Annotated in this window: 67 protein-coding genes, 1 rRNA gene and 1 pseudogene (1 of these 69 running past the window's edge); 51 read left to right on the top strand and 18 right to left on the bottom strand. The window is 71.2% G+C overall.

Going from position 1 to position 81,908, the window contains the following annotated elements; translation table 11 throughout:
• From rrf to ACTOQ3_RS20990, 3 genes are all read left to right on the top strand, one after another.
• A 5S ribosomal RNA gene (gene rrf / locus ACTOQ3_RS21000) occupies positions 1–67 on the top strand; the annotation flags it as partial.
• 720 nt (positions 68–787) lie between these two features.
• Positions 788–2,509 (top strand): hypothetical protein, encoded by a 1,722-nt coding sequence (locus tag ACTOQ3_RS20995; protein WP_440085035.1) that lies wholly within the window; start codon positions 788–790, stop codon positions 2,507–2,509.
• On the top strand, positions 2,416–3,609 hold the full coding sequence (locus ACTOQ3_RS20990; RefSeq protein ID WP_440085034.1) for a hypothetical protein: 1,194 nt from the start codon (positions 2,416–2,418) through the stop codon (positions 3,607–3,609). Before ACTOQ3_RS20995 ends, ACTOQ3_RS20990 begins: the two co-directional genes overlap by 94 nt.
• A 97-nt stretch (positions 3,610–3,706) precedes the next feature.
• Here the strand turns inward: ACTOQ3_RS20990 and ACTOQ3_RS20985 are convergent, their stop codons facing one another.
• The gene (locus ACTOQ3_RS20985) at positions 3,707–4,645 is read right to left on the bottom strand and encodes an MBL fold metallo-hydrolase (RefSeq protein WP_440065987.1); all 939 of its coding nucleotides are present in this window, start codon (positions 4,643–4,645) and stop codon (positions 3,707–3,709) included.
• A gap of 97 nt (positions 4,646–4,742) precedes the next feature.
• Between ACTOQ3_RS20985 and ACTOQ3_RS20980 the strand changes: the two genes are divergently transcribed.
• Positions 4,743–5,534 carry a single-stranded DNA-binding protein gene (locus tag ACTOQ3_RS20980; protein ID WP_440085033.1) on the top strand — a complete coding sequence of 264 codons (792 nt, stop codon included), beginning with the start codon at positions 4,743–4,745 and terminating at the stop codon, positions 5,532–5,534.
• Positions 5,535–5,626: 92 nt separating this feature from the next.
• Here ACTOQ3_RS20980 and ACTOQ3_RS20975 read toward each other — a convergent pair whose 3' ends face one another.
• Positions 5,627–7,051 (bottom strand): DUF1015 family protein, encoded by a 1,425-nt coding sequence (locus ACTOQ3_RS20975; protein ID WP_440085032.1) that lies wholly within the window; start codon positions 7,049–7,051, stop codon positions 5,627–5,629.
• A gap of 108 nt (positions 7,052–7,159) precedes the next feature.
• Between ACTOQ3_RS20975 and ACTOQ3_RS20970 the strand changes: the two genes are divergently transcribed.
• Together ACTOQ3_RS20970 and ACTOQ3_RS20965 are read left to right on the top strand one after the other, a co-directional pair.
• Complete coding sequence (locus tag ACTOQ3_RS20970; protein ID WP_362698617.1) at positions 7,160–7,591, top strand: tetratricopeptide repeat protein; 432 nt, start codon at positions 7,160–7,162, stop codon at positions 7,589–7,591.
• 316 nt (positions 7,592–7,907) lie between these two features.
• On the top strand, positions 7,908–8,927 hold the full coding sequence (locus ACTOQ3_RS20965) for an HAD-IIA family hydrolase (RefSeq protein ID WP_440085031.1): 1,020 nt from the start codon (positions 7,908–7,910) through the stop codon (positions 8,925–8,927).
• Positions 8,928–9,194: 267 nt separating this feature from the next.
• Here ACTOQ3_RS20965 and ACTOQ3_RS20960 read toward each other — a convergent pair whose 3' ends face one another.
• Complete coding sequence (locus ACTOQ3_RS20960) at positions 9,195–9,542, bottom strand: SCP2 sterol-binding domain-containing protein (RefSeq protein ID WP_440065991.1); 348 nt, start codon at positions 9,540–9,542, stop codon at positions 9,195–9,197.
• 568 nt (positions 9,543–10,110) lie between these two features.
• Here ACTOQ3_RS20960 and ACTOQ3_RS20955 point away from each other — a divergent pair.
• The 13 genes from ACTOQ3_RS20955 (at position 10,111) to ACTOQ3_RS20895 (ending at position 23,908) form a co-directional block, all read left to right on the top strand.
• Complete coding sequence (locus tag ACTOQ3_RS20955; protein WP_440085030.1) at positions 10,111–10,485, top strand: hypothetical protein; 375 nt, start codon at positions 10,111–10,113, stop codon at positions 10,483–10,485.
• Entirely contained in the window at positions 10,482–11,300 is an 819-nt protein-coding gene (locus ACTOQ3_RS20950; RefSeq protein ID WP_440085029.1) for a TlyA family RNA methyltransferase, read from the top strand. The genes ACTOQ3_RS20955 and ACTOQ3_RS20950 overlap by 4 nt, the downstream gene beginning before the upstream one ends.
• 429 nt (positions 11,301–11,729) lie before the next feature.
• Positions 11,730–12,635: an NAD kinase gene (locus ACTOQ3_RS20945; RefSeq protein ID WP_440085028.1), complete on the top strand. Its 906-nt coding sequence runs from the start codon at positions 11,730–11,732 to the stop codon at positions 12,633–12,635.
• Positions 12,636–12,725: 90 nt separating this feature from the next.
• Positions 12,726–14,438: a DNA repair protein RecN gene (recN, locus tag ACTOQ3_RS20940; protein ID WP_440085027.1), complete on the top strand. Its 1,713-nt coding sequence runs from the start codon at positions 12,726–12,728 to the stop codon at positions 14,436–14,438.
• 176 nt (positions 14,439–14,614) lie between these two features.
• The gene (steA, locus tag ACTOQ3_RS20935) at positions 14,615–15,826 is read left to right on the top strand and encodes a putative cytokinetic ring protein SteA (RefSeq protein ID WP_440085026.1); all 1,212 of its coding nucleotides are present in this window, start codon (positions 14,615–14,617) and stop codon (positions 15,824–15,826) included.
• Positions 15,823–16,800: a copper transporter gene (locus ACTOQ3_RS20930; RefSeq protein ID WP_440085025.1), complete on the top strand. Its 978-nt coding sequence runs from the start codon at positions 15,823–15,825 to the stop codon at positions 16,798–16,800. Before steA ends, ACTOQ3_RS20930 begins: the two co-directional genes overlap by 4 nt.
• A 4-nt stretch (positions 16,801–16,804) precedes the next feature.
• A complete protein-coding gene (locus tag ACTOQ3_RS20925; RefSeq protein ID WP_440085024.1) occupies positions 16,805–17,683 on the top strand; it encodes a hypothetical protein in 879 nt (292 codons plus the stop codon).
• Entirely contained in the window at positions 17,680–19,329 is a 1,650-nt protein-coding gene (gene murJ / locus ACTOQ3_RS20920; protein ID WP_440085023.1) for a murein biosynthesis integral membrane protein MurJ, read from the top strand. The genes ACTOQ3_RS20925 and murJ overlap by 4 nt, the downstream gene beginning before the upstream one ends.
• On the top strand, positions 19,322–20,482 hold the full coding sequence (locus tag ACTOQ3_RS20915) for a glycosyltransferase family 4 protein (protein ID WP_440085022.1): 1,161 nt from the start codon (positions 19,322–19,324) through the stop codon (positions 20,480–20,482). The genes murJ and ACTOQ3_RS20915 overlap by 8 nt, the downstream gene beginning before the upstream one ends.
• Positions 20,483–20,918: 436 nt before the next feature.
• The gene (locus tag ACTOQ3_RS20910; RefSeq protein WP_440085021.1) at positions 20,919–21,908 is read left to right on the top strand and encodes a TerC family protein; all 990 of its coding nucleotides are present in this window, start codon (positions 20,919–20,921) and stop codon (positions 21,906–21,908) included.
• Between the two features lie 127 nt (positions 21,909–22,035).
• Positions 22,036–22,683 (top strand): phosphatidylserine decarboxylase, encoded by a 648-nt coding sequence (locus tag ACTOQ3_RS20905; protein WP_440085020.1) that lies wholly within the window; start codon positions 22,036–22,038, stop codon positions 22,681–22,683.
• The gene (gene pssA, locus ACTOQ3_RS20900; protein ID WP_440066003.1) at positions 22,670–23,503 is read left to right on the top strand and encodes a CDP-diacylglycerol--serine O-phosphatidyltransferase; all 834 of its coding nucleotides are present in this window, start codon (positions 22,670–22,672) and stop codon (positions 23,501–23,503) included. Before ACTOQ3_RS20905 ends, pssA begins: the two co-directional genes overlap by 14 nt.
• A gap of 135 nt (positions 23,504–23,638) precedes the next feature.
• A complete protein-coding gene (locus ACTOQ3_RS20895; RefSeq protein ID WP_440066004.1) occupies positions 23,639–23,908 on the top strand; it encodes a hypothetical protein in 270 nt (89 codons plus the stop codon).
• Positions 23,909–23,998: 90 nt separating this feature from the next.
• Here ACTOQ3_RS20895 and ACTOQ3_RS20890 read toward each other — a convergent pair whose 3' ends face one another.
• Complete coding sequence (locus tag ACTOQ3_RS20890) at positions 23,999–24,640, bottom strand: MBL fold metallo-hydrolase (RefSeq protein WP_440085019.1); 642 nt, start codon at positions 24,638–24,640, stop codon at positions 23,999–24,001.
• Between the two features lie 268 nt (positions 24,641–24,908).
• On the opposite strand from ACTOQ3_RS20890, the gene uvrA reads away from it, so the two are divergent.
• The 7 genes from uvrA (at position 24,909) to whiA (ending at position 34,074) form a co-directional block, all read left to right on the top strand.
• Positions 24,909–27,749, top strand: a complete 2,841-nt coding sequence (gene uvrA, locus ACTOQ3_RS20885; RefSeq protein ID WP_440085018.1) for an excinuclease ABC subunit UvrA — start codon at positions 24,909–24,911, stop codon at positions 27,747–27,749.
• Positions 27,750–27,838: 89 nt separating this feature from the next.
• Positions 27,839–28,264, top strand: a complete 426-nt coding sequence (locus ACTOQ3_RS20880) for a Rieske (2Fe-2S) protein (RefSeq protein ID WP_440085017.1) — start codon at positions 27,839–27,841, stop codon at positions 28,262–28,264.
• Between the two features lie 229 nt (positions 28,265–28,493).
• Positions 28,494–28,964 (top strand): Rieske (2Fe-2S) protein, encoded by a 471-nt coding sequence (locus ACTOQ3_RS20875; protein WP_440085016.1) that lies wholly within the window; start codon positions 28,494–28,496, stop codon positions 28,962–28,964.
• A gap of 276 nt (positions 28,965–29,240) precedes the next feature.
• Positions 29,241–31,199, top strand: coding sequence for an excinuclease ABC subunit UvrC (gene uvrC / locus ACTOQ3_RS20870; protein ID WP_440085042.1), 1,959 nt, complete (start codon positions 29,241–29,243; stop codon positions 31,197–31,199).
• Positions 31,196–32,068, top strand: a complete 873-nt coding sequence (gene rapZ / locus ACTOQ3_RS20865) for an RNase adapter RapZ (protein ID WP_440066009.1) — start codon at positions 31,196–31,198, stop codon at positions 32,066–32,068. Before uvrC ends, rapZ begins: the two co-directional genes overlap by 4 nt.
• A 14-nt stretch (positions 32,069–32,082) precedes the next feature.
• Complete coding sequence (locus tag ACTOQ3_RS20860; RefSeq protein ID WP_440085041.1) at positions 32,083–33,000, top strand: gluconeogenesis factor YvcK family protein; 918 nt, start codon at positions 32,083–32,085, stop codon at positions 32,998–33,000.
• Between the two features lie 93 nt (positions 33,001–33,093).
• Positions 33,094–34,074, top strand: a complete 981-nt coding sequence (gene whiA, locus ACTOQ3_RS20855) for a DNA-binding protein WhiA (protein WP_329079024.1) — start codon at positions 33,094–33,096, stop codon at positions 34,072–34,074.
• A 37-nt stretch (positions 34,075–34,111) separates the two neighbouring features.
• On the opposite strand, the gene ACTOQ3_RS20850 is transcribed toward whiA, so the two are convergent.
• On the bottom strand, positions 34,112–34,618 hold the full coding sequence (locus ACTOQ3_RS20850) for a hypothetical protein (RefSeq protein ID WP_440085015.1): 507 nt from the start codon (positions 34,616–34,618) through the stop codon (positions 34,112–34,114).
• Positions 34,619–34,833: 215 nt separating this feature from the next.
• Here ACTOQ3_RS20850 and gap point away from each other — a divergent pair, with 215 nt between their 5' ends.
• The 5 genes from gap to ACTOQ3_RS20825 all read left to right on the top strand — a co-directional run bounded on the left by gap (position 34,834) and on the right by ACTOQ3_RS20825 (position 38,681).
• Positions 34,834–35,838 carry a type I glyceraldehyde-3-phosphate dehydrogenase gene (gap, locus tag ACTOQ3_RS20845; RefSeq protein WP_362685673.1) on the top strand — a complete coding sequence of 335 codons (1,005 nt, stop codon included), beginning with the start codon at positions 34,834–34,836 and terminating at the stop codon, positions 35,836–35,838.
• Positions 35,838–37,025, top strand: a complete 1,188-nt coding sequence (locus ACTOQ3_RS20840; protein ID WP_440085014.1) for a phosphoglycerate kinase — start codon at positions 35,838–35,840, stop codon at positions 37,023–37,025. Before gap ends, ACTOQ3_RS20840 begins: the two co-directional genes overlap by 1 nt.
• Before the next feature lie 81 nt (positions 37,026–37,106).
• The gene (tpiA, locus tag ACTOQ3_RS20835) at positions 37,107–37,892 is read left to right on the top strand and encodes a triose-phosphate isomerase (protein WP_440085013.1); all 786 of its coding nucleotides are present in this window, start codon (positions 37,107–37,109) and stop codon (positions 37,890–37,892) included.
• Positions 37,893–38,025: 133 nt separating this feature from the next.
• Entirely contained in the window at positions 38,026–38,256 is a 231-nt protein-coding gene (gene secG, locus ACTOQ3_RS20830; RefSeq protein ID WP_030905020.1) for a preprotein translocase subunit SecG, read from the top strand.
• Positions 38,257–38,333: 77 nt separating this feature from the next.
• Complete coding sequence (locus tag ACTOQ3_RS20825; protein ID WP_012892502.1) at positions 38,334–38,681, top strand: RNA polymerase-binding protein RbpA; 348 nt, start codon at positions 38,334–38,336, stop codon at positions 38,679–38,681.
• Positions 38,682–38,848: 167 nt separating this feature from the next.
• Here ACTOQ3_RS20825 and ACTOQ3_RS20820 read toward each other — a convergent pair whose 3' ends face one another.
• The gene (locus ACTOQ3_RS20820; protein WP_440066013.1) at positions 38,849–39,355 is read right to left on the bottom strand and encodes an SPW repeat protein; all 507 of its coding nucleotides are present in this window, start codon (positions 39,353–39,355) and stop codon (positions 38,849–38,851) included.
• A 334-nt stretch (positions 39,356–39,689) separates the two neighbouring features.
• On the opposite strand from ACTOQ3_RS20820, the gene ACTOQ3_RS20815 reads away from it, so the two are divergent.
• Together ACTOQ3_RS20815 and ACTOQ3_RS20810 are read left to right on the top strand one after the other, a co-directional pair.
• Complete coding sequence (locus ACTOQ3_RS20815; RefSeq protein WP_440066014.1) at positions 39,690–39,932, top strand: DUF6343 family protein; 243 nt, start codon at positions 39,690–39,692, stop codon at positions 39,930–39,932.
• Positions 39,933–40,121: 189 nt separating this feature from the next.
• Positions 40,122–41,399, top strand: a complete 1,278-nt coding sequence (locus ACTOQ3_RS20810; protein ID WP_440085012.1) for a serine hydrolase domain-containing protein — start codon at positions 40,122–40,124, stop codon at positions 41,397–41,399.
• Between the two features lie 113 nt (positions 41,400–41,512).
• Here ACTOQ3_RS20810 and ACTOQ3_RS20805 read toward each other — a convergent pair whose 3' ends face one another.
• Positions 41,513–42,328 carry a hypothetical protein gene (locus tag ACTOQ3_RS20805; protein ID WP_440085011.1) on the bottom strand — a complete coding sequence of 272 codons (816 nt, stop codon included), beginning with the start codon at positions 42,326–42,328 and terminating at the stop codon, positions 41,513–41,515.
• A gap of 431 nt (positions 42,329–42,759) precedes the next feature.
• Between ACTOQ3_RS20805 and ACTOQ3_RS20800 the strand changes: the two genes are divergently transcribed.
• The 5 genes from ACTOQ3_RS20800 to ACTOQ3_RS20780 all read left to right on the top strand — a co-directional run bounded on the left by ACTOQ3_RS20800 (position 42,760) and on the right by ACTOQ3_RS20780 (position 53,331).
• Positions 42,760–43,356: an EF-hand domain-containing protein gene (locus ACTOQ3_RS20800; protein ID WP_440085010.1), complete on the top strand. Its 597-nt coding sequence runs from the start codon at positions 42,760–42,762 to the stop codon at positions 43,354–43,356.
• A 141-nt stretch (positions 43,357–43,497) separates the two neighbouring features.
• Positions 43,498–49,083: a type I polyketide synthase gene (locus ACTOQ3_RS20795; protein ID WP_440085009.1), complete on the top strand. Its 5,586-nt coding sequence runs from the start codon at positions 43,498–43,500 to the stop codon at positions 49,081–49,083.
• Positions 49,080–50,474 carry a hypothetical protein gene (locus ACTOQ3_RS20790; RefSeq protein WP_440085008.1) on the top strand — a complete coding sequence of 465 codons (1,395 nt, stop codon included), beginning with the start codon at positions 49,080–49,082 and terminating at the stop codon, positions 50,472–50,474. Before ACTOQ3_RS20795 ends, ACTOQ3_RS20790 begins: the two co-directional genes overlap by 4 nt.
• The gene (locus tag ACTOQ3_RS20785; protein ID WP_440085007.1) at positions 50,471–52,120 is read left to right on the top strand and encodes an acyl-CoA reductase; all 1,650 of its coding nucleotides are present in this window, start codon (positions 50,471–50,473) and stop codon (positions 52,118–52,120) included. The genes ACTOQ3_RS20790 and ACTOQ3_RS20785 overlap by 4 nt, the downstream gene beginning before the upstream one ends.
• Positions 52,117–53,331, top strand: coding sequence for a cytochrome P450 (locus tag ACTOQ3_RS20780; RefSeq protein ID WP_440085006.1), 1,215 nt, complete (start codon positions 52,117–52,119; stop codon positions 53,329–53,331). Before ACTOQ3_RS20785 ends, ACTOQ3_RS20780 begins: the two co-directional genes overlap by 4 nt.
• Positions 53,332–53,549: 218 nt before the next feature.
• Here the strand turns inward: ACTOQ3_RS20780 and ACTOQ3_RS20775 are convergent, their stop codons facing one another.
• Both ACTOQ3_RS20775 and ACTOQ3_RS20770 read right to left on the bottom strand, forming a co-directional pair.
• A complete protein-coding gene (locus ACTOQ3_RS20775) occupies positions 53,550–55,163 on the bottom strand; it encodes an amidohydrolase (RefSeq protein WP_440085005.1) in 1,614 nt (537 codons plus the stop codon).
• A 145-nt stretch (positions 55,164–55,308) separates the two neighbouring features.
• Positions 55,309–56,709 carry an NAD(P)/FAD-dependent oxidoreductase gene (locus ACTOQ3_RS20770; protein WP_440085004.1) on the bottom strand — a complete coding sequence of 467 codons (1,401 nt, stop codon included), beginning with the start codon at positions 56,707–56,709 and terminating at the stop codon, positions 55,309–55,311.
• A gap of 177 nt (positions 56,710–56,886) precedes the next feature.
• On the opposite strand from ACTOQ3_RS20770, the gene ACTOQ3_RS20765 reads away from it, so the two are divergent.
• Complete coding sequence (locus ACTOQ3_RS20765) at positions 56,887–57,918, top strand: GNAT family N-acetyltransferase (RefSeq protein WP_440085003.1); 1,032 nt, start codon at positions 56,887–56,889, stop codon at positions 57,916–57,918.
• Between the two features lie 370 nt (positions 57,919–58,288).
• Here the strand turns inward: ACTOQ3_RS20765 and ACTOQ3_RS20760 are convergent.
• A pseudogene (locus tag ACTOQ3_RS20760) lies at positions 58,289–58,714 on the bottom strand (Clp protease N-terminal domain-containing protein); the annotation flags it as partial.
• Between the two features lie 179 nt (positions 58,715–58,893).
• Between ACTOQ3_RS20760 and add the strand changes: the two are divergent.
• Positions 58,894–59,928, top strand: a complete 1,035-nt coding sequence (add, locus tag ACTOQ3_RS20755) for an adenosine deaminase (protein ID WP_440085002.1) — start codon at positions 58,894–58,896, stop codon at positions 59,926–59,928.
• A 32-nt stretch (positions 59,929–59,960) separates the two neighbouring features.
• Here the strand turns inward: add and pgl are convergent, their stop codons facing one another.
• Genes pgl through tkt form a run of 6 tightly spaced genes read right to left on the bottom strand, consistent with a single transcriptional unit; the run spans position 59,961 to position 68,214 of the window.
• A complete protein-coding gene (pgl, locus tag ACTOQ3_RS20750) occupies positions 59,961–60,734 on the bottom strand; it encodes a 6-phosphogluconolactonase (RefSeq protein WP_440085001.1) in 774 nt (257 codons plus the stop codon).
• Between the two features lie 57 nt (positions 60,735–60,791).
• Complete coding sequence (locus ACTOQ3_RS20745) at positions 60,792–61,703, bottom strand: glucose-6-phosphate dehydrogenase assembly protein OpcA (RefSeq protein ID WP_440066029.1); 912 nt, start codon at positions 61,701–61,703, stop codon at positions 60,792–60,794.
• The gene (zwf, locus tag ACTOQ3_RS20740; protein WP_440085000.1) at positions 61,704–63,419 is read right to left on the bottom strand and encodes a glucose-6-phosphate dehydrogenase; all 1,716 of its coding nucleotides are present in this window, start codon (positions 63,417–63,419) and stop codon (positions 61,704–61,706) included. It lies immediately after the preceding gene.
• Between the two features lie 19 nt (positions 63,420–63,438).
• Complete coding sequence (locus ACTOQ3_RS20735) at positions 63,439–65,067, bottom strand: glucose-6-phosphate isomerase (RefSeq protein WP_440084999.1); 1,629 nt, start codon at positions 65,065–65,067, stop codon at positions 63,439–63,441.
• Positions 65,068–65,074: 7 nt separating this feature from the next.
• Entirely contained in the window at positions 65,075–66,178 is a 1,104-nt protein-coding gene (gene tal / locus ACTOQ3_RS20730; RefSeq protein ID WP_440084998.1) for a transaldolase, read from the bottom strand.
• Positions 66,179–66,180: 2 nt separating this feature from the next.
• Positions 66,181–68,214, bottom strand: coding sequence for a transketolase (gene tkt / locus ACTOQ3_RS20725; RefSeq protein ID WP_440085040.1), 2,034 nt, complete (start codon positions 68,212–68,214; stop codon positions 66,181–66,183).
• A 381-nt stretch (positions 68,215–68,595) separates the two neighbouring features.
• On the opposite strand from tkt, the gene ACTOQ3_RS20720 reads away from it, so the two are divergent.
• On the top strand, positions 68,596–69,552 hold the full coding sequence (locus ACTOQ3_RS20720; protein ID WP_440066033.1) for a heme o synthase: 957 nt from the start codon (positions 68,596–68,598) through the stop codon (positions 69,550–69,552).
• 415 nt (positions 69,553–69,967) lie between these two features.
• Positions 69,968–71,227, top strand: a complete 1,260-nt coding sequence (locus tag ACTOQ3_RS20715) for a PrsW family intramembrane metalloprotease (protein WP_440084997.1) — start codon at positions 69,968–69,970, stop codon at positions 71,225–71,227.
• A 17-nt stretch (positions 71,228–71,244) separates the two neighbouring features.
• Here the strand turns inward: ACTOQ3_RS20715 and ACTOQ3_RS20710 are convergent, their stop codons facing one another.
• The gene (locus ACTOQ3_RS20710) at positions 71,245–71,925 is read right to left on the bottom strand and encodes a SanA/YdcF family protein (protein ID WP_440084996.1); all 681 of its coding nucleotides are present in this window, start codon (positions 71,923–71,925) and stop codon (positions 71,245–71,247) included.
• A 92-nt stretch (positions 71,926–72,017) separates the two neighbouring features.
• Positions 72,018–73,013: a COX15/CtaA family protein gene (locus ACTOQ3_RS20705; RefSeq protein ID WP_440084995.1), complete on the bottom strand. Its 996-nt coding sequence runs from the start codon at positions 73,011–73,013 to the stop codon at positions 72,018–72,020.
• A 221-nt stretch (positions 73,014–73,234) separates the two neighbouring features.
• Here ACTOQ3_RS20705 and ACTOQ3_RS20700 point away from each other — a divergent pair, with 221 nt between their 5' ends.
• The 9 genes from ACTOQ3_RS20700 to ACTOQ3_RS20660 all read left to right on the top strand — a co-directional run.
• On the top strand, positions 73,235–74,491 hold the full coding sequence (locus ACTOQ3_RS20700; protein ID WP_440084994.1) for an NAD(P)/FAD-dependent oxidoreductase: 1,257 nt from the start codon (positions 73,235–73,237) through the stop codon (positions 74,489–74,491).
• Positions 74,492–74,543: 52 nt separating this feature from the next.
• Positions 74,544–74,843, top strand: coding sequence for a (2Fe-2S)-binding protein (locus ACTOQ3_RS20695; RefSeq protein WP_440084993.1), 300 nt, complete (start codon positions 74,544–74,546; stop codon positions 74,841–74,843).
• Positions 74,844–74,850: 7 nt separating this feature from the next.
• Entirely contained in the window at positions 74,851–76,434 is a 1,584-nt protein-coding gene (locus tag ACTOQ3_RS20690; RefSeq protein ID WP_440084992.1) for an FAD-dependent oxidoreductase, read from the top strand.
• A gap of 3 nt (positions 76,435–76,437) precedes the next feature.
• Positions 76,438–77,331, top strand: a complete 894-nt coding sequence (locus ACTOQ3_RS20685) for a dihydrodipicolinate synthase family protein (protein WP_440066040.1) — start codon at positions 76,438–76,440, stop codon at positions 77,329–77,331.
• 34 nt (positions 77,332–77,365) lie between these two features.
• Complete coding sequence (locus ACTOQ3_RS20680) at positions 77,366–78,367, top strand: proline racemase family protein (protein WP_440084991.1); 1,002 nt, start codon at positions 77,366–77,368, stop codon at positions 78,365–78,367.
• A 309-nt stretch (positions 78,368–78,676) separates the two neighbouring features.
• Positions 78,677–79,849: a branched-chain amino acid ABC transporter substrate-binding protein gene (locus ACTOQ3_RS20675; RefSeq protein WP_440084990.1), complete on the top strand. Its 1,173-nt coding sequence runs from the start codon at positions 78,677–78,679 to the stop codon at positions 79,847–79,849.
• Positions 79,846–80,739, top strand: a complete 894-nt coding sequence (locus ACTOQ3_RS20670) for a branched-chain amino acid ABC transporter permease (protein ID WP_440084989.1) — start codon at positions 79,846–79,848, stop codon at positions 80,737–80,739. The genes ACTOQ3_RS20675 and ACTOQ3_RS20670 overlap by 4 nt, the downstream gene beginning before the upstream one ends.
• Positions 80,736–81,746 (top strand): branched-chain amino acid ABC transporter permease, encoded by a 1,011-nt coding sequence (locus ACTOQ3_RS20665; protein WP_440084988.1) that lies wholly within the window; start codon positions 80,736–80,738, stop codon positions 81,744–81,746. The genes ACTOQ3_RS20670 and ACTOQ3_RS20665 overlap by 4 nt, the downstream gene beginning before the upstream one ends.
• Positions 81,743–81,908: the beginning of an ABC transporter ATP-binding protein gene (locus ACTOQ3_RS20660; protein ID WP_440084987.1), read on the top strand. 779 nt of this gene lie beyond the right edge of the window; only the first 166 of its 945 coding nucleotides appear in the window; it begins with the start codon at positions 81,743–81,745; its stop codon lies beyond the right edge, outside the window. Before ACTOQ3_RS20665 ends, ACTOQ3_RS20660 begins: the two co-directional genes overlap by 4 nt.

The raw sequence follows: 81,908 nt of genomic DNA, 5'->3' as shown, positions 1-81,908 counted from the left end.
AGTTAAGCTCTTCAGCGCCGATGGTACTGCACCGGGGACGGTGTGGGAGAGTAGGTCACCGCCGGACAATCTTTTGAGGGCCTCCACCGTTGGTGGGGGCCCTCAGGCATGTCCGGACCCTTTTTCCGGCCTGTTCCCGGGCTCCTTTTCCGGGACCTGCCGGCGACCCGTTCCGGGGCCTGTTCGGGACCGTTGCGGGGTCTGCTCGGGGTCCTGTGCGACACCTTCCCCACGGGAAAATTCCGAGGCCTCCCGCTTTTCTCTGAGGTTCCTTGATTTCTACGAGGATTGCCCGAGGCGCTTGGTTTCTCGGGATTCCTGGGTTTCCAGGGAGTTCCGGGAGTCCAAGCCTTCTGGCTTCGAGGTTTCAGGTATGCCCAGGAGGGGCCTCCGCCACAGGTAGAGGCCCTTTTCGCGTTGTAAAGGCGTTCTCTGGGCGATTTTCGGTTCTGTCTCAGCCCTCATGGCAAATGCGACGACCGTCGGGTAAGACGGCTCCCTGGTTCTCTCAAGAACCGCTCACAAAGGCTCCGCCGCTGTGTCCATGATCATTTGTGGGTGCCGAGGGAAGGGCGTGTGGACTTTCAGGGGCTTGCTAGGCTGGACAGGCCGGGCCACCCCACCTGCGGGTGGCCTTCGTCGCGCCAGACCACGATAGGGCGGGGCAGCGATAGCGAACGGGGCGCACCCCGCGGCCGGAGACCGCCCGCACAGCGAATCGTCCCATCCGATCGAAGAGACGGGACGCGCTCGCAGAGTGAGCCAACGAATGGACCAGAAGTGAACAGTGACAACGGGCCTGAGGGCGCCGGCCGACGCGAAGAGGGCGAAAACCGCGGATCTGGTGGCCAGGGAGGCCACCGTAGCGATCGCGCAGGTGGTGACAGGGGACGTCCGGGCGACGGTCCCCGATATGGTGAGCGCCGAGAGGGGCGCCCGAGTGGTTCTTACGGCTCTCGTGATCGTGGCGACAGGCCGTCTTACAACCGTGACGACCGTGGTTCCGGCCGCCCTGCGTTCAACCGGGACGACCGTCCGAGTGGCGGACAGAGGCCCTCAGGGCCGCGTGGTGAGGGTCAGCGTCCTTATGGTGACCGCGACCAGTCCCGCGGTGGTTCTTACGGCTCTCGTGACCGTGGGGACCGGCCGTCTTACAACCGTGACGACCGTGGTTCCGGCCGTCCCCCGTCCAACCGTGACGACCGTGGTGAGCGCAGGCCCTTCAATCGGGACGATCGCTCCGGCGGCGGGTATCGCGGTGATCGTCCTTCGTTCAATCGTGACGATCGTGGTTCGGGTCGTCCGCCGTTCAATCGCGATGACCGTCCCGGTGGGGGGCGTCCGCCGTTCAACCGTGATGATCGCGGTGGTGAGCGTCGTTCGTACGGTGACCGTGACCAGTCGCGCGGTCAGTATGGTTCGCGTCCCGACAGTGGTGAGCGCAGGCCGTTCAACCGTGACGATCGTCCCGGTGGGGGGCGTCCGCCGTTCAATCGCGATGACCGTCCCGGTGGTGGCTACCGTGGCGACCGCGGTGATCGTCCTTCGTTCAACCGTGACGATCGTGGTTCGGGTCGTCCGCCGTTCAATCGCGATGACCGTCCCGGTGGGGGGCGTCCGCCGTTCAACCGTGATGATCGCGGTGGTGAGCGTCGTTCGTACGGTGACCGTGACCAGTCGCGCGGTCAGTATGGTTCGCGTCCCGACAGTGGTGAGCGCAGGCCGTTCAACCGTGACGATCGTCCCGGTGGGGGGCGTCCGCCGTTCAATCGCGATGACCGTCCCGGTGGTGGCTACCGTGGCGACCGCGGTGATCGTCCTTCGTTCAACCGTGACGATCGTGGTTCGGGTCGTCCGCCCTTCAACCGTGACGATCGTCCCGGTGGGGGCGACCGCGGTGACCGTCCCGGTTTCAACCGTGACAGTCGTGGTGGGGATCGTCCGCCGTTCAACCGTGACGATCGTGGTTCGGGTCGTCCTCCCTTCAATCGTGATGATCGCGGTGATCGTCCCTCGTTCAACCGTGATGATCGCGGTGGTGAGCGTCGTTCGTACGGTGACCGTGACCAGACCCGTAGTCGTTATGGTTCGCGTCCCGACAGTGGTGAGCGCAGGCCGTTCAACCGGGACGATCGTCCCGGTGGGGGGCGTCCGCCGTTCAATCGCGATGACCGTCCCGGTGGTGGCTACCGTGGCGACCGTCCCGGTTTCAACCGTGACGATCGTGGTGGTGACCGTCCGGCGTTCAATCGCGATGACCGTGGTGAGCGCAGGCCGTTCAACCGGGACGACCGTCCCGGTGGAGGGCGTCCCTTCGGGAACCGTGACCGCGACGGTGAGGGGTCCCGCACCCGCTACGGCCGTGATGACCGGCCGGGTGGCCGCGACGAGGCTCCCAGCGGCCAGCGCGAGGAGTTGCCGGAGCTCGCCCCGGACATCACCGCGGAGGAGCTCGACAAGGAGATCCGCGAGGAACTACGTTCCCTTCCCCTCGACCTCGCGGAGCTGATCTCCCGCCACCTGGTGGCGGCCGAGAGGGCTCTCGGCGAGGACGACGCGGAGCGGGCGTACGAGCACACGAAGGTCGCGCGTCGCTTCGCGGCCAGGATCGGGGTGATCCGCGAGGCCGTCGGCATCGCGGCCTACCGCGCAGGCCACTTCTCCGAGGCGCTCAGCGATCTGCGCGCGGCTCGCCGGATGACGGGTTCCGACTCGTTCCTGCCGATCATGGCGGACTGCGAGCGCGGCCTTGGCCGTCCCGAGCGCGCCCTTGATCTGGTCCGTTCCAAGGAGGCCGAGCGGCTCGACCGCGTCGGCAAGATCGAACTCGCCATCGTGGAGTCCGGTGCCCGGAGGGATCTCGGCCAGAACGACGCCGCGGTCATCACCCTCCAGCGCCTTCCTGAGCTGCGTGACACCCGTCCCCAGCCCTGGTCGGCCCGCCTCGCCTTCGCCTACGCCGACGCGCTGTCGGTGGCCGGTCACGAAGGGCCCGCCACCGAGTGGTTCGGCCGGGCGATGGCCTTCGACGAGGACGGCGAGACCGACGCGGCCGAGCGTTACGCGGAGCTGACGGGCGCTGTCATCGAGGATTTGGAGGAGGACGACGACGAGGACGGGGAAGTCATCGACGATGACACCCGCCCTCGGGGTGATGCCGATGCCGAGATCGATGACGAGATCGACACCGGTGACGGCGATGTCGATGATGACATCCATGTCGACGACGACGCCGACATCGACGACGTCGCGGCTCTGGACGCGGAGATCGAGGACGAAGACGATCTCTTTGACGACGAGTTCGGCGCGAACCGGCCCGTCGCCGGTGATGCTCCTGACAACGGCTCTTCCGACGAAGAGGACTCACCCGAGAACGTCTCCTCCAAGACCGGCTCTTCCAGGAACGAGACGGTCGATGCCGAGCGGAAGGTTGAGGAGAAGCCCGGCAAGGTGGAGCGCGCCGTCGGCCCGGCCTTCATCGAGCCTGACTTCGGCGACATTCTCAGCGACGCCCCCGATGTCGACTCCGACGGAGACGACGATCTGGACGAGGATCGGGGCGGGGACGAGCAGGGCCGGGATCGTCAGGGCAAGTCCGAGAAGAAGTAGTTCCCGGGGACCTTCACCGCATTCCGGGTGGGCGAGCTGTGCACCCGGAATGCGGAAGGCGCCTCCAGGGTGATCCTGGACCTTACGGGACATCTTCTTACGGCTGGACCCGGTCCAGCCAGTGCAGGATGCCGGCCACGTTGGACGGGGCACCGCTCAGCAGTTCGAACTGCTCGGCGGTCGCCTCGTCCGCTTTCAGGGCCGCGTAGCGGTCGCGAGTGCGCTCCCTGACCATGGCGACAGCGTGATCCAGATCCATGCCCTCCGTGTGAGCCTGACGGGTCAGATCGACCCAGACGCGAAGCTCCTCGGCGGAGCGTCCCAGGATCTCCTCCACATCCGCGACCGGTCCGTAGTGACTGAAGAGCAGCCTCTGCGGACCCAGCGCCCTGAACAGGGCGATCGAGTCCAGCGCGGTACGCAGGTCGAAGTCCGGCGGGGGCGTGGCGGGGCGCAGGTCACCCGTCTCAGGAAGGTAGACCCCGGCCGCGTCGCCGACGTAGAGGTCTCCGGTGCCGGAATCGATGAGTCCCACATGGTGTCTGGCGTGGCCCGGTGAGTAATGGCTGTTCAGAGTACGTCCGTTGCCGAGGTCGATCGTGTCGGTGTCGCCGAGGGCGCGAATCCGTGAGGCCTCCGTGGGGGAGAGTTCGCCGAACAGGGTGTCCAGTTTGTCGCCCCAAACCATTCGCGCGCTGGCCATCAGCCTGGACGGATCGGCGAGATGCCGGGCACCCTTCTCGTGAACCACGATCTCCGCATCCGGGTAGAAACCAGCGATGTCGCCGACCCCGCCCGCGTGGTCCAGGTGGATGTGCGTGACAACGACCGTGGCGAGATCTCCTGGGCCGACGCCCAATGAGGTAAGGGCGTCGCGTACCACGGGAGCGGAGGTGGAGGTGCCGGTCTCCACCAGGCAGGGACGGTCTCCGAGGATCAGGTATCCGGCCGTGATGCTGGAGTATCCGGCCATCCTCGTGTCGATCTCATAGACGTCCCCACCGAGGGCGGTGATGTTTTCCACGGGCCACCTCATAACTGGAACCGGCGTCCACAGAACAGTATTCGGCCATTTCGGCGCAGCTCAACATCGTAGAGAGTCCTTCTCGACCGGCAGGATCGAGGAGGATCACATGGATCGTAACGAGGTCATTCTCGTGGGCCGCCTACCTGAGGCGGCCCACATCAGGTCGTTGCAGAGCGGGAGCAGGCTCTGCACCTGGCGCCTGATCGTCCGGCGGCAGCACCGCGGGAGTGGAGCCCGGGTCGACACCATTCCGTGCGCGTCGTTCGAGCTCGAGGTGATCGAGGCCGTGGCCGGTTGGCTGCCCGATGACATCGTCGAGGTGACGGGTTCGCTGCGCCGCCGCTGGTGGGGAAGTGAGGGGGCCAAATCGTCCGGGTACGAGGTCGAGGTGCGTTCGGTGAGGCGTCTCGAGCGCAAGGTCACCATGATCCTGACCGGCGACGAGGAAGTTCCGGCGCCCGCCCCGCCTCGGTCGGTGCGCTCACTTGTGCACGCGGGGCAGGGGGATACCGGGCAGGGCGTGGGACCGCGGCTCACCTCGGTCAAGCCTGACCTCACCTCATCCAGGCCGAGTCTCGCTCCGGCCGGACCGGATGTCACCGCGGTCGGAGGAGCGGATCCCACCCCGGGCGGACCGGATCTCATCGGGCTGGATTCGGTCCCGGTCGGGCCGGGTCTCGTTCCGGTCGGGCGGGATTCGGCTCCGGTCGGGCCGGATCTCATCTCGGTTGAGCGGGATCTCGCCTCGGCCGGGCCTGACCACCTCACCTTGGTCCGACCGGACCTCGCTCCGGAACCGAAACCGGAACCGGGAGCCGTGGAGGCGTCGATGCCGGGCCGCCCGCAGGTGCCTCGCCCCGTGACGCGCGCGGGCGCGGTCTCCGGAGCGGGCAAGTGAGCGATGTCCTTCTTCCTGCGCGTCCAGCACCCCGGGATCCCGGATTCTCTCAGAGAACCTGGCTTCCTCTCAGGCTCGGTCTCCTTGAACTCTCAGGAGCCGGGCTTCTCGAAGGGCGGGTTGCTCGGGGGCGGTGTCCCCGCCGGGGTGAGCAGGCGCAGGACCAGACCGGTCCTGGGCTTCGGGCCGAAGGAGGTGGATTTGCGAGGCACCCGCTCTCCCTGAGCTGCGACCGCGAGCACATCGTCGACGGCAAGCGGGCGCAACAGCACCGCGGTCCCTCCGGAGGCCCGTGCGAGCCGTACGGCGGCCTCAGGGTCGTGGTGGACGATGCGCACCGACGACTCGTCGTCCCGCATCCCCCAGACCTTCGGCAGGAGAAACTCCGCGAGGATGGAGGTGTTCAGCGCCCGCCACCCGGTCGAGCGCTCGGCCGGCATGGCGTGTTCGAGCTGAGCGGGGTCAGGGTCGGTGAGAAGGTGGGTGAACTCGCCGGAGGACAGCAGATAGGCCGGTCCGCTGGTCTCGTCCAACGCGGCCAGGCCTTCGGTCAGGTCCGCGTACTCCTGCACCCGCCACGAACCCTTGGCCTTGGCCAGCGCCTCTTCAAGTGGCAGTTCGGGGATGACCCGGTGGATGGCCTTCAGATCCGGCGGATAGGCGCTGGAGTCCACCAGGAGCGCAAGACCGAAGTCCCACGGTTCGGGCTCCACGGAACTCGGCGGCGTCACCGATTTCACGGTTTCCGCCCGCTCCCCGGTCGTCCCCGCCGTGCCGGCAGTATCGGCAGTGCCGGCAGTGACCGTCGCACCACGCGTGATGGCGGCACGGTGTTCCCGCTGGAGTGCGAGGTAGGTGGCGTAACGATGGTGCCCGTCGGCGATGAGGGCTTGGCGGGGGCGGAGGTCGGCGTCGATGAAGGCGAGTTCCTCACTGTCGGTGACGGCCCACAGCCGGTGCCTGACCTCGTCTTCGGTCCTCGCCTCCGCCAGCGGAGGCCGGGACGCGGCGACATGGTCGACGAGGCGGGTGGTGGCGCCGCCCGCGCCGTCGTAGAGCAGGAAGATGGGCTCGAGGTTGGCTTCCGTGGTGCTCATCAGTGCCAGCCGGTCGGCGACCGGTCCCGGCATCACGTCCTCGTGAGGCAGGACGATGTGCAGCTCCGGACCGGCCAGGCCCACGTCGCCGATGATTCCGCGCTGCAGGACCCCGGGACCCGACTGCTCATAGACGTAGACCGCGGGCGTCTCGTCGGCGGCCAGCACCCCTGAGGAGAGCCATTGGTGAAGCGTCTCTCGCGCCTCGACGTATCTGTGCTGGTCGGTGCCGGGAAGGATCAAACGCACCACGTTGTTGGGATGGGTGTCGAGCAGCTTTCGCACGCCGGCCTCGTCGATGAGGTCGTAAGGCGGTGAGGTGACCCCGGCCAGATCGTTGACCGTGAACCGTACGCCGCGAAACGGGCGTAGCACCAGCCCGCCGGGTATCGGCAGTTCAGGATTCGCCATAGAGGGCATGCTGCCATAAAGGCCTGAAACGGCCGGGGGCCGCTTCGAGTCCGTGGTGCCCGGTCCGTCAGGGAATCGGCCAGATCTGTCGTCTGTCGATGAAGGAGGCCTCACATAATGGTCCAAGGACGTGGCGGTCCGTCTGATTCCCCCAACCCCGAGACGGGCGCTCCGGTCGGGGACGTCTACGAATGGTTTCAACGAGGGATGAGGCTGCTGGCCGAGGGCAGTCCGGCGGCGGCGGCCGCGCTGCTGGAACGGGCGGCCGACGCGGAGCCGGAGTCACGGAGCATCCGGGAGGCCCTCGCCAGAGCACAGTTCAACTCCCGGCAGTACGCCGATGCCGTCGACAGTTTTCGCTGGATCATCGATGCCAATCCGGCTGAGGACTATGCGTATTTCGGGCTCGGACTCGCTCTCTGGCGTACCGGTGACATGGAAGGGGCTCAGGAGCCGCTGGCCATCGCCGTCGCGATGCGCCCCGACCTGCGGCACTACGTTTCCGCGCTGAAAAGCGTTCGCGCCACGTTGCGCGCCCGCAGGATGTGATCCATGCGAGTACACCGCCGTGATCCCGCGTGCGCAGGATGTGATCCATGCGAGTACACCGCTGTTGTGCGCCGAACGTGATCCGTGCGGGCTTGCCGGTGTAGCGGCGGGTGTTCGCCGAATGTGATCAATGTGGCCCATGCGAGAGCGCCGGTGTGGCCACGGGTGTCCGTCGCAGGTGAATCCATACCGGCCTGCCGGTGCGGCCCGCGGATGCTCGCCGGATGTGATGCGGATGGGTTCGCCGGATGTGATCCGGACCGCTCCGTCGCATGGACCCGTGCGGGTGGTGGAACGCGGGTGATGAAATGGGCCAGTGGACACGAATACGCTGATCGACCCGTACGACACTCTTCTCCTTGATCTCGACGGGGTGGTGTACCTCGGGCGCGACGCCGTACCGGCGGCTCCCGAGGCCCTGAGCCGGGCGGCGGAACGTGGTGTGCGCCTCGCCTACGTCACCAACAACGCCTCGCGCACCCCCGCCGCCATCGCCCAGCACCTGCGTGCGCTGGGCGCTCCGGCGGCCGCCGAGGATGTCGTGACCTCCGCCCAGGCCGCCGCGCGGCTCGTGGCCGAGCGGGTCGAACCGGGCGCCGCGGTGCTGGTCGTCGGCGGGATGGGCCTGCGCTCCGCACTGCGCGCCCACGGACTGCGTCCGGTCAGCACCGCGCTGGACGCCCCGGCCGCGGTCGTCCAGGGCATCGCTCCCGATCTGTCCTACGGCCTGCTGGCCGAGGGAACGCTCGCCGTGAGAGAGGGAGCCCTCTTCGTCGCCGCCAACGCCGACTCGACCATGCCGACCGGCAGGGGCGAGCTTCCCGGCAACGGCGCGATGATCAGGGTCATCGCCACGGCGACCGGGGTGGAGCCGATCGTCGCGGGAAAGCCCGAGCCGCCCCTGCACCGGGAGTCGATGCTCCGTACCGGATCGCGGCGGCCCCTGGTGGTCGGTGACCGGCTCGACACCGACATCGAGGGGGCGAACAACGCCGGGGTGGACAGCCTGTTGGTCCTGACCGGGGTGGCGAGCCCGCTCGACGTGCTGACCGCCGTTCCACGGCACCGGCCCACCTACATCGCCGGTGATCTGTCCGACCTGCACAGGCCCTACCCCGAGGTGCGGCGGATCGGGAACGGGTGGACCTGCGAGGGGTGGACGGCCCGCTGGGAGGAGGGCGCGCTGACCCTCGAGGGCGGAGGTGAGCCGCTCGACGGGCTCCGCGCCGCATCCGCCGCCACCTGGGAGGCGGTGGGCGAGGGCCGGGCGGACGAGGACGTGGTGAAGGCGGCGCTCGACGTCGTGCTCTCGCGGCCCACCCCGCGCTCCGGCTGAGACGGCCGCCTCACCAACGCCCGCGCGGGCAGCGTCGCACGCACCTGGCCGCCCACTCCGCACTCCGGCTGAGGTGGCCGCCCCAGCTCTCTGACCCCTCTCGTCTGGGATCCACGCGGATCTCGCCTGGGATCCACATGGATCCCAGGCGATGTCGCGACGATGACCGGAAGGCCGTGGCCGGACCGGCCGCCGTCGGCCTCGGTGGCTCTCCTCTCGCGTGATCCCCCCGAGTCTCCCGCGTGATCCCGCCCGAGGGCGGGATCCTCAAAGGAGTTTGCGCAGGCGAAGGAGGTCGCTGAAGCTGGCGTCGACCTTGACCCGCCCGCTGAAGACGGCCCGCCCCATGTCGAGCTCCCCGTTGACCAGGGAGATGAGATCGTCGCTGCCGATGGTCAGTTTCACGTCGACCTGCCTGCCGTCGTTCGCGGGCAGATCCTCGAAGGGGCCCAGGCCGCCATGGTGGATGCGGCCGTAGAAGGTGACGCCGAGATCCTTGACATGGCAGCTGATGCTGCGCTCGACCACGTGCTTGGCGCGGCTTTCCTGGTCAACCTCGTCGAACTGCTCGCCGAGTTTGCGCAGTGCCACCCGGCACTCGTCGACGGTCGCCATCGCGTGGCGCTCCCTTCTCTCCCTGACCGATCCGAATCCTTTTCAGGTACGGACGGTAGCGTTCCACATGGGTACGGCATGCAATCCGGCGCGGGGGTGCCGGAGAAAGAGGCTTCTGCCATGGTGTCGAACGTCACGCGGGTACGCGTTGGCGGTCGCCGACCTTAATGGGATGACAACGAGCGAGCCCCTTGCGATAGTTCACGGTTTACCCATTTTTGGAGAACCCCTTCCCTCCTGGTCCACGCTGGGCGGGGCGACGTCGGAGCGCTCTGCGCGGGACCGGCCCGATCAGGAGGGAAGCGCCGGCGTCCAGGTTCCCCGGGTGGCGCGGGAAACCCCGACACGGAGGCGGGGAGGCAGCGAGCGCGGGCACGGTGAAGCCGGAAAGGGGGAGAAAGCCCGCCGGGGCGACGAGGGGCGCGGGTTCCGATACGGTCGGGGAATCCACGGGCGCGAGGCCGGCGAGCGTCGTGCTCGTGCGGTGGCGGCCGTGTTCGTACGGAGGAAGGGCCGCGGAGGCGGCTACGAGGGCCGAGGCGGCCAGGAGCGGTGCCGGAGGGGGCGCATGACGGACCTGCTGGAAGAGACGGGCGAGACGGGCGAGACGGGTGACGAGCGGGTGGAGGCCGCGCTGGGCGGGCTCACCCGTCTCGGTGCCCTGCCCGTCTCGGCGCACGCGGACGTCTTCGAGGAGGTGTTCACCGGACTGGAGCAGGCGCTCGCCGCGGTGAACGACGTCTCAGGACGGGAGCTCGCCGCGGTCGGCGACATCCCGGGGCGGATGATCACCCCGGCGCACGGCGTCTCGGGGCGGGGGCCGATCCTGGCGAGCGCTGTTTCGGGAGTGGACGGCCTTTCGGGACAGGGACCGGCCCCGGCGCACGGTGTCTCCGGGCAGGGGACGGCCTCGGCGGACGGCACCCCGGACCGGCGCCCGTGAGCCGGCGTACACGCCTCGACAGCGAGCTCGTCCGCCGGAAGCTGGCGCGGTCCCGGGAACAGGCGGCCCAGCTCATCGAGACCGGCCGGGTCAGCGTCGGCGGCCAGGTCGCGGCCAAGCCCGCGACCCAGGTCGACACGGCCTCGGCGATCGTGGTCGCGGAGGCGGTGGAGGGACCCGACTACGTCTCGCGGGGCGCGCACAAGCTCCTCGGCGCGCTGGAGGCCTTCGGCCCCCTCGGCCTCACCGTCGAAGGACGTCGTTGCCTGGACGCGGGTGCCTCGACCGGAGGCTTCACCGACGTGCTGCTACGCGCCGGAGCGGCCCACGTGCTGGCCGTCGACGTCGGGTACGGCCAGCTCGCCTGGTCGCTGCGGACCGACGACAGGGTCACGGTCATGGAGCGGGTCAACGTCAGGGACCTGAAACCCGACATGGTCGGCGAGGCTCCCACGCTGATCGTCGGTGATCTCTCTTTCATCTCCCTGCGTCTGGTGCTGCCTGCCCTGGCCCTGTGCGCCGCCGGGCGGGCCGATTTCGCGATGCTGGTCAAACCCCAGTTCGAGGTCGGCAGGGAGCGGGTCGGCGCGGGCGGGGTCGTCCGCGACCCGGGACTTCGCGCCGGGGCCGTACGGGATGTGGCCGAAGCCGCGCGAACCCTCGGCCTGAGCGTGCGAGGGGTCACCGCGAGCCCGCTGCCGGGTCCGTCCGGCAACGTCGAGTACGTCATCTGGCTGGGCAAGGGAGAGGGCGCCCCGCCGGTCCCCGACCTTGACGCGGAGATCGAGCGGGCGGTGGCCGAAGGCCCCCGATAGGTCGTTCTCGGCCCTGGGCTCAGGCTTCCGGGCTCCACGCCTCCCGGGTCTCCCTGCCTTACAGGCTTCCGGCTACCTGGACGCCGTCGGCGCCTGGGCGACCCGGGAGAGTGAAGACGTGACATCCTCCTCACCGTCCCCGGAGTCCCTCCCCGGAATTCACTCCCCGGACGGAGGGGATTCCCGCGATCATTCATGAGAGTTCCCGATTCACCGCCGGTCGCCCGCCAGGAGAAATTCCTTGAGGTCCTACCCCAGCTCCACAGGCGTCTCACCTCTTCGCAGGTCCGGCGGGGGCACCGCCGGGCACACTCGTAGTGGCCCGGTCATCGCCGGGCACGGTACCGAAACGTGCGGCGCCACGCCGCGTCTCCTCTCCCACCTCGGGTCCCGCCTCGGGGCGAGGGTCTCCACGTTCAAGGAGAATCGATGACTGCCAAGCGCACCGTGCTGGTCACCGCGCACACCGGGCGGGCGGCGGCCGTCGACAGCGCCCGGATGGTGATCCAGCGGTTCGTGGACGCCGGGTTGATCGTGCGCGTTCTCAGTGCCGAGGCCGACGAGCTCGCCTGCGCGGGGGCCGACGTGGTGCCCGCCGGTTCGGCGGCGGTCGACGCCGCCGAGATGATGATCGTGCTCGGCGGGGACGGCAGCCTCCTGAGGGCCGCCGAGCTCGCCCGGCCGGCGGGAGTGCCGCTGCTGGGGGTCAACCTCGGCCACGTGGGCTTCCTGGCCGAGGCCGAGGTGGAGGACCTGGCGGACGCGGTCGACAGCGTGGTGGACGGCCGTTACGACGTCGAGGAGCGGATGACCATCGAGGTCACCGCCCGCCTCAACGGCAAGCTGCTGGCCGACAGCTGGGCGCTGAACGAGGCCACGGTCGAGAAGAGCGAGCGGATGCTCGAGGTGGTCGCCGAGATCGACGGGCGCCCGCTGTCGCGCTGGGGGTGCGACGGGGTGATCTGCGCCACGCCGACCGGTTCGACCGCGTACGCCTTCTCCGCCGGAGGCCCGGTCGTGTGGCCCGAGGTGGAGGCTCTGCTGCTGGTGCCCATCAGCGCCCACGCCCTGTTCGCCCGCGCTCTGGTGGTCTCGCCCCGCTCCAAGCTGGCGCTGGAGATCCAGCCGGAGACGGCGGGAGCGGTGCTGTGGTGCGACGGCCGCCGCAGGTTCGACCTGCCCGCCGGGGCGAGGGTGGAGCTCAGGCGGGCCGCGCTGCCGGTACGGCTGGCGCGGCTGCACGGTCTGGAGGACACCGGGGCGCCGTTCACCGACAGGCTGGTCGCCAAGTTCGATCTCCCTGTACAGGGGTGGCGTGGCCGTGTGAGGCCCTAGTTCGTCCGGGCGGGCGACGCCTCAAGCGCGTAGGATCGTGCCCGCGCACCGCACTGATGTTCGGTGAATTCGATGTGACGGGAGGGACCAGTGCGACCTAGAGTCGAGGAGGTCCGCATCCAGGGGCTCGGCGTGATCGACGAGGCCGTCCTGGTGCTAGCGCCGGGATTCACCGTGGTCACGGGCGAGACGGGCGCGGGTAAGACCATGGTGGTGACCGGCCTGGGACTGCTGTTCGGCGGCCGTGCCGACCCCGCCCGGGTCCGCCCCGGCTCCGGCAAGACCACCATCGAGGGCACGCTGGTCGTCGACCCGGCGGGACGGGTCGCCCAGCAGGTGCAGGACGTGGGCGGCGTGGTCGAGGACGGCGAGCTGATCATCTCGCGGACGGTCTCCGTCGAGGGGCGCAGCCGCGCCTGGCTGGGCGGGCGCACCGTCCCCGTCGGCACCCTCACCTACCTGGCCGAGGACCTGGTGGCCGTGCACGGCCAGATGGACCAGCAGCGGCTGTTGCAGCCGGGCCGTCAGCGGGCCGCCCTCGACCGCTACGCCGGCGAGGAGCTGGTCAAGCCGCTGCGCGCCTACGAGCAGGCCTACAAACGGCACAAGAAGATCGCGGAGCAGCTGGACGAGCTGACCACCAGGGCCAGGGAGCGCGCCCAGGAGGCCGACCAGCTCAGGTTCGGGCTCGGCGAGATCGAGAAGGCCGACCCCAAGCCCGGCGAGGAGATCGAGCTGCGCGAGGAGGAGGAGCGGCTCTCCCACGCCGACTCCCTCAGGGGCGCCGCGGAGACGGCGCACCGGGCGCTGCTCGGTGACCCGCTGTCCGGCGAGCAGGCCATGCCGGACGCCATCGCGCTGGTCGGCGAGGCCCGCGCGGCCGTCGAGGCGGTGCGCGACTTCGACCCCGCGCTCGCCGGGATCGCCGACCGGCTCGCGGAGGCGGGCTATCTGATCTCCGACGTCGCCACCGAGCTGGCCGCGTACTTCGAGTCGGTCGACGCCGACCCGGGCAGGCTCGCGGTCGTGCAGGAGCGGCGGGCCGTGCTCATCCACGTCATCCGCAGGTACGGCCAGGACACCGCGGAGGTGCTCGCCTGGGCGGCGCGGGCCGCGGCCCGGGTGGCGGAGCTCGACGGCGACGACGATCGCATCGGCGAGCTCACCCGCGAGCACGAGGAGCTCACCGAGCGCCTCACCGAGCTGGCCGCCGAGCTGACCCGGATCAGGACGGCGGCCGCGGAGCGGTTCGGGCGGGCCGTGACCGAGGAGCTCACCGCGCTGGCCATGCCGCACGCCAGGGTGGTGGTCACCATCGCCGCCGCCCCCGAGTTCGGCCCGCAGGGCGTCGACGAGGTCGAGCTGCGCATGGCGCCGCACCCGGCCTCGCCGCTCCTGCCGCTGAACAAGGGCGCCTCCGGCGGCGAGCTGAGCCGGGTGATGCTCGCCATCGAGGTGGTGTTCGCCGGTGCCGACCCGGTCCCGACGTTCGTCTTCGACGAGGTCGACGCGGGCGTGGGCGGCAAGGCCGCGGTGGAGATCGGCCGCAGGCTGGCGCGGCTGGCCCGCACCTCCCAGGTGATCGTCGTCACCCACCTCCCGCAGGTCGCGGCCTTCGCCGACCAGCATCTCGTCGTGGAGAAGGCCGATGACGGGAGCGTGGTGCGCAGCGGCGTGATCGCCCTCGACCAGGACGGCCGGGCGCGCGAGCTCTCCCGCATGCTCGCCGGGCTCGAGGACTCCGAGCTGGGCCGCGCGCACGCCGAGGAGCTGCTGTCGATCGCCGCCGCCGACAAGGCGTGACCGGACAGCTGAAACGGGCCGAATAGGCCGGATAAAGAAGTGATGGAGCGCGTGATGGGTTGAAGGAGTAATTCGTATGGTCCGGGGGAGTAGGTGCCGGGGATTTCGGGTGACGGATCTGACACGCTGCCGGCTGTTTGGCTCTCCCGGTCGTTCCCTCTGGCAGGATGGTCATGATGAAGGTGCCGATTGACGGGCTGAAAAACGGGCTCACCGGGTACCTCCGCCGCAGGAAGGTCACCGACCTTCCCGGGGTGACGGCAGTGGCGAGAATCGATCGGCGGACCAAGAGGCTGACCAAGCGCCTCAGGGCCGGGGAAATCGCGATTATCGATCACGTTGACGTTGACCGGGTGAGCGCGGAGGCGCTTGTCGCGTGCGGCGCGGCAGGTGTCGTCGACGTCGCCTCCGGCATCAGCGGCCGCTATCCCAACCTGGGCCCGCAGATCATCGTCGACGCCGGGGTGCCGTTCGTCGACAACGCCACACCCGAGCTGTTCGAGCGGATCAAGGACGGCGACCTGGTCAGGCTGCACGAGGGCGTCATCTACCTCGACGACGAGGCGGTCGGCAAGGGCGACGTGCAGACGGCCGAGTCCGTCCAGGCCGCGATGAGCGAGGCGCGGGCCGGGCTGACGGTGCAGATCGAGGCGTTCGCGGCCAACACCATGGAGTACGTCCGCCGCGAGCGCGACCTCCTCATCGACGGGATCGGCGTTCCCGACGTCCGGACCGTCATGGAGGGCAGGCACGTCCTCATCGTGGTGCGCGGTTATCACTACAAGGAGGACATCGCCGCCCTCCGCCCCTACATCCGCGAGTACCGCCCGGTCATGATCGGGGTGGACGGCGGCGCGGACGCGCTGCTGGAGGCCGGATACCTACCCGACATCATCGTCGGAGACTTCGACTCGGTCTCCACCAAGGCGCTCACCACCGGCGCCGAGCTGGTCGTGCACGCCTACCGCGACGGCAGGGCGCCGGGACTGGAGCGGGTCCAGCAGCTGGGCCGCACCGCGGTGCTCTTCCCGGCGATCGGCACCAGCGAGGACATCGCGATGCTGCTCGCCGACGACAAGGGCGCCGACCTCATCGTCGCCGTCGGCACCCACGCGACCCTGGTGGAGTTCCTCGACAAGGGCCGCTCCGGCATGGCCAGCACCTTCCTCACCCGCCTGCGGGTGGGCAGCAAGCTCATCGACGCGAAAGGCGTCAGCCGGCTCTACCGCAGCCGGATCTCCACACCGTCCCTGCTCCTGCTCGTCGCCACCACGCTGATCACCATGGGGGTGGCGATCGTCGTCTCCCCGGTGGGCAAGATCTGGCTGGACAGCATGCGCGACGTCTGGAGCGGCTTCATCTTCTGGCTGGTCGGACTCTTCTCGTGATCGATTTCCGCTATCACCTCGTCTCCATCGTTGCGATCTTCCTCGCGCTGTCGGTGGGCATCGTGCTGGGCACCACCCTGCTCGAAGACCCCGTCATCAAGGCGAGCGAGCTGGCCGTCAACCAGTTCCGCGAGGGCAACAACGAGCTCCGCGACCAGGTCGAGGCCCTGCAGAAGCGCGAGGCCGCCAACGACGCGTTCGTGGCCGCCGACACCCCCCGGCTGGTCGGGGACGCGCTCGCCGGCGAGAGCGTGGTGATCGTCGAGGCCCCGGGCAGCACGGCGAGCGTGCGCGAGGGGGCGCAGCAGGTGATCGAGGAGGCGGGGGCGACCGTGACCGGCCGGATCACCCTCGCCGAGCGATACACCGATCCCGCCCAAGCGGGCTTCCTCGACAAGCTGGCCGTCGGCGCCAAGGCCCCCGAGACCGTCTTCTCCGTCGAGGACACGGCGTACGACAAGGCGGCCGAGGTGCTCGCCGGCGCGATCCTGACCAGTGACTCCAGCCAGGTGGGCAAGGAGCACCCTGCCGGAGCCGGCATCCTCGACGCCTTCCAGCGCGGCGGACTGCTCACCGTCACCGGCGAACCCGCCAAGCGCGCCGAGGTGGCCCTGGTGATCGCCCCGGCGGAGGCGTACACCGGGGAGACCGCGGGCGAGCAGGCGAGCGCGCTCGTGACGCTGGCGGTCGGCCTGGACGACGCGGGCCAGGGCACCGTGCTGGCCGGTACGCAGACCTCGGTCGCGACCGGCGGGGTCATCGCCGCGCTCCGCGAGGACGCGGCCCTCACCGAGAAGGTCTCCAGCGTCGACACGGCCGATATGCCCGCGGGACGGGTCGTGGTGGTCTACGCTCTCCGAGAGCAACTCACCGGGCTGGCCGGCCAGTACGGCATCGGCCCCGGCGTCTCCGGCATCGAGCCCAGCGCGACGCCGACCCCCACGGCCGTCCCCACGGCCACCACCGGAGGATGACCCGATGGCTCGTCGCGCTTTCCCCCGCGCCCTCGCGGGTGCCCTCGCCGGCGCGTTCCTCGGCGCGGTCGCCGCGCGTGCCGCGTACGCCGCCTTCACCCGCAGGCCCCCGGTCGGCGACGCGGAGACCTGGGCCCGGACGAACCACCGGGGCGAGCCGATCACCCTGCTGGAGGGCCCGGCGTTCGTCGCCGGTGCCGGGGCCGCCGCGGCCGTGATCCCCGGGCTGCCCGCCGGGATCCGGGTGGCGGCGCTGCTGGCGGTGGCGGGCGGCGGCGGCCTCGGAGCCTACGACGACCTGTACGGCGCGACCTCGTCCAAGGGGTTCAAGGGGCATCTGAGCGCCCTGGCCAAGGGCGAGGTCACCAGCGGGGCCGTGAAGATCCTCGGCATCGGCGCGACCGGCCTGGCCGCCGCCGCCGTCACCTCCCGCGGCCCCTTCGATGTCATCGTCAACGGCGGGCTGATCGCCGGGAGCGCCAACCTGGTCAACCTCTTCGACCTGCGGCCAGGCCGCGCCGTCAAGGTGGGCCTGCTCGCGGGGGCGCCCCTGCTCGCCGCGGGGCTGCTCAAGGACGACCCGGTCCCGGCCACCCTGGTCGCGCTCCCCATGGGAGCCGCCGCTGCGCTGCTGCCCGAGGACCTCGGCGAGCGGGCGATGCTCGGCGACGCGGGAGCCAACGCGCTGGGCGCTCTCCTCGGCCTGGCCGCCGCCGTCACCCTGGGCCGGCCCGGACGGCTGGCCGTGCTCGGCACCGTGGTCGCGTTGACCGCGGCCTCGGAGAGGATCAGCTTCACCAAGGTGATCGCAGGCAACTCCCTCCTGCACCGCGTCGACATGCTCGGCCGTCGCCCTGTGGAGCAGGCACCCGCCCCCCGATGAGCACGAGGATCGCGCGGGGGGTCGCGGGAGCGGCACTTCTCATCGGAGTCGTGACCGTCCTGGCCCGGCTCGTCGGGTTCGGCCGCTATCTCGTCCAGTCGCAGAGCGTCGGCAACAGCTGCCTGGGCACCGCCTACAACACCGCCAACTACGTGCCCAACATCGTCTTCGAGCTGGTCGCGGGCGGCGTGCTGGCCGGGATGGTGGTGCCGGTGCTGGCCTCGGCGGCCGCCAGGTCCGATGACGACCCCGAGGCCAGGGCCGAGGTGAGCAGGACCACCTCGGCGCTGCTCACCTGGGCGATGCTCGTCCTGGTGCCGCTGACGCTGCTCATCGTCGCGTTCGCCGGGCCGATCGTCGCGCTGCTCATGGGCGATCCGCACGGATGCGACCCGGCCGGCGTCGTCGAGGCCGGCACCGGCATGCTCGTCGTCTTCGCCCCTCGGATGATCTTCTTCGGGCTGGCCGTGGTGCTGTACGGGGTGCTCCAGGCACACCGGCGGTTCATGGGCCCGGCCCTGGCGCCGCTGGTCTCCAGCCTGCTCATCGTCGCCTCCAACCTGTTGTTCGAGGCGGTCAACGAGGATGCCGCCGAGAACCTGTCGAAGCTCAGCGGCGCCGGGCAGCTGTCGCTCTCCCTCGGCGCGACCGTCGCCGCCGCCGCGATGGTGCTCACCGTCGTCGGCCCGGTCTCCCGGCTCGGGCTCAGGCTGCGGCCCTCGCTGTCGTTCCCGCCCGGCGTCGCGGCCAAGGCGCGAAGGCTCGCCACCGCGGGTCTCGCCGTGCTGGTCGCGCAGCAGATCGCGCTGATCGTCGTCATCCGCCTGGCCAACGGCCTGGGCGGCGAGGGCGCGATCGCCGCCTACACCTACGCCTGGGCGCTGTACCAGCTGCCGTACGCGGTGCTCGTGATGCCCATCGCCACCAGCTCGTTCCCGGTGCTGTCCACCCGGGCGGCCGAGGGGGACACGCCGGGTTTCGACGCCCTGACCGCCTCCACCACCCGGGCCGTGCTCCTGATGACGGGGCTCGCGGCCGGGGTGATGGCGGCGGTCGCCGTACCGGTGTCGAGGGTGTTCCTGGAGGGCACCCCGGGCGGCGTCCCCGCCGAGATGGCGAGGGCCGTCGCGCTGTTCGCGCCGGGCCTGGTCGGGTACGCGCTCATGCTGCACCTGGCCCGCGTCCTGTACGCCTGCGGGCGGGGCCGGTCGGCGGCCCTCGCCTCGGTGACCGGCTGGGCCGTCGCGCTGCTGGCCCAGATCGTGCTCGCCCACACCGCGGAGGATCGGCCCGACGTGGTCGGGCAGCTGGCACTGGGCAGCACCGTCGGCATGACCGTCGGTGGGCTGCTCCTGGCCGTCGCGGTGCTCCGCGGCAGGGGGGCGGCCGCTCTGGCGGGGACGCCGCGCACCCTGCTGGCGACCCTGGCCGGCGGCGTCGCGGCCTGGGGGGCGGGCCTGACCCTGGTCGGCGCCTTCGGCGCGGTGTCCACCTGGGCGTCCGTGGCGGTCGGGCTGGCCGCGGGCGCGGTCGGGGTGGCCGCGTTCGCGGCCGTGGCGGTGATGATCGACAGGAAGGACGCCCAGGCGCTGCTGGCGAGGCTCCGCCGGGGGGCCGTGAGGGAGGGGAGCCGTTCCGATGGCTGACCAGGGTAAGCGCGTGGCACTCGTGCTGGGGACGAGCGCGGGAGGGGTCGGCCGGCACGTGGCCATGCTGGCCGGCGGGCTGGTGCGCGGCGGCCACCGGGTGGTCGTGGCGGGTCCGCCGAGTACGGAGCGCGCCTTCGGCTTCGCCGCCCTCGGCGCGCGCTTCGCGCCCGTGCCGATCTCCGACCGGCCCCGCCCGCTCGACGACCTGCGGGCGGTCCTGGCGCTCCGGGCGCTGCGCGGGGCGCACGCGGTGCACGCCCACGGGCTGCGGGCCGGGGCCCTGGCTGCGATCGCGCTGGCCGGGACCGGGACCGGCCTGGTGGTGACCCTGCACAACGCCGCCACCGCGGGCGGTGCCGTCGGTGCCGTCTACGGTCTCCTGGAACGGATCGTGGCCCGCCGCGCCGACCGGATCCTGGTCGTCTCCCCCGACCTGGGGGAGCGGATGACCCGCCTGGGGGCCGGGCGGGTCGAGACCGCCGTCGTTCCGGCGCCCTCGCTGCCGCCGTCGGGGCGTGAGCCCGGCGACGTACGGCGAGAGCTCGGCACGGGTGATCGGGTGATCTTCCTGACGGTCGCGAGACTCGCCCAGCAGAAGGGGCTGGAGACCCTCCTCGACGTCGCGAAGGCCCTGCGGGGGGCTCGCGGGGACGCGGGGCCCGTCCCGGGCCGGGCGTCCGCCGAACCCGAAGGCGGCCGGGGTCCGGAGGAGCGGGCGCCCGAGGCGGTGTTCCTGGTGGCGGGGGAGGGGCCGCTGCGGGGGGAGCTGCAGGGGCGGATCGACCGGGAGAACCTGCCGGTGCGGCTGCTCGGCGACCGGGCCGACGTGGGGGATCTGCTCGGGGTGGCGAGGGCGCTGGTGGTGCCGAGCCGATGGGAGGGGCAGCCGCTCACCGTGCAGGAGGCCCTGCGGGCGGGCACGGCGGTCATCGCCACCGCGGTGGGGGGCATCCCGGCGATGGTGGGCGAGGCCGGGCTGCTGGTGCCGTACGGGGACATCACCGCGATGCGCGACGCGGTCGCGAGGGTGCTCGCCGACGACGGTCTCGCCGGGGAACTGGCCGGGGCCGCGGCCGGGCGGGGCCGTGGGCTGCCGGGCGAGCCGGAGGCGCTCGCGGCGGTGCTCGCGGTCTACACCGGGCTCTCCTGAGCGGTGGTGACCGGGCTTCCCCGAGCGGTGGTGACCGGGTTTTTCTGAGCGGGCGGTATCGGGCCCTCCCCGGGACTGCGCAGAGATTCGCAGCTTGTGCCGGATTCCTCCCTGGCGTCGGAGAGGGAGTTCTCGTGGTCTTCCGGAGGGCTGGAGAGGTTCAAGGGGCCGGTGGTCGGCGGTTCCGGAGCCGGGGGGAACAAGCGGGGGCGTCGCGATGTTGGATTAGGCGCCGCCATGCCGGACACCTATACTGGCGTGGTTAGGGGGGGAGTATCCCTTCGCGGCAGTCTCGTCATCACGGTGTTGTCTCGCTCCACGAGGCCCCCGGGGCTGTCGGTCCGCATCGTCGACCCGCTTCACGTCGACCTGTCTTCACGCGGGCGGGAGAGACCTCCGGCAGTCTGTCGTGCGCGCCGCCGGAGGTTTATCAGTTGTGAATGTTCCTGTCTGGGCATGGTTCGCCGTCATCGGCGGACTCCTGGTCATCCTCGCCTTCGACCTGTGGATCGTCGATCGAGGCGAGCCCCGAGAGTTCTCCCTCAAGCAGGCCGGGTTCTGGGTCGGCTTCTACGTCACCCTCGCCGTACTCTTCGGCATCGGGCTGCTGATCTTCGCGGGTCCCACCCCAGCGGGCCAGTTCGTCGCCGGGTATCTCACCGAGTACAGCCTGAGCATCGACAACCTCTTCGTTTTCTACATCATCATGACCCGCTTCGCGGTGCCGAGGATGCACCAGCACAAGGTGCTGCTGATCGGCATCCTGATGGCGCTGGTCATGCGCGGCATCTTCATCGCGATCGGCGCGGCGGCCCTGGCCAACTTCGGCTGGCTGTTCTACGTCTTCGGCGTGTTCCTGATCTACACGGCCGTCCAGCTCGTCCGCCAGTTCGGTCAGGAGGAGCACCTCGAGGAGAACGCGGTGCTGCGCTGGGCGCGGCGGGTGCTGCCGCACACCGACGACTACGTGGGTTCCAAGATCATCGTCAAGGTCAACGGCAGGCGGCTGGTCACCCCGCTGCTGATCGTCATGATCGCCATCGGCACCACCGACCTGCTGTTCGCACTCGACTCGATTCCGGCGATCTTCGGCCTGACCACCGACGCCTTCATCGTCTTCACCGCGAACGCGTTCGCCCTGATGGGCCTACGCCAGCTGTACTTCCTGCTGGGCGGCCTGCTCCAGAAGCTGGTCTACCTCAGCTTCGGTCTTGCGTTCATCCTCGGTTTCATCGGGGTTAAGCTGATCCTCGAGGCTCTGCACTCCAGCGGTGTCTCCTGGGCCCCCGAGGTGCCGATCTGGGTGTCGCTGTCGGTCATCGTCGTCACGATGATCGTCACCACCGTGATCAGCCTGATCAAGGCCCGGCGTGACAACCGCGTGGGCAAGGAAAACACCACCCCGGCGAGTGTCGAGCAGGGCTAGCGAATCAGCGTGTGAGGCGCTTTGCTTGTCTCATTGCGCCTTATAAGGGCTGAGAGATGGGTAACATCCTGCCCCAGAGCGGGTAGACATACCGGTCTAATGCCGCAAGACATCACAAAGGTTCCCTGTGTCCCACGATTCAGCAAGCCACATGCCAGGCCCGCTGGGCCTGGCACGTGGCGTCTCCCCGTGGTTGCTCCCGACCGTGGCCGCCGCCGCCGTAACCTCCCTGCTCAGCCGTCGTGACCGGCGCTGGGCGCTGGCGGCGGTCCCGCTGACCGCGCTCACCGGCGGGATGCTCTGGTTCTTCCGCGATCCAGATCGCACTCCGGGCACCGGGCGGATCCTGTCGCCCGCGGACGGCGTGGTGCAGAGCATCGACCCGTGGCCGGACGGCCGCACCCGGGTCGCGATCTTCATGAGCCCTCTCGACGTGCACGTCAACCGGGCGCCGCTGGCCGGCACGGTCACCTCGGTGGAACACGTGTCCGGGGGTTACCTGCCCGCGTTCAACAAGGACAGCGACACCAACGAGCGGGTCGTCTGGCACCTGGACACCGCGCTCGGCGACATCGAGCTGGTCCAGATCGCCGGCGCGGTCGCGCGCCGCATCGTGCCCTACGCGGCCGCGGGGGCGAAGGTCGCCAGGGCCGAGCGGATCGGCCTGATCAGGCTCGGCTCGCGGGTCGACGTCTACCTTCCCGAGGGGATCGCCCCGGCCGTCTCCGTGGGCCAGAAGACGGTCGCGGGGGTGACGGGTCTTGACCACGGCTGACGCGAGCTGGCCGATGGACGAGACGGACGACGAGCCACGAGGACCCGTGGGCAAGGCGTTCCGCCTGTCGGCCGCGGACTCCCTGTCTCTCGGCAACGCCCTCTGCGGCTTCCTCGCGGTCTGCGTGCTGGCCTGGTCGGCCATCAGCGCGCTGCAGCAGGACAAGCCCTTCGCGGCCGACCCCCGGTTCTTCGGCACCGCCGTGGTGCTCCTGCTGATCGGCGCCACCTGCGACCTGTTCGACGGCCTGGTGGCCCGCAAGTTCCGCGCCTCGGCCATGGGCGCCGAGCTGGACAACCTCGCCGATGTGATCAGTTTCGGCTTCGCGCCCGCCTTCATGGTGGTCATCTGGGCGGGGTTCAACCAGCAGATCCCCTTCCTGCTGGTGATGGCCGCGGCGTCGTCGGTGCTGCTGGCCGGGGTCATCAGGCTCGCGCGCTTCGCCTGCGTGAAGACCAAGAGCGGCGACTTCATGGGGCTGCCCATCCCGATGGGCGCGATGACCGTGGTCTCGGTCGTGCTGCTGTTCCCCCCGTCGATCTGGACGATCCTGCCCGTCTTCGGGGTGGCGTACCTCATGGTGAGCCGGATCGAGTACCCCAAGCCCAAGGGCAATCTGGCCGCCGCCGTGCTCGCCTGGATGATGATCAACGTCGCCTGCCTGACCATCTGGGTCGCGGGCCTGGCCGGCGGCGACACGCTGATCAAGGTCGGGGCCGTCATGCAGATGACGATCGTGGCGACCATCCCGCTGCGGGTCCTGATGTTCAAGAGGGAGAAGCGCAAGGAACAGCGCAAGGCGTCGGCCGAGGTCGGCTGACCGCCCGCGGCGTGCTCACGCCGTTTCCCCGCGGGCATGGCGGATGGTCGCCGGTACGCCATGCCCGGATCCGTTCTCGTCCCGGAATGCCCCGGCCCGCTTCCCATGTCCGGCGCGGCTGCGTTCAATTGCCTCATGGGAGCTGAGCCGCATGAGCACACCCGCACCTACTTCCTCGGCATGCTCGCCCGCGAGCTGGAGCTGAGAGGCATGAGCGTGACGCTCAAGCGGAGCCCGCCGTCTCTGCGGGTCAGCGATCCCGAGGCGGCGATGTTCAACGAGACCCTCGACTGCGTCCCGCTGGCCGAGGGCTGGTTCTACCGCTGGTCCTGGGGCGACCTGGTGGAGCGGGTGGAGGATCCGGCCAAGGCCGCGGATCGGATCCTCCGGGTCTTCGGCGGCTGACGTCCGCCTTCCCGCCGCGCTCGGGCCCCACCCGGGCGGCGGGGAGTCCGGCCGTACGGGCCCGGACTCCCCGCCGCCCGAGCGGGGGTGTCACCAGCCGCGCTCGCGCCACTCGGGCAGCGAGGGGCGCTCGGCGCCCAGCGTGGTGTCCTTGCCGTGGCCCGGGTAGACCCAGGTGTCGTCCGGCAGCCGGTCGAAGATCCGCTCCGACACGTCGGCGAAGAGCCGGGCGAACCGTTCGGGGTCCTTGTTGGTGTTGCCGACGCCGCCGGGGAAGAGCGAGTCGCCGGTGAACAGGTGGCCCGGGTAGTGCAGGGCGATCGAGCCGGGGGTGTGCCCGCGCAGGTGGATCACCTCCAGGCTGACCACGCCGACGGTGACACCGTCGCCGTCCTCCACCTCCAGGTCCACCGGCACCGGCAGCGCGCCCGCGTCGAGCGGGTGGGCGATCACCGAGGCGCCGGTCGCCCTGGCGACCTCCTCCAGGGCCTGCCAGTGGTCGCCGTGCTGGTGGGTGGTGACGATCTTGCTGATCGGCTGGTCGCCGATGAGTTCGAGCAGCCGGTCGGGCTCGGCGGCCGCGTCGATGAGCGCGCCGTCGCCGGTCTGGGTGCACCGGACCAGGTAGGCGTTGTTGTCGAACGGGCCGACGGCCAGCTTGGCGATCGTCAGGGCGGGCAGCTCGCGCAGGTCGGCGGGGCCGCCGACCTGAACATCACCGGTGTACGTCACGGATTCTCCTCGGACGGGGTCGCGGGAGGGCAGGGCGGTGCGCGCTCTGCCCCCGTCACCCTCATCATTCCGCCCGGCGGGCAGGTTGGGGCATAAGGCGGGTGTTCACATCGTTGAAACCGTGGGCCACCTGCCAGGTCTGGGTGAAGGCCGTAGTCTGGAGAGGGCGGGAAAACGACTCCGGACGCCGGTCCGGAAAATTGTCGGCCCCTCTCGCTAGTCTTCCCGCGACCGCTTCCAACCCTCTATCAACGACGTCGGGACTGCTGTGGCTGACCGCCTCATCGTGCGTGGTGCACGTGAACACAACCTCAAGGACGTCTCGCTGGAGCTGCCGCGAGACTCTCTGATCGTCTTCACCGGACTGTCCGGCTCGGGCAAGTCCAGCCTGGCCTTCGACACGATCTTCGCCGAAGGCCAGCGCCGCTATGTCGAATCGCTGTCGGCGTACGCGCGGCAGTTCCTCGGGCAGATGGACAAGCCCGACGTCGACTTCATCGAGGGGCTCTCGCCCGCGGTGTCGATCGACCAGAAGTCGACGAGCCGCAACCCCCGTTCCACCGTCGGCACGATCACCGAGGTGTACGACTACCTGCGCCTGCTCTGGGCGCGGATCGGCAAGCCGCACTGCCCGCAGTGCGGGCGGGCGATCGCCAGGCAGAGCCCCGAGCAGATCGTCGACCGGGTCATGGAGCTGGAGGAGGGCACCCGCTTCCAGGTGCTCGCCCCGGTGGTCCGCGGCCGCAAGGGCGAGTACGCCGAGCTCTTCACCCAGCTCCAGGCGAAGGGCTTCGCCCGCGCCCGCGTCGACGGCACGGTGGTCCGGCTGGACGAGCCGCCGACGCTGAAGAAGCAGGAGAAGCACGACATCGAGGTGATCGTCGACCGGCTGGCCGTGAAGGAGGGCGCGAGCAGCCGCCTGACCGGCTCGGTGGAGACCGCCCTGAACCTGTCGGGCGGGACGATCACCCTGGAGTTCGTCGACCTGCCCGAGGACGACCCCAACCGCGAGCGCTTCTACTCCGAGCACCTCTACTGCCCTTACGACGACCTGTCGTTCGAGGAACTGGAGCCTCGCTCGTTCTCGTTCAACTCGCCCTTCGGCGCCTGCCCGGAGTGCACGGGCCTGGGCGTCCGGATGGAGGTCGACCCCGACCTGGTCGTGCCCGACCCGGAGAGGCCGCTGGGCGAGGGCGCGCTCTCCCCGTGGGCCGGCGGCCACACCAGCGACTACTTCGTACGCCTGGTCGAGGCGCTCGGCCTGACCATGGGCTTCGGTCTCGACACCCCGTGGGAGCGGCTCCCCAAGAAGGCGCAGAAGGCCCTGCTGTACGGCCACGACGAGCAGGTCCACGTCCGCTACAGCAACCGCTACGGCCGCCAGCGCTCCTACTACACCACCTTCGAGGGGGTCATCCCCTGGGTGCAGCGCCGCCACGGCGAGTCCGACAGCGACGGCATGCGCGAGAAGTACGAAGGCTACATGCGGGAGATCCCGTGCCCGGCCTGCGAGGGGGCCAGGCTCAAGCCGGTCTCGCTCGCCGTCACGGTCGACGACCGCTCGATCGCCGACGTCTCGTCGATGTCGATCGGCGACTGCGCGGCGTTCCTGGCGGGGCTGAAGCTGTCCGACCGCGACATGCAGATCGCCGAGCGGGTGGTCAAGGAGATCAACGCCCGGATGGGCTTCCTGCTCGACGTGGGTCTCGACTACCTGACCATGGACCGGGCCTCCGGCACCCTCGCCGGTGGCGAGGCGCAGCGCATCCGGCTCGCCACCCAGATCGGCTCGGGCCTGGTCGGGGTGCTGTACGTGCTGGACGAGCCCTCCATCGGCCTGCACCAGCGGGACAACCAGCGGCTGCTGGAGACCCTGATCAGGCTGCGTGACATGGGCAACACGCTCATCGTGGTCGAGCACGACGAGGACACCATCGCCGCCGCCGACTGGGTGGTCGACATCGGCCCCGGGGCGGGTGAGCACGGCGGCCAGGTCGTCGTCTCGGGCACCGTGGCCGACCTGCTGGCCTCGGAGACCTCGATGACCGGCGCCTACCTGTCCGGCCGCAAGACGATCGCGATCCCCGCCACCCGCCGTAAGCGTGACAAGAAGCGGCAGATCACCGTGAAGGGCGCCCGCGAGCACAACCTCAAGGGCGTCGACGTGGAGTTCCCGCTGGGGCTGCTGACCGCGGTCACCGGGGTCTCGGGGTCCGGCAAGTCCACCCTGGTGAACGACATCCTCTACAACGCGCTGGCCAAGGAGCTGAACGGTGCGCGCACCGTCCCCGGCCGCCACGCGCGGGTCAACGGGATGGACCTGGTCGACAAGGTCGTGCACGTCGACCAGTCGGCGATCGGCCGCACGCCCCGGTCCAATCCGGCGACCTACACCGGTGTCTTCGACAAGGTCCGCGACCTGTTCGCGCAGACCACCGAGGCCAAGGTCCGCGGCTACCAGAAGGGCCGGTTCAGCTTCAACGTCAAGGGCGGCCGGTGCGAGGCCTGCTCGGGAGACGGCACCCTCAAGATCGAGATGAACTTCCTGCCGGACGTCTACGTGCCCTGCGAGGTCTGTCACGGGGCGCGCTACAACCGGGAGACCCTGGAGGTCCACTACAAGGGCAAGACGATCTCCGAGGTGCTCGACATGCCGATCGAGGAGGCCCTGGACTTCTTCGACTCCATCCCGGCCATCAAGCGCTACCTGAAGACGCTCAACGACGTCGGCCTGGGCTACGTCAGGCTCGGCCAGCCCGCCACGACCCTGTCCGGCGGCGAGGCCCAGCGCGTCAAGCTCGCCTCCGAGCTGCAGCGCCGCTCCACCGGCCGGACGATCTACGTGCTCGACGAGCCCACCACCGGCCTGCACTTCGAGGACATCCGCAGGCTGCTGGGCGTCCTGGGCAAGCTCGTCGACGGGGGCAACACGGTCATCGTCATCGAGCACAACCTCGACGTGATCAAGACCGCCGACTGGCTGATCGACATGGGCCCCGAGGGCGGCTCCCGGGGCGGCAGCGTGCTCGCCGTCGGCACGCCCGAGGAGGTCGCCCTGGTCGACGAGAGTCACACGGGCCGCTTCCTGCGCAAGATCCTCGGCAGCTGAAGGCCGGATTCCGGACCGGGCCGCCCCGTCAATACCCTTGACGCGGAGCCCGGTTCCGATCTGGGGACGATGTTGCGAGAAGGGCCGAGATGAGCACGCAGGAGGCCTCCGCCATGCCCGCGCGCAGGCAGGTGATCGCCGCCGCGGGGGCCGTGGCGTGCGGGGCGGCGCTGGCCGGGTGCGGCGGCGGGGAGTCCGCCGCCGCCATCGTGCCGCCGGGGATCAAGGGGAAGGTCATCGCGCGGACCACCGACATCCCGGTGGGCGGCGGCAAGGTGATCACCAAGTGGAAGATCGTGATCACCCAGCCGTCCTCGGGGGTGTTCAGGGCGTTCACGGCGAGCTGCCCGCACCGGGGGTGCGCGGTCGGCAGGGTCGGGGACGGCGTGATCCGCTGCCCCTGCCACGGCAGCGAGTTCGCCGCCGACTCCGGCAAGTGCCTCAAGGGCCCGGCGGAGGCGCCGCTGGTCCAGTACGCGCTGAAGGTCGAGGGCGACGGGATCGTCATGGTCTGACGGTCCGCGCCGTCTTCCCCTCGGGGGCGGCGCGGGTCCTGTCGGGAGTGCAGGAGCCGGTTGGCCGGGTCCGAAGCCCACCTCGAGGGTTTCCAGGGGGATTCTCCGGATGGCCCGGAAAGAGGGCTGAGGTGGTAATTCTTCACAGTCTCCTGACATGACGTACGGCATGCTGAACCGTCATCGGGGTTCCAGCCGTACCTGAAGATGATGATCCTGGAGGATATTCATGACTGAGACGACACGTCGTACCGTGATATTGAGCGCCGGTGGGGCCGGGATGGCCGCGGTGCTGACCGCGTGCGCGGGATACGGAGAGCCCGCGGCGGACGGCGGGGACACATCCGCGACCGCCGCCTCGCAGGCGCCGGAGGCGGCCGAGACGAGCGCGGGTGCCGAAGGGAACTCCGGGGCGAACGCCCTGGCCAAGACCGCGGACATCCCCGAGGGGGGCGGCAAGGTCTTCAAGGACGAGAAGATCGTGATCACCCAGCCGACCGCGGGGGAGTTCAAGGCGTTCAGCTCCGTCTGCACCCACCAGGGGTGCGACGTCGACAAGATCGTGGACGGCACCATCGACTGCCCGTGTCACGGCAGCAAGTTCAAGATCACTGACGGTTCCGTGGCGAACGGCCCGGCCGACAAGCCGCTGGAGGAGAAGGCGATCAAGGTGGACGGCGACTCCATCGTCCTCGCCTGAACCCGGCCGCGGGCCCGCCGCCGGGAGGAACGTCCCGGCGGGGGGCCGGGTGTCACGCGGCGGCCCCCGTACGGCCCGGGTCACCTCGCGGAGCGGCGGGCCTCGCATGAGGGTGTGGCCCGCCCCGCCGGGGCCGGGCCGCCGGGCCGTGTCCCGGCTGCCGGCCGGGCGGGAAGGCCGCCACGAAGGCCGGCGGGGAAAGCCGGAAGGCCGGCGGGGAAAGCTGTAAGGAAACCTGTCGGTCCGGGCCGATAGTCTTTCCGTGTGGCGAGATCTGTGGGTGGTCCGGTGAGTTTCCGGCCGAAGCCGGGGTCCATCCCCGAGTCCCCGGGCGTCTACCGGTTCAAGGACGCCGAGGGCCGGGTCGTCTACGTCGGCAAGGCCAAGAGCCTGCGCCAGCGGCTCAACTCCTACTTCGCCGACTTCGCGGGCCTGCACCCGCGCACCCAGACCATGCTCACGACGGCCGTGGACGTCGACTGGACGGTCGTCGGCACCGAGGTCGAGGCGCTCCAGCTCGAATACTCCTGGATCAAGGAGTACGACCCCCGGTTCAACGTCAAGTACCGCGACGACAAGTCCTACCCCTACCTCGCGGTCACCATGGGTGAGGAGTTCCCCCGGGTCCAGGTGCTGCGCGGCGCCAAGCGCAAAGGCACCCGTTACTTCGGCCCCTACTCCCACGCCTGGGCGATCAGGGAGACCGTCGACCTGCTGCTGCGGGTCTTCCCGATCAGGAGCTGCTCGGGCGGGGTGTTCAAGCGGGCCGCGCAGATCGGCCGCCCCTGCCTGCTGGGCTACATCGACAAGTGCTCCGCCCCCTGCGTCGGCCGGGTCACCGCCGAGGAGCACCGGGAGCTGGCCGACGACTTCTGCGAGTTCATGGCGGGCAACACCGGCCGGTTCGTCAAGCGGCTGGAGCGCGAGATGCGCGAGGCCGCCGTCGCGCAGGAGTACGAGCGGGCCGCCAGGCTGCGTGACGACATCCAGGCGCTGCAGCGGGCGATGGAGAAGCAGGCCGTGGTCCTCGGCGACAACACCGACTGCGACGTGGTCGCCCTGGCGGAGGATCCGCTGGAGGCCGCCGTCCAGGTGTTCTACGTGCGCAGCGGGCGGATCAGGGGACAGCGCGGCTGGGTGGTCGACAAGGTCGACGAGGTCGCGCCGGGCGAGCTGGTCGAGCAGTTCCTGCTGCAGATGTACGGCGACGCGGCCGCCGAGGCGCTGCCCAGGGAGGTGCTGGTGCCCGTCCTGCCCCCCGACGCCGAGGCGGTCACCGAGCTGCTCGGCGAGCACCGCGGGGCACGGGTGGAGATCAGGGTCCCCCAGCGCGGCGACAAGAGGTCGCTGATGGAGACCGTCGAGCGCAACGCCGTCGAGTCCCTGAAGCAGCACAAGCTGAGGCGGGCCAGCGACCTGACCGCGCGCAGCAGGGCGCTGCAGGAGGTCGCCGACGCCCTCGACCTCGACCAGGTGCCGCTGCGCATCGAGTGCTACGACGTCTCCCACATCCAGGGCACCAACGTGGTGGCCTCCATGGTGGTGTTCGAGGACGGCCTGGCCCGCAAGAGCGAGTACCGCAGGTTCTCCGTGCGCTCCACCGAGGGTGACGTCGCCTCCATCCACGAGGTGATCTCCCGCCGGTTCAAGCGCTATCTGGAGGAGCGCTCCGCGACCGGGGAGCTCGACGCGGACGCCGGGGCCGATCCCGAGGAAGAGGCCGCAGAAGAGCCGGGGGAGGGGTTGCGGACGCCGGGCATCGACCCGGAGACCGGCAAACCGCGCAAGTTCGCCTACCCGCCCAACCTGGTCGTCGTCGACGGCGGTCCCGCGCAGGCCGCGGCGGCCCGCAGGGCGCTCGACGAGCTGGGCGTGGACGACGTGGCGGTGTGCGGCCTGGCCAAGCGGCTGGAGGAGGTCTGGCTGCCCGGCGAGGACCTGCCGGTGATCCTCGCCCGCTCCAGCGAGGCCCTTTACCTTCTCCAGCGGGTACGCGACGAGGCCCACCGCTTCGCCATCGCCTACCATCGATCCAAACGGTCGAAGAGCGTCAAGGAAAGCGCTCTGGACGAGGTCCCCGGTCTCGGCCCGGCCCGCAGGCAGGCGTTGATCAAGCATTTCGGATCGGTGAAGCGGCTGCGGGAGGCGACCGCGGCGCAGATCTGTGAGGTTCCCGGGATCGGCCCCTCGACGGCCGAGACGATCGTGTCGGTCTTGAAGGGGCAGAACCCATGAGCGAAAGAGAGCCCGCGTTCGTCCTCGTCACCGGAATGTCGGGGGCGGGGCGGAGCACCGCCGCCAAGGCCCTGGAGGACCTGGGGTGGTTCGTCATCGACAACCTGCCGCCCGGGCTGCTGTTCGCCATGGCCGAGGAGGCGGGGCGGGTCAAGCTGGCCGCCGACAAGGTGGCCGCGGTGGTCGACGTGCGCAGCCTGGCCTTCACCAGCGACCTCAACAGCGCGATCGAGGAGCTGGAGGGGCGCGGCGTCGCCGTGCGCGTGGTGTTCCTGGAGGCCAGTGACGAGGAGCTGGTCCGCAGGTTCGAGAACGTCCGCCGCCCGCACCCGCTGCAGAGCGACGGCCGCCTGGTCGACGGGATCGCCCGCGAGCGCGGCATCCTGCGCGAGGTCCGGGCCAACGCCGACCTGGTGATCGACACCTCCAACCTCAACGTCCACGAGCTCCGCGGGAAGATCGTCGCCTTCTTCGGCGGCGAGGACCGCCCCGGCCTGCGGGTCAACGTCGTCTCCTTCGGCTACAAGTACGGCCTGCCCGTCGACGCGGACCTGGTCGTCGACTGCCGGTTCCTGCCCAATCCCCACTGGGTTCCCGAACTTCGCCCCATGAACGGACTGGACGCTCCCGTGCGGGAGTACGTTCTCAACCAAGCGGGTGCGAAGGAACTCCTCGACGCCTACGAGGAGGTGTTCGCCATCATCGCCTCCGGCTACACCCGCGAGGGCAAGAGCTACGCCACGCTCGCCGTCGGCTGCACCGGCGGCAAGCATCGCAGTGTCGCCATGGCCGAGCAGCTCGGCGGCCGGCTGCGCGATAGGGGTGGCATGGAGGTGCAGGTGAGCCATCGGGATGTGGGCCGGGAGTGAACGAAGGTCTCAAGATCGTCGCACTGGGTGGAGGACACGGGCTGTACGCCTCGCTGTCGGCGTTGCGGAGGGTCACCTCCCGGCTGACGGCGGTGGTCACCGTCGCCGACGACGGAGGGTCGAGCGGCCGTCTCCGTCGTGAGCTCGGCGTGCTCCCCCCGGGAGACCTGAGGATGGCCCTGGCCGCCCTGTGCGGTGACGACGAGTGGGGGCGCACCTGGAGCGAGGTCGTCCAGCACCGCTTCCGCAGCGAGGGCGACCTGCACGGCCATGCGATCGGCAACCTGCTGATCGTGGCGCTGTGGGAGCGGCTCGGCGACACGGTCTCCGGGCTCGACTGGCTGGGGCGGCTGCTCGGCGCGCACGGGCGGGTGCTGCCGATGTCCTCGGTGCCGCTCGACATCGCCGCCGAGGTCGAGCTGGACGGTGAGGTGAGCACGGTGCGCGGCCAGGTGGCCTGCGCCCTCACGCCCGGCAGGGTCCGGGCCATCTCGCTGCTTCCCGAGGATCCGCCGGCGTGCCCCGAGGCCGTCCAGGCGGTCCTCGACGCCGACTGGGTGGTGTTCGGCCCCGGATCCTGGTTCACCAGCGTGCTGCCCCACCTGAAGGTGCCCGAGCTGGCCGAGGCGCTGCACACCACCCGCGCGCGCCGCCTGGTCGCGCTGAACCTCGCCCCGCAGCCGGGGGAGACCGACGGCTTCTCCCCCCAGAAGCACCTGGAGGTGCTGCGCCAGCACGCGCCCTCCCTGGAGATCGACGTCGTCATCGCCGACACCGGGGTGATCGAGGACCGCGACGAGCTGGAGAAGGCCGCGGCCGACCTCGGCGGGCGGCTGGTCCTCGCCTCCGTGGCGGACGAGGACGGCTCCCCGCGACACGATGCACAACGTCTTGCCTCCGTCCTGGACGAGATTTTCCGTGAGAAGCGTTGATCCTGGTCAGCGGTGCTCAGGAGTGCGAGAAACTTCTGTGAGCCCGATTTATCTCGGGCCGCATGGGGTCTGTATGGGGGAGGACGAACGCGCATGGCGATGACAGGTGTGGTCAAGGACGAGCTGAGCAGGCTGCCGGTCCTGAAGCCTTGCTGCCGTAAGGCCGAGGTGTCGACGCTGCTGCGGTTCGCGAGCGGGTTGCATCTAGTGAGCGGCCGGATCGTGATCGAGGCCGAGCTTGACACCAATGTCACCGCCCGGCGGCTGATCAAGGACATCGGTGAGGTCTTCGGGCACAAGGCGGAGGTGCTCGTCCTGGCCCCCGCCGGACTGCGCAAGGGCTCGCGTTACCTCGTGCGGGTCTACCGCGACGGGGAGGCGCTCGCCCGCCAGACCGGTCTGATCGACAACCACGGGCGCCCGGTCCGCGGCCTGCCCCGCCAGGTTGTCGCGGGGGCGACCTGCGACGCCGAGGCGGCCTGGCGGGGGGCGTTCCTGGCGCACGGTTCGCTCACCGAGCCGGGGCGCTCGATGTCGCTGGAGGTCACCTGTCCCGGGCCGGAGGCGGCGCTCGCGCTGGTCGGGTCCGCGCGGCGGTTGAAGATCCACGCCAAGGCCCGCGAGGTGCGCGGCGTCGACCGGGTGGTGGTCCGTGACGGCGACGCCATCGGCGCGCTGCTGACCAGGCTGGGCGCCCACGACAGCGTGCTGGCCTGGGAGGAGCGGCGGATGCGCCGCGAGGTCCGTGCGACGGCCAACCGGCTGGCCAACTTCGACGACGCCAACCTGCGCCGTTCGGCCCGCGCCGCGGTCGCCGCGGGGGCCAGGGTCCAGCGGGCCCTGGAGATCCTCGGGGAGGAGGCCCCCGAGCACCTGGTGATCGCCGGCCGCCTGCGGGTGGAGCACAAGCAGGCCTCCCTGGAGGAGCTCGGTCAGCTCGCGGATCCGCCCCTGACCAAGGACGCCATCGCCGGCCGCATCCGCCGCCTGCTGGCCATGGCCGACAAGCGCGCCCAGGACATCGGCATCCCCAACACCGAGGCCAATCTCACCGTCGACATGCTGGCCCCGTAGGTCCCTCTCCGGATCGGGCCGCGGAAGGGCCCGCCGCTCACGGCTGCTTCTTGGGCTCGAAGTAGTTCACCCGGCCGGCCTCGTCCGGCTGCGGGACGGACGAGGCGTCGTGGGCCGCGCGGGCGGCCTTGACGCGCCTGTTCACGAAGCTGAAGCTCGCGTAGGCGGCGACCACCCAGAACAGCAGCGCCATGGGGGCGCTCCTGATCGCGTCCGGGAAGGCGTCGAGGACCCGGACGACGGCGGAGCCGTAGTCCTCGCCGGACAGCCGCACCCAGGCGATGACGGCCCCGGCGATCTGGCCGAGGGCGGCGCCGGCGAGGGAGAAGAAGGCGGCCAGCGGCGGCAGTACCGGGCTGGTCGGCCTGACCGCGATCATGGCGAGGCCGACGAGGAGACCGACGCCGACGGCGGCGAATCCGATCTCGTACCCGCTGAAGGCGATGAGCGCGCCGTAGGCCGCGGCACCGGCGACGGTGGCCAGGAGACCGGCGACAATGCCTGGTAGGAGCCCGTTCGCCAGGTGCGGATCGTTGTCTGTCATGGCAGTTCCTCTTGGGGTTGGAGGTATTTACAGTGACGAGTCGGGCACTTTACTTGAATGGTGCGATACCTGTTCGTGGGTTAACGAATAACGGAGCACCCCCTCAAGTGGTCTAGGCCAATTTGGGTCCGATAAGGTTCGTGGTTGAGGTTTCAGCCCGCCCCAAGTCGCCGATCCGAGAGACCGGCGCACCGACGTACGAGGAGATCGGCACCGTGACCATCCGCGTAGGCGTCAACGGATTTGGCCGCATCGGCCGCAACTTCTGGCGCGCGGTCGCTGCCAGCGGCAAGGACATCGAGATCGTCGCGGTCAACGACCTGACCGACAACGCCACGCTCGCCCACCTGCTGAAGTACGACAGCATCCTCGGCCGCCTGCCGTACGAGGTGAAGAGCACCGCCGACGAGATCATCGTGGACGGCAAGACGATCAAGGCGTTCGCCGAGCGCGACCCCGCCAAGCTGCCCTGGGGCGACCTGGGCGTGGACGTCGTCGTCGAGTCGACCGGCTTCTTCACCGACGCCAACAAGGCCCGCGTGCACGCCGAGAACGGCGCCAAGAAGGTCATCATCTCGGCCCCGGCCAAGAACGAGGACGTCACCGTCGTGATGGGCGTCAACCACGACAAGTACGACCCGGCCAGCCACACGGTCATCTCCAACGCCTCCTGCACCACCAACTGCCTGGCGCCGATGGCCAAGGTCCTCAACGACACCTTCGGTATCGAGAAGGGTCTGATGACCACGATCCACGCCTACACGCAGGACCAGAACCTGCAGGACGCCCCGCACAGCGACCTGCGCCGCGCCCGCGCCGCCGCGATCAACATCGTGCCGACCTCGACCGGCGCCGCCAAGGCCATCGGCCTGGTGCTGCCCGAGCTCAAGGGCAAGCTCGACGGCTTCGCGCTGCGCGTGCCGATCCCCACGGGCTCGGCCACCGACCTCACCGTCGAGGTCGGCCGCGAGACCACCGTCGAGGAGGTCAACGCCGCGCTCAAGGCCGCGGCCGAGGGCGAGCTCAAGGGCTACCTCACCTACAGCGAGGACCCGATCGTCTCCTCCGACATCGTCACCGACCCGTCGTCCTGCATCTTCGACGCGCCCCTCACCAAGGTGATCGGCAACCAGGTCAAGGTCGTCGGCTGGTACGACAACGAGTGGGGTTACTCCAACCGTCTCGTCGACCTCATCGAGCTGGTCGGCGCCGACCTCTGATGAAGGACATCTCCGAGTTCGACGTGGACGGTCGGCGTGTCCTGGTGCGCGCCGACCTCAACGTCCCCCTGGAGGGGGACGTCATCACCGACGACGGCCGCATCCGCGCCTCGGTGCCGACGATCAAGGAGCTCGCGGGCCGAGGTGCCCGCGTGGTCGTCGTCGCGCACCTGGGACGCCCCAAGGGCAAGCCGAACCCGGAATACTCCCTGACCCCGGTCGCCAAGCGGCTGGGTGAGCTCCTGGGCGCCGACGTCGCCTTCGCGACCGACGTGGTCGGCACCTCCGCCCAGGAGGTCGTGGAGGCCCTCCAGGACGGCCAGGTGGCCCTCCTGGAGAACCTGCGCTTCGAGCCGGGCGAGGAGTCCAAGGACGACGAGGAGCGGGCCGCCTTCGCCGCCAGGCTCGCCGCCTTCGCCGACGTCTACGTGGGCGACGGCTTCGGTGCGGTGCACCGCAAGCACGCCAGCGTCTACGACGTGCCCGGCCTGCTGCCGCACGCCGCGGGCCGGCTGGTCCTGGCCGAGGTCGAGGTGCTCAGGAAGCTGACCGACGACACCGAGCGGCCGTACGTCGTGGTGCTCGGCGGTGCCAAGGTCTCCGACAAGCTCGGCGTCATCGGCAACCTGCTCACCAAGGTCGACCGGCTCCTCATCGGCGGCGGCATGGCCTACACCTTCCTGAAGGCCCAGGGCTACGAGGTCGGCAGGTCGCTGCTCCAGGAGGACCAGCTCGACAAGGTGCGCGGCTTCCTCGACGAGGCGGGCAAGCGCGACGTGGAGATCGTCCTCCCGGTCGACGTCCTGGCGGCCGTCGAGTTCGCCGAGGACGCCGAGTACGAGGTGGTCGACGCCACCGCGATCCCGGCCGACCGCGAGGGGCTCGACATCGGCCCGCGCACCCGGGAGCTGTTCGCGGGCAAACTGGCCGACGCCAGGACGGTGTTCTGGAACGGCCCGATGGGCGTCTTCGAGTTCGAGGCCTTCTCCGGCGGAACTCGCGCGGTCGCCGAGGCGTTGATCGCCTCTGAGGCCTTCACCGTCGTCGGCGGTGGAGACTCGGCCGCCGCCGTGCGCAGGCTCGGCCTGGCCGAGGACGGGTTCTCGCACATCTCCACCGGTGGCGGGGCCAGCCTCGAATACCTGGAGGGCAAGACCCTCCCCGGACTCGTGGCGCTGGAGCGGTAGAAGTGAACCCACGCGGTGAGCGGAGTGGCCGGTCGACGACCGAAGCCGTCCGCGCAGTGAACAAGGAGTGGTGAGCGAACGATGAGCACACCTCGCAAGCCGCTCATGGCAGGCAACTGGAAGATGAACCTCAACCACCTCGAGGCCATCGCGCACACCCAGAAGCTCGCCTTCGCGCTGAACGACAAGGACTTCGACCGGGTCGAGGTGGCCGTGCTGCCGCCGTTCACCGACCTGCGCAGCGTGCAGACCCTGGTCGACGGCGACAAGCTGCGGATCGTCTACGGCGCGCAGGACCTGTCCGAGCACGACGGAGGCGCCTACACCGGCGAGATCTCCGGGACCATGCTCGCCAAGATCGGCTGCACCTTCGTGCTCGCCGGGCACTCCGAGCGCCGCCAGTACCACCGCGAGGACGACGACGTCGTCAACGCCAAGGTGCAGGCGGCCTACCGGCACTCGCTCACCCCCATCCTGTGCGTAGGGGAGGGCCTGGAGGTCCGCAGGGCCGGTGGCCAGGTGGCCCACAGCGTCGCCCAGCTCGACGGCGGGCTCCGCAAGGTCACCGCCGAGCAGGCCGCCTCCGTCGTGCTCGCCTACGAGCCGGTGTGGGCGATCGGCACCGGCGAGGTGGCCACCCCGGACGACGCGCAGGAGGTCTGCGGGGCACTCCGGTCACGACTCGCCGAGCTGTACGACGCCGAAGTGGCCGCCGGTGTCCGTATCCTTTACGGTGGGTCGGTCAAGTCTGACAACATCGCCGGCATCATGGCCCAGCCTGATGTCGACGGTGCCCTGATCGGTGGCGCGAGCCTCGACCCCGGGGAGTTCGTCAAGATTTGCCGTTTTGGCGAATTGTCGAGCTGACTGAGTCATTCGGTGGGTACGACTTGACAGCACGTCATACCCTCTTAGAGCAAGTTTGAATCGTCACGCCTTCGGCGTACATCACGGGTCGTGCCCGGACGCGGGTCACGCGCACATAGGGAACAGGTCAACGGTGACAATCGGAATCTCCATCGCCCTCATCCTGTCGAGCTTGCTGATGATGCTGCTCGTCCTGCTCCACAAGGGCAAGGGCGGTGGTCTCTCGGATCTGTTCGGTGGCGGTTTCTCGTCGTCGTTCGGAGGCTCCTCCGTGGTGGAGCGCAACCTCGACAGGCTCACCGTCATCACCGGTGTCGTCTGGTTCGTCTGCATCATCGCGCTGGGCCTGCTTCTGCGGCCCTGACCCGGCTTCAACAGGCGTGACAGTGGTTCAGTCCCCGCATCCCCAAGCGTCGGGGCCATCGAGCAAGGAGTTCATCCGTGGGTAGTGGCAACGCGATCCGTGGCAGCCGTGTCGGTGCCGGCCCGATGGGGGAGGCGGAGCGCGGCGAGGCGGCCCCCCGTGTGCGGGTGCCTTTCTGGTGCGCGAACATGCATGAGACGCGCCCCAGTTTCGCCAGCGACGCGGCCGTTCCCGAGTTCTGGGACTGCCCCCGGTGTGGCCTCCCCGCCGGTCAGGACGAGGCCAACCCGCCCGCGCCGCCGCGCAACGAGCCTTACAAGACGCACCTCGCGTACGTGAAGGAACGCCGCAGCGACAAGGACGGCGCGCAGATCCTGGCCGAGGCCCTGGAGCGGCTGCGCTCCTCCTCGCGCCCGATCTACTAGCCGGGTCCTCGCCCGTACGGTCCGGCGGCACCGGTACGCACGCCTGAAAGGCCCCCGTGGGAGATCCTCACGGGGGTCTTTCGCGTGCCGTGGCCGCGACTCGTCGGGAGCCCGCGGGGCGGGGCCGGGCGCTCCCGGGGCGGCCTCCGCCGCGCGCCGCGCCTTGACTAGGGCCTGTTGGGTAGGTCGGGCCTGTGCGGCATGTCTGACCTGTTGGACGTGTCGCCCATGTGGGACATGCCTCTCCTTTGCGACATGTTAGTCATTTTCTTGGAGGCCATCGCCGCGGCTCCCAGGCCGAGCAGCAGGATGACGATGCCGGTGATGACGTTGTTCCAAATGCTCCCCCTCGTCGCCGAGCCGGTGATCCAGGGAGCCAGGATGGTCCAGATCCCGATGACCGGCGCGACCCAGCTGATCCCGTACGTCCGGCCGTAGGCGGACGCGAAGGCGAGGGCCAGGGCGGCGACCGCGATGCCGGTGACGAGGTTGCTCACGGTGAGTCTGGACAGGCCGTTGAAGCCGACCACCCAGGGTGAGATCGCCAGATACAGGCCCGCCAGGAGGCTCAGGCCCTCGATGACCTGGGCTATCGAGCTGGAGCCTGCTCGTTCGTACCTTTCCCGCATCTCGATGAGATCGGGGTGGTGTTCCAGACTTGTGGGTCTCGTCATGCCCCATTCCCCCTTACCGGTCTCCCGTAGTTTCGATGTCCCGCCAAAGCGTATTTATAGTGATATACCCGGCATAAGCTCCAAAGAGCCCAAAACAGGACAAGATTGTCTAATGACATCGCCGGGAGACGGAATCCGGCGGTCGGCTCCGGTGAGCCCGCCACGTCGTGACCCCTCGCGGTGCGGGCGATGGAGGAGGAGAACCCGTCGTGAACCGGCACGGTCGCCACGATGGCGCCACGGGTGGCGCGGGACGTCCTGGGTACGAGACGGGTCACACCCTCTCGCGCGAACACGAGAGCCGAGGGGAGCGAGGTTGCCCGGAGGTGACCTTATGGACGAGAAGACGGGAACGCACGACCACCCGAAGAGCGCGCTGAATCTGCGGCTCTTCCTGGCGGTCTTCGGCCTGGTGGTGTGCACGGCTCTGGCCCTCCTGTCGGCGTGGGCCGGGATCACCGCGCTCGCCGTGGCCCTGGCCGTGCCGGCGGTCGTCGCCGTGGTGGACATCGTGGTGGTCGGGATCCGGATCGCCCGCAGACGCCGGCGCGGTGAGCGGCACACCCTTTTCGAGTAGGAGACCGCGCGCACGGGCTGTGTTCGTGGCCGGCGGCTCGTCTCGCCGGTCTGCGCGGCCGATCGCGCCGTCCCCGGGGCGGACGTGGCGGTCGCGGGCCGGGGAGTCGTCCTGATCATCCGCACGAGGTATCAGGAAGATCCGTAATATATGGGGCTTCCTGATGCTTATGTGACGTGGGGGTCACCAGTGACGGCAAGCACGAACGGGGTCACGCGACGGCGGTTCCTCCAGGCGGGCGTCGGAGCCGTGCCCGCGCTCGCCCTGGGCGCGGGGCCCGCGCGGGCGGCGGCGAGGGAGCCGCTCGTCAGCGGGGTCGTCCCCGCGGCGCTGAAGGGCTTCGACGACGTGATGAAGAAGTACATCACGGAGCGCGAGATCGGCTGCGCGCAGCTCGCGGTCGCGCGGAAGGGCAGGATCCTGCTGGCGCGCGGGTACGGGACGTACTCGGTGCGCAACGCCCAGAACGTGCCGATCCTCGCGCGCGTGCAGCCGACCTCGCTGTTCCGCGTCGCCAGCCTGAGCAAGCACATCACCTGCGCCGCGATCATGCGGCTGGTCCAGGACGGCAGGCTCAGCCTCTCGGCTCCGGTCACCACGCTGCTCGGGCTCTCGGCGGCGGCGGACCCCAGGCTGGCCAAGGTGACCGTGCTGAGGCTCATGCAGCACCTGGGCGGCTGGGACACCGCGGTCTCCAAGGACCGGCTCTGGCTGGACCACACGATCTCCGCCGCGCTCGACGTGCCGCTGCCGATCGGCCACGCCGACATCATCCGCTACTCCACGGCCCGCCCCCTCGACTTCGACCCCGGTTCCAAGATGGTCTACTGCAACTACGGCTACGCGCTGCTCGGGCGGATCATCGAGAAGGTCTCCGGCACGAGCTACGAGTCGTACGTCAAGCAGAGACTCCTCGCGCCCGCCGGGGTCACCAGGATGCGGCTCGGCCGCAGCCTGCGGGCGGAGTCGCCGACGGGCGAGGTCAACTACGTCTCGAAGTACACCAACAAATCCGTCGTGGACGGCTCCGGCACCGTCGTGCCGTACCCCTACGGCGGTTTCAACATGCCCAACCAGGACGCCAACGGCGGCTGGACCGCCTCGGCGGTCGACATGGTGAAGTTCGCGATGGTCTTCGACGCCGCCGGTCCGGTCCTGAACGCCACCTCGATCGCGAAGCTGTTCGCGAAGCCGGAGACCGGCGTCAACTCCGGCGGATCCTGGTACGGCGGCGGCTGGTGGGTCCGGACCTCGGGCAGCGGCATCAACACCTGGCACTCGGGCTCGATGCCCGGCACGTTCACCTATCTGGCCCGGCTGAGCGGCGGGATCTCCTACTGCGCCACGTTCAACCGCCGCGAGGAGGAGGGGTCGCCCGACTTCGACGTGATCGACCCGCTCCTCAGCCAGACGGCGCGCGCGGTGACCTCCTGGCCGACGGCCGACCTCACCTCGAGGTATTTCTGAACCCGGGTCTCGAGGCCCTCCCGGAGCTCCCCGCGGTGAGAGACCCGGATCCCCTTTCCGGTCTCTCACCACGGAGGCTCTGCTCCGGTGCCGCATCGGTGAGAGGCCCCCTCTCACCTCGACCGGTCGTCCAGGGCATAGGAGAGGTAGCGGTCGGCGGAGCGGCGGACGGCCTCGGCGCCGTCGGTGTGCACGATCCGCTTCCACCAGCCGCCGTAGACGCGTTCGAAGGAGTACGGCTCCAGCAGCGACAGGGCGCGGCGGATCGTGCCGGGCCGCTCGGGGATGAGGTTGGGGTAGCTGTACATGAAGCCGACCCAGCGGCGGTCCTGGACCACCTGGAGGATGTCGCCGGAGAACAGGGCTCCCCGGCCCTCCTCGCCGTCGCGCCAGTGCATGACCTGGCCACCGTCGAAGTGGACGCCCGCGTTGATCAGCGTCAGCCCCTCGCGTATCTCGTGGGTGTCGCCCTCCCAGAACACGACGGAGTCGTCGGGGCGGCCAACCCAGTCGCGGTCGGCCGCGTGGATGTGGATCGGCGCGTCGAAGGCGTGCGCCCACTCCACCATCGAGCCGTAGAAGTGCGGATGGCTGATCGCGATGGCGTCGATCCCGCCGAGCTCGGTGACCTGCCTGACCAGCTCGTCGTCGAGGTGGGTGACCATGTCCCACAGCACGTTGCCGCCGGGCGTGCGGACCAGCAGCGCCCGCTGCCCGATGGCCGTGGCGGGGTCGGTGCCGACCCCGACCACCCCGGTGCCCTCCTCGGCGACCAGTGACCGGTGTCCGGTCGCGCGCAGCTCGTTCAGGGAGGTCCAGCGCTGCCCCTCCCAGCCGACGTACTGCCGCTCGTCCTCGCAGATCGGGCAGTTCTCCCGGGGGGCGGCGTACTGGACCCCGCAGGTGACGCAGATGGGCAGGTCGTTCACGAAGGCTCCTCGGGTCGCGGTTCGTCCTCACCATAGGATCGCCGCGCCCGCCGCGCCCGCCGGGGGTGGCGAGGGCCGTACGGACGGCGGGGCCGGTCGCGGACGTGGCCGGTCGGCGCGCCTGGGGGCCGCGATGAACGCCCATTTAATTTCCTATTCTTTGTAGTGATATATCGGGCGATACGCGGCCTTTCCAGCCTGCAAAAGAAATGTATCAGCCGTCTTGACGGCGCACGTTTGACGCAATAATAATCAACCGTAGGTGCCGCTGATCAGGGGAAACTCGATGCTCACGGAAATGGCATGAACCGTGGGCTTCCCCCCCTGCGTTCATTATTCATCGCTGGCAATACCGGCGGCGACAAGCCGTCGTCGAATTCAAATCGGCCGTCATTCTTCGCGGCCATCGGCGAGAAAGTGGTGTCACGGTGGTGGAACTCCTGCAACGCGACCTCATCGAGCGCAAGTACGACGTGTGCTTCGGACACGGCGACCAGAACGACGACGGCATCCTGGAGATGGCCGACTGCATCGCGCTCGGCGCGCGCGTCATCGCCTACCTCGAGGAGCCCTTCGACTCGCCCAAGGCCCTTGAGCTGCTCCGCAGCTTCGGCCAGTTCTGGCAGCATCTCACCGGCAAGCTCGACGCCGACCACGACGGCAAGATCACCCCGGAGGAGTTCAGGGAGGGCATGCGGCAGGCCTGGATCGACGATCCCAGCGGCTTCGAGACGGCGTTCCGGCCGGCCGCGCAGGCCCTGTGGAACCTCTGCGACAAGAACGACAACGGCACGGTCGGAGCGGAGGAGTTCGCCAGGTTCCACAAGGCGTTCGGCACGTCCGAGGAGAACAGCCGCATCTCCTTCGCGAGGCTCGACGTGAACGGAAACGGAAATCTCTCGGTCGACGAACTCGTCATCGCGTGGAAGGAGTTCTACACGAGCCTCGACCCCGATGCCCCGGGAAACTGGCTTTTCGGTGATATCTGGGAGAAGGACATCTGGGACGGCAACCGGGTGAAGCTCTGACCTGTTGACGGTTCTTTAACGGCCCTATGACGGTCCGTCCGGGTTTGACGAACCGTTGACGTCGAAAAGGCTCCTGGCGTGATTCTCCGGCCACGCCAGGAGCCTTTCGTCTCCGTCGGAACCCCCGGAAGGAAGGCTCGCGTGCCCACCATCCACGAACCGATAGCGGTGATCGGCCTGGGATGCCGGTTCGCCGCGGGGATCGACTCCCCGGCGGCTTTCTGGAGATTCCTGCTCGACGAGGGCGACGCGGTCGGCGAGGTTCCCTCCGGCCGGTGGGCGCGCTACGCGGACCGCGGCCCCGAGGACGCGGCGGTCCTCCGCCGGACCACGGCTCGCGGATGCTTCCTGGCCGACATATCAGGATTCGACAGCGAATTCTTCGGCATCTCGCCGCGTGAGGCGCGGTTGATGGACCCCCAGCAGCGCATCCTTCTCGAAGTCGCCTGGGAGGCGCTGGAGCACGCCGGCATCCCGCCCGCGGACCTCGCCGGATCCGACACGGGCGTCTTCGCCGGCGTCGCCGCCGACGACTACGGGCGCCGGCTGCTGGAGGACCTGCCGCGGATCGAGGCGTGGACGGGGGTCGGCGCCTCGCACTGCGGCGTCGCGAACCGCGTGTCCCACGCGCTCGATCTCCGCGGCCCGAGCGTGGCGCTGGACACGGCCTGCTCGTCCTCCCTGGTGGCGATCCACCAGGCGTGCCAGAGCCTCCGGCTCGGCGAGATCCCGCTCGCGCTCGCCGGTGGGGTCGTGGTGCTGGCCGGCCCCGGATACAGCGTGGTCCTGGACGCCGCGGGAGCGATCTCCCCCGACGGGCGCTCGAAGGCGTTCGACGCGCGGGCCGACGGGTACGGGCGGGGCGAGGGAGCCGGGGTCGTGGTCCTCAAGCGGCTCGGCGACGCCCGGCGCGACGGAGACCGGGTCCTCGCCGTGATCATCGGTGGCGCCGTGCACCAGGACGGCCGGACCGAGGGCATCATGGCTCCCAGCCGCGAGGCCCAGGAGCATCTCCTGCGCCGCGCCTACCGGAGCGCGGGCGTCGGCCCGGACACGGTCGACTACGTCGAGGCCCACGGGACGGGCACGCCGGTCGGCGACCCCGTCGAGGCGGGCGCGCTGGCCTCGGTGCTCGGCGCCGGCCGCACGACCGCGGGCCACTGCCTGGTCGGCGCGGTGAAGTCCAACATCGGGCACCTCGAGGCCGCCGCCGGGGTCGCGGGGTTCATCAAGGCGGTGCTCGCGATCGGGCACGGTGTCATCCCGGCCACCCCGATGCTGTCCGGGCCCAACCCGGCCATTCCATGGGGTGACAACGGCCTCAGGCTGGTCACCGCGACGACGCCGTGGCCCTCCACCGGCCGCCCCCGGCTCGCGGGAGTCGCCGGATACGGGTACGGCGGAACGATCGCGCACATCGTTCTCCAAGAGGACGTCCAAGACACCGTCCGAGGCACTGTCCAAGGCACCGTCCAGGACGCCGTCCCCGCAGCCCACGCCGTATTCCCGGAGACCCGCGACGTCCCGGAGACCCGTGACCGGACCCCCGAGCCGGTCCCGCGGTGCGCGCCGGTGCGGGTGTACCCGCTGTCGAGCGCGAACCCGGCCGCCGTGCGCCTGGCCGCCGGACGGCTCGCCGACTGGCTCGACGCCCATGACCGGGCCGACCTGGCGTCCGTGGGCGGGACGCTGGCCCGCCACCGGTCCCACCTGACGGCCCGCTCGGCCGTGGTGGCCGCGGACCGGACGGAACTCGTCGACCGGTTGCGCTCCCTGGCCCGCGACACCCCCGGCACGCCCCGGGGCGTCGTCTCCGCCCGGGTGCCGCCGCGGGGGAGACGCGACCCGGTGTGGGTGTTCTCCGGCCACGGTGCCCAGTGGGCGGGCATGGGCCGGGACCTGCTCGCCGCGGAGCCCGTCTTCGCGGAGGTGATCGAACGGCTGGACCCGATCTACCAGGTGGAGATGGGCTTCTCCCCGGTCCTGGCGATCCGGGCGGGCGAGCTGGGCGGCACCGGGCGCGTCCAGTCGCTGCTGTACGCCGTCCAGGTGGGGCTCGCCGCGCTCTGGCGTTCCGCCGGTGTCCGGCCCTCGGCCGTGATCGGCCATTCGGTGGGGGAGATCGCCGCCGCCGTGGCCGCCGGCGTGCTCGACGTGGCGGACGGGGCCCGGCTGGTCTGCCGCCGTTCGCGGCTGCTGTCGCGGGTCACCGGACGCGGGGCGATGGCCATGGTCTCGCTGCCGTACGAGGAGGTGGCCCGCCGGGTGGCGGGCGCCGGCACGGTGTCGGCGGCCGTCGCCGCCTCGCCGTACTCCACGGTGGTGGCCGGTACGCCGGAGGCGCTGGAAGGGCTGACCGCGCGCTGGGCGCGCGAGGGCGTCGAGGTCCGGCGGGTCGATTCCGACGTCGCCTTCCACAGCCCGCAGATGGACCCGCTCCGCGCCGGCCTGCGCGCGGCGATCGCCGGCCTGCGCCCGGCCGGGCCCGCCGTCCCGCTCTACACGACCGCGCTGCCCGACCCCCGCGACCCGGCCGCGCGGGACGCCTCCTACTGGGAGACCAACCTGCGCGACCCGGTGCTCTTCGCGAACGCCGTCCTCGCCGCGGCCGAGGACGGCCACCGGACGTTCCTGGAGGTCTCCGCGCACCCGGTGGTGTGCCACTCGATCGTGGAGACGCTCGGGTCGGCGGGGATCCAGGACGCCGTCGTGGCGCACAGCCTCCGTCGTGGCGAGGACGGGCTCCGCGCCATGGCGGGCAACGTCGCCCTGCTGCACTGCCATGGCGTACCGGTGGACTGGACCGTGCTCCAGGGGGCGGGCGAGCTCGCCGACCTGCCGGCGAACGCCTGGCTGCACGTACCCCACTGGGCCGGGCACGAGCTTCCCGAGACGGCAGGGAGACCTCACGTCCCGGAGAGTCACACCCTGCTGGGGGCGCGAACGGCGGTGTTCGCCACCTCCCGGGCCGATGTGTGGCGGACGGTGCTGGACCGTTCCACCCGGCCGTTCCCCGGCGCCCATCCCGTGCGCGGTACGGAGATCGTGCCCGCGGCCGTGCTGCTGAACACCTTCCTCGAGGCGGCCACGGCGATCCGCGAGGCCGAGGGGGGCGGGCGGGGCGGGGCGGGCACCCTGCGGGAGGTGGAGATGCGGGTGCCCGTCACCACGGCCGTGTCGCGCGAGCTCCAGGTGGTTCACCAGGACGGGACGCTCAGGCTCTCCTCCCGCCTCGGCGCCGGCCGCCGGGAACGCCTTCCGGAACCCGGCGCGGACCACGGCCACCGGGATCCCGGCGAAGGGTGGCTCACCCACTGCGCCGCCCTGCTCGGCGACGGGCCCGAGGCGTCCGGCGACGTGGAGGCGGCCCGCTGGAGCGCCGGGCCGGGTGACGGGCCGGAGAACGGACCGGCCGGTGAACCGGCGGGCACGCCGGGCGACGGGTCGGGCGGGGGGCCGGATGACGAGGCCGTCGACACCGGCTGGGTGGTGGACACGCTCGCCGGGGCCGGTGTGGCGGCGATGGGCTTCCCCTGGCGGATCGAGGAACTGCGCCGTGGCCCGGGCACGCTGACGGCGCTGGTGGCGGCGGACCCGGAAGGCACCCTGCCCCGGCCGACCTGGGCGTCGATCCTGGACGCCGCGTTCTCGGCAGGAGGCGTCGCGGCCATCGCCCCGGCGGGCCGCGCCGAGCTGCGCATGCCGGTGCGAATCGCCGAGGCGACCCTGGTCACGGACCCGCCCGCGGAGCGGAGGGTGCTGGTCGGCGTGACCACCACCGGGCCGGACACGGTCGACATCCGCGTCGCCACCCTCGGCGGACGGACGGTGGCCGTCCTGCGCGAGGTGCGCTACACCACCCCTGAGCCCGAGCCGGACCCGGCGGCGGGAGCGAGGACGGACGACCTCCTGCACGAGGTGGTCTGGAAACCGCTGGCCCTGTCACCGGACGGCGCGCCCGGCGTGGCGCCACATCGGGTGGTGCTGGTCGGAACAGGCACGAGCACGGCGCCGGGTGACGGGGACGGCCTCGCGCACGCTCTCGGCGGGCTTCTCACGCAGCGGGGCATCCGGTTCGACACGGTCCCCGGACGTGACGGGCATGACGGGAGTGACGGACCCGCCGGGCTCGACGGGCTCCGTGAGCTGCTTCCCGGCCTGACGGAGGACGACGCGGTCGTCCTGCTGCCGCCCGCGCCGTCCGTGACGGACCCGATGGAGACCGGTCAGGACATCGCGGCGGCCGCGACCCGGCTGGCCGCGCGCCTGGCGGAGACCGCGCGGCTGCTGGGCGAGGCGGGCCGGGCCCGGCTGTGGTGCGTCACCTCCTCGGCCAGGGAGCCGGAGAGCGCGGCGGGACTGGCGCAGACGGCGCTGTGGGGACTGGCGCGGGTGGCCGCCACGGAGTACTCCGAGGTGTGGGGCGGTCTCGTCGACCTGCCGGGGAAACCGGGCGACGACGACCTCTCGGTCCTGGTCCGGCTGCTGGGGAGCCGGTGCAGGGAGGACGTCGTCGCCGTCGAGCACGGGGCCGCGAGCGGCGCCCGCCTGGTGCCCTACCGCCCCGAGGCGCGGGAGCGTGTCACGGGACGGCGGCCCGCACGGCCGGGTCCGCTCTGCCGGGCCGGGGCCACCTACCTGGTCACCGGGGGCCTGGGCGCCCTCGGCCTGCGCGTCGCGGGATGGCTGGCCGACCGGGGGGCCCGCAGGCTGCTCCTGCTGGGCCGTACCGCCCTTCCTCCCAGGAACCGGTGGGACGCCGCCTGCGAGCCGGTGACGCGGCACGCGATCGACGCGGTCAGGTCCCTGGAGGCGAGGGGCGTCACCGTGCGGACGGTCGCCGCGGACATAGCCGACACCGCCGGCCTCGCCCGGCTGGCCGACCCCGGCACGCTCGGCCTGCCACCGGTCCGCGGGGTGGTGCACGCGGCGGGCGTGGTCGACAACCGGCTGCTGCGCGCGTACGACGAGGAGGCGCTGCGGGCGGTGATGCGGCCCAAGGTGGCCGGGGCGCTCGCGCTCCACGAGGCGTTCCCGCCGGGGACGCTGGACTTCCTGGTGCTCTTCTCCTCCGCCGGGCAGCTTCTGGGCCTCCCGGGGCAGGCCTCGTACGCGGCGGCGAACGCCTTCCTGTCCGGCCTGGCCAGGCACCGGCGGGCCGGGGGAGACGACACGGTCCTCTCCCTCGCCTGGACGAGCTGGCGCGGCCTGGGCATGTCGGCCTCCTCGGCGGTCGTCGACGCGGAGCTGCGTGCCCGGGGCACGGCGGACATCACCCCGGCGGAGGCGCTCCTGGCGTGGGAGTCGCTGGTCGCGGGCGGGCCGTCCGGCAACGCCGAGCTGGCGGTGCTGCGGGTCCTGCCCGTCACCCCCGGCATCCTCCGGCCGCCGCTGCTGCGCGACCTGGCCGGCGACCCCGGCCCGCCTCCGGTCCCCGGCGCGGACGAGGGCCCCGACTGGCGGGACCTGTCCGGCGCCCCCCTCGCGGACCTGTTGCGGAACGAGGTGCGGCGGGCGGTCGCGGCCGCCCTGCGTACCGACCCCGAGGCGGTGGACGTGCGGCGCCCGCTCGCGGAGATCGGCGTCGACTCGCTGCTGGCGGTCATGTTGCGCCGGACGCTCTCCGAACGGCTGGGGATCAGCCTGCCGATGAGCCTGCTGTGGAACCGCCCCACGGTCTCCGACATCACCGACTATCTGGCCGAGCAGCGAAGGAGTGACCCATGACGGCGGACACCGAGGTACGCCTGTTCGCGGAGGATCCCGTCGGTTTCTTCGGGCCCTCGCGATGGCGGATGCACACGCTCGCCCCCGACCGGCTGGCCGCGCTGCAGCTCGCCGCGCTGCGGATGCGCTACGCCGAGCTCCGCGACCGGATCCCGGTGCTGCGCACCATCGCCGACGAGCAGCGCATCGGGGAGATCGGGACGCTGGACGACGCGGCGCCCCTGCTCTTCCCGCACACGGTCTACAAGTCGTATCCCGTCTCCCTGCTCCTGGACAACCGGTTCGACCAGCTGGCGACCTGGCTCGGCAGGCTCACCACCGTCGACCTCGGCGGCGTCGACTTCTCCGGCTGCGACTCGATCGACGCGTGGCTGGACCTCCTCGACGCCCGGACCGACCTGCGGCTGGCCCACTCATCCGGTACGTCGGGCACGATGTCGTTCGTCCCGCACACCCGCCAGGAGTACGCGGCCCTGTACCGCACGGTGCGCCTGGACGCGCTTCCCGACGGCGTGCCGTGGCGGGAACCCGTGGACGTGGTCTGGCCGGGATTCCGCACCGGGCGCGGCGGGATCGACCGGCACGCGGGCGCGATGGCGGAGCAGATGGCGGACACCCCCGACCGGTTCCACGCCCTGCACCCCGGCTCGCTCAGCGCCGACGTCATGTTCCTCGCCGGCCGGTTGCGCGCCGCGGCGGCCAGGGGCGAGGTCGACCGGCTGGAGATCCCGCCGGCGCTGAAGGCGCGCCGCGCGGAGTTCGAGGAGGCGCAGCGGGCCACCGGTGCCGGGATGGCGCGGTTCGTCGAGGAGCTGGCCGACACGCTCGGCGGGCGGCGCGTGGCCTCGCTCGGCCTGTGGAGCGTCCACCACGCCATGGCGACCGCCGGGCTGGTCCGGGGCATCGAGTCCGTCTTCGCGCCGGACTCGTTCGTCTTCTCCGGTGGGGGAGCGAAGGGCACGGCACTGCCGGCCGACTGGGCGGAGCCGGTCGGGCGTTTCTTCGGGGTGCCCCGGGTGCGGCTCTGCTACGCGATGACCGAGGTGATGGCGGTCAACCTGCTCTGCGACGCGGAGCGCTACCACGTCGAGCCCTGGGTGATCCTCTACGTCCTCGACCCGGAGACCGGGGATCCGCTGCCGCGCAGCGGGGTGCGGACGGGCCGGGCGGCCTTCCTCGACCTCATGGCCGACGTGCACTGGGGCGGGTTCGTCTCCGGTGACGAGGTCACGGTCGACTGGTCGGCGTGCCGGTGCGGGCGCACCACGCCGAGCCTGTCGGCCGCCATCGGCAGGTTCGGCGGCAACGGCGGCGACGACAAGATCACATGTGCCGCGACCCCCGAGGCGCTCACCGAGGCCCTCGAGTTCCTCAACGGGGCGCTGGCATGAGCGCGGGGCGGGAGGAGACCCTCGCCGGGAACGACGGGGCACGGCGGGAGACCCGGATCGGCGGCGACCGGGTACGGCGGGAGACCCGGATCGGAGACGAGCGGACACGAGGGGAGACGCCGGCCGGGAACGAGCGGGCACGGCGGGAGTCCGCGGGGGCCGACCTGACGATCCCGGCCTTCATCCGGGGCGAGACGGTCGACACCGGCCTGGTCCCCTTCACCGGCCGGGGATCGGAGGCGTCCTTCCTCGCCCCCGACCCGATGGGCCTGCTCGACCGGCTGCCGCTGGGCGACCCGGCGCGCATGCGGGACCTGAACGCGCTGCGCGTCGACGACATCGTCGGCTTCCTCGCCGAGCTCGGGCCGCGCCTCGCGCCGTCGCGCAACGCGTTGCTGAGGGAGGCCCTCGAACGGTCGGCCACGTGGTCGGACATGACCCCGCCGCTGCTCGCCGCGTCGTACGAGCAGCTTCCCGGCCTGTTCCGCCCGGACGCGGTGCGGGCGGTGGTGGAGCGGACCGTCGGGGCCGGGCACCTGGACGGGTGGCACGAGGTGCCCACCGCGGACGGGGGCCGCGCGGCGGTCCGCGCCCTCGGCGCGCGGACCGTGCACGTCATCGCCGGCAACAGCCCGATCATCGCCGCGCTCACCGTGATCCGCAACGCCGTCACCCGTGGCGACGCCATCGTCAAGACGCCGTCGAACGACCCGCTGACCGCGCTCGCGATCGCGCGGACCATGGCCGAGATGGCCCCCGACCACCCGCTCACCCGCCATCTCTCGGTCGTCTACTGGAAGGGCGGCTCCGAGGCGTTCGAGCGGCGGCTCTACCAGCCGGCCCACGTCGAGAAGATCGTGGCCTGGGGCGGGCTGGCCTCCATCCGGCACGTCACCGGCTACGTCAGGCCGGGCCTGGAGCTGATCTCCCTCGACCCGAAGCTGAGCGCCACCGTCATCGGCCCCGAGGCGTTCGCCGACGACGAGCGGATGGCCGAGACCGCCCGGCTCGCCGCGGTGGACGTCGGCGCGCTCAACCAGCTCGGCTGCTTCAACGCCCGCGTCGTCTACGCCGTCACCGACCCCGGCCGGGCCGCCCGCTGGGGCAAGTTGCTGTACGAGGAGATCCTCCGGCTCCCCGAGCAGGTCAGCACGGCGGCCAGGCGGTTCGACCCGGGGCTGCGCGCCGACCTGCTCGCGATCCGGGCGAGCGCCGACTGGTACGACGTGATCGGCGGGCGCCGCGACGAGGGCGCGGTCATCGTCTCGCGGCTGCCCGAGCCGGTGGAGTTCCACCCCTCGCTGTCGGGCCGGGTGGTCAACGTGGTGCCCGTCGACTCGGCCTGGGACGCGGTGCGCGGCATGAACGCCTACACGCAGACCGTGGGCGTCTATCCCGAGGCGCTCAAGCGGGAGCTGCGCGACGTCGTGCCGCTCTACGGCGCCCAGCGGCTCGTGTCCCTCGGCTACGCCACCCGGGTGCGGGCCGAGCTGCCGCAGGACGCCATCGAGCCGCTGCGCAGGATGGTCAAGTGGATCGTGGACGAGACCTACGACCCCGCCGACGTCCATCCCTTCGGCCACCTGCACCCCGGGGCTCCCGCGTGGGACGCCCGATCGATCCTCGACCAGGGGGAGCGGCCGTGAAGGCGGAGCGGGAAGAGGACGTCGTCGAGCAGCTGATCTCCGATTTCGACCACCACCATCCGCGCTTCGACCCGGACCTGGCCTGCCTGGTCCACCGCGGCATCCGCAGCCGGTCGCGGGTCGCCTTCTCCCGCGCGTACGGCGGCGTGTGGATCCTGTCGCACTACCGCGACGTGGAGGCGGCGCTGCGCGACCACGAGACCTTCAGCTCGGCCTCGGGGGTCTTCTTCCCCCGCGCCCCGGGCACGCCGCCCTTCGCGCCGCTGGAGTACGACCCGCCCCGGCAGACCGCGTTCCGCACCCTGATGAAACCCCCGTTCACCCCGGCGCGGTCGCGACAGCTCGAACCGGAACTGCGCCGCCTGGTCGCGGACCTGGTCGAGCCGATCGTCGCGCGGGGCTGCGGTGACCTCGTCGCCGAGCTCGCGGTGCCGCTGCCGCTCGCCGTGGTGTCGCTCGCGGTCGGCTTCACCGATGCGGCGCAGCGCCGCATCCGCGACCTGACCAGCAACACCTGGGCGCGCATGCCGAGCGACGAGAGCGCGGAGGGCTTCTGGCCGCAGTTCGCCGAGCTGTTCCAGGAGGAGATCCGCCGGGCCAGGGAACAACCGGGTGACGACTACCTGTCCACGCTGGTCCGCGAGACGATCGACGGCAGGCCCGTCACCGACGAGGAACTGCACGTCATGATGGTCGGCTTCGCCGTCGCCGGTCACGAGACCTCGATGAACGCCCTGTCGCACCTGCTGTGGCAGCTGGCCCGCGAACCCGGCCTGCAGGACCGGCTGCGCAAGCGGCCCGAGCTGATGCCCGCCGCCGTCGAGGAGACGCTGCGGCTCTGGACGCCGGTCGACCACGGCACCCGGCTCACCACCCGGGACGTCGAGGTCGGCGGCGTCGTCATTCCCCGGGGATCGCGGGTCATCCTGCTCGCCGGGGCCGCCAACCGCGACCCCGCCGAGTTTCCCGACCCGGAGCGGTTCCGGCTCGACCGGGGCCTCGCACGCCACCTCGGTTTCGGGACGGGCGTGCACTTCTGCATCGGCGCCCAGCTCGCGCGCACCGAGTTCCTCGTGGTCCTGCGCGAGCTGGCCCGCCATCCCGGCTACGAGCTCTTCGGCGAACCCCGGCGCTTCTACGAGAACGGCCGCCACATCTGCTTCGACCGGCTGCCCGTACGGTTCCGGACGCCGCTCGGCCGGCGCCGGTAGACCTGTCGTGCTCGGATGCTCAGGGCTCCTGGAGGTGACGGGCCATCACGTCGAGGAGGGCGGCCGTCCGAGTCACGAACACCACCGAGCAGGAGCCCGGCGGCGTCACAGCCGGACGCCGCCGGGCGGGCGTCGACCGGGCCGTAAGCCATGATGCGTCGCAGGGCGAGCCGGAGTCGGCCGATCACCTCATCCGCACCGATCACCGCTGGGAGAGGTCAGCGGCGGTAGACCTCCTGGCCGTCGACGAAGGTCATGGCGACCCTGGTGCGCCAGATGTCGGCGGCGGGTTCGGTGAACGGGTCGCGGTCCAGGACGACCAGGTCGGCGCGGTTGCCGGGGACGATGGTGCCCGCGTCGTCGTCGTGGTTGATCCGGGCCGAGCCCGCGGTGTAGGCCGTCAGCGCGGTGGCCAGGGTGAGACGCTGGCCGGGCAGGAAGGGGGTCTGCGCCGTCGGGTAGCCCGCGTGCACCGAGCCGCCGGGTTCGGTGCGGTTGACGGCCACGTGCATGCCCTGGATCGGGTCGGCGTCGGAGACCGGCCAGTCGCTGCCCGCGCAGAACAGGGTGCCGTTGCGCCGCAGGTCGGCGAACGGGTACTGCCAGGCGGAGCGCTCCTCGCCCAGGAAGGGGAGGGTGAGCTCGTCCATCTGGGCGTGGTGGGTGGCCCACAGCGGCTGCAGGTTGGCGGTCACGCCGAGCTCGGCGAAGCGCGGCACGTCGGACGGCTCGACGATCTGCAGGTGCGCGATGTGGTGCCGGTTGGCCGGGTCGGTCCCCTCGAGGCTGTCCAGCGCCTCGCGGACGGCCCGCTCGCCGATGGCGTGGAAGTGCACCTGGAAGCCGTGCCGGTCCAGCTCGGCGACGTACTCCCTCAGCAGCGCCGGGTCGACGTACGACAGGCCGGTGCCGCCGCAGCGGCAGTAGGGCTCGATCACCGCGGCGGTGAAGTTCTCGGTGATGCCGTCCTGCATGATCTTCACCGAGGTGGCGCGGAACCGCTCCAGGCCCTCGGCGGAGCGGCGCCGTTCCAGCAGCTCGGGGATCTGCTCGGCGCCGCGCGCCCGGTCCCACCACAGCGCGCCCACCACGCGGGCCCGCAGCGCGCCGGAGGCCGCCGCCGAGACGTACGTGGGCAGCTGGTCGTCGGAGCCCGCGTAGGAGCCGACGATGGCGTCCTGCCAGCCGGTGACGCCGAGGGAGAAAAGGTGGTCCTGGGCCTCCATCAGCGCGTCGTGCAGGTCCCTCGCCGTGGGGCGGGGGGTGAGCAGGCCGACCAGGTCCATCGCGCCCTCGTGCAGCACGCCGCTCGGCGTGCCGTCGGCGTCGCGCTCGATCCTGCCGTCGGCGGGGTCGGGGGTGTCGCGGGTGATCCCGGCCAGCTCCAGGGCCCGGCTGTTCACCCAGGCGGCGTGGTGGTCGCGCTGGATCAGGTAGACCGGCCGGTCGACGACGTCGAGCTGGGAGCGGTGCGGCAGGCCGCCGGGGAAGGCCGACATGTCCCAGCCGCCGCCGTCGATCCACTCGTGGCCGGGACGGGAGGCGGCATAGGCGGTGATCCGCTCCAGATACTCCGGCAGGCCGTAGACCGCGGACAGGTCGCACCTGGCCCGCTCCAGGCCCGCCTGCACCGGGTGGAGGTGCGCGTCGGTGAAGCCGGGGGTGAGCAGCCCGCCGTCCAGGTCGACGGTCTCGTGGCCGGGGGCGGCCAGTCGTACGACGTCGGACTCCGCGCCCACGGCGGCGACGCGGCCGTCCCGGACCAGCACCGCCTCGGCGAAGGCGTCGGCGGCGAGGAAGACCCGGCCGCCGCGGAAGAGGATGTCGTTCACTCGGTTCCCACTCGGGTGGCGGGCGGGCAGGTCATGGCTCTCCTCGGCGTCCGTGGTCTCAGCGTGCTCGGCGTTTTCAGCGTTTTCGGCGTGCTCGGCGTGCTCGGGGTACGGCGATGCTCTCAGTGTCCGGTGATGAGCCGGTTCAGCGTCCGGTGATGGAGTCGGCGACGCGGGCCAGCACCGAGGTGCGGCCGAGCCCCGCCTTCTCCCTGGCGTCGGCCCGGCGGTAGAGGTCGTACATGGCGTGCACGCCGAGCCACCGCAGCGGTTCCACCTCCCAGCCTCGCACCTTGCGGCCCACCCAGGGCAGGGACGCCAGCTCGGTGTCCTCGCGCAGGATCAGGTCGCGCAGGGTACGGCCGGCGAGGTTGGTCGTGGTCACCCCGTGTCCGGTGTAGCCACCCGCCCAGCCGATGCCGGTGGTGTGGTCGACGTGCACGGTGGCGCACCAGTCGCGGGGCACCCCGAGCACCCCGGACCAGGCGTGCGCCACCCGGGAGGCCCGGAGCGCGGGGAACATCCCGGTCAGCAGCTCCCAGAGCGCCTCGATCGTCCACTCGTGGGTGTGGCCCCGGTCGTCCACCCGGGATCCGTACAGGTAGGGCTTGCCGCGCCCGCCGAACGCGATCCTGCCGTCGGCGGTGCGCTGGGCGTACATGTAGTAGTGCGCCATGTCGCCGAGCAGCTCGTGTCCCGCCCAGCCGATCTCGTCCCACAGCGCGCCCAGCGGCTCGGTGACGATCATCGAGCTGTTCATCGGCAGCCACGTCCGGTGGTACTGCCTCAGCTCGGCGGTGAAGCCCTCGGTGGCGCGGATGACGTACTCGGCGCGGACGGTGCCGTACGGCGTGCGGGCCTCGCGCGGGGCGATCTCGGTGACCGGGGTGCGTTCGAGGATCTCCACCCCGAGGTTCCGCACGGTCTCGGCCAGGCCCCTGGCCAGCTTGGCGGGCTGGATCCTGGCGCAGTGCGGGCTCCAGATCGCGCTGACCGCGCCGTCCACCCGCAGGCGCTCCTCCCGCTCGGCGGGGTCGAGCAGCCGCACGTCCTCCTCGGTCCAGCCCCAGTGGCGCTCGTGGGCGAGCAACTGGTGCAGCCGCCGGTCCTGGGCGGTGTTGGTGGCGACCGTGGTGACGCCGCCCTTGACGATGTCGGCGTCGATCTTCTCGTCCTCGGCGACGGCGACGACCTCGTCGACGGTCTCGAACATCACCCGCTGCAGCCGCCTGGCCGCGTCCGCGCCGTGCGTCCTGGCGTAGCGCTCGGGGGTGCCGGCCAGCTCGCCGACCAGCCAGCCGCCGTTGCGCCCGGAGGCGCCGTACCCGGCGAACTCCTTCTCCAGTACGACGACCCGCAGACCGGGGCTCGCCTTCTTCAGGTAGTAGGCGGTCCACAGGCCCGTGTAGCCGGCGCCGACGATGGCCACGTCGGCGTCGAGGTCTCCGGCGAGGGGGGCACCGGGGGAGGGGATGCCGAGGGAGCGGTACCAGAAGGAGACGTCTCCGTTGACGAAGTCCCCAGCCAGGGGAACGCGCGTGCTCATGGCCTCATATCCTGCTATATCCGTCTATCTAGGTGTGCCTGTCAACGGAAACCGTTGCAGAAACGCCGTACTGCCGCGTAACAAGGATCTTCCTAGACGTAACGATGGGCTCACTCATGTGTAGCAGTCCCGTAACAGTGTCAGGAAAGGCTATCCCCCAACAGAGGGAGCATTCTGATGGGGTTTCTGAGGATTCGTACGACCGTTGACGAGCGACCGGGACGGCTCGCCTCGCTGGCCGCCGCGCTCGCCGCCAAGGGTGGCAACATCCTGGGTCTGAGCGTGCAGACCGACGTGGACGGCACGGTCGACGAGTTCGTCACGGACATCCCCGCCGGGGCCGAGGCGGTGCGCGAGGCGCTGGAGGCCGCCGGCGGGCGCCGGGTCCAGGTCGTCACCGCCACCGCCCACGAGCTGACCGACGAGCCCACCCGCGTCCTCCTGCTCGCCTCCCGGCTGCGCATGACGCCCTGGCGCCTGCCCGAGTTGCTGGGGGAGCTGCTGCGCGCCGACGACTCCCGCTGGGTCTACGGTTCGGAGATGAGCGATCTTCCGGACCCGACCCTGCTGACCGTGCCCGTGGCACCGCGCCGCGCGATCAGGATCCGCCGGGCCGAGCTGCCGTTCACCCTGACCGAGGCCGCCCGCGCGGCCTCCTTCGTCCGCCTGGCGCAGCCCCCCGTCGAGCAGTCCGGGACCGACCGCGAGATCACGCTCTCCGACGGCGTCGAGGTCAGTGTCCGCCCGCTCACCCGGCTCTACCGCGAGGCCGTACGCGACCTGCACGACCGCTGCTCGCCGGAGGCCCGCAGGTTCCGCTACTTCACCTCGATGCCGGTGCTGCCGCCGAAGGTCTTCGACCGGCTCTGCGACCGCAGCCGGGGCCACTCGATCGTCGCCGGACACGACGGCCAGGTCGTCGGTCTCGCCAACCTGATGTTCACCCCGGATCCCGGCATCGCGGAGATGGCGTTCCTGGTCGAGGACCGCTGGCAGGGCAGGGGGCTGGGGACGGCGCTGGCCGGGATGCTCGTCCGCCAGGCCCGCGACCTGGGCTTCGCCGAGGTCAGGGCGACCCTGCTGTCCGACAACGTGCGCATGCGCAGGCTCCTGGTCTCGCTCGGCGCGACCCTGAGCTACACCGAGGACCCCGGCGTGGTGGAGGCCAGGCTGGCCGTGGGCGTGATGGCGACGGCATCCCCGAGCTGACCCCATCGCGTGGCCTTCCCGTTTCGAGATCGCTCAGGGGTCCCGAAGCGGGGAGGCCGCACTCTTCCGACTCTTCCGCGTTCCCGCCTCAGGAGGCCTGCCCCTCCTGGGGCGGGGACTCCGGGGTGCGGGGCACGCCGGAGACGTCGTCATCGTCCCGGGGCGTACCGGCGTCGCCATCGTCTCCGCCGGTGGTGGTGGTGCCGTCGCGAGAGGCGCCGCCGGTGTCGCGGGAGGTCTCGATGGCGTCCAGCCTGCGCTCGATCCGGTCCAGGCTCTCCTGGATGCGCTCCAGCCTGGCGGAGAACGTCGCTCCCATGACGTGGAAGCCCTCCTCCGCCGTCACCGCGCGCTCGGGGTCGCGCCGCCCGAGCAGCGAGATCACCTGGGCGCGTACGGCCTCGAGGCGCGCGCCCTGCCCCGTCAGCACCTGGGCGGCCACGCCCTCGCCCTCGCGGATCAGCCCGAGCAGGATGTGCTCGGTGCCGATGTAGGTGTGGTGCAGGCCGAGCGCCTCGCGCAGGGACAGCTCGAGCACCTTCTTGGCGCGCTGGGTGAACGGGATGTGGCCGCCGGGGCTCTCGTCGCCCCTGCCGATGATCTCCTCCACGTCGTTCCTGACACGCTCGCCGCTGATGCCGGAGGCCCGCAGGGCGCGACCGGCGACGCCGTCCTGCTCGAGGACCAGTCCGAGCAGGATGTGCTCGGTGCCGATGTGGCCGTGGCGCAGTCGCCTGGCCTCCTCCTGTGCCAGGACCACGACACGGCGGGCACGGTCGGTGAAGCGCTCGAACACGGGAAGCCTCCGTGAGGGGTGTCGAGGTGCCTGCCCCCACTATGCGCCAGACGGCCGGTGAGCGGGAGGACATCTCCCCCGGCAATTCCCGGCCCCGTGTCGGGGAAAGCTTACATTTTAGGGTTAGATTTGAGGGAAATGGCTTTCGCGTCCGGGGGCGGCGTGCGTAGGGTCCCCGCATGACGATCGACGCCTTCATCGACGCCCTGCCCAAGGTCGAGCTCCACGTCCACCTGATCGGCTCCGCCTCGGTCCCCACCGTGCTGGAGCTCGCCCGCCGCCACCCCGACGGGGGCGTCCCCACGGACGAGGAGGAGCTGCGGGCCTTCTACAGGTTCACCGACTTCCCGCACTTCGCCCGGATCTACCAGGCGGTCAACGCCCTGGTCCGCGAGCCGGAGGACGTGGCGACCCTGGTGCTCGGGCTGGCCGCCGACCTCGCCCCGCAGAACGGCCGCCACGTCGAGCTGACCGTCACGCCGTACGCCCACCACGTCGTCGGCATGCCGATGCGGGAGGTCACCGAGGCGCTCGACCTGGCCGCCCGGCGCTCCCGCGAGGAGCACGGGGTGCGGATGGCGTACGTGTTCGACATCCCCGGTGAGTACGGAGCCGAGGCGGCCCGGGTCACCCTGGACCACGCGCTGCAGGAACCTCCCCAGGCATTGGTAGGTTTCGGACTGGCCGGAATCGAGCAGGAACGCCCGAAGTATCGTGACGTCTTCGCGGACGCCTTCCGCGCCGCCACCGCCGCCGGGCTGCGCAGCCTGCCGCACGCGGGGGAGATGACCGGCCCCGAGACCATCTGGGAGGCCCTCGACCTCCTGGGCGCCGAGCGGATCGGCCACGGCACCTCCTGCGTGGACGACCCTCGCCTCGTCGCCCACCTTCGCGAGACCCAGATCCCCCTGGAGGTCTGCCCCACCTCCAACGTCTGCACCGGCCAGGTCGCCCGCGTCGAGGAGCACCCGCTGCCCCGCATGATCGAGGAGGGCCTGTTCGTCACCCTCAACAGCGACGACCCGCCCATGTTCGCCACCACCCTGAGCCGCGAGTATCGCGTCGCCGCCGACAAACTGGGCCTGGACCGCGAGACCCTCACCACCCTGGCCCGCAACGCCGTCGAGGCCTCGTCGATGGACCGGGCGGACAAGAAGGAGCTCCACGCCGAGATCGACACCGTCGCCGCCCAGCACTCAGGGACGGCGCTCTGACAGCCCACGGGCGGCGACGGCGAGAGCCGGGGTCAGGGGGAGGAGATCCGGCTCAGGCTCGAAGGGATCTTGGAGGCCGCGGCCCTGTCCAGCAGGAAGAGGGTGCGCTGACGACCCCGGGCACCGGCGGCCGGGACCTGCATGGTTCCCGAGTCCGACAGCGCCAGCCGTACCGCTCCCGCCTTCTCCTCGCCGGCGGCGATCACCCACACCTCGCGGGAGCCCTGGATGACCGGCAGCGTCAGCGAGACGCGGATGGGCGGAGGCTTGGGCGAGCCGTGCACCGCCACCACCGGGCGGGTGTCGTACAGGGCGGGCATACCGGGGAACAGCGAGGCGACGTGGCCGTCCGGGCCCATGCCCAGCATCATGAGGTCGAACGACGGGGCCGGGCCGTGGTCCTCGGGGCGCGCCGCCCGACGCAGCTCCTCGGCGTACGCCTCGGCCGACTCCTCGGCGGTCATGCCGGAGTCGGGGCCGCGCATCACGTGGACCCGCTCGGGGTCGAGGTCGAGGTGGTCGAGCAGGGCCTTGCGGGCGCCGGTCTCGTTGCGCTCGGCGTCGCCGCTCGGCAGGAAACGCTCGTCACCCCACCAGATGTCCACCTTGCGCCAGTCGACGGCGTCCCTGGCGGGGGAGGCGGCGATCTCGGCGAGGGTGGCGATGCCGACGGTCCCGCCGGTCAGGACCAGATGGGCCGAGCCCTTGGCCGACTGGGCGTCGACGGCTCGGACGATCACCCGGGCGGCGACGGCCTTGGCGAGCACGTCGGCGTCGCGGTGGGTGATCACGGTGGGAACGCTCACGGGACTTCTCTTTCGAAAGGAGGTGCCCCGCGGCCGTGGCCGCGGGGCACTCGCGGCTCAGGACTTCTTGGTCTGGGCGAGTCGCTTGATCGCGGCCGCGTAGATCTCGTCGGGGTCCAGCCGCCGCAGCTCCTCGGCGAGCAGCTCCGACGTCGGGCGCCGGGTCAGGGCGACCCTGCGGTCCGGCTGGCCGGGACGCGACAGCGTGGCCATGCGGCCGTCGCTCCGGACGACGGTGATGTCACCCTCGGCCGAGACCAGCTTGACCGCGGTCAGGCCGGGCCCGGGGGACTCGGAGACCTTCACGGAGGCGCCGAGGCGGTCGCCGAGCCAGGCCGCCAGCAGCAGGGCGCTGGCATGACCGGACACGGCCTCCACGGTGCCCCGCTTGACCTTGCCCACCGGCTGGTCGAACGCGGCGGCCAGCAGGCTCCGCCACGTCGTCAGCCGGGTCCAGGCCAGGTCGGTGTCGCCGGGCACGTAACCACGGGCCCGGCCGGTGATCGCCTGGACCGAGTCGGCCGCCGACCGCGCGTCGATGATGCGGCGCTGGGCCAGCATGCCGATCGGGTCCTTGGAAGGAACCTCGGGACAGTCGCTGGGCCACCAGGCCACCACCGGGGTGTCGGTGAGCAGCAGCGGGCTGACCACCGAGTCGGCGTGCCTGGTCAGCTCCCCGTACAGGCGGAGCAGGATCACCTCGCCCGGGGTCGACTCACCGAACCGGATCTCGGCGTCGAGCCGGTTGGGCTCCTCCGAGTCGCGGGGGATGACGACCAGTATCCGGGAGGGGTGTTCCCTGGCCGCCTCGGTCGCCGCCCGGACCGCGTCGTACTGGTCGCTCTCGCCGCAGACCACCACCAGGGTCAGCACCATGCCGACCGCCGGGGTGCCCATCTGGTGACGCAGGTGGGTGAGCTGCGAGGAGATCTTCGAGGCGTTCGTGCCGCTGAGCATGAAACTGGTCATCTACAGCCGCCTCCAGGCACGCCCGTCACGGGCCATCATCTCGTCGGCCGAGGCCGGCCCCCACGTGCCCGCGGGATACTCCTCCGGCGGGCCCTGGGTGCTCCAGAACTCCTCGATCGGGTCGAGGATCATCCATGACAGCTCGACCTCGCGCTGGTGCGGGAAGAGCGGCGGGTCGCCGATCAGCACGTCCAGCAGCAGCCGCTCGTAGGCCTCGGGGGAGGACTCCATGAACGACTCGCCGTAGGCGAAGTCCATCGAGACGTCCCTGACCTCCATCGCGGTGCCGGGCACCTTGGAGCCGAACCGCACCGTGATGCCCTCGTCCGGCTGCACCCGGATGACCAGGGCGTTCTGCCCCAGGATCTCGGTGTCGTCCTTGCTGAACGGCAGGTGCGGCGCCCGCTGGAACACCACGGCCACCTCGGTGACCCGGCGGCCGAGCCGCTTGCCGGTGCGCAGGTAGAACGGCACCCCGGCCCAGCGCCGGTTGGCGATCTCCACCTTGATGGCGGCGTACGTCTCGGTGATCGAGTCGGGCGGGATGCCCTCCTCCTGGGTGTAGCCGATGACCGGCTCGCCGCCCTGCCAGCCGGACCCGTAGCGGCCGCGCGCGGTGGCCAGCGACAGGTCCGACGGCAGCCGCAGCGCCTTGAGGACCTTCTCCTTCTCCCTGCGCAGCGAGTCGGCCCCGAACGACGTCGGGTCCTCCATGCCGACCAGGGCCAGCAGCTGCAGCAGGTGGTTCTGGATCACGTCGCGGGCCGCGCCGATGCCGTCGTAGTAACCCGCCCGGCCGCCGATGCCGATGTCCTCGGCCATCGTGATCTGCACGTGGTCGACGTAACTGCGGTTCCAGATCGGTTCGAACAGGTTGTTGGCGAACCGCAGCGCCAGGATGTTCTGGACCGTCTCCTTGCCCAGGTAGTGGTCGATGCGGAACACCGAGCTCTCCGGGAAGACCGCGCTGGTGATCGCGTTGAGCTCCTGGGCGCTCTGCAGGTCGTGCCCGAAGGGCTTCTCGATCACCACCCGGCGCCAGGATCCGGCGGGGCCGTCGGCCAGGCCGGTCCGCTTCAGCTGCTGGACCACGACCGGGAAGAACTTCGGCGGCACCGACAGGTAGAAGCCGTAGTTGCCGCCGGTGCCCCGGGTCTGGTCGATCTCCTTGAGCATCATCGACAGCGCGTCGAACGCGCCGTCGTCGGTGAACTCGCCCCGGCAGAAGAAGATGCCCTCCGACAGCTGCTTCCAGACCTCCTCGCGGAACGGCGTCCGCGCGTGCTCCTTGACGGCGTCGTGCGCCAGCTGCGCGAAGTCCTGGTCCTTCCAGTCGCGGCGGGCGAAGCCGACCAGGGAGAAGCCGGGGGGCAGCAGCCCGCGGTTCGCCAGGTCGTAGATCGCCGGCAGCAGCTTCTTGCGCGCCAGGTCGCCGGTCACGCCGAACAGCACCAGCACGCACGGCCCCGCCACGCGCGGCAGGCGCTTGTCGCGCGGGTCGCGCAGCGGGTTGGCGTCGACCAGTGCCTCGGTGATGCCGACGGTCGCGGCGGCGGTGGCCGTGGTGGCCGTGGGCGTCACCTCCGGCGTGCCCGCCGTCGAGGCGTCCGGCGTGCCGGCGCCGGCGTCCGTCGTGCCCACGACGGCTTCCGTCGTGACGTTCTCCTCGGCGTGCCCGGTCTCCCCGGCACTCGTTCGGGAGTTCCCCTTGCTCATGCGAACCTCCAGCGGCCCATCAGACCTCCCGCGCGGCGGCGAGCAGCCGCGCGACTCCGGTGGCGCGGTCGGTCAGGTGCAGCCGTACGGTGGGACGCCCGCGGCTGGCCAGCGCGCCCTGGTCGCCCAGTGCCTGGGCGAGCTGGAGGCGGCCCAGCGTGTAGGGCTTGCCGGGGACCTCGAGGTCGTTCTCGACGGCCCCGGTGATCTGCAGGAACACCCCGTTCTGCGGACCGCCCTTGTGGTACTGGCCGGTGGAGTGCAGGAAACGAGGGCCCCAGCCGAAGGTGACCGGGCGTTCGGTGCGGATCGCGAGCATCCCGCGCAACGTGGCCGGGTCGGCCCCGCTCCACACGTCCGTCATCTCCTCGAACGAGGCGCCGTCGGGATACGGGGCGTCGAAGGCCGCCTCACGGTCGAGGTAGGCCATCACCGCGAGGTAACCGCGGTCGGGGATCGACTCCAGCAGCCGGGTGAGCACGTCCGACAGGTCCTTGACGTCCTCGGAGCCGGGGAACTCGCCGTACACCTCCACCGGGCCGTCGACCAGGAGCGGCGTGCCGACCGGCAGCTCGGCCCGGTCCAGCAGCTTGGCGGTGTTCTCCTTGGACTCGGCCACGTTCGGCTGATTGAACGGGTCGATGCCGAGGACGCGGCCCGCGACGGCCGTGGCGTACTCCCAGACGAGGAACTGCGCGCCCAGCGGGCCGACGACGGTCACGGCGGCGTCGGTGTCGATCCCGGCGAGCAGCTCGTCGTCGGCGTCACCCGGGTCGGCGCCCACGACGGGCAGGATGCCCTTGCCGGACTTGCCGGTGGACTCGGCGACCAGCTGCTCGATCCAGTCGGGCAGGCCGTTGATCTCCGACAGGCTGTCCTCGATCACGAGCTTGTCGCGACCGGCCGCCGCGGCGGCGCCCAGGGCGGCGCCGAGGTCGAGGCCGGGGTTGCCCTCGGTCCGCGACAGCAGCGGCGCCACCTCGGCCGCGTCGTCGAGCAGCCGCTCGACGTCGGCGCCCGCCAGCGCGCTGGGCACCAGGCCGAACGCGGTCAGGGCGCTGTAGCGGCCGCCCACGTTCGGGTCGGCCAGGATCACCTGGTAGCCCGCCTCGCGGGCGCTCAGCTCCAGGGGCGAGCCGGGGTCGGTGACGACGACGATCCTGCTCGCCGGGTCGATCCCCGCGTCGCGGAAGGCCTTCTCGTAGATCCGCCGGTGGCTGTCGGTCTCGACCGTGCCGCCGCTCTTGCTGGCGACGACCAGGATCGTGCTCTCCAGCCGGTCCTCCAGCGCGCGGCGCACCTGGCCGGGGTCGGTGGTGTCGAGCACGGTCAGGGGCACGTCGGCGGAGGCGGTGATGACCTCGGGGGCGAGGGAGGAGCCGCCCATGCCCGCCAGGACCACGTGGTCCAGGCCCTCGGCACGGGCCCGCTCCACCAGCGCGCCGATCTCGGGAAGCAGCTGCCTGCTCGTCGCCGGGAGGTTGAGCCAGCCGAGGCGGACGGCCGCCTCGGCCTGGGCCTCCTGGCCCCACAGCGTGGCGTCGCCGGAGGCCAGGGCCTGGGGAACCCCCTCGGAGACGAGCTGCCCGGCGGTCTCCCCGGCCTGCTCGGTGAGGTCGTCGTCGCCGAACGTTACGGACACTGACATATGTTCCTCACGCCTTCTTCAGCTCGGAGGAGACGGTCTCCAGCAGCTCTTTCCAGGAGGCCTCGAACTTGTCCAGGCCGTCCTCCTCCAGGAACCGCACGACGTCGTCGTAGTCGATGCCGGCCTCCTTGAGCGCGGCCATGGTGTTCCAGGCCTCCTCGTAGGAGGAGCGGACCGTGTCACCGGTGATGCCGCCGTGGTCGGCCGTCGCGTCGAGGGTCTTCTCCGGCATCGTGTTGACCGTGCCGGAGGTGACCAGCTGGTCGACGTAGAGGGTGTCGGGGTAGTCGGGGTTCTTCGTGCCGGTGGAGGCCCACAGCGGGCGCTGCGGACGGGCGCCGGCCGCGGCCAGCGCCTGCCAGCGCGAGGACTCGACGACCTCCTCGAAGGCGGCGAAGGCCAGGCGGGCGTTGGCGACGGCGGCCTTGCCCCTCAGCGCGAGGGCCTCGGGAGTGCCGATCTTGTCCAGGCGCTTGTCGATCTCGCCGTCCACCCGGCTGACGAAGAACGAGGCCACGGACTCGATGTTCGCCAGGTCCAGGCCGTTGACCTTCGCCTGCTCCAGGCCGGTCAGCCAGGCGTCCATCACGGCGCGGTAGCGCTCCAGGGAGAAGATCAGCGTGACGTTGACGCTGATGCCCTCGGAGATCGCCTGGGTGATCGCGGGCAGGCCCTCGACGGTGGCGGGGATCTTGATGAACAGGTTGGGCCGGTCGACCAGCCACCACAGCGCGCGCGCCTCGGCGACGGTCTTGTCGGTCTCCCTGGACAGGCGAGGGTCGACCTCGATCGACACCCGGCCGTCCACCTGGCCGGTGGCGTCGTAGACCGGCCTCAGCACGTCGGCGGCCCAGCGGATGTCGTACGTGGTGATGGCCCGCACGGCCTCCTCGACGTCGACGCCGCGGATCTTCAGGTCGTGCAGCTGGCCGTCGTAGGCGTCGCCCTTGCTCAGCGCCGACGCGAAGATCGTCGGGTTGGAGGTGACGCCGACCACGTGCTTGTCGCGGATCAGGGACTGCAGGTTGCCCGTACGCAGGCGCTCGCGGCTGATGTCGTCCAGCCAGATGGAGACGCCCTGCTCGGAGAGCTTCTTCAGGATCTCACTCATGATCAGTTTCCCGTCGTCTCGCCCTTGTCGGCTCCGGTCTTGGCGAGGCTCGCCTTGGCGGCGGCGGCCACGCGCTCGGCGGTCAGGCCGAACTGTTCGTAGAGGGTCTTGTAGGGGGCCGAGGCACCGAAGTGCTCCAGGCCGACCACCACGCCCTCGTCTCCCACGAACTCCCGCCAGCCCAGCGAGATTCCCGCCTCCACCGCCACGCGGGCGCGCACCGAGGAGGGCAGCACCGTCTGCCGGTAGGCCGCGTCCTGGGCCTGGAACCACTCCACGCACGGCATCGACACGACCCGGGTGGCGATGCCCTGCGCCTCCAGGATCTCGCGGGCACCGAGGGCGATCTCGACCTCGGAGCCGGTACCGATCAGGACCACCGAGGGCTGCCCGTCGGAGGCGTCCCGCAGGACGTAACCGCCGCGGGCGACCTTCTCCGCGTCGCCGGTGCCCTCGAAGACCGGCAGGTTCTGGCGGGTCAGCGCCAGCGCGGCCGGGCGGTCGTTGTGCTCGAGCACGACCTGCCAGGCGGCGGCCGTCTCGTTGGCGTCGGCCGGGCGGACCACGTCGAGGCCGGGGATGGCGCGCAGCGACCACAGGTGCTCGACGGGCTGGTGCGTCGGGCCGTCCTCGCCCAGGCCGATGGAGTCGTGCGTCCACACGTAGGTGACCGGCAGCCTCATCAGCGCCGCCAGCCGCACGGCCGGGCGCATGTAGTCGCTGAACACCAGGAACGTGCCGCCGTACGGGCGGGTGCCGCCGTGCAGCGCGATGCCGTTGAGGATCGCCCCCATGCCGTGCTCGCGGATGCCGAAGTGCAGCGTGCGGCCGTAGGGGCCGCCGGGGAACTCCTTGGTCTGGAACTCCTCGGGAATGAAGGACGGCTCGCCCTTCATCGTGGTGTTGTTGGACTCGGCCAGGTCGGCCGAGCCGCCCCACAGCTCGGGCAGCACCGGCGCGAGGGCGCTGAGCACCTCGCCGGAGGCCTTGCGGGTGGCGACGGAGGAGCCGATCTCGAAGGACGGCAGCGCCTCGGTCCAGTCCGCCGGGAGCTTTCGCGCGGAGATGCGGTCGAACTCGGCGGCGCGCTCGGGATTGGCCTCGCGCCAGCTCTCGTAGAGCTTGTCCCACTCGGCGCGCACGGCCCGGCCGCGCTTGACGACCTCACGGGAGTGCTCCAGGACCTCGGCGGGGACGTCGAAGCTCTTCTCGACGTCGAAGCCCATGATCTTCTTGGTCGCGGCGACCTCGTCGGCGCCCAGCGCCGAGCCGTGGATCTTGCCGGTGTTCTGCTTGTTGGGGGCGGGCCAGCCGATGATCGTGCGCAGCCGGATGAACGACGGCCTGCCGGTCTCGGCGCGAGCGGCCTCCAGCGCCTGGTGCAGCGCCTCGACGTCCTCGACGTAGTCGCCCGTCCGGGTCCAGTCGACGGTCTGGGTGTGCCAGCCGTACGCCTCGTAGCGCGCGACGACGTCCTCGCTCAGCGCGATCTGGGTGTCGTCCTCGATCGAGATGTGGTTGCTGTCGAAGACGACGGTGAGGTTGCCCAGCCGCTGGTGGGCCGCGAGGGCGCTCACCTCGTGGCTGATGCCCTCCTCGATGTCGCCCTCGGAGGCGATGCACCAGATGTTGTGGTCGAACGGGCTCGCGCCCGGGGCGGCGTCCGGGTCGAACAGGCCGCGCTCGCGGCGGGCGGCCATCGCCATGCCGACCGCGTTGCCGATTCCTTGGCCGAGCGGGCCGGTGGTGGTCTCGACGCCGACGGTGTGGCCGTGCTCGGGGTGGGCCGGGGTCAGGCTCTCCCACTGGCGCAGCCCCTTGAGGTCGTCCAGGCTGAGGCCGTACCCCGACAGGAAGAGCTGGATGTAGAGGGTCAGGCTGCTGTGACCCGCGGAAAGGACGAACCGGTCACGGCCCGCCCACGAGGGATCTGACGGGTCGTGCCGCATCACCTGCTGGAACAGCAGGTACGCAGCCGGCGCCAGGCTCATCGCGGTGCCGGGGTGACCCGATCCCGCCTTCTCTACCGCGTCCATGGCCAGGGCCCGTACGACGTCGACCGCGCGGCGGTCCAGGTCGCTCCATTCGAGGGCTGGCACGAGTTCACTGCTCAAGTGCTCGATCTCCGGATCTAATCGTCTGATTGGCGGCGCCGGTCTGGTATTTCCCGCCCACACCGGACCCTAACGGTTTCGACCTGGCCACCGTGGCGCAGGCCTACCCGGGGCGGGTCCGCGGGATCCGCAGGCGGCGCGCCTCCCGGATGGGAGCCCCCTCGCGCCGCTTCCGCACCCCGTGCCGGGACCGGCCCCCCCTGCAACTACAGTGAGTCCTCAAGGCTGGCTGGTGCCCGCATTCACGGATCCGCTCTAATCAGAGGTTACGCGTTGACCCCGCACGTGCTGGAAGCGCCTTAGATGGTGCTCACCGACAAGCAATCGACGGCCCCGCCCGAGGGGGGCACGACGGTCCCCGAGGCCGCGCCGCGCTCCTTCGGCGACGTCGTGAAGGCGTACGTCGCCCTCACGAAGCCGCGGATCATCGAGCTGCTGCTGATCACGACGCTGCCGGTGATGTTCCTGGCGGCCAAAGGCCTGCCGCCGCTGTGGATCGCCGTCAACACGCTGGTGTTCGGCACCCTGTCGGCCGGCAGCGCGAACGCGCTGAACTGCTACATCGACCGTGACATCGACGCGGCCATGCGCCGCACCCGGCGCCGCCCGCTCGCCCGCGACCTGGTGCCGCCGACGAACGCGCTGATCTTCGGGATCATCCTCGGTGTGTTGTCCACTCTTGGACTCGGCTTGACGGTGAATTGGCTCGCCGCGGGCCTGTCGCTGGGCGCGAACCTGTTCTACGTGCTCGTCTACTCGATGATCCTCAAGCGGCGGACCTCGCAGAACGTGGTGTGGGGCGGCATCGCCGGCTGCATGCCGGTGCTGATCGGCTGGGCGGGCGTCACCGGCAGCCTCGACTGGGCCCCCGTGGTGCTCTTCGGCGTGGTGTTCTTCTGGACGCCCCCGCACACCTGGACCCTCGCGATGCGCTACAAGGAGGACTACGCGGCGGCGAAGGTCCCGATGCTTCCTGTGGTGGCCACCGAGCGCCGCGTGGTGCTGGAGAGCATCGTCTACACCTGGGCCACGGTGTTCTGCTCGCTGCTGCTGTGGCCGATCGCCGGGACCACGCTCCTCTACCCCGCCGTGGCCGCCGTCCTGGGCGCGGCCTGCCTGTGGGAGGTCCACCGCCTCCTCGGCCGGGTCAACGCGGGCAAGACCGGTGTCGACCTGCGCCCGATGCGCTTCTTCCACTGGTCCAACGCCTACCTGGCGCTGCTGTTCCTGGCCGTCGCCATCGACTCGATGTTCGTCTGATGTCCGCCTGACGCTCATCCGACATCCGTCTGAGTCATCTCACACGTACGTTCTCCTCCGGTGCGCCCGTTTCCGCGCCCCGGCCACGGGGGAGACGTCTCCCGGGGGGAAGACGTTTTCTTGACCGGCCCGGGGCGGGCCTGGTCGTGGGGAGGGTGATTCGTGGTCTTCGGGAAACCCTGGGAGCCGGATTCCGGCTCCGGCCGCGGGGGCGGCCCATCACTCGGTACGCTCCCGGGATTCGCGGCGGTCGGACGGTTTCGCCGGATTCGCGGGGTTCGCAGGGTCGTCGGCGGGGCGTGCCCGTGCTCCGACGGCAGGAAGCGGTCCGGTATCGGCGCGGGGTTCGTCAACCTTCGGGCGGTAATCTCCCGGTTTGAGCCGTGGGGCGAGCGCCAGCGGTTACGGTGGCCACATGGCCGGCCATGACCCCCGCTGGGTGCTCAGGGACCGTCCGTCGGTCACGCTGATCGTCGGGCTCGTCCTGGCGGGACTGTGCGCCCTGGTGTCGTTCTCCTTCGACGTGCTGAACGGCGACCCGGTCTACTTCTTCATCGCCCTGGGCCTCGCGCTGGCACCCGTCCCGGTGCTGCTGGCCGCGGTGCTGGCGCTCGACCGCATCGAGCCCGAGCCGCGCGCCAACCTGCTCTTCGCGTTCGCCTGGGGCGCGGGCGTGGCGGTCCTGGTCGCCGGGGTGATCAACTCCTTCAACCTGATCTACGTCGAGAACACCGTCCGGCTGGGCTACGACTACGCGCGCAACCTCACCGCCACGTTCGGCGCCCCGGTGGTCGAGGAGACGATGAAGGGCCTGGTCCTGCTGGGCCTGCTCAGGTTCAAACGCGCCGAGCTGGACGGGCCCACCGACGGCATCATCTACGCCAGCATGGTCGGCCTCGGCTTCGCCATGAGCGAGAACGTCAGCTACTACGTGGCCGCGCTCGACGAGCTGGGCGCGCAGGGCCTGGCGGTGACCGTCGTGCTGCGCGGGATCCTCTCGCCGTTCGCGCACCCGCTGTTCACCTCCATGATCGGTGTCGCGGTGGCCTACGCGGCGCAGCGCCGGGGACCGGGGCGGATCTTCGTCATCGCCGCCGGGTGGATCGGCGCGATGCTGCTGCACGGCATCTGGAACGGCTTCGCCTCCTACGTCGGCATCGGCGGCCTGGCCATCGCCTACCTGCTGCTGATGGCCGTGCTGTTCGCGCTGATCTGGATCATCTTCCGCGACCGCAAGCGCATCATCGGGCTCATCCAGACCTACCTGCCCGCCTACTGGGCGACGGGGCTGGTCTCCTCGGGCGACGTGGCGATGCTCTCCTCCCTGCCCAGCCGCCGCCAGGCCCGGCAGTGGGCCAGGAACCACGGGGGCAGGACGGCCCTGCGGGCGATGAGCGACTACCAGCTCGCGGCCACCGAGCTCGGCCTGCTCCACGAGCGGGCCAGGGGCCACGTGATCGACGAGCGCACGTTCAACGAGGAGCAGCGGGCGCTGCTGGAGTGCATGGCCGGTGCCCGCGCCCGGTTTCCCGCGTCGCCCGCGGCCGGGAGCGCCACTGCGGGCCACACCTCCGGCGGCCCCGGCGGCGCGGGCGCTTCCCCCCATCCGCAGGGCGGCTCCGCCGGTCACCCCGGTCCCGGTCACCCGCCGCAGGGCGGGGCGTTCCGCCTGTAGGGCGTCCTGCCCGGGGTTCACCCCCGCCGGAGCGCGGTCTCCAGGGTGGTCTCGCGTGGCCCGGGGAAAACGGGGGGCGAGTCGAGGAGCACGGAGTCGACGAGACCTTTCGCCGAGGCGAGGAACTCACGGGCGGCGAGGCCGTAGGTGGACACCCACCGCTTGGACGAGTCGTCGCCCACGCCGAAGGTGTCCAGGCCCGCCGTGCGGCACAGGGTGACCGCCCTGGGCAGATGGAACACCTGGGTGACCACGGTGATCTTGGTGGCGCCGAACACGGTACGGGCCCGCACGCACGAGTCCCAGGTGTCGAAGCCCGCGTAGTCCAGGACCAGCGCCCCGGCCGGTACGCCGCTCGCCAGCAGGTAGTCGCGCATCACGGTCGGCTCGTCGTACTCCCTGCGGCTGTTGTCCCCGGAGAGCAGGATCGCCTCGACCCTGCCCGCCCGGTAGAGCTGCGCGGAGATGTCCAGGCGTCTGGCCAGCATCGGGGAGGGGACGCCCCCGACGACGCCCGCCCCCAGCACCAGCGCCACCGGGGCCTCGGGAACCCCGGCCACCCAGCCGGGGGAGGAGTCGGCGACCGCTCGGTGGCCGGAGCTGGACAGCCAGGCCCAGGTGATCGGGGCGACGGCCAGGACGCTCAGCAGCACGACGCCCTGGTAGCAACGCCGCATGATCGTGCGTGACGACGACATCCGATCATTGTCCTGCCGTACCGGGACCACGTCGAGTGCGGACGGCTTCCGGAGGCGTGCGGACGGCGTCCGGGCGGTGCGCGGACGGGGGTTCAGACGCGGACGGTGTCGCGTTCGCCGGTGACCGCCTCCGGGACGTCGCGCGGCCCGCGCGGGCCGGTCGCGAACAGCACCCGCAGCGCGCAGAGCCAGACCAGGGTCGCGCCGAGCACGTGCAGGTTGACCAGGGCCGCGGGCACGCCCAGGAAGTACTGGACGTATCCGACGACCCCCTGCGCCGCCTCCACGCCCAGCAACGTCCACGAGGCCCGCCGGGCGTACCCGGGCGCGTCGGTGATGTGCAGCGCGAACGCCAGCGCGAAGGTGAGGCCGACCACCACGTAGGCGACGTCGGCGTGGATCCTCGCCACGGTCTCGATGTCGAAGCCGAACCGGGAGGCCATCTCGTCCCCGGAGTGCGGCCCGGTGCCGGTCACCACCACGCCCACGACGAGCAGGACGAACACGGCGGCGACGAGCGCGAAGGCGAGCGTGCGGACGTGGCGGTGGACCGGCTGCCGGGACACGCTCTCGCTCCGGCCCTGACCGGCACGGGCGTACAGCGCGTACGCCGCGGCGATCATGCCGACGGAGACCAGGAAGTGCACGCTCACGGTCACCGGGTTGAGCGCGCTGCGCACGACCAGGCCGCCCCAGAGCCCCTGGAAGGCCACGCCGATCGGCTGCAGCCAGGCCAGCCTGACCAGGTCGGGGCGGCGGGCCGGCAGCCGCAGGGCGGCGATCAGGCAGGCCACGCCGACGGCCAGCACCAGGAAGGTCAGCATCCGGTTGCCGAACTCGATCGCCATGTTCACCGGGGAGATCTCGGCGTGGGCCACCGGGGTGAAGCTCTCCGGCGTGCACCGGGGCCAGGTGGGGCAGCCCAGGCCCGACCCGCTGACCCGTACCGCGGCGCCCGTCACCGTGATCCCGATGTTGACGACGACCGCCGCCAGCGCCCAGCGGCGCAGCGTGAGGAGGGTCGGCGGCCCCACGATCCGCGCCGACTTCGCGGCATGCCGGCGGGTCCGGTCAAGGAGGTGGTTCACGGCTCACATGCTAGGTGGCGAGGTGCGCGGTCCCGCCGCGGACCCCGGGTACCGGCCGCCGGCGCGGGCCGCCTGTGGCGGGGCGGCGTGCCGTCCGGGCCGGTGGGTAGGGGTGCGCGTGGGCCGACGGCACGCCTGCGATGCCCGTTTTGGTGCATTGATCCGATAGAGGGTATGTGACATAGTACTGGCGAGTCCGAGGCGCGGGAGCGAGGTGGGACATGCCGGACGTCGTGGTCATCGGCGCCGGAGTCGTCGGTGCCGCCTGCGCCTACTACGCCGCCCGCGCGGGACTGGACGTGGTGGTCGTCGACCGGGGCGCGGTGGCGGGCGGCACGACGGGTGCGGGTGAGGGCAACATCCTGGTCTCCGACAAGGAACCGGGACCCGAGCTCGACCTGGCGCTGCTCTCCAACCGGCTCTGGCGAGACCTGGCCGGGGGCGATGACGGTGCGAAGGGTGAGGCGCAGGGCGAGCCCGCCGGTGGGCCCGGCGCCGAAGCCGGAGCGGGGCGCGCCGGAGGGTCCGCGGCGGGCGGCGAGGGGTCCGAGCCGGACGGGGGGTTCGAGTTCGAGGCCAAGGGCGGCCTGGTGGTCGCCGAGACGGACGAGATCCTGGCGGCGCTCACCGGCCTGGCGGCGAAGCAGGGCGTCGAGCACGTCGCCGTCGCCCCCGGGGAACTCGGCGACTACGAGCCCCACCTGGCGAAAGGGCTCGCCGGAGGCGTGTTCTACCCGCAGGACGCCCAGGTCCAGCCCATGCTGGCGGCGGCCAGGCTCATCCGGAGGGGCGCCGAGCGGTTCGGCCGCGGCGCCCTGATGCTGCGGACCGGCGTCACGGTGACCGGCTTCGTCCGTGCCGGCGGCCGGGTCACCGGCGTCACCACCGACCACGGCGACATCCTCGCCGGAGCCGTCGTCAACGCCGCGGGCACCTGGGGCGGCGAGATCGCCGCGCTGGCCGGTGTGCGCGTCCCGATCCTGCCCAGGCGCGGCTTCATCCTGGTCACCGAGCCTCTCGCCGGGCCGCTCATCAGGCACAAGGTCTACACCGCCGCCTACGTCACCGCGGTGGCCAGCGACTCGGAGGGACTGGAGACGTCCGCCGTCGTGGAGAGCACCCCGTCGGGGCCGGTGCTCATCGGCGCCAGCCGCGAGCGGGTCGGCTTCGACCGCACGGTCTCCGTCCCGGTGCTCGAACGTCTCGCCCGCCAGGCCGTGGAGCTGTTCCCCGCTCTGGCGGCGTACCGGGCGATCCGCGCCTACTGCGGTTTCCGCCCCTACTGCCCGGACCACCTTCCGGTGATCGGGGAGGACCCCCGGGCACCCGGGCTCTACCACGCCTGCGGCCACGAGGGGGCGGGCATCGGCCTGGCCCCGGCCACCGGCCACCTGATCGCCCAGCTCCTGGCCGGGCTCCGCCCCGACCTGGACCTCGCCCCCTTCCGCCCGGACCGCTTCGCCAAGGAGGCGTCTTGACCTTCTCACGGAGCCGGAACCGGAGCCGGGGTCCTTTCGCCGGAGGTGCCCGATGAGGGATCCGTACCGCCTGGTGAGGGCGCGGCCCGAGCCGGGGTTCGAGATCAGCGTGGACGGCACCCCCGTCCCGGTGGTCCCCGGCCAGACCGTCGGCGCCGCCATGCACGGCGCGGGCGTCCGTTCCTGGCGCACCACCCGTTTCGGCGGGCGCCCGCGCGGGCTGTTCTGCGGCATCGGGGTCTGTTTCGACTGCCTGGTCACGGTGAACGGGACCCCGTCCCTGCGCGCCTGCCTGACCGAGGCCCTCCCGGGAGACCTGGTGACCACCGGCGACGACGAGGGGGAGGGGTGAGCGGCCGATGACGCGGATCCACGACCTCGCCGTCGTCGGCGCGGGCCCCGCGGGGGTCGCGGGCGCGCTCACCGCCGCCCTGTCCGGGCTGGACGTCGTGCTGATCGACGGGGCCGCCAGGCCGGGCGGCCAGTACTTCCGGCACCCCGCCGAGGGTTTCCGCGCCGCGCGGCCCGGCGCGCTCCACCACGGGCTCGACCGGTTCACCCGCCAGTGGGAGACGCTCCGCGAGCGCGCCGAGGTGCTCCTGCGCCACCGGGTCTGGGCGGTCGAGCGCGCGGACGGGGCGATCACCGTACGGTGCCTGGAGGGAGACCGTGAGGAGCGGCCCCGCGCGGTGACCGCGCGCGGGCTGCTGATCGCCACCGGCGCGCACGACAGGCCGTTGCCGTTCCCCGGCTGGGACCTGCCGGGGGTGCTCACCGCGGGCGGCGCGCAGGCGCTGCTCAAGGGCGACCTGGTCCTCGCGGGAAGCAGGGTCGTGGTCGCCGGCACCGGCCCGTTCCTGCTCCCCGTCGCCGCGGGCCTGGCCGACGCGGGGGCCCGGGTGCTCGGCGTCCACGAGGCCGGCGGCGGGTTCGGGCTCGCCAGGCACCCGCTGGTCGCCGCGGGCCGGGCCGGGGAGGCCCTCGGATACGGAGCGCGCCTGGCCCGCCACCGGATCCCGTACCACCGCCGCGAGGCGGTGGTCGCCGCGTACGGCGACACCGCGCTGACCCACGTCACCGTGGCGAGCCTGGACGGGGACTGGCGGCCGGTCTCGACGAGGACCGTCGAGTGCGACACCCTCGCCTTCGGCTACGGATTCGTCCCCCAGCTCGACCTGCCGGTCCAGCTGGGCTGCGACACCCGCCGCGACCCCGACGGCAGCCCGGTCGTCGCGGTCGACGCGGGCATGCGCACCAGCGTGCCCGGCGTCTACGCGGCGGGGGAGTCCACCGGTGTCGGCGGGGCCGCGCTCGCCGAGGTGGAGGGCCGCATCGCGGGCCGGTCCGCCGCCGCGGACCTGGGCCGCCCCGTGCCGCCGGACCCGGCCCTGTCCCGGCGCAGGGACCGGCTCGCCGCCTTCGCCCGCGCCCTGCAGGAGGCCTACCCGGTACGACCGGGCTGGCGGGAGTGGCTGCGCGACGACACGCTCGTCTGCCGCTGCGAGGAGGTGCCCCTGTCGGCCGTACGGGAGGCCCAGGCCATGGGGGCCGTCGACGCGCGTTCCGTCAAGCTCCTGGCCCGCCCGGGGATGGGGTGGTGCCAGGGCAGGATGTGCGGCTACGCGGTCGCGTGCCTCGTCGGGGAGGACCCCGCGCCGCCCCGGCGCCCGATCGCCCAGCCCGTCAGGCTCGGCGACCTCGCCGCGCGCCCGCCGTCCTCCCCGGAACGGCGGGAGAACCGCCCGGCGACGGGACGGCCGGAAACCCTCCTGGACCTGGACCTCGACATGGAGCTGGACCTGGACCTGGGGCCGGACCCGGAACCGGATCGGCCGGAAACCTCCCCCGAGCCGGGCGGGCCGGAGCCTCACCCGCGCCGGGAGCGTACGGGATCTCCCCCGGACCCGGACCCGTACCGGCTGGAAAACCCTTCGGAAGGATGAACCATGACGACCCCCGTGAAGCCCTGGCACGGTGTGACCGTGGCCACCGCTCTGCCCCTGGGCGCGGATCTCTCCGTCGACCTGGACGGCTACGCCGAGCACTGCCGGTGGCTGGTCGCCTCCGGGTGCGACGGCGTCGTGCCGAACGGGTCGCTGGGCGAGTACCAGACGCTGACCCCCGAGGAGCGGGCCTCGGTCGTGGAGACCGCGGTCGCCGCCGTCGGCGGTGCCCGCGTCATGCCGGGGGTCGCCGCCTACGGCGCCCTGGAGGCCCGGCGCTGGGCCGAGCAGGCCGCCGAGGCCGGGTGCCGCGCGGTGATGCTGCTCCCGCCGAACGCCTACCGCGCCGACGACAGGACCGTGGTGGAGCACTACCGGGAGGTGGCCAGGGCCGGCCTGCCGGTGGTGGCCTACAACAACCCCTTCGACACCCGGGTGGACCTCACCCCCCGGCTGCTGGCCACCCTCCACGCCGAGGGGCTGATCGTGGGGGTCAAGGAGTTCAGCGGAGACGTCCGCCGCATCTACGAGATCGCCGAACTCGCCCCCGGGCTGGACGTGCTGGCCGGGGCCGACGACGTGCTGCTGGAGCTGGTCACCGCCGGGGCGGTCGGCTGGGTGGCCGGATTCCCCAACGCGCTGCCCGAGTCGACCGTGGCCCTGTACCGCGCGGCCGCCGCGGGGGACACGGCCACCGCGCTGCCGCTCTACCGCGCGCTGCACCCGCTGCTTCGCTGGGACTCCAGGCCGGTGTTCGTCCAGGCCATCAAGCTCTCCATGGACCTGGCCGGGCGCAACGGCGGCCCGTGCCGCCCGCCCAGGCTCGGCCTCGCCCCCGAGCAGGAGGCCGCCGTACGCGCCGCCACGGAGAAGGCCCTGGCCGAGGGCCTGCGGTAGATCCACCCCTTACCCTTCCCCGTGAGGAGAGTCGATGAGAACGAAGAGGGTCTTCCACGCGGTGGACTCCCACACCGAGGGCATGCCCACCCGGGTGATCACCGGGGGGGTGGGGGTCATCCCCGGCTCCACCATGGCCGAGCGGCGTGAGCACTTCCTGGCCGAGATGGACCACGTCCGCACCCTGCTCATGTACGAGCCGCGCGGCCACTCGGCGATGAGCGGGGCCATCCTGCAACCGCCCACCCGGCCCGACGCCGACTACGGCGTGCTCTTCATCGAGGTCTCCGGCTGCCTGCCCATGTGCGGGCACGGCACCATCGGCGTCGCCACGGTCCTCGTCGAGACCGGAATGGTCGAGGTCGCCGAGCCGGTCACCACCATCCGGCTGGACACCCCCGCGGGCCTGGTCGTCGCCGAGGTCCGGGTCGAGGACGGCGCCGCCGCGGAGGTGACCATCACCAACGTGCCGTCCTTCAGCGCCGGGCTGGACCGCGTGGTCAAGGTTCCCGGGGTCGGGGAGGTCGTCTACGACCTCGCCTACGGCGGCAACTACTACGCGATCCTGCCGATCGAGTCGGTGGGCCTGCCGTTCGAGCGGTCGCACAAGCAGGCGATCCTCGACGCCGGTCTGGCGATCATGGGGGCGATCAACGAGCAGGACGAGCCCGTCCATCCGCTGGACCCCGGCATCCGGGGCTGCCACCACGTGCAGTTCACCGCGCCCGGTTCCGGCGCCCGGCACTCGCGGCACGCGATGGCGATCCATCCCGGCTGGTTCGACCGCTCGCCGTGCGGCACCGGTACCAGCGCCCGGATGGCCCAGCTGCACGCCAGGGGCGAGCTTCCGCTGGACACCGCCTTCGTGAACGAGTCGTTCATCGGTACCCGCTTCGTCGGGCGGCTCACGGAGGAGACGGAGGTGGGGGGCCTGCCCGCGGTGGTTCCGGCCATCACCGGGCGGGCGTGGGTCACCGGCACCGCCCAGTACTTCCTCGACCCCCGCGATCCGTTCCCCGGAGGCTTCCTTCTCTGACGCCCTCTAATGGGAGATACCGGCCGCCGGGCCGCCGATCGCCCGGTTTCCGGCCGAGCGGCCGGGACCGTTTCCCGCGCGGGCCCGCGACCGCAACCCCGGCACCGGAAAACCCCCGCGGGAGGCCGGTCCCGGCGCCCTCGGCCCCTCTCCGAGCTGCGAACACGCCGCCCTCCCCGGGGGTGATCCCCGGCGGGCCGCGGCACATGGGGAAACGGCGTCTTAACGCTAACGGTCTTGTTTCGGCCCTTGACGTGCACCGGCGTTGCGCGTGCAATATCACACATCATCGGACGTGAGGAGCCGCACATGCGTGCCATCCCCCTGAAGTGCTTCACCTCGCTGGCCGTTCTCGGTCTCATGGTCACCGGATGTGGCCAGGGACTGCTCGGTGACGGCGGCGGGGGCCAGACGGCCGCCGCGAAGGACGAGCCGATCGTCCTCGGCATGCTGATCCCGCAGTCGGGCAGCGAGGCCGCCATAGGTCCCTACATGAGCAACGCGGCGCAGCTCGCGATCGACGAGATCAACGCCAAGGGCGGTGTGCTCGGCCGCAAACTGGAGCTGAGGACCGCCGACGACGCCTGCGACGCCCAGTCCGCGGCGGCGGGCGCCAACAAGCTGGTCACCGAGGGGGTCGACGTCTCCGTGGGCGGCTACTGCTCCGGGGCGACGCTACCCACCCTGCCGATCTTCGGCAAGGCCGGAATCCCGATGATCATACCGGCCGCCAACTCCCAGGAACTGGTCGACCAGAAGCTCAAGCACGTCTTCCTGATCAACGGCACGGGCTCCCAGCAGGCCGCGGCCGCCGAGAAGTGGATCGCCAAGCAGGGGGCCAAGAGCGTCGCGCTGATGCACGACAACACCAGCTACTCCAAGGACATCGCGCTGCGCACCCAGGCCCTCCTGGAGGCCCCGGACGGAGCCGAGGCCGCGATCACCGAGGCGGTCACCCCGAAGGAGAGCGACTACAGCGCCAACATCACCAACGTGCTGGCCAAGAAGCCCGACTTCGTCTACTGGACCGGTTACTTCCAGGAGGGCGGCCTGATCGCGCGCCAGCTACGGCAGGCCGGATACAAGGGCTCCATCATGGTCGGCGACGGCTCGGTCTCCCCCAAGCTGATCGAGATCGCCGGAGACGAGGCCGCCGAGGGCCTCTACGCGACGATGACCCAGACCCCCGACACCCTCGAGGGCGCCGAGGGCTGGATCGAGGCGTACAAGAAGAAGTACTCCTCCGAGCCGGGCCCGTACTCCAACCAGGCCTACGACGCGGTGCGGCTCGCCGCCGAGGCGGTCACCAAGGCGGGCGCCACCGACGGAGACAAGGTCATCGCGGCGCTCGAGGCGATCGACGGCTTCTCGATGTTCTCCGGGCCGCTGAAGTTCACCCCCGAGCACACCCTGGCCAACGGCGGCTTCCAGATCCTTGTCGTCAAGGGCGACAAGTTCGCCCTGCAGGACGCCCTCCAGTGACGCAGCTCGTCTGGAACGGGCTGTTCGTCGGCTCGTTCTACGCCCTGGTGGCCCTGGGCTACAGCATGGTCTACGGGATCATCAAGCTGCTCAACTTCGCCCACGGCGACCTGTACATGCTGGGGGCGTTCGCCGGTTTCGCCATCCTCGGCGCGGTCGGCGGCGTGTCCTCCGCGATGGCCCTGCCGCTGCTGCTCGCGGTGCTCCTGGCGACCATGGTCGTCACCGGCCTGGCCGGGGTGGCGCTGGAGCGGATCGCCTACCGGCCGCTCCGCCGCGCCCCGCGGCTGTCCCTGCTGATCACCGCGGTCGGGGCCTCCTTCGCCCTGGAGTACGGCATGCGCGCGGTGGCCGGGGCCGATCCGCGCGTCTACCCGGTGCGGCTGGGCGGCACCTCGCTGGAGATCCTCGGGGCCCGGCTCACCGTGCAGCAGGTCGTCCTGGTCGGCGTGGCGGTGCTCCTCATGACCGGGCTCAACCTGCTGGTCACCCGCACCCGTGAGGGCCGGGCCATGCGGGCCATCGCGCTTGACCCGCGCACCAGCGCGCTGATGGGCATCGACGTCAACGCGGTGATCTCCCGGACCTTCTTCATCGGCTCGGCGCTGGCGGGGGCCGCGGGCGTGATGGCCGGGGCCTACTACGGGAAGATCGACTTCATGATGGGCTTCCTGATCGGGCTCAAGGCCTTCACGGCGGCCGTCATCGGCGGCATCGGCAACATCCCCGGCACGATGCTCGGCGGCCTGCTGCTCGGGCTGCTGGAGTCGTTCGGCACGTTCTGGCTGGGCGGTGAGTGGCGCGACGTGTTCGCCTTCGGGGTGCTGATCCTGTTCCTGACGGTGCGGCCCACCGGCCTGCTCGGCGAGCGCGTCACGGAGCGCGTATGAACGAGACCACCGAGCCCGCCGGGCCGACCGGGCCCGCCGGCACCGGCACCGGCACCAAGGTCCGCCGCCTGGGCACCGACAGGCCCCCCACCCGGGCGTCGAAGCTGCTGCAGAACCGCTGGGCCGGGATCGCCGGGCTGCTGATCGCGCTGCTGGCCCCCTTCGTCAACGCCACGCCGTACGCGCTGTCGGTCATGACCAGCGCGGCCATCGCCGTGATGCTCGCCGCCGGGCTGAACATCGTGGTCGGCTACTGCGGCCTGCTCGACCTGGGCTACGTCGCCTTCTTCGCGGTCGGCGCCTACACCAGCGGGGTGCTGGCCACCCGCTTCGACCTGCCGCTGCTCGCCACGGTGCCCGCCGTGCTCGTGGTCACGGTCGTCGCCGGGATCGTCATCGGCGCCCCCACCCTGCGGCTGCGCAGCGACTACCTCGCCATCGTGACCCTCGGCTTCGGGGAGATCATCCGGATCACCGCCAACAACCTGGACGTCACCGGCGGCCCCTCCGGCATCTACGGCATCCCGCACCTGGTCGAGCACCCGGCGGCCTTCTACTACGTCACCGTGGCCGTCGTCTCGCTGGCCGTCCTCGGCGCGGCGCGGCTGGGCCGCTCCCGCCTGGGCCGGGCCTGGCGCTTCGTCCGGGAGGACGAGGACGCCGCCGAGGCGATGGGCGTGCACACCTACCGGGTCAAGCTCGCCGCCTACATCGCCGGGGCGGTCTGGGGCGGCCTGGCCGGGGTGCTGTTCGCCGCGCAGCTGTCGGCCATCTCGCCGGGCAGCTTCACCTTCCTGTCGTCGGCGCTGGTGCTCATGGCCGTGGTCCTCGGCGGCATGGGCTCGGTGCCCGGCGTCGTCGTCGGCGCCGTCGTGATCAGCATCCTGCCGGAGATCCTGCGCGACCTCGCCGACTACCGGTTCTTCCTGTTCGGCGTGCTGCTCATCGTCTTCATGCTCCTGCGACCGCAGGGGATCTGGCCGGCTCGTTCCAAGGAGGTCCCGTGAGCCTGCTGAGCGTGGCCGACCTGCGCCTGACCTTCGGCGGGCTGGTGGCCATCGACGGCCTGTCGTTCTCGGTGGACGAGGCGGAGATCGTCTCGGTGATCGGGCCCAACGGGGCGGGCAAGACGTCGGCCTTCAACTGCGTCACCGGCTTCTACCGGCCGA

Source organism: Streptosporangium sp. LJ11 (assembly GCF_051918945.1).
Classification (GTDB): domain Bacteria; phylum Actinomycetota; class Actinomycetes; order Streptosporangiales; family Streptosporangiaceae; genus Streptosporangium.
Note: the sequence above shows the minus strand (reverse complement) of the source record. Positions and strands in the feature narration are given on the sequence as shown.

What these genes read in the sequence shown, in the direction of transcription:
- ACTOQ3_RS20875 (WP_440085016.1), top strand. Translation starts at nt 28,494, where the DNA reads ATGACTGAGACGACACGTCGTACCGTGATATTGAGCGCCGGTGGGGCC.
- ACTOQ3_RS20665 (WP_440084988.1), top strand. Translation starts at nt 80,736, where the DNA reads ATGAACGAGACCACCGAGCCCGCCGGGCCGACCGGGCCCGCCGGCACC.
- ACTOQ3_RS20700 (WP_440084994.1), top strand. Translation starts at nt 73,235, where the DNA reads ATGCCGGACGTCGTGGTCATCGGCGCCGGAGTCGTCGGTGCCGCCTGC.
- ACTOQ3_RS20720 (WP_440066033.1), top strand. Translation starts at nt 68,596, where the DNA reads ATGGTGCTCACCGACAAGCAATCGACGGCCCCGCCCGAGGGGGGCACG.
- ACTOQ3_RS20695 (WP_440084993.1), top strand. Translation starts at nt 74,544, where the DNA reads ATGAGGGATCCGTACCGCCTGGTGAGGGCGCGGCCCGAGCCGGGGTTC.
- ACTOQ3_RS20690 (WP_440084992.1), top strand. Translation starts at nt 74,851, where the DNA reads ATGACGCGGATCCACGACCTCGCCGTCGTCGGCGCGGGCCCCGCGGGG.
- steA (WP_440085026.1), top strand. Translation starts at nt 14,615, where the DNA reads ATGAAGGTGCCGATTGACGGGCTGAAAAACGGGCTCACCGGGTACCTC.
- ACTOQ3_RS20715 (WP_440084997.1), top strand. Translation starts at nt 69,968, where the DNA reads ATGGCCGGCCATGACCCCCGCTGGGTGCTCAGGGACCGTCCGTCGGTC.
- ACTOQ3_RS20735 (WP_440084999.1), bottom strand. Translation starts at nt 65,067, where the DNA reads ATGTCAGTGTCCGTAACGTTCGGCGACGACGACCTCACCGAGCAGGCC.
- ACTOQ3_RS20980 (WP_440085033.1), top strand. Translation starts at nt 4,743, where the DNA reads ATGGATCGTAACGAGGTCATTCTCGTGGGCCGCCTACCTGAGGCGGCC.
- zwf (WP_440085000.1), bottom strand. Translation starts at nt 63,419, where the DNA reads ATGAGCAAGGGGAACTCCCGAACGAGTGCCGGGGAGACCGGGCACGCC.
- ACTOQ3_RS20850 (WP_440085015.1), bottom strand. Translation starts at nt 34,618, where the DNA reads ATGACAGACAACGATCCGCACCTGGCGAACGGGCTCCTACCAGGCATT.
- ACTOQ3_RS20970 (WP_362698617.1), top strand. Translation starts at nt 7,160, where the DNA reads ATGGTCCAAGGACGTGGCGGTCCGTCTGATTCCCCCAACCCCGAGACG.
- ACTOQ3_RS20895 (WP_440066004.1), top strand. Translation starts at nt 23,639, where the DNA reads ATGGGAGCTGAGCCGCATGAGCACACCCGCACCTACTTCCTCGGCATG.
- tpiA (WP_440085013.1), top strand. Translation starts at nt 37,107, where the DNA reads ATGAGCACACCTCGCAAGCCGCTCATGGCAGGCAACTGGAAGATGAAC.
- ACTOQ3_RS20840 (WP_440085014.1), top strand. Translation starts at nt 35,838, where the DNA reads ATGAAGGACATCTCCGAGTTCGACGTGGACGGTCGGCGTGTCCTGGTG.
- ACTOQ3_RS20770 (WP_440085004.1), bottom strand. Translation starts at nt 56,709, where the DNA reads ATGAGCACGCGCGTTCCCCTGGCTGGGGACTTCGTCAACGGAGACGTC.
- ACTOQ3_RS20955 (WP_440085030.1), top strand. Translation starts at nt 10,111, where the DNA reads ATGACGGACCTGCTGGAAGAGACGGGCGAGACGGGCGAGACGGGTGAC.
- ACTOQ3_RS20945 (WP_440085028.1), top strand. Translation starts at nt 11,730, where the DNA reads ATGACTGCCAAGCGCACCGTGCTGGTCACCGCGCACACCGGGCGGGCG.
- ACTOQ3_RS20815 (WP_440066014.1), top strand. Translation starts at nt 39,690, where the DNA reads ATGGACGAGAAGACGGGAACGCACGACCACCCGAAGAGCGCGCTGAAT.
- ACTOQ3_RS20785 (WP_440085007.1), top strand. Translation starts at nt 50,471, where the DNA reads ATGAGCGCGGGGCGGGAGGAGACCCTCGCCGGGAACGACGGGGCACGG.
- rapZ (WP_440066009.1), top strand. Translation starts at nt 31,196, where the DNA reads ATGAGCGAAAGAGAGCCCGCGTTCGTCCTCGTCACCGGAATGTCGGGG.
- ACTOQ3_RS20765 (WP_440085003.1), top strand. Translation starts at nt 56,887, where the DNA reads ATGGGGTTTCTGAGGATTCGTACGACCGTTGACGAGCGACCGGGACGG.
- ACTOQ3_RS20745 (WP_440066029.1), bottom strand. Translation starts at nt 61,703, where the DNA reads ATGACCAGTTTCATGCTCAGCGGCACGAACGCCTCGAAGATCTCCTCG.
- tal (WP_440084998.1), bottom strand. Translation starts at nt 66,178, where the DNA reads ATGAGTGAGATCCTGAAGAAGCTCTCCGAGCAGGGCGTCTCCATCTGG.
- ACTOQ3_RS20680 (WP_440084991.1), top strand. Translation starts at nt 77,366, where the DNA reads ATGAGAACGAAGAGGGTCTTCCACGCGGTGGACTCCCACACCGAGGGC.
- ACTOQ3_RS20820 (WP_440066013.1), bottom strand. Translation starts at nt 39,355, where the DNA reads ATGACGAGACCCACAAGTCTGGAACACCACCCCGATCTCATCGAGATG.
- ACTOQ3_RS20915 (WP_440085022.1), top strand. Translation starts at nt 19,322, where the DNA reads ATGGCTGACCAGGGTAAGCGCGTGGCACTCGTGCTGGGGACGAGCGCG.
- ACTOQ3_RS20975 (WP_440085032.1), bottom strand. Translation starts at nt 7,051, where the DNA reads ATGCCCTCTATGGCGAATCCTGAACTGCCGATACCCGGCGGGCTGGTG.
- tkt (WP_440085040.1), bottom strand. Translation starts at nt 68,214, where the DNA reads ATGGACGCGGTAGAGAAGGCGGGATCGGGTCACCCCGGCACCGCGATG.
- ACTOQ3_RS20790 (WP_440085008.1), top strand. Translation starts at nt 49,080, where the DNA reads ATGACGGCGGACACCGAGGTACGCCTGTTCGCGGAGGATCCCGTCGGT.
- add (WP_440085002.1), top strand. Translation starts at nt 58,894, where the DNA reads ATGACGATCGACGCCTTCATCGACGCCCTGCCCAAGGTCGAGCTCCAC.
- ACTOQ3_RS20880 (WP_440085017.1), top strand. Translation starts at nt 27,839, where the DNA reads ATGAGCACGCAGGAGGCCTCCGCCATGCCCGCGCGCAGGCAGGTGATC.
- ACTOQ3_RS20710 (WP_440084996.1), bottom strand. Translation starts at nt 71,925, where the DNA reads ATGTCGTCGTCACGCACGATCATGCGGCGTTGCTACCAGGGCGTCGTG.
- ACTOQ3_RS20685 (WP_440066040.1), top strand. Translation starts at nt 76,438, where the DNA reads ATGACGACCCCCGTGAAGCCCTGGCACGGTGTGACCGTGGCCACCGCT.
- ACTOQ3_RS20675 (WP_440084990.1), top strand. Translation starts at nt 78,677, where the DNA reads ATGCGTGCCATCCCCCTGAAGTGCTTCACCTCGCTGGCCGTTCTCGGT.
- murJ (WP_440085023.1), top strand. Translation starts at nt 17,680, where the DNA reads ATGAGCACGAGGATCGCGCGGGGGGTCGCGGGAGCGGCACTTCTCATC.
- ACTOQ3_RS20925 (WP_440085024.1), top strand. Translation starts at nt 16,805, where the DNA reads ATGGCTCGTCGCGCTTTCCCCCGCGCCCTCGCGGGTGCCCTCGCCGGC.
- whiA (WP_329079024.1), top strand. Translation starts at nt 33,094, where the DNA reads ATGGCGATGACAGGTGTGGTCAAGGACGAGCTGAGCAGGCTGCCGGTC.
- ACTOQ3_RS20960 (WP_440065991.1), bottom strand. Translation starts at nt 9,542, where the DNA reads ATGGCGACCGTCGACGAGTGCCGGGTGGCACTGCGCAAACTCGGCGAG.
- ACTOQ3_RS20985 (WP_440065987.1), bottom strand. Translation starts at nt 4,645, where the DNA reads ATGAGGTGGCCCGTGGAAAACATCACCGCCCTCGGTGGGGACGTCTAT.